This is a genomic window from Laspinema palackyanum D2c (genome assembly GCF_025370875.1).
Taxonomy (GTDB): Bacteria; Cyanobacteriota; Cyanobacteriia; order Cyanobacteriales; family Laspinemataceae; genus Laspinema; species Laspinema palackyanum.
The window spans coordinates 1-115,343 of sequence record NZ_JAMXFD010000018.1 but is presented as its reverse complement, the minus strand read 5'-3'; the positions used below and the strand labels follow the sequence as shown (position 1 = coordinate 115,343).

The 115,343-nt window shown below is 47.7% G+C and carries 77 protein-coding genes and 1 pseudogene (1 of these 78 running past the window's edge); 33 read left to right on the top strand and 45 right to left on the bottom strand.

Annotated elements, in window-relative coordinates; all coding sequences use genetic code 11:
• From NG795_RS19500 to NG795_RS19490, 3 genes are all read right to left on the bottom strand, one after another.
• Nucleotides 1–28, bottom strand: the start of a protein-coding gene (locus NG795_RS19500) for a hybrid sensor histidine kinase/response regulator (RefSeq protein ID WP_367290313.1). It extends 1,094 nt beyond the left edge of the window; the window shows 28 of its 1,122 coding nt (coding positions 1–28); the start codon lies at nucleotides 26–28; its stop codon lies off the left edge, out of view.
• Between the two features lie 144 nt (nucleotides 29–172).
• Entirely contained in the window at nucleotides 173–2,368 is a 2,196-nt protein-coding gene (locus tag NG795_RS19495) for a PAS domain-containing sensor histidine kinase (RefSeq protein ID WP_367290312.1), read from the bottom strand.
• 345 nt (nucleotides 2,369–2,713) lie between these two features.
• Nucleotides 2,714–3,601 carry an alpha/beta fold hydrolase gene (locus tag NG795_RS19490; protein ID WP_367290311.1) on the bottom strand — a complete coding sequence of 296 codons (888 nt, stop codon included), beginning with the start codon at nucleotides 3,599–3,601 and terminating at the stop codon, nucleotides 2,714–2,716.
• Between the two features lie 88 nt (nucleotides 3,602–3,689).
• Between NG795_RS19490 and NG795_RS19485 the strand changes: the two genes are divergently transcribed.
• Entirely contained in the window at nucleotides 3,690–5,189 is a 1,500-nt protein-coding gene (locus NG795_RS19485; RefSeq protein ID WP_367290310.1) for a polysaccharide deacetylase family protein, read from the top strand.
• Between the two features lie 39 nt (nucleotides 5,190–5,228).
• Nucleotides 5,229–5,384: a hypothetical protein gene (locus NG795_RS19480; RefSeq protein ID WP_367290309.1), complete on the top strand. Its 156-nt coding sequence runs from the start codon at nucleotides 5,229–5,231 to the stop codon at nucleotides 5,382–5,384.
• A 111-nt stretch (nucleotides 5,385–5,495) separates the two neighbouring features.
• Here the strand turns inward: NG795_RS19480 and NG795_RS19475 are convergent, their stop codons facing one another.
• The 3 genes from NG795_RS19475 to NG795_RS19465 all read right to left on the bottom strand — a co-directional run bounded on the left by NG795_RS19475 (nucleotide 5,496) and on the right by NG795_RS19465 (nucleotide 8,149).
• Nucleotides 5,496–7,565 carry a prolyl oligopeptidase family serine peptidase gene (locus NG795_RS19475; protein ID WP_367290308.1) on the bottom strand — a complete coding sequence of 690 codons (2,070 nt, stop codon included), beginning with the start codon at nucleotides 7,563–7,565 and terminating at the stop codon, nucleotides 5,496–5,498.
• A 43-nt stretch (nucleotides 7,566–7,608) separates the two neighbouring features.
• Nucleotides 7,609–7,755 carry a hypothetical protein gene (locus tag NG795_RS19470; protein ID WP_367290307.1) on the bottom strand — a complete coding sequence of 49 codons (147 nt, stop codon included), beginning with the start codon at nucleotides 7,753–7,755 and terminating at the stop codon, nucleotides 7,609–7,611.
• Between the two features lie 259 nt (nucleotides 7,756–8,014).
• On the bottom strand, nucleotides 8,015–8,149 hold the full coding sequence (locus NG795_RS19465) for a hypothetical protein (protein WP_367290306.1): 135 nt from the start codon (nucleotides 8,147–8,149) through the stop codon (nucleotides 8,015–8,017).
• 564 nt (nucleotides 8,150–8,713) lie between these two features.
• Here NG795_RS19465 and NG795_RS19460 point away from each other — a divergent pair.
• Together NG795_RS19460 and NG795_RS19455 are read left to right on the top strand one after the other, a co-directional pair.
• On the top strand, nucleotides 8,714–11,197 hold the full coding sequence (locus NG795_RS19460) for a PAS domain S-box protein (protein ID WP_367290305.1): 2,484 nt from the start codon (nucleotides 8,714–8,716) through the stop codon (nucleotides 11,195–11,197).
• A 125-nt stretch (nucleotides 11,198–11,322) separates the two neighbouring features.
• Complete coding sequence (locus tag NG795_RS19455) at nucleotides 11,323–12,447, top strand: THUMP domain-containing class I SAM-dependent RNA methyltransferase (RefSeq protein WP_367290320.1); 1,125 nt, start codon at nucleotides 11,323–11,325, stop codon at nucleotides 12,445–12,447.
• Between the two features lie 58 nt (nucleotides 12,448–12,505).
• Here the strand turns inward: NG795_RS19455 and NG795_RS19450 are convergent, their stop codons facing one another.
• Nucleotides 12,506–12,928 (bottom strand): peptidylprolyl isomerase, encoded by a 423-nt coding sequence (locus NG795_RS19450; protein WP_367290304.1) that lies wholly within the window; start codon nucleotides 12,926–12,928, stop codon nucleotides 12,506–12,508.
• Nucleotides 12,929–13,221: 293 nt separating this feature from the next.
• Between NG795_RS19450 and NG795_RS19445 the strand changes: the two genes are divergently transcribed.
• The gene (locus NG795_RS19445; RefSeq protein WP_367290303.1) at nucleotides 13,222–13,938 is read left to right on the top strand and encodes a DNA-binding response regulator; all 717 of its coding nucleotides are present in this window, start codon (nucleotides 13,222–13,224) and stop codon (nucleotides 13,936–13,938) included.
• Nucleotides 13,939–14,004: 66 nt separating this feature from the next.
• On the opposite strand, the gene NG795_RS19440 is transcribed toward NG795_RS19445, so the two are convergent.
• Nucleotides 14,005–14,628, bottom strand: a complete 624-nt coding sequence (locus tag NG795_RS19440; protein WP_367290302.1) for a TenA family protein — start codon at nucleotides 14,626–14,628, stop codon at nucleotides 14,005–14,007.
• A 94-nt stretch (nucleotides 14,629–14,722) separates the two neighbouring features.
• Nucleotides 14,723–16,678: an ABC-F family ATP-binding cassette domain-containing protein gene (locus tag NG795_RS19435; protein WP_367290301.1), complete on the bottom strand. Its 1,956-nt coding sequence runs from the start codon at nucleotides 16,676–16,678 to the stop codon at nucleotides 14,723–14,725.
• Between the two features lie 683 nt (nucleotides 16,679–17,361).
• Between NG795_RS19435 and NG795_RS19430 the strand changes: the two genes are divergently transcribed.
• Nucleotides 17,362–18,414 carry a glycoside hydrolase family protein gene (locus tag NG795_RS19430; RefSeq protein ID WP_367290300.1) on the top strand — a complete coding sequence of 351 codons (1,053 nt, stop codon included), beginning with the start codon at nucleotides 17,362–17,364 and terminating at the stop codon, nucleotides 18,412–18,414.
• 560 nt (nucleotides 18,415–18,974) lie between these two features.
• Nucleotides 18,975–19,406 carry a hypothetical protein gene (locus tag NG795_RS19425; protein ID WP_367290299.1) on the top strand — a complete coding sequence of 144 codons (432 nt, stop codon included), beginning with the start codon at nucleotides 18,975–18,977 and terminating at the stop codon, nucleotides 19,404–19,406.
• On the opposite strand, the gene NG795_RS19420 is transcribed toward NG795_RS19425, so the two are convergent.
• Nucleotides 19,380–19,529 carry a hypothetical protein gene (locus NG795_RS19420; protein WP_367290298.1) on the bottom strand — a complete coding sequence of 50 codons (150 nt, stop codon included), beginning with the start codon at nucleotides 19,527–19,529 and terminating at the stop codon, nucleotides 19,380–19,382. The genes NG795_RS19425 and NG795_RS19420 overlap by 27 nt on opposite strands.
• 59 nt (nucleotides 19,530–19,588) lie before the next feature.
• Here NG795_RS19420 and NG795_RS19415 point away from each other — a divergent pair, with 59 nt between their 5' ends.
• The 4 genes from NG795_RS19415 (at nucleotide 19,589) to NG795_RS19400 (ending at nucleotide 28,946) form a co-directional block, all read left to right on the top strand.
• On the top strand, nucleotides 19,589–19,957 hold the full coding sequence (locus NG795_RS19415) for a hypothetical protein (protein ID WP_367290297.1): 369 nt from the start codon (nucleotides 19,589–19,591) through the stop codon (nucleotides 19,955–19,957).
• Between the two features lie 868 nt (nucleotides 19,958–20,825).
• The gene (locus NG795_RS19410; protein ID WP_367290296.1) at nucleotides 20,826–25,565 is read left to right on the top strand and encodes a CBS domain-containing protein; all 4,740 of its coding nucleotides are present in this window, start codon (nucleotides 20,826–20,828) and stop codon (nucleotides 25,563–25,565) included.
• On the top strand, nucleotides 25,562–27,454 hold the full coding sequence (locus NG795_RS19405) for a response regulator (RefSeq protein ID WP_367290295.1): 1,893 nt from the start codon (nucleotides 25,562–25,564) through the stop codon (nucleotides 27,452–27,454). Before NG795_RS19410 ends, NG795_RS19405 begins: the two co-directional genes overlap by 4 nt.
• Nucleotides 27,455–28,091: 637 nt before the next feature.
• Complete coding sequence (locus NG795_RS19400) at nucleotides 28,092–28,946, top strand: Npun_R2479 family HD domain-containing metalloprotein (protein ID WP_367290294.1); 855 nt, start codon at nucleotides 28,092–28,094, stop codon at nucleotides 28,944–28,946.
• A 422-nt stretch (nucleotides 28,947–29,368) separates the two neighbouring features.
• Here NG795_RS19400 and NG795_RS19395 read toward each other — a convergent pair whose 3' ends face one another.
• From NG795_RS19395 to NG795_RS19375, 5 genes are all read right to left on the bottom strand, one after another.
• Entirely contained in the window at nucleotides 29,369–34,090 is a 4,722-nt protein-coding gene (locus NG795_RS19395) for a hybrid sensor histidine kinase/response regulator (protein WP_367290293.1), read from the bottom strand.
• 588 nt (nucleotides 34,091–34,678) lie between these two features.
• On the bottom strand, nucleotides 34,679–37,894 hold the full coding sequence (locus NG795_RS19390; protein WP_367290292.1) for a methyl-accepting chemotaxis protein: 3,216 nt from the start codon (nucleotides 37,892–37,894) through the stop codon (nucleotides 34,679–34,681).
• A 588-nt stretch (nucleotides 37,895–38,482) separates the two neighbouring features.
• Nucleotides 38,483–39,031: a chemotaxis protein CheW gene (locus NG795_RS19385; protein WP_367290291.1), complete on the bottom strand. Its 549-nt coding sequence runs from the start codon at nucleotides 39,029–39,031 to the stop codon at nucleotides 38,483–38,485.
• Nucleotides 39,032–39,044: 13 nt separating this feature from the next.
• Entirely contained in the window at nucleotides 39,045–39,410 is a 366-nt protein-coding gene (locus NG795_RS19380; protein ID WP_254566766.1) for a response regulator transcription factor, read from the bottom strand.
• Nucleotides 39,411–40,116: 706 nt separating this feature from the next.
• Nucleotides 40,117–41,394 (bottom strand): response regulator, encoded by a 1,278-nt coding sequence (locus tag NG795_RS19375; protein ID WP_367290290.1) that lies wholly within the window; start codon nucleotides 41,392–41,394, stop codon nucleotides 40,117–40,119.
• Between the two features lie 1,021 nt (nucleotides 41,395–42,415).
• Between NG795_RS19375 and NG795_RS19370 the strand changes: the two genes are divergently transcribed.
• Complete coding sequence (locus NG795_RS19370; protein ID WP_367290289.1) at nucleotides 42,416–42,577, top strand: hypothetical protein; 162 nt, start codon at nucleotides 42,416–42,418, stop codon at nucleotides 42,575–42,577.
• A 1,156-nt stretch (nucleotides 42,578–43,733) separates the two neighbouring features.
• Nucleotides 43,734–45,482, top strand: coding sequence for a pilus motility taxis protein HmpF (gene hmpF, locus NG795_RS19365; protein WP_367290288.1), 1,749 nt, complete (start codon nucleotides 43,734–43,736; stop codon nucleotides 45,480–45,482).
• 35 nt (nucleotides 45,483–45,517) lie between these two features.
• Here hmpF and tilS read toward each other — a convergent pair whose 3' ends face one another.
• From tilS to cofH, 9 genes are all read right to left on the bottom strand, one after another.
• Nucleotides 45,518–46,534: a tRNA lysidine(34) synthetase TilS gene (gene tilS, locus NG795_RS19360; protein ID WP_367290287.1), complete on the bottom strand. Its 1,017-nt coding sequence runs from the start codon at nucleotides 46,532–46,534 to the stop codon at nucleotides 45,518–45,520.
• 26 nt (nucleotides 46,535–46,560) lie between these two features.
• Entirely contained in the window at nucleotides 46,561–46,785 is a 225-nt protein-coding gene (locus NG795_RS19355) for a KGK domain-containing protein (protein WP_367290286.1), read from the bottom strand.
• A 242-nt stretch (nucleotides 46,786–47,027) separates the two neighbouring features.
• On the bottom strand, nucleotides 47,028–48,008 hold the full coding sequence (locus tag NG795_RS19350; RefSeq protein WP_367290285.1) for a hypothetical protein: 981 nt from the start codon (nucleotides 48,006–48,008) through the stop codon (nucleotides 47,028–47,030).
• Nucleotides 48,009–48,034: 26 nt separating this feature from the next.
• On the bottom strand, nucleotides 48,035–48,286 hold the full coding sequence (locus NG795_RS19345) for a hypothetical protein (RefSeq protein ID WP_367290284.1): 252 nt from the start codon (nucleotides 48,284–48,286) through the stop codon (nucleotides 48,035–48,037).
• Nucleotides 48,287–48,489: 203 nt separating this feature from the next.
• On the bottom strand, nucleotides 48,490–48,786 hold the full coding sequence (locus NG795_RS19340) for a KGK domain-containing protein (protein ID WP_367290283.1): 297 nt from the start codon (nucleotides 48,784–48,786) through the stop codon (nucleotides 48,490–48,492).
• Nucleotides 48,787–49,005: 219 nt separating this feature from the next.
• The gene (locus NG795_RS19335; protein WP_367290282.1) at nucleotides 49,006–49,296 is read right to left on the bottom strand and encodes a KGK domain-containing protein; all 291 of its coding nucleotides are present in this window, start codon (nucleotides 49,294–49,296) and stop codon (nucleotides 49,006–49,008) included.
• 137 nt (nucleotides 49,297–49,433) lie between these two features.
• Nucleotides 49,434–50,507 (bottom strand): c-type cytochrome biogenesis protein CcsB, encoded by a 1,074-nt coding sequence (gene ccsB, locus NG795_RS19330; RefSeq protein WP_367290281.1) that lies wholly within the window; start codon nucleotides 50,505–50,507, stop codon nucleotides 49,434–49,436.
• A gap of 231 nt (nucleotides 50,508–50,738) precedes the next feature.
• Nucleotides 50,739–52,574 carry a DUF3352 domain-containing protein gene (locus tag NG795_RS19325; protein ID WP_367290280.1) on the bottom strand — a complete coding sequence of 612 codons (1,836 nt, stop codon included), beginning with the start codon at nucleotides 52,572–52,574 and terminating at the stop codon, nucleotides 50,739–50,741.
• A 442-nt stretch (nucleotides 52,575–53,016) separates the two neighbouring features.
• Entirely contained in the window at nucleotides 53,017–54,168 is a 1,152-nt protein-coding gene (gene cofH / locus NG795_RS19320) for a 7,8-didemethyl-8-hydroxy-5-deazariboflavin synthase subunit CofH (RefSeq protein ID WP_367290279.1), read from the bottom strand.
• A gap of 673 nt (nucleotides 54,169–54,841) precedes the next feature.
• Here cofH and NG795_RS19315 point away from each other — a divergent pair.
• Nucleotides 54,842–55,846 (top strand): glycosyltransferase, encoded by a 1,005-nt coding sequence (locus tag NG795_RS19315; RefSeq protein WP_367290278.1) that lies wholly within the window; start codon nucleotides 54,842–54,844, stop codon nucleotides 55,844–55,846.
• A 172-nt stretch (nucleotides 55,847–56,018) separates the two neighbouring features.
• Here the strand turns inward: NG795_RS19315 and NG795_RS19310 are convergent, their stop codons facing one another.
• Nucleotides 56,019–56,627, bottom strand: coding sequence for a DUF3318 domain-containing protein (locus NG795_RS19310; RefSeq protein WP_367290277.1), 609 nt, complete (start codon nucleotides 56,625–56,627; stop codon nucleotides 56,019–56,021).
• A gap of 191 nt (nucleotides 56,628–56,818) precedes the next feature.
• Between NG795_RS19310 and NG795_RS19305 the strand changes: the two genes are divergently transcribed.
• Nucleotides 56,819–57,112 carry a hypothetical protein gene (locus tag NG795_RS19305; RefSeq protein ID WP_367290319.1) on the top strand — a complete coding sequence of 98 codons (294 nt, stop codon included), beginning with the start codon at nucleotides 56,819–56,821 and terminating at the stop codon, nucleotides 57,110–57,112.
• A 57-nt stretch (nucleotides 57,113–57,169) separates the two neighbouring features.
• Here NG795_RS19305 and NG795_RS19300 read toward each other — a convergent pair whose 3' ends face one another.
• A complete protein-coding gene (locus NG795_RS19300) occupies nucleotides 57,170–60,916 on the bottom strand; it encodes an EAL domain-containing protein (RefSeq protein ID WP_367290276.1) in 3,747 nt (1,248 codons plus the stop codon).
• Between the two features lie 997 nt (nucleotides 60,917–61,913).
• Here NG795_RS19300 and NG795_RS19295 point away from each other — a divergent pair.
• Complete coding sequence (locus NG795_RS19295; RefSeq protein WP_367290275.1) at nucleotides 61,914–63,500, top strand: type I restriction-modification system subunit M; 1,587 nt, start codon at nucleotides 61,914–61,916, stop codon at nucleotides 63,498–63,500.
• Between the two features lie 99 nt (nucleotides 63,501–63,599).
• Entirely contained in the window at nucleotides 63,600–64,865 is a 1,266-nt protein-coding gene (locus tag NG795_RS19290; RefSeq protein WP_367290274.1) for a restriction endonuclease subunit S, read from the top strand.
• Between the two features lie 252 nt (nucleotides 64,866–65,117).
• Here NG795_RS19290 and NG795_RS19285 read toward each other — a convergent pair whose 3' ends face one another.
• Nucleotides 65,118–66,314, bottom strand: coding sequence for an ATP-binding protein (locus tag NG795_RS19285; RefSeq protein ID WP_367290273.1), 1,197 nt, complete (start codon nucleotides 66,312–66,314; stop codon nucleotides 65,118–65,120).
• 773 nt (nucleotides 66,315–67,087) lie between these two features.
• On the opposite strand from NG795_RS19285, the pseudogene NG795_RS19280 reads away from it, so the two are divergent.
• Nucleotides 67,088–67,814, top strand: a pseudogene (locus tag NG795_RS19280) (Uma2 family endonuclease).
• A gap of 442 nt (nucleotides 67,815–68,256) precedes the next feature.
• Nucleotides 68,257–68,934, top strand: a complete 678-nt coding sequence (locus NG795_RS19275; protein WP_367290272.1) for a SanA/YdcF family protein — start codon at nucleotides 68,257–68,259, stop codon at nucleotides 68,932–68,934.
• A 438-nt stretch (nucleotides 68,935–69,372) separates the two neighbouring features.
• Here NG795_RS19275 and NG795_RS19270 read toward each other — a convergent pair whose 3' ends face one another.
• From NG795_RS19270 to NG795_RS19245, 6 genes are all read right to left on the bottom strand, one after another.
• Nucleotides 69,373–69,558 (bottom strand): hypothetical protein, encoded by a 186-nt coding sequence (locus NG795_RS19270; protein WP_367290271.1) that lies wholly within the window; start codon nucleotides 69,556–69,558, stop codon nucleotides 69,373–69,375.
• 201 nt (nucleotides 69,559–69,759) lie between these two features.
• Entirely contained in the window at nucleotides 69,760–72,768 is a 3,009-nt protein-coding gene (locus tag NG795_RS19265; protein WP_367290270.1) for an ATP-binding protein, read from the bottom strand.
• Between the two features lie 253 nt (nucleotides 72,769–73,021).
• Nucleotides 73,022–73,498 carry a transposase family protein gene (locus tag NG795_RS19260; protein ID WP_367290269.1) on the bottom strand — a complete coding sequence of 159 codons (477 nt, stop codon included), beginning with the start codon at nucleotides 73,496–73,498 and terminating at the stop codon, nucleotides 73,022–73,024.
• A 42-nt stretch (nucleotides 73,499–73,540) separates the two neighbouring features.
• A complete protein-coding gene (locus NG795_RS19255) occupies nucleotides 73,541–73,879 on the bottom strand; it encodes a hypothetical protein (RefSeq protein WP_367290268.1) in 339 nt (112 codons plus the stop codon).
• Between the two features lie 9 nt (nucleotides 73,880–73,888).
• Entirely contained in the window at nucleotides 73,889–74,041 is a 153-nt protein-coding gene (locus NG795_RS19250; protein ID WP_367290267.1) for a hypothetical protein, read from the bottom strand.
• A 2-nt stretch (nucleotides 74,042–74,043) separates the two neighbouring features.
• Nucleotides 74,044–74,511 carry a hypothetical protein gene (locus NG795_RS19245; protein WP_367290266.1) on the bottom strand — a complete coding sequence of 156 codons (468 nt, stop codon included), beginning with the start codon at nucleotides 74,509–74,511 and terminating at the stop codon, nucleotides 74,044–74,046.
• Nucleotides 74,512–75,314: 803 nt separating this feature from the next.
• On the opposite strand from NG795_RS19245, the gene NG795_RS19240 reads away from it, so the two are divergent.
• Nucleotides 75,315–75,692 (top strand): Mo-dependent nitrogenase C-terminal domain-containing protein, encoded by a 378-nt coding sequence (locus NG795_RS19240; RefSeq protein WP_367290265.1) that lies wholly within the window; start codon nucleotides 75,315–75,317, stop codon nucleotides 75,690–75,692.
• Between the two features lie 45 nt (nucleotides 75,693–75,737).
• On the opposite strand, the gene NG795_RS19235 is transcribed toward NG795_RS19240, so the two are convergent.
• From NG795_RS19235 to hetZ, 3 genes are all read right to left on the bottom strand, one after another.
• Entirely contained in the window at nucleotides 75,738–78,026 is a 2,289-nt protein-coding gene (locus NG795_RS19235; protein WP_367290264.1) for a transglutaminase TgpA family protein, read from the bottom strand.
• 89 nt (nucleotides 78,027–78,115) lie between these two features.
• Nucleotides 78,116–79,261: a hypothetical protein gene (locus NG795_RS19230; RefSeq protein WP_367290263.1), complete on the bottom strand. Its 1,146-nt coding sequence runs from the start codon at nucleotides 79,259–79,261 to the stop codon at nucleotides 78,116–78,118.
• Nucleotides 79,262–79,272: 11 nt separating this feature from the next.
• Nucleotides 79,273–80,442 (bottom strand): heterocyst differentiation protein HetZ, encoded by a 1,170-nt coding sequence (gene hetZ / locus NG795_RS19225; protein ID WP_436836067.1) that lies wholly within the window; start codon nucleotides 80,440–80,442, stop codon nucleotides 79,273–79,275.
• Between the two features lie 91 nt (nucleotides 80,443–80,533).
• On the opposite strand from hetZ, the gene NG795_RS19220 reads away from it, so the two are divergent.
• Nucleotides 80,534–81,028 (top strand): hypothetical protein, encoded by a 495-nt coding sequence (locus NG795_RS19220; RefSeq protein WP_367290262.1) that lies wholly within the window; start codon nucleotides 80,534–80,536, stop codon nucleotides 81,026–81,028.
• Nucleotides 81,029–81,341: 313 nt separating this feature from the next.
• Nucleotides 81,342–81,479 (top strand): hypothetical protein, encoded by a 138-nt coding sequence (locus NG795_RS19215; protein WP_367290261.1) that lies wholly within the window; start codon nucleotides 81,342–81,344, stop codon nucleotides 81,477–81,479.
• A gap of 115 nt (nucleotides 81,480–81,594) precedes the next feature.
• Here the strand turns inward: NG795_RS19215 and sds are convergent, their stop codons facing one another.
• The 3 genes from sds to NG795_RS19200 form a co-directional block, all read right to left on the bottom strand.
• Nucleotides 81,595–82,566: a solanesyl diphosphate synthase gene (gene sds, locus NG795_RS19210; protein ID WP_367290260.1), complete on the bottom strand. Its 972-nt coding sequence runs from the start codon at nucleotides 82,564–82,566 to the stop codon at nucleotides 81,595–81,597.
• Nucleotides 82,567–83,835: 1,269 nt separating this feature from the next.
• Nucleotides 83,836–84,699 carry a glutamate racemase gene (gene murI, locus NG795_RS19205; RefSeq protein WP_367290317.1) on the bottom strand — a complete coding sequence of 288 codons (864 nt, stop codon included), beginning with the start codon at nucleotides 84,697–84,699 and terminating at the stop codon, nucleotides 83,836–83,838.
• Nucleotides 84,700–84,900: 201 nt separating this feature from the next.
• Entirely contained in the window at nucleotides 84,901–86,676 is a 1,776-nt protein-coding gene (locus NG795_RS19200; protein WP_367290259.1) for an N-acetylmuramoyl-L-alanine amidase, read from the bottom strand.
• A 1,054-nt stretch (nucleotides 86,677–87,730) separates the two neighbouring features.
• Here NG795_RS19200 and NG795_RS19195 point away from each other — a divergent pair.
• Entirely contained in the window at nucleotides 87,731–88,117 is a 387-nt protein-coding gene (locus NG795_RS19195) for a hypothetical protein (RefSeq protein WP_367290258.1), read from the top strand.
• Between the two features lie 31 nt (nucleotides 88,118–88,148).
• Here NG795_RS19195 and NG795_RS19190 read toward each other — a convergent pair whose 3' ends face one another.
• On the bottom strand, nucleotides 88,149–89,321 hold the full coding sequence (locus tag NG795_RS19190) for a pyridoxal phosphate-dependent aminotransferase (protein WP_367290257.1): 1,173 nt from the start codon (nucleotides 89,319–89,321) through the stop codon (nucleotides 88,149–88,151).
• A 225-nt stretch (nucleotides 89,322–89,546) separates the two neighbouring features.
• Entirely contained in the window at nucleotides 89,547–89,768 is a 222-nt protein-coding gene (locus NG795_RS19185) for a hypothetical protein (RefSeq protein ID WP_367290256.1), read from the bottom strand.
• Between the two features lie 322 nt (nucleotides 89,769–90,090).
• On the opposite strand from NG795_RS19185, the gene NG795_RS19180 reads away from it, so the two are divergent.
• From NG795_RS19180 to NG795_RS19165, 4 genes are all read left to right on the top strand, one after another.
• Nucleotides 90,091–90,426, top strand: a complete 336-nt coding sequence (locus tag NG795_RS19180) for an STAS domain-containing protein (RefSeq protein WP_367290255.1) — start codon at nucleotides 90,091–90,093, stop codon at nucleotides 90,424–90,426.
• Between the two features lie 329 nt (nucleotides 90,427–90,755).
• Complete coding sequence (locus tag NG795_RS19175; RefSeq protein ID WP_367290254.1) at nucleotides 90,756–93,392, top strand: TIGR03960 family B12-binding radical SAM protein; 2,637 nt, start codon at nucleotides 90,756–90,758, stop codon at nucleotides 93,390–93,392.
• 1,005 nt (nucleotides 93,393–94,397) lie between these two features.
• Nucleotides 94,398–96,488, top strand: coding sequence for a ribonuclease E (rne, locus tag NG795_RS19170; protein WP_367290253.1), 2,091 nt, complete (start codon nucleotides 94,398–94,400; stop codon nucleotides 96,486–96,488).
• A gap of 217 nt (nucleotides 96,489–96,705) precedes the next feature.
• Nucleotides 96,706–97,362 (top strand): ribonuclease HII, encoded by a 657-nt coding sequence (locus NG795_RS19165; RefSeq protein ID WP_436836066.1) that lies wholly within the window; start codon nucleotides 96,706–96,708, stop codon nucleotides 97,360–97,362.
• A gap of 11 nt (nucleotides 97,363–97,373) precedes the next feature.
• On the opposite strand, the gene NG795_RS19160 is transcribed toward NG795_RS19165, so the two are convergent.
• Both NG795_RS19160 and purM read right to left on the bottom strand, forming a co-directional pair.
• Complete coding sequence (locus tag NG795_RS19160; RefSeq protein ID WP_367290252.1) at nucleotides 97,374–99,644, bottom strand: NACHT C-terminal helical domain 2-containing protein; 2,271 nt, start codon at nucleotides 99,642–99,644, stop codon at nucleotides 97,374–97,376.
• 448 nt (nucleotides 99,645–100,092) lie between these two features.
• Nucleotides 100,093–101,121 (bottom strand): phosphoribosylformylglycinamidine cyclo-ligase, encoded by a 1,029-nt coding sequence (purM, locus tag NG795_RS19155; protein WP_367290251.1) that lies wholly within the window; start codon nucleotides 101,119–101,121, stop codon nucleotides 100,093–100,095.
• Between the two features lie 79 nt (nucleotides 101,122–101,200).
• Between purM and NG795_RS19150 the strand changes: the two genes are divergently transcribed.
• The 4 genes from NG795_RS19150 to NG795_RS19135 all read left to right on the top strand — a co-directional run bounded on the left by NG795_RS19150 (nucleotide 101,201) and on the right by NG795_RS19135 (nucleotide 105,994).
• A complete protein-coding gene (locus tag NG795_RS19150) occupies nucleotides 101,201–101,365 on the top strand; it encodes a hypothetical protein (RefSeq protein ID WP_367290250.1) in 165 nt (54 codons plus the stop codon).
• Nucleotides 101,366–101,738: 373 nt separating this feature from the next.
• Nucleotides 101,739–102,779 carry a septal ring lytic transglycosylase RlpA family protein gene (locus NG795_RS19145; protein WP_367290249.1) on the top strand — a complete coding sequence of 347 codons (1,041 nt, stop codon included), beginning with the start codon at nucleotides 101,739–101,741 and terminating at the stop codon, nucleotides 102,777–102,779.
• Nucleotides 102,780–102,988: 209 nt separating this feature from the next.
• Complete coding sequence (locus NG795_RS19140) at nucleotides 102,989–104,605, top strand: bifunctional pantoate--beta-alanine ligase/(d)CMP kinase (protein ID WP_367290248.1); 1,617 nt, start codon at nucleotides 102,989–102,991, stop codon at nucleotides 104,603–104,605.
• A gap of 438 nt (nucleotides 104,606–105,043) precedes the next feature.
• Nucleotides 105,044–105,994, top strand: a complete 951-nt coding sequence (locus NG795_RS19135; RefSeq protein WP_367290247.1) for a polysaccharide deacetylase family protein — start codon at nucleotides 105,044–105,046, stop codon at nucleotides 105,992–105,994.
• Between the two features lie 44 nt (nucleotides 105,995–106,038).
• Here NG795_RS19135 and NG795_RS19130 read toward each other — a convergent pair whose 3' ends face one another.
• A complete protein-coding gene (locus tag NG795_RS19130; protein WP_367290246.1) occupies nucleotides 106,039–109,545 on the bottom strand; it encodes an AAA-like domain-containing protein in 3,507 nt (1,168 codons plus the stop codon).
• 119 nt (nucleotides 109,546–109,664) lie between these two features.
• Complete coding sequence (locus tag NG795_RS19125; RefSeq protein ID WP_367290245.1) at nucleotides 109,665–111,005, bottom strand: AAA-like domain-containing protein; 1,341 nt, start codon at nucleotides 111,003–111,005, stop codon at nucleotides 109,665–109,667.
• Nucleotides 111,006–111,459: 454 nt separating this feature from the next.
• On the opposite strand from NG795_RS19125, the gene NG795_RS19120 reads away from it, so the two are divergent.
• Together NG795_RS19120 and NG795_RS19115 are read left to right on the top strand one after the other, a co-directional pair.
• On the top strand, nucleotides 111,460–114,600 hold the full coding sequence (locus NG795_RS19120) for a GAF domain-containing hybrid sensor histidine kinase/response regulator (RefSeq protein ID WP_367290244.1): 3,141 nt from the start codon (nucleotides 111,460–111,462) through the stop codon (nucleotides 114,598–114,600).
• 5 nt (nucleotides 114,601–114,605) lie between these two features.
• A complete protein-coding gene (locus tag NG795_RS19115; RefSeq protein WP_367290243.1) occupies nucleotides 114,606–115,025 on the top strand; it encodes a response regulator in 420 nt (139 codons plus the stop codon).
• The last annotated feature ends 318 nt before the right edge of the window (nucleotides 115,026–115,343 follow it).

Here is a 115,343-nt window from a genome sequence, read left to right as displayed (position 1 = left end):
CTTCTACAACCAGAATTTTAGGTGACATGACAGGTTTCCCCCAACTTTAATCGGTATGATGAGACAGAATTCCTGTCCCTCAAGTTTTGTGTCAATTATAAAACTGAAATCGTCTCGGGTAAAGCAAAAAGGGGTGAGATCTTGAACCCATTTGCCGGTCCCCAGAACCGGGTTAAAGACCTTGAGGAGAGGGAAAGGTAATTTGAAAGCAAGCTCCGTGACTATTTTTAATATCCAGGGTTCCCCGTAATTGTCGGGTCAAAGCACGGACTAAGCGCAGTCCTAAAGAATTTGTTTTTTTGAAGTCTAGTCCGTCGGGTAACCCTCCACCCGTATCCCGCACCATCAGATTTAATTGCTGATTAGCTATTTCTGTAAATTCAATAAAGATGGTTCCTGAGTCCTGCTCAGAAAAGGCGTGTTTGAGGGAGTTGGACACCAGTTCATTCAGTAACAATCCACAGGGGATTGCGGTGTCTAAGTTGAGGCAAACATTTTCAATCCGCAGTTTTAAGCGAACTTTTTGGGGGCTAATATTATAGCAAGAGAATAAGTTGCTCGTTAGACTTTCAATGTAATCATCAAAATCAATTTTGGCGAGGGTGTCCGAGTGGTAAAGTTTTTCATGAATTAAGGCCATTGAAGCAATCCGGTTTTGACTATCGCGTAAAATCGATAAAATTCGCGGTTCTTCAATATAAGAACTTTGCAGGGAGAAGATACTGGAAATCACCTGTAAATTATTTTTAACCCGATGATGCACTTCCTTGAGGAGGAGTTCTTTTTCTTCGAGGGAGGCTTTAATTTGGCATTGAGCTGTTTTGCGATCGCTCAGTTCAACTTGCAGACGTTCGTAGAGTTCCGACTGCTGAATGGCGATCGCCAGTTGCGTGGCTAAAGAGGCTAACAGGTCAATTTCCCCGGTTTGCCACTGCCTGGGTCCAGAACATTGATGGGCGATTAATAATCCCCACAGGGTGTCTTTTTCGACAATCGGAACGACCAGTTTGGCTCGGACTTCAATGCTTTTCATAAACTCCACCAAACAGGGTAAAGTCTGTCCGGAATCCCGGTCCCTTAAAGCACAAATTCGTCCTTCGATATACCGTTGATAATTCTCTGGGGGAAATACTTCTTCGGGGAAAACTCGATTTAATACTTTCAACCAACCGGGTTTGAGCGCTTCAGCGATCGCACTGCCGGTCCCATCCGCCCAAACGCGATACACGAGCACGCGATCGCACCCGAGCACTTGTTGGACTTCCTCAACGGTGGTACTCAAAATTGTGGTTAAATCCAAGGATTGGCGAATCCGTTGGGCGATCGCCCCGAGTAACCGTTCCCGTTCCACCTGTTGCCGCATCGCCTCTTCTGCCTGTTTGCGATCGCTGATATTCAACATCACCCCATCGGCAATCACATCCCCATTCTCCATCCAAGTATAATGAGTATTATCCTGCACCCACTTCAGTTTTCCCGAGGCACTAATGATCCGAAATTCCTGATGTTCCCGGGGTTTTTGCGTTTTGCCGAGGGAGGCGATCCGCTCACGAAACCCCTCGCGATCGTCCGGATGGACCCGGCCAAATAATCCCCACAAATCCGCCATCGCATCCATTGGGTCAATTCCTGTGAGTTCCTCAATACCATCGCTGATGAAAGGCACCGTAATTCGTCCATCGGTGCGAACAATCGCCCGATACATCACCCCGGGCAAATTGGCGGCGATCGCTGAAAATTGGCGATCGCGTTGTTCCCGTCGGGCAATTTCGATTTCCAACCGTTCCACCGTCCGGGCTAATTCCGCCGTGCGCTGTTGCACCAAGGCTTCTAGGGTTTGATTTTCGCGATCAATGTTGGAAATCAATTGATCCCGTTCCTGCTCCGCCTGTTTTTGCTCAGTTATATCTTGTATGAGAGATAAAATCGAAATCGGATGTCCCGCCTCATCTAACAGAGCCGAATTATGCCACTCACACCAAATAACTTTTCCAGTTTTTGTATAATTACGGTAACAAACAACATTGTGAGATTCTTTTCCTTCAATGAGGCGAGCGACGGCTTCGGCAACGAAGGGTTCGTCCTCGGGATAGTTACAAGGCCAATTTTGCCGAGGAATACCCATCACCTCTGCCGCCTTCCAACCCAGAATTTTTTCCGCTTGGGAAGACCATCGCTTCACCCCGAAGACACAATCCCACTCGATCGCCCCTAGGGGAAAGTTTTCCACATGAAAGGTTAATCTCTCGTAAGCCTGCCGCAGTTCTTCATCCTCAGATAGCAGACTCTCTGGGCCCTCCAAGGGGGGACGGGTGGGGGCGGCCCAGTTAGTCAAACGGTTCTCCGGCTGTTGGCTAAAATTTTGCATTCCTTCCTTCCAGAACTCAATCCCCTGAATGTTTTCACGACACCTATCCCGATGAGCAGTTGCTTTCCTCGGGACCTCCAACCCAGGACCCCCAAAATATCGGGGGTCGAGTTTTGGTCCCTGCCGGATACCGGATTGGGCCTTCACCATCCGGGTTTCTGGACTCCAGATCCAGGGGAGTCTGCTAATCCCTGGCTTTCAGGACAAAGGGCCAAGAGATTTGACGTCAGGGGTAGCACTGCCTGCATTCCCTAATTTTAGGGTTTGCTATCTCTTTACATTCTGTCTCGAAAAAGACTCAGTTGCCAAAAAAGTTTGGCAACTGGGGAACAGCAGGGGATGAGTTCAGAACTTGGACCATTCCAGAATGTGATCCGCACTCAACTGGGGTTGCTCTAAATGGGGAACGTGACCACAGTTGGGAATCCAGATTAGCTTACTTGAGGCGATCGCTTCGGCGAACTTGTCAGCATCCCCTGTTCCCAAAATTTGGTCATTTTCTCCCCATAAAATCAGCGTCGGTTTCTCTACCTGCTCAATTTTGTCCGCTAAAAAGTTGTAGCCCCCACTTTTGGTAAAGGCGATCGTGCCCCGATCCCACCCCGGCATCTGCAAATGGAGACTGGCACAAGCGGAGGCATCTGCCGAAGCTAACGCGCGATCGCAGTACGCTTTCAAACTGATTTGTTGGCGAATTCGCGGATTTCTTAAAAATTGGGTCGCCAAATACCCCAGGGGGGGAAACATCATCTTCCCCATTGCCGGACCCTTGGCAAAACCCGCACTATCAATTAACACTAATTTTTGCACCGCATTCGGGTAAGATAGGGTAAAATCAAGCGCCGCTGCACCCCCCATTGATACCCCAACTAAAATCATCGGCTGTTGAATTAACTGGGTCCAAAACTCATATAAATGGGTTTTAATCGCCGGGGGTGTAATTGGAATTTCCGGCAGGCGATGGGTAAATCCAAAACCTAATAAATCCATCGCCCAAGTTTCGTGATGCGCTGCCAGCAAAGGCAGCAACCGGCGAAACTCAAACACGGAACTATCAAAACCATGTAGCAACAAAATCGGCGGTCCCCCCCGACCTTCGCGAACAAAACTCGTGGTAATCGGGCGATCGCAAAGGGAAGTCAGGACATCCTGACATTCGATTCTCTGTGCCAGGGCGATCGAAGTGGATTCAGTCAAAAACTCAACATCAGACGGCAGAAAACTCGGAAACATAATTTTGATAGAATTCAAAAAGTGTCGGTTGAAAGACACTCAATCAACGGTAAACTAAAAATAGCACGTCAAAGCAGCAATTAAAATTATGGTTTCCATCGCTCCCACACTCACAGATCTTCCAAAATTAGAGGAATTTGCCCAAGGATTACCCAATATTTGCGGGTGGGAAAACGCAGTTCGTTCCGTGGTTCAACGCAACGAACCTGTATTCTTGCCTATTACAAACATCCGATTAGAAGATATTAGTGCTGCATTTGCGATCGCCTTGCATATGCACCAACCCACCATCCCCGCCGGACCCAATGGTGAATATATTGGCCATTTGCAATATATGTTTGAACATACCGGCGAAGGCGATAATCACAATGCCGGACCCTTCTCCTGGTGCTACAGTCGCATGGGGGAATTCATTCCCGAACTTATTGCCAACGGTTGTAATCCCCGAGTCATGTTAGATTACTCCGGCAATTTATTGTGGGGATTGCGACAAATGGGACGCCATGATGTCATCGATAGTCTCAAACGCATCACCTGCGACCCCCAATATTATCTCAATGTTGAATGGTTAGGAACCATGTGGAGTCATGCCGTAGTTCCCTCCACTCCCCTGCCGGATCTCAAACTCCATATTCAAGCATGGCAACATTATTTTGCCTCAATTTTTGGCTGGGAAGCCCTCGCCCGAGTCAAAGGATTTTCTCCCCCAGAAATGCACCTGCCAAACCATCCGGATACCCTTTTTGAGTTTATCAAAGCCCTCAAAGAAAGCGGTTATCGCTGGATTATGGTTCAGGAACATTCCGTGGAAACCTTAGAAGGTCATAGTCTGGGGTACAAACATCTTCCTCACCGCCTAACTGCCCGAAATTCCCACGGGGAAACCACCAGTATCACCGCCTTAATTAAAACCCAAGGGTCTGATACTAAATTAGTGGCTCAAATGCAGCCCTATTATGAAGCCAAAACCCTGTCTAAACAGCAAATTGGTTCTGTAACCGTTCCCCCCATCGTTACCCAAATTGGCGACGGGGAAAATGGTGGGGTGATGATGAATGAATTCCCCGATGGATTCAAACGCACCACCTATGAAATCGCTCAAAATAATGGCGGTAAATCGGGAACTGTTGCGCTTAATGGGACGGAATATTTAGAACTAATTGAAGCCGCTGGCTGTTCTCCGGAAGATTATTCCCCTTGTCAAGCGGTGCAACAACATAAAATCTGGGAACGGCTGGATCCGGAGAATGTCACTCCCGAAAAAATGGCTGAGGCGATCGCGCAGTTAAAGCAAGAAGACCATCAATTTCATGTGGATGGTTCTTCCTGGACAAATAACCTCAATTGGGTGCAAGGCTATGAAAATGTAGTCGGACCGATGAATTCCCTAAGCGCCTTATTTCATCAAAAAATTGACCCGCTCATGGGTGATGAAAATTTTACCCAAGAACCGCGCTATCGTCAAGCCTTACTCAACAATTTGTTAACCCAAACCAGTTGTTTCCGCTACTGGGGACAAGGAATGTGGACCGACTTTGCAAGGTCCATCTATGAACGGGCGATCGATCAGTTAAACAACGACTTTTAACCGTCCAAGTTCAACGTCCCGACTTCAGTCGTTCTTATCATGTTCGTAGTAACGACTTCAGTCGTTCTCCATGTTCAACGTCCCGACTTCAGTCGTTCTCCCTCCAGCAACAAACAACCCTGCCGGTTGTTGGTTGCTAATTTCTGTGGTTTAACGACGATGGTGAGTGGGTTTTATGGAGAAGATAACGACTGAAGTCGTTACTACGAACTAAGAAAGATAACGACTGAAGTCGTTACTACGAACTTAAGAAAAGAAACGACTGAAGTCGTTACTACGAACTTAAGATAACGACTTCAGTTGTTATTACTTAACGGGGATATCCATGTCTAGGGTTCGGACTAGAAACGCCCACTTATCGGCGGCTTCCTCGATGATTTTAGCCGTGGGTTTTCCGGCACCGTGACCCGCTTTGGTTTCAATGCGAATCAGGACCGGTGCCTTCGAGGTATGTGCTGCTTGTAAGGCAGCGGCGAATTTGAAACTATGTGCGGGAACAACGCGATCGTCATGATCTGCCGTGGTAATCATAGTCGCTGGATAGGCAGTACCGGGTTTGAGGTTATGTAAGGGAGAGTAAGCATACAAGGCTTTAAATTCATCGGGATTATCTGGGGAACCGTAATCGGAACACCAGGCCCAGCCGATGGTAAACTTGTGGAAGCGTAACATATCCATGACGCCGACGGCAGGGAGGGCGGCAGCGAACAGGTCCGGACGTTGTGTCATACAGGCACCGACTAATAATCCGCCATTGCTGCCTCCGGCGATCGCAAGTTTCTGGGGTCGCGTGTACTGATGTTCAATTAACCACTCCGCAGCAGCGATAAAGTCATCAAACACATTCTGTTTATTTAACTTCGTCCCCGCTTGATGCCAATCTTCTCCGTATTCTCCCCCACCGCGCAGATTGGGAATGGCAATGATGCCGCCTAGTTCCATCCAGACGACTTGGGAGACGGAAAAACTCGGGGTGAGGGAAATGTTAAATCCCCCATATCCATACAAATAGGTGGGATTATTCCCATCCCGTTGGATTCCCTGTTTATGGATGATGAACATCGGCACCTGGGTACCATCTTTACTGGTGTAAAAAATTTGTTCTGTTGTATAGTTATCCGGTTTGAAATCGACCTGGGGTTTGCGATAAAGGGTACTCTGACCCGTCACCATATCGTAGCGATAAATGGTGGGTGGGGTGGTAAAGCTGGTGAAACTATAAAAGGTTTCGGTGTCGTGGCGTTTGCCATTAAATCCACCGGCAGAACCGATTCCCGGTAATTCGACTTCCCGGATGAAGGAACCATCGAGGTTAAATAGTTTAATTTGACTGCGAGCATCTTTGAGATAATCGGCGACAAACTGATTATTTAAAAGGCCGATACTTTCTAAGGTTTCGGGTGCTTCGGGAATCAGTTCGTTGCGATCGCCGGTGCGGATATTCAGAGAAATCAACCGACCCCGGGGTGCATTCAAGTCCGTTTGAAACCAAAATAAATCCCCTTCTTTATCGATAAATCCATACTGAGCTTCAAATTCGCTAATTAATTGGATAACTTCAGATTCAGGATGGGTTAAGTCTTTGTAAAAAACCAAATTTTTCGGGTCGGTACCGCGCCAGACGGAGATAATCAGAACTGTGCCATCTTCACTGACACCGCCGCTAAATCCCCACTCTTTTTGATCCGGACGATGATAAATTAAAATATCCTCGGATTGGGGAGTGCCGAGGCGATGGTAGAAGAGTTTTTGATAATAGTTAACATCTTCATATTGGCCTTTGGTGTTCGGTTCATCGTAGCGACTGTAGAAAAACCCTTGATGGTCGTGAGTCCAAGAAGCACCGGAGAATTTAATCCATTGAAGATGGTCGGATAAATCCTCGCCGGTTTCAATATCGCGAACTTTCCACTCTTGCCAATCGGAACCGGAGGAAGAGAGACCATAAGCCATGAATTGAGCATTTTCACTAATTGCAATACCCGCTAGGGCGATGGTACCATCTTCAGAGAGCTTGTTGGGGTCGAGCAAGACCCGAGGTTGATCATCGAGGTGATTGAGGACGTAGAGAACGCTTTGGTTTTGGAGTCCATCGTTTTTAAAATAAAAATACCGACTGCCTTTTTTAAAGGGGATGCCGTATTTTTCATAATCCCAAAGTTCCGTCAAGCGATGTTTGAGGCGATCGCGTTGGGGAATTTCGTTAAGATAAGCAAAGGTGACCGTATTTTGCGCTTCTACCCAAGCTTTGGTTTCCTCAGCGTCTGGGTCTTCCAACCAACGGTAGGGATCGGAAATCGGGATACCGTGGTAGTCATCCACGATATCGCTTTTATGAGTATTGGGATAGCTGAGGGTTCCGTCGAGATAGGACATACACTTAGGGAATTAAGGAGTGTATTCTAGTGTAGCGTTTTGCCTAGAGGATTGAAGCATTGCCGGGGACTGTGACAGTTTTTGTACCTACGGACCATCCCCGGGCGATCGCCACAGATGGGGACCACGGATCCCAGCAACAACCGGCGGGGGTTAAAAATAACAGAATCAAATCGGTTGAAACTGACATCTTGCACCAGTGGCAACAACCGGCGGGGGTTAAAACGATTGGCGGCCTAACAGAATCAAGTCGGTTGAAACCGACTGAAAACCCCACTGTATCAGACTTGCAGTCGGTTTTTAACCGAATGCAAGCTATGAGGCCGCCAATCGATTTATCCCCCGCCGGTTGTCGCAACTGCTGCAAGATGTCAGTTTCAACCGACTGAAAACACCACGGGATAAGACCCGCAGTCGTCTTTAGACGACTTGAGCTATTAGGCGGGGGTTTAAACCCCCGCCGGTTGTCCCCGCCGGTTGTCGCAACTGCGATGAGGCCGCCAATCGTTTGAACCCCCGCCGGTGTTGAGAATGGTGGAAGATGGCGGATTCCCCGAACCGAGGCGATCGGTTATGATATCCAAATTTTCTACCCTATCGAGTCAGAATCGAGAGAATTCAATTGCAATTGCAATTGAGTTCTATTGGTCACCGAACTGTTCCCCACTCCATGTAACCTAACAAGATAGAAGGGGAAAACATCGGGTGTAGAAGTAGTTTAATGCTAGGGTGGGGTCTAAATCCTCCGGGGTGACGTCCCATACTGGGGTAGCCACTCTCTGAGGCTCTAACTGATCCTGATTCAGAGCGGCTAGAGTTAAGGGTTTCCCGAAACCGATGACCTTTCCTAGGGAGTCTAGGGAGTGGTCATCGGGGAAAAACGCCCTCTTATTTACTCCGGTCTGGAGGGGATCCTAAAGAAAGTGGGTATCGCCCCTCGGTCGCCTGTATCAATAAATCCAGGAATTGTCCGTGGCGAGGGCTACATAAATTAGATTGAGTGAAATGCTTTCACCTGCGACTTATTTAGAATACAAGCTAAAGCAATTGGGTAGCCAAGAATGGGAAGTATAAAAAAGCCTTTTTGAATCAAACCCGTATTCGAGTAAAGTTGACCCTTTCTTTTTTACAGTGCTACATTTTTTACTATGGCTAAAATCCTAATTGTTGACGATGACGTAACCGTGCAGCTCGTCCTCCAGGACTTACTTGAAAGCGACGGACATCGCATCACCGTGGCCTCTGATGGGACCGAGGGTCTGCGGCTGGCCAGAGAACTGGAACCTGACTTGATTGTTTGCGATTGGATGATGCCCGGATTGGATGGATTAGAAGTTTGTCAGAAAATCAAGTCTGACCCCGAACTTGCACCGATGTTTTTCATCCTGCTCACTGCGCGAGAAGAAGTGGGCGATCGCATCAAGGGACTCAACACCGGAGCCGATGATTTTCTCTCCAAACCCATCGAAACCGAAGAATTTTTAGCGCGAATAAGGGCTGCCTTACGATTGCATGGCTTAACCCAAGAACTCAGCCAAGCCAATCAGCAGTTAGAAGCCTTAGTGGAGGTGCAGCGCCGACTCCTCGCCTTTAAGGGAGACACCACCACGGATAATAGTCTCAGCTACCCCTACACAGAAATTCTCAAACCCTTGGGACAAGCGGCTCATGCCAGTCGAGTCTACCTCTGCCAAAATCCGCCCCTGTCTGTATCTCTGGGGAATTCCTCGCCAACCGCTCACTCCCCGCTGTTGGTGGCCCAGTGGAGTTGCGAAGAGTTAAAAATTAAACCCGGATCCGACACCACTCCCCAACCGGCGCAATGTTTCTCCTTAAAGGCACCGGTGCTGATTGAGCGGTGGGTATCTCTGTTAGCGCGAGGAGAAGTCATTGCCGATGTTGTGAGTAACTTTCCCGACTCTGAACGGGAAATTTTAGAAAAATCCGGAATTCAATCCCTGCTGATTTTGCCCCTGATTGTGCATGGAGAATTCTTTGGATTTATTCGCTTTGACAACTGCACCGAAGCTCGGGTGTGGTCCGAGTCAGAAGTCTCTATCCTCCAGGCTGCTGCCGCCGCCGTCTCTCTTCATAAAGAGCGGGCCTTAGCGGAAGTGGCCCTGCGGTCTTCGGAAGCGCGCTATCGTGCCATTGTTGAAGATCAAACCGAACTGATTTGTCGGTTTGCACCCGATGGCACCCTGACCTTTGTCAATGATGCCTACTGTCGCTATTTCGGTGTGAGTCGCAAAGAACTCATGGATGGATCGGTGGTCTCTTTGATCCCCGATATCGATCGCAACCCCGTCGCCATGCCGGTTGTCACCCGGGAACGGCGGATCGTCCTGAGCAATGGAGATGTGCGCTGGCAACAGTGGACCGATCGCGCTATTTTTGACGCCCAAGGGGTGTTGAGTGAGTTCCAAGCCGTGGGACGAGATATCACGGAACGTAAATTAGCAGAAGCAGCGGTCCAAGCCAGCGAGGAACGGTTCCGCCAGTTAGCCGAAAATATCGAAGAGGTCTTTTGGATCAGCGATCCAGACTATAGCCAAATCCTGTACGTTTCCCCCGCCTATGAGGAAATTTGGGGACTAGAACGCCAGGAATTGTATGAGAAACCCACCGCCCGGTTAGAGGCGATTCATCCCGACGATCGCCAAGCCGTCCTTACAGGATTGATGCCTTTAGATCGCCTCGATCGCGAATATCGAATCATTCGACCCGATGGTTCCATTCGCTGGATTCGCGATCGGGGCTTTCCCATCCGTGACGAAGAAGGAAAAATCTACCGCATTGCCGGAATTTCTGAAGATATCACCGAAATCAAACGCGCTGAAGAGCAACTGCGTCATGCCTTGGCGAAAGAACGAGAAATCATGGAGTTTAGAACCCGCTTTGTTTCAATGGTTTCTCACGAATTCCGCACCCCCATGACCACCATTCTTTCTTCCGCTGATTTACTCGAATATTATTTAGAGGAATGGCCCCATGACAAACTGGATAAAAAGTTTCAAGCCCTCCATCGCATTCAATCGGCTACAGTGAACATGACCCAATTACTTGAAGATGTCCTGTTCATCGGACGGGCCGAAATGAGTCAACTTCCGTTTAATCCCCACCCCGTTGATTTGGTTCCATTTTGTGAAGAAATTGTCGAAGAATTCAAATTTTCTTCCACCAAAAAATACACGATTAATTTTGTTAAAAACTACTCCCGAGATTTTCTGAACAACAAAGGCTTTAAGCCTTGTTTTGACGAAAAATTATTACGCTATATTCTTAATAATTTGCTTTCTAATGCGATTAAATACTCCCCCGAGGGAGGAGAGGTTTATTTTGAATTAACCTGCACCGAAACTGATGTAATTTTCATGATAAAAGACTCAGGAATTGGCATTCCCTCCGAAGAAATCCCCCGCCTCTTCCAAACCTTCCACCGTTGCGGAAATGTCGGGAATATCCCCGGTACAGGGTTGGGATTGGCAATGGTGAAACGCAGTACCGACTTACATGGCGGGGAAATTTCCGTCAAAAGTGAGGTAGGATTCGGGACGGCATTTACCGTTAGGCTTCCTTTGTATAGCCGACAGCGAGAAGAGGATTCAAGTTCACAACAAGTTGGCTCATGATCATAACCGGGTTGTTCGGATCCGTCCTCCCTAAATGCTGCATCTTCCTGAACTTTGGGGAAGTGGAAATGACTTCCTGACGGGTCTGTACGGGTGCTTGCTTTTCTGATAAACTATGATTTATGATGACTGAATACTTTGCGACTGTTGCTCGGGGTTTAGAACCCATTGCTGCCCAAGAATTAGAACGGTTAGGTGCTCGGGATGTTCGTCCGGACTTTACAGGCGTCCATTTTTCTGGCGATCGCGCTTTACTTTACCGGGTTAATTTGTGGGGAAGAACGCTGTTTCGCGTTCTCGTTCCGATCCGAGAATTTTTCTGTCCAAATGCTGAAATGCTGTATCGAGAAATCCAGTCTATTGATTGGGAGGAGTATCTCGATCCGGGTAATACCTTGGCGGTCAACTGTACGGGCAGCAATCAGAAACTCAATCACACTCATTTTACAGCGTTACAGGTCAAAAATGCGATCGTAGACCAACAACGCGATCGCACGGGAGAACGGTCTACGGTGGACCCGAAGGACCCGGATTTGTTACTGAATCTGCATATTCATGGCGATCGCGCCATTCTCAGTTTAGATAGTTCCGGAAACAGCTTACATCGGCGCGGATATCGTCCGGCAATGGGAACTGCACCCCTCAAAGAAACCTTAGCGGCGGCTATTTTAGAACTGGCTGAATATTCCCCAGAACAAACCTTTTTAGACCCCTTATGTGGGTCCGGGACTTTACCCTTAGAGGCGGGTTTAAAGGCATTAAATATTGCACCCGGATTGTTTAGAGAACGGTTTGGATTTATGAGTTGGCGTGATTTTGACCTCGAACTTTGGCAAGAAATCCGCCAAGAAGCCCTAGAAGGTCAAAAAACCGAATTAACGGCCCCCATCTACGGCAGCGATCGCGATCGGGCTGTGATCCAACAAGCGTATCTCAATGCGGAAAACTGCGGATTAGATGCTCATGTTCACTTTTCCATCCAAGAATTTTATCACCTCGAACCCCCGGCAGAAAGCGGGATTTTGATTTGCAATCCTCCTTATGGAGAACGTCTCGGTGAAGTTCACGAACTGGGTGATTTTTATAAATCTATGGGAGATATTTTAAAACAACGTTTTACCGGATGGACAGCTTATATTTTATCCGGCAATAAAGAACTCACCAAAAAAATCGGGCTGAAATCCTCAAAACGCATTCCCGTTTACAATGGTTCCTTACCTTGTACGTTACTCAAATATGAAGTTTATTAACTTTGAAGCCAGATTGCTTGGCAGGGGAAATCCGTTGGAAACCCCCTACCACTTTTACTTAGTCTTTCTCGATTTTAACCGAGAGGATTTTATCTTTAGCCCGAATAGAGTTGACGACATCCATATCTTCGGTTTTACCAAAAACCGTATGTTGTCCATCTAAATGGGGTTGGGGAGAGTGGCAAATAAAGAATTGACTTCCCCCAGTATTGCGTCCTGCATGGGCCATTGATAATGTACCTGCTAGATGTTTGTTGGGGTTAATTTCACAATTGATTTTATAACCAGGACCCCCCGTTCCGGTTCCATTGGGACATCCCCCTTGGATCATGAAATTGGGAATCACCCGATGGAAGATTAATCCATCATAAAACCCACTTTCAGATAATTTGATAAAATTATCTACCGTATTCGGGGCATCTTTATCGAACAGATCCAGATGAATCGTTCCTTTGTCGGTTTCCATAATGGCACGAGGCATAGGTTTCTCCTTGAATTGATTCAGATTTAAGGGCGTTCTCAGTGGTTCGATCGCCCAGGACAGACCTATATTACCTTAGAGCGTCGGTTGTTGGGGAGGGGGGGAGGATTCGGGAGATGGGTCATTTGTCATTTGTCTTATGTCATTTGTCCTTGGTTGATGGGGAGGATGGGGGAGATCGGGAGGATGGGGAGGATGGGGAGATGAATTTTTTGAGTTCATCTTTACCAAGGATGATGTTGATTGCTGCTGGTTTGCTGTACTCTAAATAATGAAAAAATCAGAGGAAAATTATGGATAGCGAACAAACCCAAGAAATTCTCAGATTGCGGGAGAAAAAATTAAAACCGAAGGAAATCGCCCGCAAAATGGGGTTAAAAGTCTCGGAAGTTAGCGCATTTCTGAAAGAACAAGCCGAACAAAAGGCGATCGCCCGTGAGGAATCCGGAGAATTACCGCCGGTGTTTGAGTGTTTAATCAATGCCAATTGTCTCTCCCGACTGTTTCCTGAAAAAGGGGCGATCGCGACCCAATCTGAGGATGATTTAGACACCACAACCGACCCGGGTATGGCGATTGTAACGGTGACGCGATCGCCTGGATTTAACCGCTTTATTGTCTGTACTTACCTCGTGGATTATTGGTGTTTGGGGGTCAAAGATGCCTCGGGACCGCGCAAATACAATCGCAGTGAATATGAAAGAATTGCCTCTTTGTATTATGACTCGTTCATCGGGGGTGCTGAAAAAATTTCATTAACTCAGGCTCAAGCCATTGTCTGGGGTGCGGTTGAATATGCTGAAAAATTAGGCTTAAAACCCCATCATGATTTTGGAAAAGCTAAAGAACTGTTAGGGGAGTGGGATGGAGAACTTAAAATCGAATTTGGACAAGACGGAAAGCCATTCTATACTAGCGGACCCTACGATAATTCTGCCTCAATTATTAATAGCTTGAATAAATCGGTGGGTGAGGGAAATTATGAGTATCTGATTGGGATGGAATCTTAACTATAATTCCCTTGAATTTCTAGGGTTGTCAAGGAGGTATGAACTCCCCCTTGACAACCCCGAAATTTAGGTAGCATTAAATGCCATTTGCCAAAATGCTTTTTCAAATTGAGCCACGGTAATCACGGTTTGTTCCGCTTCTTTCTGAACCTCTGGTGAGGCATTACTGAGCATTTCATCGGCTTGGTGTTCTAACAATTTGACGTAATCCGTAAAGCCCGGATTTCCCCAGCGATCGGCAAATTCGGTATAGGGTTCTGGCATAGGTCCGGGCAATTGCCACCCTTGATTATAAGCTAACTCCACTGCCCACAATCCCGTTGTTTGCACAGCATAAGGAGTCCGGGCCAAACTTTCTAAAAACTGGCTGTATTCTTCACAGGTGCGCTGTTTAACAACGTCCAAGGATAAAGTCCGTTCGGCCGCTTTAACTTGAAACCAATTCAATTCATCTTTCAGGGCGGTTAATCCCCCTAACAGCACATCAAAATGATGATTAGGGGCAACGGATAAAATCCGGGCTAACATCCGGGTAAATTCCACCACAAATTGATAATCCTGCACCAGCCAAGTATTAAATTGCTCTGGGGTAATGGTGCCTTGTTTACACCCATCCAGAAAAGGATGCACCGTGGCTTCTTGCCAAAGATGTTTATGGTTTTTGAGAATTTCCTGACAAGTAATGGTCATAAGTTCAAGAGAAAAAACAACAGATTTAGGCTACATCATGCTCAGGGCAAAATTGCCCTACTGCCTCATCAAGATTATCAGCCAAAGCGGTGGTTTAGTTACTAGAATAAGCACTTTCTATTTCAGCCAATTCCATCCATCGTTCCGTGGCTACTTCTATTTCATGACCCAAATTTTGGACCTTTTGATGAAGTTTTTGCACTTCGGTGACGGCCCCGGGTTCGGCGCGATAGAGGGCTTTTTCCGTGGCGGCTTTTTCTGCTTCCATTTCGGCAATTTTGGCTTCGAGTTGCTGATACTCTCGCTTTTCCTTGGAGGACAGTTTGCGCTGGCGATTTTTATCCCAACTGACCCTTTCAGACTTGTCAACGGTGGCAGTTTGGGAGTCCTGTTTTTTCTCGGGTTGGCTGGCTGCTGCCAGACGTGAGGCTTCTGCGGCTTCGGCTTTTTGGTAGTCGAGATAAACCGTATAGTTGCCGGGGTACTGCCGGAGGTTTCCGCCTTCTTCTAAGGCAAAAATGGTATTGACGGTGCGATCGAGAAAATAGCGGTCGTGGGAGACAACGATCGCACATCCGTTAAAGTCTTCCAGGTAATCTTCTAAAACCGATAACGTCTGCACGTCTAAGTCATTGGTGGGTTCGTCCAAAATGAGAATATTTGGAGCACTCATCAAGACACGCAGTAAAAACAGTCGGCGTTTTTCTCCCCCCGAGAGTTTATGAATGGGTAAATATTGTTGATTCGGGGGGAACAGAAACCGTTCTAACATTTGGGAGGCGGTAATTTGCAGTCCGTCGGCAGTTTTGACTAATTCCGCTTCTTCTTTGACGTAATCGATCGCCCGTTGATTTTGATCCGCAGCGTCGAGTAAATCATCACAATGTTGGTCAAAATAACCAATATGGATGGTACTACCAATCTCTACAGTTCCTGAATCGGGGGCAAGGCGTCCGGTAATGATATCCAATAAGGTGGATTTGCCGATGCCATTTTTGCCGATAATCCCGATGCGATCGTCAGGACTAAATTTATAGGAAAAGTCTTGGATTAGGGTGCGATCGCCATAAGCTTTACGGACATTTTCTAGCTCGATCGCCTTCTTGCCAATCCGCCGACTAGCCGTGGAAATTTCCACCTTCCCTAAACTCTGTTTAAACTCCTTATCCTGGAGATCCATCGCCCGACCAATCCGAGCTTTTTGCTTGGTACTGCGGGCTTTAGGGCCGCGACTGAGCCATTCTAATTCCCGGCGCAATAGCCCATAATGTTTGCGTTCCTGACTGGCTGCCGCTTCTTCGGCAAGGGCTTTTTTTTCTAAATAATAAGAATAATTTCCGTCGTAAGTGTAAAGTTCGCCGCGATCGAGTTCGATAATCCGATTGGTGACGCGATCGAGAAAATAGCGATCGTGGGTAATCAGTAAAATTGCCCCGCGAAAGCTATTTAAGTAACTCTGTAACCACTCCACGGAAATCGCATCCAGATGGTTTGTCGGTTCATCCATCAGCAGCACATCGGGATCGCTGAGTAAAGCGGCAGCCAGGGCGATCCGCTTGCGGTATCCCCCGGAAAGGGTCCCGATTTGGGCATCAAAATCTTCGATTCCTAACTGACTGAGGATAATTTTGGCTTGGGTTTCCAGTTCCCATGCGCCACTGGTTTCCATATTGTGCATGACTTCGGATAACCGCGCCATCAACGGTCCATCTTCAGGGTGGCGGGCAATTTTGTGGCTGAGGTCCTCATATTCGCGGACTAGGTTCATGCGATCGCCACAGTCGGCAAAAACCTGTTCTAATACCGTCCGGTTTTCATCGAGATCCGGTTGCTGCGGGAGATACACGATTCTCACCCCAGAATTGACTAAAATTTGCCCGCCATCCACAGGTTCTAAGCGGGCAATCATTTTCAATAGGGTAGATTTGCCGGATCCATTTGTGCCGATCAAGCCAACTTTATCGGTGGGATTGAGGCTAAATGTGGCATCCCGGAGGATTTCTTTAATGCCAAAATCTTTTTTGACGGATTGTAGGGTAAAGATGCTCATCAAATTCCTTTATACGGCACAGACTCCTCCTTTGTATTATCCCTCAGTCTTTGCCTCGTGGGTAGTGCTTTAGGCTGAATCTGCCTTGAATCCACTGCTGCCCCGGACCAGAAACCCAGTTTCTCCACAAAATCTCGGGCAATCAGCTATCAATCGGTTGCAGAAACCCGGTTTCTAAATTTAGCTGAAATCTCTGGGGTGATGGGTCCTCTGCCTGCCCTGCTACGGGTTAGGGATCGGCGCATTACGAGACTAAATTAGGGAAAACAGTATGAATAGCCAATCTATTATCGTACCATTCGTCGGTTTTTATTTGGCAATAGTTTTATTGATAAATATTGATAATTTCTAAAACTGCCAAGCAATAGAATTAAACTAGCTTGGACTCAAGGGGTTTGAGATCTCCCGATTGGGTGAGATTGTTAATCCGGCCTTGAGGCATCCCTTAATTTAGGTCTACCTCGGGAGTGTTTTTTTGCCTCCAGGTAAATGAGAGGCTGATGTATAGGAAGCTGACCCGCAAGGGAGGCGATCGCCTTTCCTCATCTACTCCGGCCTGAAATCTCCCCTCTTCTGTAGGGGCGGAAAACCCAAAACCCTTCTAGGACAAAGAGTTGCCCCTCATTGGACATGGGTACAAGACGGGACCATTCCCCCTCGAAAAACCGAAACACAGGTGCGCTATGAACCACGACACTCTAAAAGCTCAAATCACCCCCGATCGCGAGGCGATTCAACTCTGGCTGCAACAACAGCCTCCCCACCAACGCCGCGATCGCCGCTTATGGGTCAAAGAGTTTTTAGCGTTTGTCGGGAAACCTCTGGCGGTGGTTACCTTAGCCGATGTCCGGGCCTTTGCTCAAACCCTGGCCGCCCGTCGCATCCCACCCCAACAAGCTCAAGCGCGATTGTCCGTGATCAAGTCTCTGTTTGCCTATTGGTATCGTCAGGGGCAGTTGCCCGTGAATATTCCCCTCCAACATTGGCCCAAAGTCCGGGTTAAGGGACCCTCGTCTTCAGGTTCGGTAATTCTCCTCGGGATACTGTCTCATTTAGGATCTACCCTCAGACAGAGATTTGGGCGACAGTCCCGGAAACCCGCCACCCGTCAGAAGCAGGCAGCGTTCTGGGGTGGAGTCTGTTTGGCGGGGGTGGCGTTGGTGATTCCCGCTCATCTCAACTCTCAAGCGGAAACCACGGAAGAAGTCACAATTCCCCAGCCCTCGCCCCAAGTTCGACGCCAAAGGGTGGCAAACCTCAAGGCGGCTCAGGTCCAGGCTTTTCTGGATACGATCGCCTGGGCGGAAGGTACTGCCGGTCCCAACGCCTATCGGATGCAGTTTACCGGGACTAAGTTTGCGAGTTTTCAGGATCATCCCCGGGAAATCAAATGTGGGTCTAGCTACGGGTCCCGACTTTGTTCCGATGCCGCAGGCAAGTATCAGTTTCTGAGTACCACTTGGGACCGCATGGCTAAAAAAATAGGCGCGTCTGATTTCTCCCCTACCAATCAAGACCGCGCCGCGATCGCCCTGTTGGATGAATATGGGGTGTTAGAAGATATTGAGGCGGGTTCCTTCGCCTATGCCGTGATCCAGTTGATTCCCGTCTGGCCTTCCCTTCAGGATGTGGGCAATGGCGATCGCTCCCGGGCGATCGCCCGCTTAGAACAGGTGTATCAGAAAAAATTACGGAAGCATTCTTTTCAGCCAGCAGCGTTCCGGAAAAATAATTAGCAAGCCCTATTTGTCCGGCTAGTTAATATTTATTAATATTCTCCTAAATCAACAGGCTGTAAGGTTTTGAGCATCGGTAAGTAAAAAATTTCCACCCTTTAATCTTTTAAATTTTTCCGGTGTGGTTAAACCCAATGATAGAGGGGTTCTCTCCTATCTATGCCTGTTAATCTCTGCCCTGGGGGGGAGCATTAACTTTAGTTATTTTGACAGAATAGAAGGTAAGGTAACTCGAAACCAGGAGTAATCGCATCAATCAATAATAGGCTTTAGTTCCCTCGGACTAAGAGTGCGAATTGCTGATGAAGATGGGATAAAAATAACCCAGTCTCGGGCCCAAGCCCTTGAACCCTGAATCAAAGGGACAATCAATTACCTCGGTCAACGACCTGCACTATTTAAAGATTCTTAACAATTTTTTCTAGGACTTAACTTAAAATTGCGGGTCTTCAGGGTGTTAATTGCCATCGCACAGGTAGAGTCCAAAGCCGAAGAGAAATTTCAGCGTTTTAGGCCCTGCGATCGGCGAACTGAAGAGACAAAAATTAAGGAGAATATCCATGAAAGGCATTTATAATATAGTCACTGTTTTAGCCATTAGTTTAGGAATAGGGATAGCCCCACCTGCGCTCGCCGAAAATTTATCTGAGCCTTCTGCCCGGGAATCCCAGACTGTGATTGAAGTCGATTCTTATGACTTTGTAGTGCTCGCAGAAGAGGCCCTGGAGGTGGGAGATTATCAAAATGCCATTTTCCATGCTAACCGGGCGATCGATCTCGAACCCGGTTTAGGAAATGCCTATCTGATTCGAGGACAGGCCCGGGCCTATCAAGGGGAAATCCAAGTAGCGATCGCCGACTTAGAACAAGCCGCCCAGGTTTACCGTCAGAACAACAATCAAATCGGTTATCTCCTTGCACAACAATATCTGCGGGACTTGAATGCGCCGAGTTCTCCTCAAGCCTTAACCCTTCCGGACCTCACCCCTTAATCGGGACCAGAGTCCGGCGATCGCCTCCTGAGTCCGGGCGATCGCTCCCCCTGCCCATGCCAGTCTGGCGATCGCCCTCCCGGGATGACCCTGTATAACTCCCCCTCTCGGAGCAAATATCACCTGTTCACTGGATTCACGCCAATTTTCAAAATGTTCCTTGTCTGCAAAGGATAATCTTTATGACTCTCAAGGCGACCCCAGCCCAATTACATACCCTGCAACCCCTAGTAAATCCAATAAACCAGGCCGCCGAACAAATCCACACCCTCCAGCGTCGCGCCCTAGGTGCGATCGTGATTACCCTCCTCTTGCTCATCCTCACCTATACTCTGGATGTACTATCCGCTTGGGCCTCTATCGCCACATCAACGGCCCTCTCAACCTTGTGTTTATTAAACATTGTCACCACCACCCTGACCCTACTCACTGGCGTAGCAGGCATCGGGGCCGCCATGACCTTTGTCTCCTATCGTGCTAAGGTGCTGCGGTGCATTTCCCCAAGAGGAACGACGAGGGGACCCCTGGCTCCCTCCTCATTCAATTCCTAGTCAACCCACCCTCTCAAAGCCTTTTTAAAATTAGGCCCAAATCCGGTGGTAAAAAGTCGTTTTTATCTCTTAGCCCGCGCTTCTCGGGCTTCGTCCGCAAATGCCCCACCCTTGAGGGTGTGGGTTTTTTCGGGGAATTTTTTCTTTTTTAGGCCAATCTCCGGGGGATTTATTACCCAGAATTTCGCCGATCGAGCAATCGCTAGGGCCTTTTCTTCCCTCTGCGGGTTAATCAATCGGATGAGGTTTCCCAATCGCGATCGGGTTGCTCAATCCCTCCGATTCACCCCAGGCAGTTTCTGCCCTTCCCCCATCAAAATTTCCACCGATAAAGATGAGGGAAAAAGGTTGTCAAAAGGGGCTTTATCCTGTAAAATTACTGTTTTAAATCGGTCCAAGCCGATTGAGTGGGTTACTCTAATTGGCAGGGTCGCTCCGGTGCAGGATGTTAGAAGAAGGGATGGAGAGCCGCTAATAGAGGGAATCAAGGGAATCAAAATAACCCAAGTCCGTCCCTGTGCCCGTTGCGGACCCTAACTCCCTTAATTCGCGATGGGCCGTCCCTTAAGAATTGTAAAGATATGTAAAATCTCCTTTCAGGAGCTAGTAAATTAAAATAAATTGAACACTTTTTAGCTTGGCTTTACTTCCATCTCAAGCCTATCACTGGGGTCTACACATTATTAAACTAAGCTCTATCCGGATAAAAATAGTCAACCCATCCCCGGGGAACATCTGAAAATTTTACCGATTTAGCGTTGCTCAATAAAACCCGTTAGTTTCTTGGAAATAAATCCAACGGATTCAAGCCGGTTGAGTTCCAAGGGAAAGGACAGTATAAACTGAAGTAAATAAGCATAGATAGAACATGAATTTAGCCCGGATTCATATTATTGAAAAAAACTCGTTAATGATCGCGCCAGATACCGGGGCGAGTGAGGCGATCGCCCTCATGAATCAACAGCGTTCCAGTTGTGCATTAGTCGTGGAGAATCATCAGATAGTCGGAATTTTGACCGAACGCGATATAGTCAGAATGACCGCAGAGGCGATCGACCTTAACATCGTCAAGGTTGCAGCAATTATGACCCGCGATCCAGTCCGGATCGTGGTTTCCGCTGACTTAGATATTTTTTCCGTATTATCAACCCTGCGCCAGCACAAAATTCGCCACTTACCCGCTATTGATGAGTCCGGAAATATCCTGGGGGTGATTACCCAAAATAGTATCCGCCAAGCCCTTCAACCCACAGATTTATTAAAATGCCAGCAAGTCGCTCAGGTGATGAGCGATCGCGTGATTCACTTACCCCAGACCGTTTCTCTGAGGGAAATCACTCAAAAAATGACCCTAGAGCAGGTCAGTTGTATTGTCATTGTTGACCCCAACCATCACTCAGGAACGGTACCGATTGGGATGATTAACGAACGGGATATCGTTAAATTTCAGGCTCTAAATTTAAACTTAGCAGAAATTGTCGTCTCCGAGGTCATGAATACCCCGTTTCTTCCAATTAAAACCGGGAATTCCTTGTGGGATGCTCATCAATTAATGGAAGAACATGAAATTCGCCCCTTAGTGGTGGTGAATGAATCGGGAAATTTAGCAGGCATACTCACTCAAACCAGCCTGTTAGAAGCCCTCGACCCGCTTGAAATTTACAGAACCCTAGAGGTGTTAAAAGAGCAAGTGAATCGCGGAGGGATTGAGCTAAATCAGTTAAACGAACGCCTCCTGGAGGAAATTGCCCTGCGAGAACAGGAATTGCAGGAACGGTCCCGACTTGAGGGGGAACTGAAAGCCGCGCGCGCCGAAGCAGAAGCCGCTACAAATCGGGTAACGGATATCCTAGAAAGTATTACGGATGCCTTCTTTTTTCTGGATTCCCATTGGCGATTTACTTATATTAATCCCCAAGCTGAACTGCTCTTTCAAAAAAAAACCAAAGAACTCCTGGGTCAAAGTCTTTGGGTGGAATTTCCCGAAGCGAGGCAAGGGAGATTTTATGAAGAATACCAACGGGTTGTTGCGGAAAACATCAGCCGGGAATTTTTGGAATTTTATCCCCCCATGAATCGCTGGTTTAAGATTCATGCTTATCCCGCCCATGAGGGGATTTTGGTGTATTTTGAAGATGTTACAGAGCAGATTCAAGCCGAAGCCTCTCTAAAAGAAAGCGAACAGTTTTTACGCAGCATCTATGAAGGGGTAGAAATGGCTATTTTTATTGTGGATGTCTTGGCAGATGGCACGTTTCGCTACTTTGATAGTAATCCCACCCATGAACGGATTTGGCAGATTTCTGCGGAAGAAATGACCGGAACCACCCCCGAACAGCTGTTGCCTCCATCCGTCGCTGAGGAGGTGATGCAAAGGTATCGCCACTGCATCGAAACTAGAGAACGGATAACCTATGAAGAAAAGCTACCCTTAGAAGGCCAAGAAAGTTGGTGGTTGGCCCACTTAAGCCCAATTTTTGACAGTAGCGATCGCATTTACCGGCTGATTGGGACGAGTTTTAACATCACCGATCGCAAGCAAGCGGAAATTGCACTGGAACAGCAACTCAAGCGGGAGCAATTACTCAATGCGATTCAAGACCGGATTCGTTCCTCCTTGAATTTAGAAGAAGTTTTAACAACTGCTGCCCACGAAGTTCGCCAATTTTTATCGAACGATCGCCTGTTAATTTATCGAGTTGATCCCGATGGCACCGGCATCGTGGTTACCCACTCGTTCGATCCCCTGGCCCCTGAGATTAACGGGAATACTTTTCCCCAGGAATGCTTTAGCCAACTGGAACTGGACCGTTACGCTCAGGGGGAAATTGTAGCCATTGAAAATACCGAGTTAGTTACAGATTTCCCTTGTCTTGCGGTGTTAATAAAAACCCTCAAGATTAAGGCTCAACTGGTCATTCCGATTTTAAAAGAACAAAATTTGTGGGGTTTACTGATTGCCCATCATTGCCGAAGTACCCGCGAATGGCATCCCTCGGAGATAGAATCCCTGCGCTCTATTGCCGGACAACTGGCGATCGCTGTTCAACAATCCATCTTATTTGAGCAAGCCAAGGCTGAACTAATTGAGCGTCAAAAAGCCGAAGAAGCTTTGCAAGCCAGCCAACGCTTCGTGCAGAACATCGCGGATACTTCTCCCAACCTCTTATATATTTACGACATTTTAGAGCAGAGGAACATTTATGTCAACCGAGAACTTGCCAAAATGTTGGGCTATTCTGATGAAGAAGTTTCCAAATTGGGGCCTAATTTGTTAACATCCCTGATTCACCCCGAAGACTTGGACAAAATTCCCGAACATTTTAAAACCCTCTCGCAAGCGCAAGAGGGAGAGATTTTTGAACTGGAATATCGGATCAGAAATATTCAGGGAGAATGGCGCACTGTTTTAGCTCGGGAAACGATTTTCTCCAGAACAGAAGAGGGCATCGTCAAGCAACTTTTAGGCACAGCAACGGATATTACCCACCTCAGAGAAAGTGAAGCCGCCTTGCGGGAAAGTGCCGAACGGGAAAAGGCAGTCGCTTCCGCAGTCCAGCGGATTCGTCAATCCCTAGATTTAGGGACAATTTTTGCGGCAACTACGGAAGAATTGCAAGGATGTTTAAGCTGTGATATTGTTGCGATTTACCGTTTTAATCCGGACTACAGTGGCGAGTTTGTTTCGGAAGCCGTCAGATCACCACGAGTTTCAGTCTTGCAAAGAAACCACCAATCCCTGTACCTATCCGCTCAACCGGATCCGGAGCAACTTTGCCAGATGCAAGTTCTGATTAATTCTTGTGTAGAGTGGCAAGATACCCATTTGATTCAGACTGGAGGGGGTGATTTTAACCGAGACGAGAATTGCTTGGTGGTGGAAGACATTTATCAACGCAACTTTAGCCGTTGTTACTTAGGACGCTTAGAAGAATTTCACGTTAGAGCTTACATGATTGTCCCGATTTTTTGCGGCTCAAAACTGTGGGGATTATTAGCCGCTTACGAAAGCGATCGCCCGCGAGAGTGGCAACCAAGCGATCGCAAGATTGTCATCCAAATTGGCAATCAATTGGGGGTTGCCTTGCAGCAAGCGGAATTGCTCGAACAAACCAAGAAGCAATCAGAAGCCCTCCAAAAAGCGGCGATCGCGGCGGATGCGGCTAACCAAGCTAAAAGTGAATTTCTCGCGAACATGAGTCACGAATTGCGAACCCCACTGAATGCGATTCTAGGATTTACCCAACTGATGAATCGCCATTCATCCGATCGCCCCCAACACCAGGAACACTTGAGAATTATCAATCAAGCGGGAGAACATTTACTCTCGTTAATTAATGATATTCTGGAAATGTCTAAAATTGAAGCGGGGAGAACCATTTTTAACCCAACTTCCTTTCATTTAATTTCTTTAATCAGAAACCTAGAAGCAATGTTGAAGGTTCAAGCCCAAATCAAAGGCTTAACCCTAAATTTTGAATTGGATAAAAACTTGCCGGAAATAATAGTCTCTGATGAAAGCAAATTGCGGCAGGTTTTATTTAATATGTTAGGAAATGCTATTAAATTCACAAACTCGGGTGGGGTGACCTTGCGGGCGAAACTAGAATCCTATTTAAACAATAACTCCCTAAATAATTCCCCGATTTTCTCCGAAACACCATCAATTCTTTGCATTGAAATTGCCGATACCGGAGCTGGCATTGCGCCGGAAGAAATGACTCAGCTATTTGAACCCTTTTCCCAAACGGAAACGGGCCGCAAATCCCAGCAAGGCACAGGATTAGGATTGCCGATTAGTCGCAAATTTGTTCAATTAATGGGAGGAGATATTCACGTCAGCAGCACCCAGGGAGTCGGAACGGTGTTTAGCTTTAAGATTCAAATTGTAGAAATCAACGCACTCCCAGAACCTCCGGTTCAAACCCCTGGACAAGTGATTGGGTTAGACTGTGATCAGGAACGCTATCGGATTTTAGTCGTCGATGATGCGGTTAATAATCGGCGGTTTTTAGTGACCCTGCTTTCCGAGATCGGGTTTGAGGTCCGCGAAGCCGAAAATGGTCAAGAGGCGATCGCCCTCTGGTCCAGTTGGGACCCTCATTTGATTTGTATGGATATGCGGATGCCCGTCCTAGACGGTTATCAAGCAACCCAACAGATTAAAGCGAGTCTGAAAGGACAAGAAACCGTGATTATCGCTCTGACTGCCAGCGCTTTTGAAGAAGAAAGACAAGGGATTTTAGCTTGCGGTTGTGATGATTTTCTCCACAAACCGTTTCGAGAAGAAGTCCTCCTAGAAAAAATATCCACTCATCTAGGGGTTACCTATCGTTATGCACAAAAAAATCCTCCCTGTACCCAAGAATCATCCTCTAAATCTAACCTCTTAAATCGAGATGAACTTAAAAAATATTTATTTGAAATGCCCTCCGAATTTGTCACCAATCTTTATCAATTTGCTTCTCAAGGTTACGATGAAGGAATTTTTGAATTACTGGAATTCATACCATCTGAGAAGAGCCATCTCGCTCATACCTTGAGAGAATTAACCAAAAACTTTGATTTTGAAATGATTATTGAATTAACGGAACAGGAGGAGGCATGAATTACGCTCTAGGCGAATTAAATAAGCCCCGGGAACCCCAAAACAATCGCCCGAATATTTTGGTAGTGGACGATACTCCAGATAACCTGCGCCTATTGTCCTCTGTATTGACTGATAATGGCTACCGGGTTTGTAAAGCCTTGAAGGGAGACATGGCTTTAACCGTCTGTAAAAATGCCTTGCCCGATTTAATCCTGCTGGATGTCATGATGCCGGGGATGGATGGTTATGAAGTTTGCAAATGCTTGAAGCAGCAGGAAACCACTCGCCAAATTCCCGTGATTTTTTTAAGTGCCTTGAATGACGTGGAGGATAAAGTCAAAGCCTTTGAAGCCGGAGGGGTTGATTATATTTCTAAACCCTTCCAAGAAGCCGAGGTTTTATCCCGAGTTCAAACTCATCTAAAGTTACGCCAACTTCAGATTAATCTTGAAGAAAAAAATCTCTGTTTACAACAGGAAATTACTGAGCGCCAACAGGCTCAACGCTCTTTGGAGGTCAGTGAAGCGAAAAATCTGGCATTGGTCAATGCGATTCCTGATGTGATGTTTCGCATTGGCGAGGATGGATTTTTCTTAGATTATCGGAGCCCCTCTTTAAGGGAGCCTGATGAGCGCGAAGAGAGTTCAGAGAATCCCACGGATTATTCCAAGAGTCAGGATTTGACGCCCCATATTTTTCCGATTTCCGAATCGTTAGCTGCTGATTCGAGTTTTGTAGGAAAGCATATTAATCAGGTTTTATCCGAGGATTTAGCCATTTGGATTATGCATTATGTCCAGCAAACTCTCCTGACTTCAGAACTCCAGCTTGCGGAGTATATCCAACGGGATAAAAATCAAGATCGGTGGGTGTCTTATGAAGTTCGCTATGTCAAAAGTGGCCCATCCGAGGTGCTGGCGATCGCCCGGGATATTTCCTCCCGCAAACAGGCTGATGCCGCCAAACTCCAGGCAGAAGCCATCATGCGCCATCAAAAGCAAAAAATCCAACAAGCCTTAACGGATCTGCAAGAGGCTCAAGTCAAATTGGTTCAAAATGAAAAAATGGTGGGCTTGGGTCAATTAGTCGCCGGAATTGCCCATGAAATCAATAATCCGGTTAATTTTATCTATGGAAATATCTCTCATGTTCAGAGTGCTATTTCTAATTTAGTCAATCTTCTGGAAATTTATCAACAAGAACACCCTCCCAATGAGAAGGTGGGCAAAGTAATGGAAGAGTTAGATTTTGATTATTTAACTGATGATTTAAGAAAAATGATGACTTCAATTGCCGCTGGAGCAGAACGGATTAATCAAATTGTTTTGTCCTTGCGGAAGTTTTCTCTCATGGATGAAGCCGGAGTTAAAAAAGTTGATATTCATGAGAATTTAGAAACCACTCTGGTTTTATTGAAGCACCGATTTAAAATAGCGGATGGACAAGAGATTGAATTGATTAAAGAGTATGGGGAAATCCCGCCAATTCTCTGTTATCCAGGCGAACTCAACCAAGTGTTTTTTAATCTCTTAAATAATGCGATCGATGTTTTAAGCGATATTTTACCCGATCGCCTCAAAGCTCAGAAAGCCAATCCCAACGCCCCTGATTTCGTGCCTTCGATTCGGATTTCTACGGCGTTAACCGATCGCCAAACCCTGTTGATTCGGATTAAAGATAATGGTCCCGGAATCAGCGAATCTGGGCGATCGCGCTTATTTGACCCCTTCTTTACCACCAAACCCGTTGGCAAAGGCAGAGGATTGGGACTCTCCATTAGTTACCAGATCATCGTCCAAAAACATGGAGGACAACTCTCCTGCAATTCCACCCCAGATCAAGGCGCAGAGTTCGTGATCGAACTTCCCCTGGTGCAATCCACCACAGACCCCGGGGGAGTTCCCTAACCGGCGATCGCTCACCCACTCAACCTTCGCTCCGTCGCCGAATCGAAGAGGTATCAGGAATCAATATTGGATACTCCCTGAAGGGGAACTTTTTACCGGAGACCGTTTCAGATATTCCATCCCCCTAAAGGTTAGGGCCTCCTTCCCGGGGGTCCATCGATACCCTAGGGGAGAATCTCTAATCCGACGGGGATCAATTTAAAGTCATGAATTTTTAATTTTTGAGTCAAAAAATCGTTTGAGCCATCATGATCCCCCTAGAATTCAGCCGATTCTAGCCTTTAGGCCCTCCACAGACAACTCCATTGTCACATAGGTCAAATGACTCGCATCACATCATCTGGATCGGGTTTAATTCATAATAGAAGCATTTAGGGAAACCTCAAAACAATAGGTGGACTGGGTGTCCTCCTAAACCGAATGGAACCCAGCCATTTCAATCTCGAAATCCGCCTGGGCAATGAGTGGGTTTCACCCCTGATGTTCCCCAGGCGGGATGTCGCTCCAACCTCAAAGCCCAATCCAGAGGGAAAGGCGATACACCCCCAATTCTGGGGGGGTCCGATCTTAAAAGCCCTCTGAGTGGTCAAGAACCATGCCCCAACTTTAAGACTTAGTTTGATTGAGAAGACGGAAGATGTTTAATTCAACAGCACTACTCATTGAAGCTTTCGTGGAACGCCTGCAAGAAGGCTACCATCGGACCTACGGAGGATATAAACCGGATTACGCAGAAATCCTGGCTTGGGCCGGTGGTATGGCATTAGAAAATATTGCCAACAGTGATGCCCTGTATCACAACGTAGAACATACCATTTTGGTCACATTAGTCGGGCAAGAAATCCTGCGCGGTAAACATATTCGAGAAGGCGGCGTATCCTGCGAAGATTGGCTGCATTTCATTATTTCCTTGTTGTGTCATGATATTGGCTATGTCAAGGGAGTCTGTCGCCAAGATGAAGATAGCAAACGACTCTATGCCACCGGCAGAGATGGCCTGAAAGTACCCATTCCCTTTGGCGCGACCGATGCCAGTTTAACCCCCTATCACGTCGATCGCGGCAAACTTTTCATCTCCGAACGTTTCGGAGGTCACCGACTCATTGATGCAGAAATCATTAAACGGAATATCGAACTCACGCGCTTTCCCGTTCCGGTAGATGAAGATCATAAAGATACTTTTAATTATGCGGGAATGGTTAGAGCGGCAGATTTGATCGGTCAATTAAGTGATCCCCGCTACTTGCAAAAAATTGCGGCATTATTTTATGAGTTTGATGAAACCGGAGCCAACAAAAAGCTCAACTACCGCCATCCCGGAGACCTTCGTCGGAACTATCCCAAATTCTACTGGCATGGCGTTTTTCCCTTTATTACCCAGGCTCTGGCTTACCTAAATTTGACCCAACAAGGTAAACAAATTGTGGCTAACCTCTATGCCAATGTCTTCAAAATAGAACATGAAGACCAGCAGCTTTCTGAGGTGGCCTAAACCTACCCTGCCCCCCTCCCATCCAACCTCATCCCAAATCATCCCTCAACAGGGCAAGGACAAACAATAAAAGGGAAATTGCTAATGCTCAACCTCACGACTTCAGTCGTTATCTTTTCTTAAGTTCAATGTCCCGACTTCAGTCGTTCTCTTCAGTTCGTAGTAACGACTTCAGTCGTTATCTTTCCCCAGTTCGTAGTATAGCAATTCCCAGACTCATGAGGTACAATTCAAAGCCCCTCTCCCTTCTTGGGAGAGGGGTTTGGGGCCGCCATCGCTGTACCTTATAGAGATGAGAACCGCTATAACGACTTCAGTCGTTCTCTTCTGTTCGGTCTCAGCAACTTCAAGAGAACTTCCCCGAAATAAAAAGCGCGATCGCTCCACAGAGATCGCGCTTTTTATTACCCTAGAAACTCAGGCTAAACCCCCGCCTCCGCTTTCAGGGAGACCAGCTTTTCACCTTTAAGCATTCGTCCGGCAGCTTCCAGTAACGATTCCTCCAAATAGGGCTTCGTGAAATAGCCACTGGCTCCCATTTGAATCGCCATTTGCCGGTGTTTGTCCGCACCGCGAGAGGTGAGCATCGCGATCGGCAGGGTCGTGAGTTGCGGGTCCTTCTGCATTCGCGAGAGCAGTTCCAACCCATCCATCCGGGGCATTTCAATATCGCAGAAGACCAAATCGTAGGGAAGACCCGATCGCATTTTTTCCCAAGCTTCTTGACCATCCCGCGCCTGTTCCACCCGGTATCCGGCCTTATTAAAGGTCATGGACAACAGTTCACGCACCGTAATCGAATCATCCACAATCAGGACCGTCGGGTCGATCACCTGTGGCTCGATCTCCATCGGTGGCTGAATCGTTTTGTCCTTAGGATCCCACACCGTGTGGCCTTCTCGCCGGACACGTCCAGCCGCCAAATCGAGCAATTCTAAAACATCCGCGATCGCCACAATGCGGCCATCCCCCATCACCGTTGCCCCAGCAACGCCCACAGGCTTCGGAACAGGTCCTTCAAGCTGTTTAATCACGATTTCCTGTTCTCCTAACACCTGATCCACCTGAAGCGCCAGGAAGTTATCAGAGGAACGCAGGACCACCACAGAAATGATATCCTCTTCCGTATTCCCCACATAGATAGTACCCCCCCGTGGGATATGACGATTGTAAACCAACAGTTCGCGCAGGTGACGGAACGGCAACATCGTATCCCGCCAGGGAATAAACGTCTGACCATTTTCCTTGGTTTGAATCCGATCGCGGGGGACATCAATCATATCTTCCACCCCATCCATCGGGAACGCAATCCGGGCGCGATCGCTAATACAGCACAGGGCCTTAGAAATACTCAAAGTCAGGGGCAACCGAATCGTAAAAGTCGTCCCCTTACCCATCGTCGAATCAATCGTCACCACCCCACGAATGGCGCTCAAGCAGGTCCGAACCACATCCATCCCCACCCCGCGACCGGACAAATCATCGGCTTGATCCTTGGTACTAAATCCGGGCATAAACAGTAAATCATAGACATCCAAGCGAGTCATGCTATTCGACACTTCCGGCGAAATTAGCCCCCGTTGTAATGCCTTGGCTTTTACCTTTTCCGAATCAATCCCCGCGCCATCATCAGAGACCGAAATCACCGTTTGGTTCCCTTGGTGGAAAGCCCGGACTACAATCCGACCCACCGGAGGTTTACCCTTTTTCCGGCGCTCCTCGGGAGTTTCCACCCCGTGAGCCAGAGCATTGTTGACCAAATGGGTCATGGGATCTGTGAGTTGCTCCAGAATCATCTTATCGATCAGGGTTTCGCGACCCTCAACCTGAAGCTCGACCTGTTTGCCAAACTTAATCGCATTATCCCGGACCCCACGGGGTAGGCGATCGGCAGTTTGAGCAAAAGGCACCATGCGCGATCGCGTCAGTCCCTCTTGTAACTGAGTCGTCACCTGGCGCAGTTGCCGGGTCACCTGTTCAGTTTCATCCACCAAAAATTCAATATCCGAAGCCGATTCCCGGACTCGAACAATCAATTCCAAAATATCTTGGGACAGACTATGGAACGGCGTGAACCGATCCATTTCCAAGGCACTCCAATCGGAACCGTTATTGCCGTGGTCCTTATGGCTATTACTATTCCCTACCATAAAGTGGTAGTTTTGTCGCGAAGCCAGCAGGGAAATCTCCAGGAGCGAGCGCTCGTACAAATCCTGCATCCGCTGCCCGACATCCGTCAGTTGAGAAACCTGATGCAGCAAATTATCCAAAAACTGCCGCATCCGTTCCTGATTCTGCTCGATGCTATTGCGATTAACAACCAGTTCCCCCACCAGATTACTCAGGTTGTCTAATTGTCGCACCGGGACCCGCATCGTCTGCTCAAAGCTCCCTCGCCTGGGGGCGATTCGGCCCGCCGGTTGCGATCCCGTATCACTCACCACCAGGTCCTCCAGCTCGCCCCACCCCGCATCCGCCGGAGCGGGAGCCTTTCCGGGTAAACCCGAGGATGAGTTTTCGGTATTTCTAGTTGCAGCCAAGGGAGGCGGAGTAGTAGAAGGGCTAGTAGTTTTCCCAGTCTGCGGACTACTCACCGGATTTAATAGGAGTTCTAACTCCTCAAAACTGGCTTTCAGCGGCCCCATTGCTAACAAGTAGTCTAATTCGGTAAAAATATCGGCCCCCTGGGTCAGTTGGGGTTCCGGAGGCAAATCAAGACGCTCTCGGATCGGTTCAGAGATGTGAACGGGCTTGGCTTCAACAGAGACAGAGGAGACGGACTGAGGCTGACCAAACAACTCGTCAAAGTCTAAATTCGCCTCTGGAGACGAAGAAAATCCAGACCCAGGAAGGGTTGCCTTAGATGGCCCTTGGGGGGGTGGGGCCGTTTGGTTGACATCGAGGTTTGGCGATCGCCCCGTCGGTTCATCGAACAGGGACTCCAAGTTTTGATAAAAATCGCTGGTGTCTTCGTTCTCTTCCGAACTCTCCGGATCCAGGTCCCAATTCCAATCTTCACCATCCAGGTTGCTCTGACTCTCCTCGAAGAGGTTGTTATCATCACCTTGGGCGAGTTCCTCCCCAAACAGTTCAGAATCTAAAGACGACTCTTCTATGAGGTCAAGATCTGCGCTCTTCGGGGACGGTTCATCATCAAACAGGCCATCCAGCGCTTCTAATACATCAGACTGAGGCTCTGAATCGGTGTCCTCAAAGTCCAACCAAAACTCGTCGGACTGACCCGAAGTCTGGGCCGGTTTTCCTGGCGTTACCGGCGCTCTCGGGGCTTGAATTGACGGAGCAGGGGCGGTGTCGAGTTCAAATAAATCCGTCAAGTCGTCTTCTGTGGCTACAGTTTCTGAGGGCTCGGAGTCGAACCAATCCAATGATTCCTCAGACGCCGTAACCCTTGAGGAGGAATCCCCCTCCTCAGTTGTCTCTCCAAACAAGTCGTCAAAATCTTCCTCATCAATGGGGATTTCAGTTGCCAGTTCCGGTTCCACCGGGGTTCCCCCAGCTTCCGTGCCACTTTCAAATCCATTGATTTCCAGCAAATCCCTAAATTCTGAATCGTCAGCTATCTCTAGGGAGAACTCCGCATCCGTTGCGGGTGGAGCAATTTCACTGACCGCATCTAGGGGTTCATCATCCCACATTTGCTCCCAATCATCGGGTTCTTTCAGTTCTTCTGTGGCGACTTCCTCAAACAACTCTCCCAAGTCATCTAGTTTTTGATTGGAGGACTTGATGGGTTCTACTGGGGAGGGATTCCGGGGATTTTCGCTGATGCTGCTATCCTCCATCTCCACAAATCCCTCAAGTCCGAACAAGTTGCCTAAATCCTCTTCGTCATTGTCCGGACTACTCATTTCCGTTCGATTGCCCGCAGGATCTTCAAATAATAAATCGTCAAAATCATCGGTAGCACCGAGCAGTTCTCCCGGGTCCGGGGGTTGAGTTTCCCGGGTTCCTTCCCCGGTATTCCCTTCTTCTACAACTTCTTCTCCTTCCCAGTTTTCATCAAAATAGGAACTCTCTCCTTCAAATAAGTCGGCTAGGGTGTTGAGTTCGGCTGCTCCTACTTCCGGGCCACTATTATAAGTGGGTTTGGCAGCCCGTTTATCTTCACCCCAGGTTGGGTTGTTTTCTGAATCATGATTTTTGGTTCTGGTAGAGTTGCGCCCTTCGGACCGTCGTTGATTGTGATCGGAGTTGGACAAGTTATTAGACATAGGATTAAATTTTGAGTCTGTATGAGTAGTTTGCGGTATGATTTTGCTAGGTGATGAAGTCTTGGGTTGTTGGGGTTGAGGCAGTAGCAATCCTTCGAGTTCTGGACTGACTGTAATCGCTTCTGCATGGCCACCGAGAACTTGTTCTCTAGCTTTTTGGATTTCTTTGATGAGAATAGGGGCAATCACCCGATAGCTATTTTCGGGATTAGCGATCGCCTTGGCTGCCTTATCAATTAAATGACACCACAATTTTAAATCGAATTGCTCTCCGGCTCGTATCCATTGGCGGCAAATTTGTTGCATCCGTTCTTGGCGATCGGGATTTTCCCCCTGCTTCAACAGATGCACCATTTCTTGCAACAGCCGAGACACGTCACTTTTAAAAATGAGTTGTTTGGCACTGTCTTCTTCTGCGCCTCTGTGCTTGGGCGGAGTCTGGAGGCGGGTGAGTTCGCCCCCCATCTGGATTCTTTTCTGGGTGCGGGTTACGAAGGCCGAGGGACTCTCTTGACCCTCCTGGACCAATTGGGCTAAATGCTGGTGAAGTTGAGCGATCGCCGGTTGGACTTCGGCACAAATCGCAGCTCCTTTGGCTTCGTCAATCGGACCGGGTACGCGGATTAATGCCACGGTGTCCTCAAGCCCCCGAAACACTCTCACAAATAGAGACGAGAGCTGGGGATCAACTTCGACTTGCACATCCTGAAGCACTTTAAATTCGTCTTCGAGTTTGTGAGCAATCTGTTGAATAGCACCCAGTTCCAGCATTCCTGCCCCCCCTTTAATCGAGTGGGCCGCCCGAAAGAGTTCCGCGAGTACAGACGGATCTTGTACCGCGATCGACAGATTTTGCAACCCTTGTTCTATTGTATTGAGGTGTTCGGTGGCCTCCTCAATAAAATAGCCCATTATTCGCTCTCGTTGTTCCGGCTGCATAGCGGGTGTCCCATTCCTATTCCTATTTGTTAAACAAGGGTCTGCTCGGCTTATTTAACGGAGTTTTATCCCCTTGAAGGGTCCGGATATTGCTGATTGGAAGCGCCTCCAACCGGGCGGAGGGGTTGTCATCCGCCGGTGACAATCTCTCCTCTGAGAGTTAAGGTCCCGGTGAAGGTCCCTCCGAAAGCATCGGTCCTTGATGGGTTTGACGGCTTGTTACCTGGAATCAATGTACCCATTCCTACTGCTTCACTGATCAAAAGGCATCGCTGTCGCCCTGAAAGACCCTCAGACCGTTGTTTTTAAACAACTGTAGAGACGCTTTAGAGCATCTCTACAATGAACAACTCAGCCCCACACCTCGGTAGAGATTCAACCCCTCGCCGGTGCTTATACCAAATCCGGTTGGTAAAAGTCGGTTTTCGCTTTGAGCCCGCGCTTCTCGGGCTTCGTCCGCTTTTTTCCCCACCCTTTCCTGACGGAACGCTCATAGAACAGTGTGTGGGTTTTTATAGACCTAGAGCAACCGAATTCCGTATTACAGGCAGATTGTAGACCCTAGCGACGCTCTCCGGTTTCCACTCGGAACCGTTCCACCGAGGTCAACAAGTCTCGCGCCACCCCCACGAGGTTTTGCAGAGAACCGGAGACCCGCTGGGCTTCTTGGGAGGTTTCCTGGGCGGTGAGTTCCACCGCTTGCATCACCTGGGCGACCGATCGCGAGGTTTGGGATTGTTCCACCGTATCTGCGGTAATGGATCGCACCAACACATCGATGCGATTGGTCACCTGAATGATATTTTCCAAGGCCCGTTTGGCTTGTTCGGCCCGCTTTGTCCCTTCAATCACCTGTTGGGTGCCTTCCTCCATTGCCACCATCACCCCGCCAGTCTCGCTCTGAATCTGCATCACGATTTGCTCGATTTCTTTGAGCGCTTTAGCGGAGCGATCGGCCAACTGACGCACTTCATCCGCAACAATCGCAAACCCTCGACCCGCTTCCCCGGCACGAGCCGCCTCAATACTGGCATTGAGCGCCAAGAGGTTGGTCCGTCCGGCGATCGTCGCAATCAAGGCCACAATTTTGGAAATTTCTTGCGTCGATTCCGCTAATCGCTTGACTTTGCGCGTGGTTTCTGCTACGGTTTCGCGGACTTCCAGAATCCCGGCCACCGTCTGTTCCACCGCCTCTCCACCTTTTTTAGCCGTTGCCGAGGCAGATTTTGCCACTTCTTCAGCCTCCCGAGCGTTATCAGCCACCCGTTGAATCAAATCCGTCATCACCTGAACAGAATTGAGGGTAGCCGCCAGTTCTTCAGCTTGTCGCAGGGCATCTGTGGATAAACTCCGGGCAAACGATTCACTATCCGTTGCTCCTTTGGTCACTTGTCGCGCCGCGAGTTTCACTTGCAGAACGATTTCCCGCAGGTTTTGAATCGTTAGATTAAAGGAGTCAGCCACTGCCCCGAGGACATCAGCGGTCACTTCTGCCTGCACCGTGAGGTCCCCTCTAGCCGCCCCTTCCACATCATCCAGCAGGCGAATCACTTGTCGTTGTAAGTCTTCCTTGGACTGTTCCTGTTCTTCGGCTTTGCGCTGGGCTTCCGAGGTGGTGGTGTAGATGATTCGCCCCATTTGGTTGAATTTAGCGGCAATCTGGCCAAATTCGTCTTCGGTATAAACCGTGGCGCGGGCGGACAGATTGCCCTGAGACATGGTATCGAATTGCGCTTGTAAATCGTCTAGGGAACGGCGAATCAACTTGGCACTAGCACTGCCCACCCCAAAACAAGTGAGAATGCTGGCCCCTCCAGCCGCTAAGGCCATCATCGGGTCCTTCAGTTGTTGGGGCCAATTGCGTTGAGTGGAAAACGTAAAAGAAACCGAAGCGGCGGCGATCGCTGAGACCCCCCCAGAAATTAATGCAATCCACAGGAATTTTTTCACCAGGGACGCATTTTCCAAAAAGCTCAAAATCCCCGGTTCTGTATTGGCAACAGCTTCTATAGGAGGATTTTCCGGTTGAGTAAACACCGGAACTTGTTCAGCACTTCCGGCGATCCGAAAAATTTCATCATCCCGAATGATCGACCCATCCGTATCTTCGCCAATATCGTAGCTATCGTCGATGTCTCGGAAGGTGGCTTTTCTGCCCATGCTGCCCATTCCGAATCCACCTGTACTCGAACCTGTCGTATCCTCCGACAGATCGAAATCGGGAATATTATCGGGAATATTGCCGAAATCATCAAAATCATCGAACTCCCCCAAAAAGTCAACCCCGTCTTCTTCAATGGGTGACGAGGTGGCAAGCCCCTGCTGAAAATCCTCGCCGTTGTCCTCCCCATCAAAGGCATTCCCCCCACTAAAGGCGTCGTCAAAATCCTCTAAATCGTAACTATCCACCCGGTTGAATCCATTCAGGGGTTCAGAAACGAAGGTCTTACTATCGTAGTCTTCATCGTCTTCTATTGCCGGTTGCGCCAGTCCTTTGGGCTGAGAGAACGGCGGCCCCGAGGCTTTGGGAATCGAGTTCAACACTTGAGTCTGTTCGAGCTGTTTGCGTCCCATTAACAGGGTTTCCTCCTCCTCAGAAGGAGAGTTAAAGTCGAAGTCTTCGTCAAGATCATAGGGAATACCTGGATCCCCCGTACCCTTTCCATTCTGATGGTGGGATTCGTCTGGGTCATCCTCGCTGAAATCATTCCCTAAATCATCAGCGGCATCGAATAGGTCAAAATCTGAATCGATCGCCGAACCATTGTTGTTGTAATAACTGGTTGCTTCGTCCTCTTCTAGGGGGTCTGAATTGGACTCGAAGTCCATATCATCTTCCGAAGCAAACGCATCTTCAAACTCCTGAAACGGCGTTGCCAAATCCATCAGGTCCAAATCGTCATGGCCCCGATCAAAGGGGGAGTGATTAGAGACCCCGATCGCCGTCTCCTCCCCGACTAAATCGGGCATTTCATCCTCTCTCGGCAAAAAGTCGGGTAACTCCGATGCCAGGGGATCTCTCCATTGGTTGTTTTGAACCTCGGAGAGCATTTCTTCGTCATCAATGGCAAAGGGGTCTTCATCCTCAATCCCTTCATACTCCTCTTCGCTGGTAAAGGGATTGAGCAGTCCGTCCTCTTCCCTGGCCGAATCGGTGCCTAAATCTCCGGACTCCAACGGCTCAAATTCCTCAAATTCCATTGATGCGAGTTCAAGATTGGGGTCCACCGGATCCAGCAGTTCCATACTCAAGTCCGATGAATCTGACCCAATCTGGTTGATGGCTAAGGCTTCATTGTAAGCCCGGTCATGCAAACCCAGGGCGGAGTCTTCTTCTTCCCAGAATTCTTCTTCATCACTCTGGACTGGGGCTTCGATCTCAAACAAGGCGGTCTCTTGTTCTGATTGAATCTGATCAAAATCCGGCTCGAAATCCTCCGTTGCGGATTGAAATTCGTTATCCGCATCATACCCATAATCCGAAGGCTGCATCCCTTCTGTAGCGTACTGATTGGCGTATTCCATGCCCTGGGACGCTCCCTCAACGAAAGCCGGGTCATCCGTCAGATTCAGCACCCCTTCATACTGACCGAGTGCCACATCATACATTTGCAAGCCATAACAATAGATGTGACCGGCTAAGAGTCGAGCACTGGGATCCTCGGGAAAGTTCGCCACTAATTGATTGACGATTCCCGCTGCTTCTTCATAATTTTTCTCGGTATAGGCCGTTAAAGCTTGTTCGTACTCCTGCTGATAGTCCGGACTTGATACCATTTGCCCCCTCCTGGCGGTGCCTACCTGGTGCGCTCTTACAATTTTTCTAGTGAAATCTTATCAAGGTTAACTAAAACTCTAGTTAGATCCATTGGATTTCTGGACTGCCTTGATGGGATTCTAGGAGACTGATATTACAAAAAAAAATGGATTTAAAGCCCCGTCCTGATTCAGACGGCTTTTAATAGGTGTGCTATAACTGAGTGTAGTGTATGGACGTAACGATAGCCTTGGACCATTTGATCTAATCGTCCATCAATGCTCAAACCTTGACTCGGGTTGTCGGGGCTGGGACTGTTGCGATCGCCAGACTCCAGTAAACAGTCCGTACCCCGAGGCCTCTGGGAACGCTTCCTACTGCTCAAGAAGACAGCGACCCTCTCGAAAAGAAGGTGATATTCCTCCTTGTGATCCGAGTCCCAGAAAGCGGAAAACGCAGGAGTGATGCTGGGAATCCGTGCCGGTGAAAGAACTCTTGCGGTTAACTTTTAGTCAGGTTGCCCCACTCCCGTGGGGTTTTCATCCACTTGATCTGGCTTTAACTCCTCTGGATGGTGAGTCCTAGGCGACCCCCCGGGTCGGGGCTATTTATGCGGCCCATCGTGCCGATCGCACGATCGCCACCTGATCCAGCAATCGCAAAATTTTCTCCTCTTCTTCTTTGACTTCTTGTTTAGATGGGATAACCCATTCCCCGCGTAAAAAAGGAGCCATACTGTCTGGAACATTCGTGGGCAGTCGGACCTGCTCTACATCAAGCCAGTCCATGCCGACGATTTGATCAACCGCTAACCCTAGTATAGTGTCTTGGTCTTCGACTGCGATCACGGGAATCTCTGGGCGATCGGTATTTAAGGTTGTAGGTTCGCCGAGAAATTGACCCAGATCCGCAACCCAAATTACCCGCCCTCGAATATTGAGGGTTCCCAACAGTAAAGATGAGACGTTGGGAATCAGGGTAATGCGATCGGGGGATTGGGAAATCACCTCGCGAATCCCCGTTGCACTCAACGCAAATTCATTGCCCGAAGGCACGAAAAAACGGAGATGTAACTCCCCTTCCGGGCTTTCTAATTCTTGAAATTCCGGTGCTTGTTCTAAGCCAATCCCCGTTAAAAAGTCAGGATTACCCACCATGATTGCCAGTCCCCTATCTTCTGAGTAGCTGTTTGACCGTTCCCACCAGTTCAGTGGGTTGGAACGGTTTGGCAATGTAAGCATCCGCGCCTTGCTTCATGCCCCAATACCGATCAAATTCTTCACCTTTTGACGAACACATGACCACTGGAACGTTTTGGGTTTTAGGATCAGCCTTGAGACGACGACAAACTTCGTAGCCATTCATCCGAGGCATCACAATATCGAGTACCACGAGATCCGGGCAAGTCTCCTGAATGCGTTCCAGGGCTTCTAAGCCATCACTTGCTACGGTAACATTCAATCCACTCTCTTTCAGTAGGGTTGAGATCATCTCCCGTTGCGTGACGCTATCTTCTACGACCAGAACTGTACTCATAACTTCCCTTCGGTGAAAAGCTCTCTAAATAGATTAACCGGACCGCCCCTATGGCGGCGTGCTTGTCTTAGCCCCACTGCCTCCAGCTTATGCAACTGGAGACATTTGAGGGATGGGTTTAACAGTGCAAGCGTCTTCAACACAGTGGGTGACAGGTAGTTTTCCTTTGAAAATTTAGAAATAAATCCTATTATATTGGCCCCAAAGCACTCAGGAAAATTAAGGCTTTCACCCCCCCACCCTCTGGTGCGGTCAATTTGGGTAACCCACTGTTGGGGGTATTCAAAGAGCCGAGGAGCTAACGGTGCGATGATCGCTCGTTCGCCCATCGGGCAGGGGTTCTGGTCCAATTAACCGAGGGGGACAAACGAGCAGCCTCCGGTTCGGGACCCTTTCTTTGAAAAGAGCGTTCGTTGGCCTGGTTTGGTGATAATGATAGTTTACCTCTTCACGCTCCCGGATCTAAACCGACTGGGATTCTGGTTTCCAAAAGTTTTTGATTTTCTAGTCCTGGGGTACAACAGTGTTAGAGTCCTGGGACAATACCCCAGATTTTTGGTCCATGTTGAGTGTTCTATGCCCAAGATTTTGTCAAAACACCGGGTTGCTACCCTAGGCGGTCCTCCCGGACTCAAGTTGATCCGGCTTTGAGCCGCGATCGCCCTGGGTGTGACTGGCCCTTGACGATGCTCATCCCTCGTTGAGACTAGAGTTCGGCTTCGATCACCTGAGCTAATACCCGGTCCGGTTCAGGAATATCGGGGTCACCAGGGCCAATATATTTTTCCACAATGGTTAAGAGTTCACTGGAACCGAAGGGTTTGGTGAGATAGTCTGTGGCTCCGACCATCCGAGCTTTGACGCGATCGATAAAGCCATCTTTGCCCGTGAGCATCACAATAGGGGTCTGGCGAAAGGCGCTGCTATGACGAAGCATCGCACAGATTTCATACCCATCCAGTTCGGGCATGGTAATATCGCACAGGATCAAGTCAGGTTTGAGGTGGAAGACTAAACTCAGGGCTTTGAGGGGATTCATCAAGGCGGTTACTTCATACCCATATTGGGCGAGGATTGCTTCCACGGTTTTACCCACGGTGATGTCATCTTCGATACAAACCACCCGGGGAATTTTAAATCCCTGATCGACATCGCATCCTTCCAACCCGTTGCCATTCAAGGATGAGTTGGGATAAAAGAGTTGGACCAATCCCAACTGAACGAAGGGATAGATGGCACGGGCGACGGTTAAGATATCGCGATTCAGGTACCGGGACATTTGGCGGAGGTTGGTGGTCCCATCTGCCCAGCGATTGAGGTTATTAAAGGTATTTTCCGGAAGGGCTTCCCGCATCTGGGCGGCATCGGAGATCACCGGGCATTGATTTGGGGATTGGATATGGGGATGAAACTGTTTCCACTCCTGGACCTGTTTGATAATTTTGGTCACGAGGGGCGCAATCTCCAGGGTGGTCAGTTGCGGCGCGAGTGCGGGACCCATTTCAAAAATAAAGGAGCCTTGGTGGAGGCTGAGTAGATCGAAGAGGGTTTCGCGAACCATGCCCTGAATGATGCTACGTCCTTGCGCTGGGGTGAGGATGTGGTTTTCGAGTAAGGCCCATAAATAGCCATATTCTAGGGCATTGGTTGCAGATATGGAGAGGTTGGTGATGCTATCTAAGGCGGATTCTGCGTTATAGCGCCGCAGGAAGTCCCGCAATCGGGATAAGCTGCTATCCGTATTGGCGGCATAAATGATTTGTCCATTGTTTAAGAACACAAACCAGGATTGGTCACAGGAGCGCGATCGCTTATCTCGGTAAGGATAGCGATATACCAAGGAGTCACGCACGTTATCGCGTCCGCCACAGGTATTGCCGGAGTTAATCCCATAAGCTTCTACAAACAGTTCTCCGGTTCGCTGTCCCAGTTCAATGAGTTGTAGAATGCTCCGAATATCGATTTCATTCAAATTTCCCTGCATGCCACTAAAATTTTCTCCTTAAAACCGTTTGAACCCGACCGTGCTGTAAGGCCCGCAGGGGTAGGGAATACACTCCTGTTCACCTGAAAGTATGGGATGCCTGAAATCCCTGTTGACTGAAAGCCTGGAACTTGGGCTGCGCTATTTCATTTATTCTGAGTTAAGCAGGCCGTTACTATCGCCAGAGCCGCCAGAATAAGGGTCTGCTTGGGGAACCCCTGAAATCAGGTGAGACTCCTGCGTTAACCCAGAAGGCTATATTGCTGTAGCCCGGTTGAACCCACACTTTTTAGAAGGGTTGAGCGCGCTTAACACAGCATCAGTGACAGATAATGACAAGCAGATTTCCCTATCATAAGGTAAGCCCAATTGCAAGATATCTGATCCAGGTAGTTGTTTTGCTCCGGTTGTGACACCTTGACAATGCCTTGACCTGGGATCTTCAAAGAAGATCAGCCTCTATTTGAGGTGCAGGGTAAGAGCAGCCCGATTAGAATTGCCACAGCTATCCTTTTACTTTACCCTCTTATTCCCCGGTATTGGAACGGTGAACACCGATTGTTATGATGCGCGAATAAGCGGGATGAGATCCTCCCCGGGCCTATTCCCACCCGAGAACTCGTCGGTTGCGACCACTCCCGGGGTTGGGGGTTGTGCAACCACTGGCTTTAAACGGTCCTGGGCCTGATACAATAGAACCAAATTTTCTTTCTCTGCCGGTACTTGGCCGATGGGAGATTCCGGGGTCTACCATTCAACCGAGTTTGACCTTATGCGATCGCTTCCCTGATAGGGTATGATACGCCTTTATAGGTTCTGACTCGTCGTTGCCATCTGTGTGTTCCAAGTTTTTAGACTTTTTCTGTTGCCAGCGGTGGGTGAAGGGTCAGCCAGAAGGTCCAGTCGGGCTTCTGGGACCACCACTCTCCCAGGCGCTGTTTGAACCCTAAAAGCGCAGACAACAGCAGATAGATCGGCTACTGACCTAGTTGGGGATCTCCACCGGAGCGATCTACATACAGTGTTCGTTCTGATTATAGGTCAACCTCTCCCCACTTGTTTGGGGCGATCGCCGAGCTTGATTGAGGCGATCGCTGATCTAAGTTCTCCCCGGTCTGGTTTACTGTTAGGGATCGGCGCAACGATCGCCCCTCGGGGATCGCCTGGGTTCGAGTCATCCTAACCCACCCAGATCATTCTAACCATTCACCGGAGGTCAAAAAACTCAGCTGTCCGTCAAACTCCACTCATCGTTGGGGTTGATCAACAGGTGAGCTTATGCTAACAAATGCTAAGATACGCTACCATTTAAGTAGGCCATAATACGACTGCACTAAACGCAGTTAACGTTTGGGGAATCTCCCCCAATAGACTGATCAGAGGTCAGCAACCCTCCCAATGGGAAGGAACGGGTGATACCCCTACCGGCTACAATGCTGAAAAAAGTCAATCATGCTGTTACCGGGTAAACACCGAATGAATACCCCCTAGTTCAGATGATCGCCTTGTTCAGCCGTTGCCAGACTCGTCTCCAAATCAGACATCTAGGTAACCCGGTTTGAAGGAGCATATCCAGGTTTCGGAGAGTTCCAACGGAATTAAATCCCCGAAAAAATCTATCCCCTTCTCACCATAACCCCCGGGGTTTCAGACAGGTTTTTAACCGATGAAAGCCACATCAAACGCACCAAAAATGCCCAAAAGCCCAGAACTTATTCCCTTGAATCCTTTTCGCAAGATTCAATTAAGCCGGTCATTGTCTGCTAACTTTGATTGTGTTCTCTACCCCCAAAAAATAAGTGGGTCAGACCCCGGGAATTTAGGCCCAACCGATATCCCTAATCTGACATTAGTTCAATTATTATTAGTCCAGATATCGGCGGATATAGCCCTAAACCGAATTATTTTAAATGCCCTCTTCCAAAGGGTTAAATCATTTCCCCCTCACATTAAAAAATTTACAGTTAAAACGACTGCGGATCTAGCACTAAAGTCGAGCCAAACAGGGTCAACAAGGAGGCACAGATTTATCAAAATGAATAGAGCAGTTGAATGGATAAAGTCGCAACCGGATTGGTTTGCAAGTTGGCTCTTAAACCCACCCAAATATATCCTGATTGTTTAGCACGATTTACCCTAAACAACAGGTAGTCTAAAAGTAGTTTTCTAACGGTTAATTCTTGCTGTTTTTGCAAGAAAAACCCGATTGTTTCTGGAATTGATACGGTGAGTTGAGGCCAGTCTTCAACTGATTAAGCGGTTAACTCAGGTTACCAAAAACGTATCAAAGTATTGGTTTAAATCAGAATTCGGCATAGAAACGGAAGAGGAAGATCGGCGTGCTTTATCTAGCAGAAGTACAAAAACAGAAAAGCGGCTTTGGCCTGGGTAGCGGTAAAGCGGAACTCAAACTACTCGCCTGTCAGCGAGGTGAACAAAGTTGGGCAGCAGTACCCGGATCGGAGACGATCCCAGCGGACGATGCCAATAATTTGAATGCGGGGACTCTGGTACTCGTCGATCTGAGTCCTAATAAACAAATTAAAGGCAATATTGAAGAGGCGGCGAATCGTCTGGTCAGTATTTTGCAGGGATTCTCCCGAGGCCAAGAAAAAATTAAAACCAAGGAAGAAGAAATTGAGCAGTGGATGCAGTCGCTGACTTACCAAAGTCAGGAACTCCAGCGCCGGGAAATGGAACTTCAAGTTCGAGAAGAAGAAATCGCTCAATTGGAGTCCCAACGCGAAGAAATTCAAGGCTCCTCGGAAGAAGCACAACGCATTCGCGATGGACTTCAAGCCAAGCAGCAGGAACTGGATGCGGCCCTGGAAAAACTCCAGTCTGAAAAACAGAGTATGGAGGCGCAACTGGCTCAATCCCAACAGTCTGTTCAGTTGGACGAGGGACTCGCCACTCACATTCAGGAATTGCTCGATTATTTGACCCAAACGATCCCGCCGACGGCCTCCTTGGGGGAACAGATTGCAGTTGTCCTAGAACAGATTTCCTCACAGCAGGCGGTTCTGGATGAACATTGGCAACGTCTGGAACAACATCGTTCCCAAGCGCAGGTAGAAGAACAAGAAGCGGAGGCTAAACAACAAGAATTAGGGCGCTTACGTCACGAGTGGGAACAAAATCAGCTCGATTTAGCGGAGGCTCACTCCCAGTTGAAACTCCTGGAAAAGACGCTTTCGATTCAGCAAAACCAGGCGAATACTCTGGATGCTCAGGTGCAAAACCAAGTGGTTTTAAGGGAACAATTGGTTCAACTTTCGGAGATGTTTGAACAGGTGGCTGTTGTTCCCAAGGTGGATATAGAAGCCCTGGAACGGATGCCCCTTGAAGAACTGCAAGGGTTGGCACAAAATCTCCAGCACGATTTGGATAAAATTTTTCAATTTGTGAATGGTCAAGAAGAGGAGTTGAAGTTACAGCGGGAGACGATTCAAGAGCTAGAGCGACAGTTGGCGAGTGCGAATGACTCCGATCGCTGGAATATTCAGCGCAATTTAACCGATGAGCAGGAAGCTTATCAAATGTTAGACCAAACCTTGGTGGGTCAGCGCCGAAACCTCCGGGAACGTCAAGAAACCTTGACTCACCACCAAGCGGTTTTGGCTCGTCGTCAAGGTCATGGGGATGCGACGCCGATTAAACAAGCTCAACCTCTGGATCCGGTGTTGGCACAAATTGACCAACAGAAACAAAGCTGGGATGAGCAACTGGCTCAGATTAAACAGGAGATTGAGCAAACTGGACAGTCTCTCGAAGCGGTTCAGGGTCAGGTGAGCGATCGCGCCAATCAAATGGATGGGAAACGGCAGGCGATCGAGCAATTCGAGGCACAGTTGGCTCAACTGCGTTCTAGCGCGGCTCAATTGCGGGGTCGAGTCACTAATTATGAGGAGATGTTGCAGCCACTGCAAGATAAGCTCAATGAACTCAAGGCTAAATTGGAAGAAGTTAGCAGCTTGTTAACTCAGGTCCAGGAGACTGAGGGTCATCAACAGCAGGCAGTCACCCAGTTGCGGGACCTCCTCACGGGGTTAATTACTTCCCAGTCGCCTGAGTTGGCCGCATCATAGCATCCGCAAGGGAGGGGGTGCTCTGAGCAGTCCCTTCATCTCCCCTGGGTTGTCAGGATGATCCAATCTCCCTCTACCCGGGCGATCGCCCCTCCGGGAAAGGGATCGGTTTGAGTTTTGTTCGGGGCCTCAATTAAAGCCGTCATTTTCTCTACTTGCTCGTAATTCGGCGCTTTCGGTAACTGTTGCTGCAACAGTTGCCGCAGGGCACGGCGCTGGAGGGCCAGGGGTGCAGTCCCCAAAATGCGTCGATTGATTTTCTGGGTAATTCCGGCCAATTCCCCCTTGACAACTGGCTCACTTTGTGATAAAGATTGCTCTAACAATTCCCTAGCTTGGGTTTCTAAATACTCCACCTCAGCGCGTAAGAGTTCCGCAGTTTGTGCGAGATGTTGCTCTACACCGGGGTTAAACTGTTGAGTGAGGTAAGGGAGCAACTCTTGACGAATGCGGTTACGGGAATAAGTGATATCAAGATTAGTGGAGTCCTCCCATATCGTAATCTCTCGATGGTGACAAAACCGGCCAGTTTCTTCGCGGCTCACTTCCAGGAGGGGACGCACCAGGCGGAGGGTGGGAGTGAGGTGCCGGTCCCAGGAAAGGGCTTGTAATCCATCGGCACCGGTGCCCCGCATTAAGTTAAACAGGAGAGTTTCTGCCCGATCGCTCTGGGTGTGACCCGTGACGAGGGTGGGATAGCCTTCGGATTCGGCGATCGCGCTTAAGGCATGATAGCGCCATTCTCGCGCACCGGCTTCCGTGTGGGGGACTTCGGTGCCCGCAGTTTGGAGGAAAAAGGGTAACTGCCACTGCTTTGTGAGAGTTTCCACATATTTGGCATTGGGAGTGGAATCACTACGCCACTGATGATCACAATGGGCGATCGCCAGATGCCAATTCCATTTAGGTTGTAAATCTAACAGCAATTGAGCTAAACAGAGGGAGTCTTGTCCACCGGAAACGGCGATTAAGATGCGATCGGCTGGTGACAATAACCCGCGCTGTCGCAAAGTTCGATGGAGTTTGACATGGAGAGGCGTCCATTGAGTCATAGGTGATTGAGCATCGGTTGTTTATCCTAACTGTCCATTCTCCGAATTTCATCCAGGGGAGAATCTGGTTCTGTGGGGCGATCGGGATAAAATTCTATATGGATTTTCATTTTTCCAGTTTGCCATCCTTTTCCAGGTTGGAGAACTTTACATTCCCACCCATTGAGAAAAAAGTTTTTTAGGGGCTCGCCCGTTTGACGCTGCCAGTATTCAAGCAGCTTTGCCAGGGTAAAAAAATCTGGCAAACTCATTTTTCTTGGATTTGATTCTTGAGAAATTACATCACTTTCTAAATCCAAATTTACCCATTTATTCTCGATGTTTTATTTTTCAGTTGATGAAATTTGTTGATTATCTTTTCGATTTCGCGTCTGAAGCACTTATATGTTGTAGTAGTATGAACTGGAAATTGACCGACACAAAGCGTTTCCAGGAAATTGCTCATGAATACTACAAAACTGCGAGCTGATCTCCTAAGTTTTGACTTACACAATTACTTGAGAGGCTCGCGCTTGGCTTTTGCGAGCTTCTTTTTGTGGGCTTTTTCCTTTTGGCATTCATTAAAGATGTAGAGGGCCAGCACTGAAATCTCCACGGCGATCACCGCCAGCCCGATCTCATCAAGCGTTGGCTGATATGTCGGAATTTCGGTCATTCCGTCAGTGATGCTTTCCAGGTAAGCCTGATACCCCATCTCTCCCAATCCTGCGATAAAGCCGACTAGATTCGTGATAATGAAAGCGTCTATCCCATGCCTTAAGTTCGATATTCGGGGATTGAGGAGACCGAAGGGATTTTGTGACCCTTGGCGCTTCCACTCAAAGTACCGATTAGTATAAGTAACTATGAAGATAAGGGTAATGGCGGGTAGGAATGGTGAAGGCCATGAAAAAAAAAGGACCAAGCAGAGGATCAGCACGAGATTCAGTAGCAGGGTTCTGGCGATCGCGACTCCTAAAATTTTCACCATATTGCCTGGTTTACGAGATTGCTTATTTGTTGCAGCTTTTTGCTTGTGGCGCTCATTAAAGATGTAGAGCGCTACCATCAAAATTTCCATGATGATCACTGCTACCAACCCCACTTGGGTATCTGAAGGCTGATACATTTCTGGTTCGACCAGGCTATTGGTGCCGCTTTTCGTGTATCCCTGGTAAAAGCCCTCCCCCAACGCCGCAAAAGAACCAGCCAAACTTAGAATGACGAAACCCTCCACTCCGTGCCTTAGATTGGCCTTTTGAAGATTGACAAGATCTAGCAATCTTCGAGAACCCTGGCGCTTCCAGTCAATACATTGATTGATATAAGCGACCGCGAAAATGAAGATGAGGGAGTTAATGAGGGAGCCTAGGAACGGGTGGGCGGCTAAAGGTTCTAGCAAGTAGATAAATGCAGCCAGATTAAGTAGCAGAGTTCTCGCGATTGCTATTCCCAATATTTTCATTTGTCTGCCCCCAAAAATAACTAACAACATTATCACAGGCTGGGGGTACCGAATCACTACTCTTTGCTCACCGCCCAATCGAACCATAAAACCTGATATTCCTCTGGCAAATGGTCGATTCGGCAGAAGGGGTGGGAGTCGAGGTGATCGCGCACCCCTTCCCAATCCTCTGATCCGCCGGTCTCCAAATCAACCGGGGTTGATCGCTCTAATTCCTCGGGAGTCCAGGGGAGTGCGTGGAGGGTTGGATTCCAGATTTTGCCTGCTTTGATTCCGAGGGCTTCGGAAGGAGTGGAGCATTCTGGCATCAGCGAGGCAATCACCCCCTCCAATAGAGCCGCACTAGGGGGAATTACTCCCGATTTTCCTAACTTTCCTGGCTCCCACTCAATCACCAATTTGCCATTGGGGAAAATGTTTGTAATGGTCCCCTAGGCTCCTTTTACTTGGGGCCAGTTGGCAATGATGAGATCGCCGACTTTGAAGAGTCGATCCGTACTCCTGCTTGATTCTAACGGTCCATTTTCCGAATGTCATCAAGGGGAGAATCTGGTTCCGTGGGGTCATCCGGGCAAAATTCTACATTGATTCTAATTTTGCCAGTCTGCCATTCTTTCCCCGGTTGGAGGACTTTACACTCAAACCCATCAATAAAAACTTGCTCGTCCTCACTCAGTTGCTCTCGGACGTGATCAAGGATTTCAATACCCGTAAAATTGAACGGCCAATCCTCAATTTGATTTTCGGAATTGAATTTTTGAGAAATTACATCCTCTTCTGAATTCAAAATTATCCAGGTTTCATCCACTGTTTTATTCCTCCTTGTCTGACTGAACACAAAATAGTGAGGTGAGGTTGAGATAATTTTCCATGAAATAGGGTGCGTTCAGGTTGTGTAACGCACCCCATCAGTTATCTTGCTGAGTTGAGATTGGATAAGAAAATCGAGCGAATACCTGCGATATAAATAATCTTAGCCAATCCTGTATTTTTTTCCCAGCTAAGGTAAGGGAAAAAGAATTTCTAACTATTCCTGCTTCAGAGCGGAAGGTTCGGCAAAACCGCTGAGATGATTTTGAACAGGGTTACTGTCTTCTGGGCAAAATTCTAGACGCAGTTGAACTTTTCCTCGTCGCCAGTATTTGCCCGGACTTAACACTTCACATTCTAAGCCCTCGGTAAATAAACTTTCTTCTTCTAATTTCGTTTGCAGCAAGTCCATGAGTTCACTGACTTTGAACGTGCATTGAAACATTAGATTGCTGCCACTGGTAGACAGGACGTCTTCGTTTCCGAGCGCCTCAAATTGCTGATCCATTTCTATCTCCCTTGTTCTATTAATTTGACAGTTTCCCGGCTGCGGTTATGGGGTTGATATTCAGTATGTGCGTAAAGGGCGATCGCCCCGTGGGAGCGACTCCTGATGGGACCCCATAACCGCTTTGTGCTGACGGTTTAGAAAAACCAACCGTAGGAATGCAGCCCTTTACCCAAAAGATTGACCCCAAGATAACAGATCCAGACTACGACAAACCCAGCGGCGGCTAAAATTGCTGGTTTTCGTCCTTGCCAACCTCGGGTAATGCGCGCATGAAGATAGGCAGCAAAGACTAACCAGGTAATTAATGCCCAGGTTTCTTTCGGGTCCCAACTCCAGTAGGAACCCCAGGCTTCGTTTGCCCAAACTCCACCGGCAATGATTCCAATGGTGAGGAGGGGAAAGCCTAATCCAATAATCCGGTAACTGATGTTATCCAGGGTGTCGGCGAGACTGAGGCGTTGGGGAGAGAGAGATGCCTGAAGGGTTGCGGTAGCGCTTTGTGCTGAGGTGTCAACTTGTACGACATCAAGAACCGCAACGTTGCCCACGAGACCCTTGCTGTTGTTGTTGCCGGAGAATTCGGTAGCAAATTCCGGGGTGGGGGTTGGTCCTTCGACTGCCGGAATGGGGGTTCCTGCACGTTGGAGGCGGTAGCGATCGCTGCGATAGGACCCATTCCCAATGGAACTGCCGCGCAGTTCGATATTTTGACCCCGAGTCACGACTAAGAAGGCGATCGCCAGCAGGGAACCCACCATCAGGGTGGCATAACTGAGCATCATGACGCTGACGTGCATCATTAACCAGTTAGATTTCAATGCCGGGACCAGGGGTGCGGATTGCTGCATTTCCCCAGGTAAAGTGAGGGCAGCAAATGCCGTAATCGCCATTGCCACTGGGGCAGTCGCCACCCCAACTAACCGACTGCGGCTCATATTTTCCGCAATGAGATGAATCGTGGTAATTCCCCAGACGAGGAAAAATAGGGATTCATAAAGGTTGCTTAAGGGAAAATATCCCGCTTCGATCCATCTGGCACCAAGAAGGGTGGCGATGCAGAGATTGGCGATCGCCATGCCACTGGTCCCCAAGGGCCACAAAGCGGGAATTCCCGGAAATGCTGCACCTATCCAATACAACAACATGGTGATGAATAGGACGCAGAAGGATGTATTGTCTAGCCAATTCTGAAGGCTACTGAGGTCCACAAGCATTCTCCCATCGGTTTAGATTGAGACATTCTAGTTATCTCCATCCTAACCATTCTTGGGGCGGCTCAAACCTGTGAATTTGGCACCGGAGTTTTCAGAGGCGATCGCATTGGGGGATTTTTGGGCTGGAAAAAACCCACACCCTCAAGGGTGGGGGTTTTTATAGACTTTGACAACCGGATTCCGAGGAAATCCCCCCGTAACCGCGATCGCCCCTGCCAGTCTCTATTACTCGGGGTTACTCGGAGTCTCTACCTCTGGAGTGGGTTGTGCTTCAGGGGTAGGAGATGGGGTTGCCGGTTGTGCGCCGGGAAGGGTGGCAGGGGGGAGAGGTTCGGGTCTACTCCCCGTTTTTTTCATCGCTACAAACACTTGATAACGAGTGGTGCGTTGGTTTTCAATTGCCGCAGTCACCCCGATCGCCCGCATCGCATTAATGGCAATTTGTTGTTGGGGAGGCAGTTGCAACCATGCCGGAGTATTGGTATTGAGTGTGCGTTCCATATCCATGAAAAAATGGCCGTTGTTAGGAGTAAGTTCTAACGGGACCACACTTTGGAATTGCTGACTCATCGCCAGGGGAGTTTGCGGTTTGGGGATAATCCTCTCAGCAACGGGGGCCAAAATGCTGATAAAGGCTACATTGCCATCTAACCAGCCGTGGTTCACGCTTACGGAACCATTTTGTGCCGTCCATTTGACTATAGGCTGTTCGCCAATCTGGACAGGTTCAACTTTAAAGTTATATTGTTCACTCATGACCTGATCGAGCTTAGAGAGAGTCGCCTCCCCCGCACGGCGATCGCTGGCTTGGACCATTAATACCACCCCCACGGGAAAAAACGAGGTATTGTTTTCTGGCGGTGGCAGCATCGCCAGGGAAAATTCCCCCTGCATCCAGGGGAGTAAGTCTTTTTCTAAATCTAGGGTCGTGGTATTTCGGATCGCCGTTTGCAACCATTGGGGATCAATCGGTGACAGGGGATTGGTTGCCACTCCTTGGCTATAATCTTGCCAGACGCGCTGTAAATTGCCTCCCGACATCATCATTAAGGTGTCCGCAGGGAGGCGCGTTGTCATGGTTTTGCCATTATTTTCGACAGCATATTTGCGTTCGCTATCGGGTTTGAGCCATGCGACGGTATCAAAGGCAATGCCTTCGGGTTGGAGGGTGATACTGGTGGCGAATCCTTGGTTTTGTTGCTGCTGGGCAATTTCTTCGGGAACGGCGCGATCGGAGTTTAACGAGGCAACGGCAGCAGCGACGGGGACGTTCACATAAAAACGGCCAAAGGGTCGGGAGGTTTCGATTTTTTGCCATGCGGCGATCGCACCGGGTGCATCAACGATGGAGGGTTCGCCGAGGAAGGTGTCGATCGCGCGGTTGATGGTTTCGCTATCCTTGGCGATCGCTAAATAGCGCCCATCGATAACGGTGACTGAAAAGCGATTCTCATCCGCCACCCCTTGAGTTTCCTTAATTTCTATATTTTTGTAAGTCCGAGGGACCCATCTGCCGCCTTGTGGAGGTTGGGCGGATTCTAGTATTTGCTTAGCGCGATTGGGATTGGCGATCGGTAACACCATCAGGAGAGACTGGCGACCCGAAAATGCTGCGGGAGAGGGCACGATTTCGTTATCTTCTCCAGAGGCATTCACCGGGAAGGGGGGTAAAAACCCCAGGGTAACTTCGGACCCTACCCAAGGTTGAATGTCTTGTTCATACTGGAATCCATTGGCGGTGAGGTAGCGATCGCGCAACTGCACCAGGTAGTTATCCAGCAACTGTTGGCTTTCCGGGGTCCCCAATTCGCGCATTCTTTGCCACTGTCCCGCATCGGTAGTCAGGGAAAGGGTCATCAACGCATCTTCAGGGATCAGTTCGGCACCCACTGGAATCTCAGGTAAAGGCCGTTTTTGGGCGATCGCCCAAAATGCCGTAATTGCTCCACCGAGTAACAGGACCGCCGCAACAGCGGCGATCCCGATGGAAACTTTTTGTTTCTCCAGTTTGAATTTTGGGGTCTCTTTAGTGTCTTGGATCTCAGAGTTAGTCTCAGACATGATGTTACCGAGCGTCAGGAGTGCAATTGACAATTTAACGTAAACTGTTACTTTCTTTCGGGTATCCTCCCCCAATTCTCAAAAATCAGGGATCCGCCCACAGGCACACCCCCGTTGGTGGGGAGTCCCGGAACCAACTGTAGGAAGAATCAAAGGGAGGGAATACCCAGGTTTTTTGAGTAGCAATTTCAGGGACTATTTTACATCCCTGGGGTGAATCCGTAGGACAGGGGTACAGTATTCGATAAAAGGGACAAAAAACTCGGTTTCACCCCCCACAGAAAGCGGCAAATTGCTCCGGATTTTATCAAAAAACTTGGTATTTTTCCCAATGCTGTACTGGCCCAGTAGACGGAAGTAGAGTGAAAATCAGTTCCGCTTAGTTTCATCGAATTTAGCCTAAACCGGATGATTTTCTGTTGATTCGGGCAATCAGATTTTTTTAAGGGCAAATGGGGGCAGTTATGGGGTAATAAAGGGTATGTCTTTGTTGGTATGGGCGGTTAATTGAGGTAATCGCCGATCGCAGGGTTTCGGGTTCCATACAGCTGCCCCCTTTCGCACCTGCCATTGTCGTAATATGTTCTTCCATTAAGGTGCCGCCAATATCATTGCATCCCCAGTTGAGGGCTTTTGTTGCTCCCTCTAATCCCAGTTTTACCCAACTCGGTTGATGATTGGAAATCCAGTTGCCGAGGAAGATTCGGGAAACCGCAGTTAGGAGCAAGGTATTAGCTAGAATGGGTTGATCTCGACCGACGCGACGGCGTAAGGGTGCCGGGGCTTGTTCTCCCACAAAGGGGAGTAAAATAAATTCGGTAATTTGGGCGGGATAGTGGCGATCGCAGGCAGTTTGTTGAAGTGCTCTCAATTTTTCCAAATGGTCGATTTGTTGCTGCGGTGTTTCAATATGTCCACACAACATCGTGCTAGTCGTAGGTAATCCTAAGCGATGGGCGGTACTGACAATTTCTAGCCAAGTTTCGGTATTAATTTTTTCCGGGCAAATAATATTTCGGATGCGATCGTCCAAGACTTCCGCAGCAGTTCCCGGCATGGAACCCACTCCCGCCTCTTGCAACCTGGCGATCGTTTCCTCATAACTTATTTGGTCTTCCCGGGCAATAAACTGGACTTCTTGGGGAGAAAAAGCGTGCAAATGTAAATCCGGAAATTCATCTTTAATTGTCCTCACTAGCTTCAAATAATAAGGCAAAGATTTTCCATCAATTTTAGCCTCCAAATGCAAACCGCCCTGCATACAAATTTCCGTTGCTCCCCGTTGCACCGCATCGGTGGTTTTTTCCAGAATTTTTCCCCAATCCAGCCAAAAGGCTCCCTCTTCATCCGCATCCCGGCGAAAAGCACAGAAACTACAATGTTGCTCGCAAATGTTGGTAAAGTTAATATTTCTGTTAATCACATAAGTGACCGAATTACCCGATTGTTTTTGCCGGAGTTCATCCGCAACCTGGGCAATCGTCGCCACCTGTTCCGGGTCGGTTTCCTGGAGTAAGATTGCCGCTTCTGCTGGAGAAATATCGGTTCCCGCTAAAGCACGGGATAGAATAGCATCAACAGTTTTTAAAGTCATGGAATTAAGGTGGATTAACAAACATGGATATTAGAAGTTCAGGCTTTAAAAGTATTGCCTAATTACTTAAAAATGCAGTCCCCAGAAGGGGGAGTTTTTCAATTCAATTAATACTTTGTAATAACCGTCACTAGGTAGGGGATTAATTGGCATTCAAGGTAGAATTGCCCTGTCAAAATTTTACGCAAGATTTCCTAAAGTATCCAGCCAGTTTTATCATAGAGCGAACCTTAATCCTTCTGGCAATGGATCCCAGACTGATAATCGGGTAGTGGGAGCCAGAAAGCTTGCTTTCTCTAGGTCAAATTCATTTAGACTGGCTCTATTCCCAGGACAAAACATTGAGGGTTTGCCTAGATTGACTGCTTTGAGGGCAGTGGGTTGTGAAAAAATAGTTTTTAACCTTTACTGGAGCGTCGTCCTCGGGAAGAGTAGCCAGACTCCAGTGGAGGGTAAAATTTTGATCCGGGTAAACTGGGAGGAGAGGTTCCCAAAACATGACATGATGAAATCAGAATAAAATTACCGATCCTTTCAAAAACCCCAGCAAGGCGTCATAATAGATACTTGCTCCTTGGGGTTCGATATTCCTGTAATCCAGATTGATTCCACTTGCTCATCGATTTTACCCCGAAGGGAAAATCCAACTATTGAGTTTGATTATTACAGATAAATGGAAATTTCACCCGCTTTGCACCCTTCCCGCATCGAACCGGCGCTTTCCCCCCTAGATGTATCCGTCGTTGTCCCGATTCACAACGAGGTGGAGAGTCTGCCGCACCTGATCAGTGCGATCGCCCAGGCCCTGAGTGATGCCCAACTTAATTATGAACTGATCTGCGTGGATGATGGCTCCACCGATGGCTCCACCGCAGTCCTCAAGCAAGAAGCGCAAAAGCGAAATGACCTAGTAGCGGTGATTTTGCGCCGCAATTATGGGCAATCGGCGGCAATGGCGGCGGGATTTAAGTCGGCGCGATCGCCGATTATCGTCACCTTGGATGGGGATTTGCAAAATGACCCCGCCGATATTCCCGAACTGCTAATGAAGTTAAATGAGGGATATGATCTCGTCAGCGGGTGGCGTAAAAATCGTCAAGATGCTGCCCTCACTCGCTTGCTTCCTTCTAAAATTGCCAATGCCATCATCGGCAGGGTAACCGGGGTCAAATTGCACGATTACGGCTGTTCTTTAAAAGCATACCGCACGGAAATTGTGGCGGATATGAATCTGTACGGTGAATTGCATCGGTTTTTACCCGCCTTGGCATTTATTGAAGGGGCGAGAATTATCGAAATTCCAGTCCGTCACCATGCGCGGCGCTATGGTAAAAGCAAGTACGGATTAGGCCGAACGATTCGGGTCTTGATGGATTTATTGACCGTTTTCTTTATGAAAAAATTTCTCACCCGTCCTATGCACGTTTTTGGCGGGTTTGGGATTATGTCTATGGTCTTGGGTTTTGGATTGGGATTGTATTTAACGATTCTCAAACTCGGATTTGGGGCAAGTATTGGCGATCGCCCCTTACTGATTTTGGCCGTGGTCCTGCTTTTGGCAGGGGTGCAATTGTTTAGTTTTGGCCTCTTGGCTGAGTTATTGATGCGAACCTATCATGAATCGCAGCAACGACCGATTTATCGAATTCGTGAAGTCATCGAACCCGGGCCCCGATAACAGATTGCTCAACAAAGTAAACGCTTACAGGGACAAAGAAACCGGGTTTCTGGCCTAATTTTGTGGCCCATTGCTACAGAGATGGTGAAGAAACCCGGTTTCTAACTTTTGCCCGGACAAGAAACCGGGTTCCTCGCCCGCTACCTTGATGGTTTATCCTTCGTTCTTTCCCCTATTCTCGAATCCCCTCTTCAGGAATGCCGACGGTGGAAAGTCCGGCGATCGCCCGTAAGTTTTGGATGCGAATCAGTTCCATAAAATCTAACCCGGGTCTTCCTTCGAGGGTGGCAACAGTTTCGATCGCACTCAACAAATGTCTAGCCGCTTCCGGTTCGTTATAGCCTCTTCTCAGGGCAATTTGAATCGCCGCTTGATCCGCCTCTATTTCGCGATCGCTGCGGTGGGTGCTTCGCCAAATTTGAGCGCCTGCCAGGGCCGTTAACCCTCCAGCAGTAACCACTCCTACGGCATCTCCTTCCACGAGTTCAACCAGAGTGCCTAACAATCCAGCAATCACCACCCCTTGATATAAGTCCGGTTTAAACCATTTCACCCCCAATAACCAGCTCACGGTTCTCAGAAGTAACAAATCTCTTTGGGGTCTGGATAATTTACGCCAGAGGTCAAAGTTAATATAAATCGGTCGTTCCCTGGCCCAAGGCAGGGGAAAGGAACTCTCGATCGCCGTGGATTGTTGCGGTTTATTGACAATTTTGCACAGCATCCGACCCGATGCAGGCATCAAGTCCAATAATCGGAAAATTTCGGGTGATGGATCCATGATAGACAGATTCGGGTTGAGAGTAGGGATAGTTAGAGTTTGGGAGAACTCGCAAAGAAACGCCCAGAGCGTCCTACAATAGAATACGATAGTGCGATTCGTTCCTCCTTTGGAGTGGGTTGGGACAAAACCAGCCCTTCGAGGGAATATTAGGGCAGCTATCGGCCATTTTAATGAGTGAAGTTGAAGACATGGAAGCTTTTGAGCCAATTCCACCGGAATGGACAACGAAGGCAGTTCACGCTCACGAGTTCGACTGCCCTTCTTGCCATGCGACCTCGATGCAGGCGCAACGGGTTTGGATTAACCGGCGATCGCCGGTTTATACCGAAAACCACCGTCGCAAGTGGCAGGAGTTTTATGAGTGTGGGAACTGCGGTTGTGTTTGGTGGGCCTGGAGTAGCGATCGCCCCCCTTCTGAGTTGGGCGATCGCCAGGTCCCTCCCCGAGACGATTTCCCCTCGTCTCTTGATGATTTATTTTAATCCTTGACAAATGTCAGGTTTTGTGATATGAAACCCCGGGAAAAATGGGGAAGAGAGTTACCACCGAGGGGATTTTTCTAGCAATTTTTGGGCTGCCACCGAGTCCAACCCTCGGGAGAAAAAATACCCCTGTCCATAATCGCAGTGCAAGGACCAAAGCTGTACTAAATGTTGCTCTTTTTCCACCCCTTCGGCGGTGACGTACATCCCGAGATTATGGGCGAGGGTGGCGATCGCCCGGACAATTTCCGAACTTTCATTATCCCCCTCCATTCCCATCACAAATGATTTATCAATTTTCAAGGTATTAATGGGAAATTGCGCCAAATGAGACAAGGAAGAATATCCGGTGCCAAAATCATCAATGCACAAATGAATATTGCGCGCCCTCAATTTTTCCAGTAACTTCGCGGCTAATGCTGCATTTTCCATTAACACACTTTCAGTAATTTCTAACTTTAAACTACTCGGGTCCAGATGGGTTTCTTCTAAAATGCGATCGATGCGATCTAATAAATCCGGTTGTCCCAACTGCTGCCCCGATAAATTAACACTAATACTCAACGGTTCTGGCGTCTTAAACTGCTCATGCCACTGTTGCATTTGCAAACAAGCTTCCCGCAACACCCATTCCCCTAAGGGTAAAATCAACCCCGTTTCTTCCGCCACCGGGATAAATTCCCCGGGATACACTAACCCGCGTTCCGGATGTTGCCAGCGCACTAAGGCTTCAAATCCTGAGAGGAGCCCCGTATCTAATGCCACAATCGGTTGATAATGGAGCAGGAATTCCGCTGGTTCTAAACAGGGCTGACTATCTGTTTTTTCTTCTAAACTCGAAGCATAGGGAATGACTGAACTAGAGGCAGGTTTGGTGATATCTTTCCCGAGAAATTCTGAGGTGGGTGTCGGAGTGGGGAGAGGCAGTTCACCATTTTTGAGAATAGAGCGCCGCAAATCATTTTCTAAGTTTAATTGAGCTACGGCATTTTCCAACATTGTGCTGTCAAACACTTCATATCGCGCTTTGCCTCGGGCTTTGGCACGATACATCGCAATATCCGCATCCCGGAGTAAATCTTCGGGACGCTCATATCCCGGTTTGCTGGGGGCGATGCCCATACTTGCCGAGGTAAAGACTTCATAACCCTTCAGATTAAAGGGAGAAATCAGCGCAGTTTGGATCTTTTCAGCCAAGGTGCTTGCCGCTGTAATATTTGGGATATGTTCGACTAAAATGGTAAATTCATCTCCCCCAAACCGAGCTAGAATGTCACCGGAACCCACGCAGTTTTGCAGGCGTTTTGCCAAAGCAACGAGCAGGCAATCCCCAATAAAATGCCCTAAACTGTCATTGACCACTTTAAATCGATCTAAATCTAAAAAAATCACCGCAAACTGATAATCGGGTTGAATTTTTGCCCGAGTTAGGGCAGAAGTGAGGCGATTTAGGAAAAAAGCCCGGTTTGGCAACCCCGTGAGACTATCATGGAGGGCTTCATGACGTAAGGTATCTTGGGCATTCTGGCGATCGGTGATGTCCATAACGTGAATATGCACAATATTCAGGGAAGGAATCGGATGATACAACCAATAAAATAGCCGATCCTGGACGAAACGTTCCACCTGCCACCCGGATTTTCCCTGCTTGAGGGAGGTGATGACCAGTTCCCGATGATTCCTGGGTAAAAAGCCGGTTGCCAGTCCCAGGCGTAATTCTTCTAATACTCGTTCGGTGGCAGGATTGACGTAGAGAATTTCTCCTTGAAAATCGCAGGCGAGGACGGGATTGGGGTTATATTTGGGAAAGGCAGCCAGACGGATATTGGCTTCTTCTGTGGCTTTGCGATCGCTGATGTCGGTTTGAGAACCCGCCATGCGATAGGGGTTTCCCTCGCGATCACGCACTGCCAGACCCCGAGACAGCATCCAGCGATACTGTCCCTCGACATCTAAAATCCGATGTTCACTTTTGAAGTGAGGGGTAACTCCAGCCAGATGATCGGCGATCGCCTGTTTCAGCGCATCGATATCATCCGCATGAACTCGGCTAAACCACTCTTCTGGATGGTAAACCAAGTCATGCTCAGAAATCTTCTCCCCCTGAGCAATCTGATACCCCAACAGCGATTTCCAACGGGGGGAAAAATACACCCGGTTGGTGATCAAATTCCAATCCCACAGTCCATCATTCGCCCCCGCTACGGCTAAAGCATACCGTTCTTCACTCTCACACAAAGCCCGTTCTCGGTTCTGGCGATCGATCGCCGCCGCTAAAACATTGGCGATCGCCTGTAGAAAGTGCAAATCCTCTAAATCAAACTGATGGCGTTCCGTACTATAAGCCGCCAAAACCCCATAAGGTCCCGTTTGTCCATGTACCAGCACTGTAATCCCACTCACAATACCGCGTTCTAACAAAAAGGGCGAGGGAGTGAAACGGGTTTCCTCTTGGAAATTCAGGCATAAAATCGGTTGATTTACCAATAAGGTATAACCCTCTTGGGATTCTGTATTTACCGTTAGGGTTACCGACCCGATCGCATCTTGACAACATCCCCCACCGGCTTTTAATGCAAATTCCTGGCGATCGCTTAACAATTCCCACAAGCAACAACAATCGCTATCGAGGGTATGCAGAACTTCTTCCGCTGCTTCTTCAATCAGGCTCATCACCTCCATCCCCGCCAGTGCCCACTGTCCTAATCCGGCAATCACCGCACTTTCCCGAGCATGGGCGGCTAATAGTCGTTCCGTGCGCTTCCGTTCTTGCAGTTCCCGTTCCAAAGATGTCATATTCGCTTGCAACTGCTGTTCTAATTGATCAGCATGAATGAGAATCGGACGAGTGAGGGGGTATAACAAAAGGGCGATTACTCCCGTGCCTAAGAGTAATAAGACCACCGTAACCGCCACTAACCACTGCATCTGCTGAATACCTGCCTCTACATGAGTGGAGGAAAGTTGTACCAACACCACCCAGTTGCTACTGGGAATCGGAGCAACTGCCACCGCTTCGGAACCGGGAAAACGGGTGTTCAGGAATCGGACAGTCCGTTGGTGAGTCATGTTCTCGTTCTGCAATCCCAAAAGCCGCATATTCGGTCCCAGGGGCATCAAACCGGCTTCATCGGTATAAGCGAGGAACGGCAGCAGGCGATCGCTCCGCCCATTATTGACTCGTGCTAAGGCAATTTCTAGGGATTGACCTGTAGGGATAAACTCCTGTAAAACTCTTTCGATTTCCGAGACGGTGAATAAGAATAAATCAGTCCCCTGGGGTTCTGGGGATGGCGGGTTAACTCGGGCTACAGTGACGAGCAAATAAGAGGAGTTGCCGACTTGCACCGGCTGGAAGGAGATTTTTTCAGGGGTATCCGCCGCCGATTCCGACCCCAAGGCCCGGGGAATCTCCATCCCTAACTGTACCATCACCTCACCCTGGCGATCGCGCCGAGTCATCCCCACTATTTTTGGGGCTTGTTGGAGGACATCCACCAACAGGGGGGAACTCAACTGTAACCCCTGGGTTAAATCACCCCCAAGGGATTGATTCGATGTTTCAAGGGTGTTGTCCCGGGAAATCTGTTGCGCGATCGCCGCCACCTGCCAGAAATACTGCTCTAGGGCTTGACTTTTCGTTTGGGCTGCTAAAAGGACCTGTTGGTGCCGGTCCTGGTTGAGATGATGAGAAAGGAACCCGATACTGACGATCGAAATAATTGCACCGATGCAGAGCATCCCCAATGCCGTATAAACCACCAGCGATCGTCGTAACCGTCCCGATAGGTTGCCATTTGCCACTGTTAATGCCCACCGTTGGAAAAGCAAGTGAATCTAAAGCCTCTTTCTCACCATAACCCTATCTATCCCCTTTAGTAAACCCTGGTTGCCCGGGTTTGTCTGCATCGTTTGGGATTTTCCACAACAGAATTTAGGATTGTCCGACCCAATGGACGAGAGTCCAGGAGCCAAGAGTTCTCAACTTCTTCAGGGGAAACGGCCAATGGCAGTCTCACCCCTAGCTTCGTCATAGAAAATCCTCAAAGATTGCGCCGCCAAAAGCAAGTCTACCTTACCCGCTGGTTACCCGGATTAGGAGTAATTATGGCTACCATTTGCCCACTTAATCGAGGCGATCGGCCTTTTTCCTCATTTTTTGACCCCTGTCTTGCATCCGCCCCGGTTATACCCCATCCAGTTGGTCAGGCCCGTTTACTCTTAGCCTTCACCGGCAAAGCTTTTTCCCTGTAGCTGAATTCTTTTCTCACTTCGAGTAAAGTCTGAAAGAAAATCTCGCCTAAATTTGGGGAACCAAGAGGGAGTGCGGATTAAGTACCTAGGGGCGATTTATGAATCTCTCCTCCATCCGGGGGCTGTGACTATTCAAACTCAAACTAAAGTAGTATCATTTGTCGCAACAGATGCCCACTACTAGCTCTAACTACCTTGAGCGGTTAGAGGGGGGATTTGAAGGGTCCCCTGGAGTTGGCCCCTGTGAATCCGCTGGCCCACTTTACTCATCCAGGATCAAGACACAGAAGGGACTGATAATGCGCTAATTCTATGAACAGTCAAACCTAATCCTATACTGACTCCAGCCTTCGGGAAATGAGCCCGCCCAGGAGAGGCTTTGTCGGGATAGCCCCATTCTCAAGGGGACCCGGGTTCTTTGTTGAAAAAATTATTAGTCTCGGGGCCACAATTACCATACAATAAAAGTTATGTCAATACCCTAGGGAGGTAAGTCTCCAAGGTCTCTGCTCTCAAATACCGTTCACAGATAGGGGAAAACTCACCGATGCCAGACTACTATCAACTTGAAAAACGCCTATGGGACGCGGCGGATCAATTGCGTGCCAATTCCAAACTCAAACCGTCGGAATATTCCCTGCCGGTACTGGGATTAATTTTCCTGCGCTATGCTGACTATAAGTTTACCCAAGCCCTACAGCGCTATCACACAAGCGATCGCCCGGTAGCGGAACGGGAACGGGAACGGGTGTTATCCATTCCCCTCCAGGCGCGGTTTGAGTCTCTGCTGAATCGACCCCCCGAAGCCAACCTCGGGGAAGAACTCAATAGTGCGATGCGGGCGATCGAAGCGGAAAACCCCGCATTGAAAAACATCCTCCCCAAAACTTACCACCGTCTCAGTAACGAGATCCTCCGGCAACTGCTGACAGACTTTCATACCATCGCTTTGGATATCGAAGGTGATGCCTTTGGGCGAATTTATGAATACTTCCTCAGCAATTTTGCCATGAGTGAAGGACAAAAAGGGGGTGAATTTTTTACCCCGACCTCTTTAGTCAAACTGATTGTTGAAATTATCGAACCCTATCACGGACGAATTTTTGACCCGGCTTGCGGCAGTGGGGGGATGTTTGTTCAAAGTGCCTCCTTCGTAGAAAAACGGCAGAAAAATCCTAGCACTGACATCGGAATTTATGGACAAGAGAAAATTGCAGATAATGTGCGACTTTGCTTGATGAACCTGGCAATCCACGGACTCACCGGAGATATTCGCCAAAGCAATACCTATTATGAAGATATCCATGATTGTGTGGGTAAATTCGATTTTGTTATGGCCAATCCGCCCTTTAATGTAGACAAAGTAGACAAAGAAAAAATCAAAAACGACCCCCGATTTCCGTTGGGATTACCTCGGGTTGATAATGCCAACTATTTGTGGATTCAATTATTTTATAGCGCCTTAAATGCCAAGGGGCGGGCGGGTTTTGTGATGGCAAATTCCCCCAGTGATGCTCGCGGACTGGAGTTGGAAATTCGCAAAAAACTGATTCATGAGGGGGTTTTAGAGGCGATCGTCGCTGTGGGTTCTCACTTTTTCTATACGGTAGGCTTACCCTGTACACTCTGGTTCTTCGATCGCGCCAAAGTAAATAACCCCCGCAAAGATAAAGTGCTATTTATCGATGCTCGTCAATTCTATCAACACGTTTACCGTTCCCACCGCCAATTTAGCGATGAACAAATTCAATTTTTAGGGAATATTGTCCGAATGTATCGCGGACAATCCGTTGAATCGGTGGCAACTTTACCGGAACATACTCGGTACAATCCTGCGGTCCCTGCTTACGGGACTTTACCCAATTGGGAGGAAACCTTTCCTAACAATATCTATCGCGATGTTCCCGGTTTGTGCCGAATCGCCCTGATTTCAGAAATTGCTGAACAGTCTTATAGCTTGAATCCGGGACGGTATGTGGGTATCGCCCCCCAACCTGAAGACGATGTTAATTTTCAGGATAAATTACAAGAACTCCATGACGAATTTGAGATGCTCACCGTCGAGGCGAGAGAACTAGAAGGGCGAATTTCTAAAACGATTGAGCGCTTTTTAAAGGTGAAGGGAAATGAATGAAGGATTAAACCACTTTAGGACTTCCTCATTCCTCCCCTTTTTCCAGGATGGCGGACTGCTTACTTCTAAAGTCTGGTACTATACTGGCCAGTTAAAACCGTGACACAAGGAAACAATTGGACGCAAAAACAGATTGGCGAAGTTTGCCTGATTGGAGATGGTACCCATGCCAAAATTAAAAGGCAAGAAGAGGGTATTATGTATTTAACCGCCAAAAATATTAAACCGGGCCAGTTAAAACTTTCCAAGGTGGACCGGATATCCGAAACAGATTTTGACCGCTATTTTTGTAAAAATACCCAATCAATTCGCAAGCCCGAAGCCGGGGATATCTTATTTGGGATCATTGGTAGCATTGGAGAACCCTATTTAGTTAAATCCGATGACTTATTTGGGATTTCTAGTAGTCTAGCTATTTTAAGACCTAATCCTAGCATTCTCTGGCCTCCTTATCTTTATTACTGGGTAAAAGGTCCGATTTTTCAAAATGCGTTACAGGCCAGAAAGGCGGGGGTTGTTCAATGTTATATCAGTTTAAACACCCTAAAAAGAATGCCGATCGCCTATCCAGATTTGGGTAGGCAACAGAAAATAGCAGCCATTATGAGGGATTATGATGACTTGATTTCTAACAACCAACGGCGGATTAAGATACTCGAACAGATGGCGCAAAGTATCTATCAGGAGTGGTTTACGAAATGGCGAATTCCTAATGTGGAATGGCGGGAGGCAACGCCGGAAGAACAACAAGTGACCGGCCAGGAATTGTTTCCGGTGGGATGGGCGATCGCACCGATTGGGGAGGCGATCGAAACCCTCAGCGGCGATACCCCAGCAAAGAAAAAACCCGAATATTGGGCCAATGGAACATTAGTCTGGTACAGAACCACGGATTTAACCACAGCGGGAACGATGTTTATTTCCGGTTCTACTCACAAAATTACCGAGGTGGGGCAACAGGGCAGTAAAATTCGCACATTCCCCCCGTATTCGGTGATGATGACATCTCGGGCCACCATTGGGGTTGTCGCAATTAATACCACCACGGCTTGTACCAACCAAGGATTTATTACTTGTATCCCCAATGAGCGGTTATCGGCTTACTATTTATATTTTTGGATTAAGGAAAACCGCGATCGCATTTTTAACCTGGCATCAGGATTAATGTACCGCGAAATCAATCTCGGCTGGTTTCGACAATTACCGATCGCCATTCCTGACTCCGCAACCCACCATCAGTTTATCGAAACCCTCGACCCCCTCTGTGAGCAAATCCAAACCTTACAAGCCAAAACAACTAACCTCAAGTTAACTCGGGAGTTACTCTTGAGTAAATTACTCTCCGGCGAAATTGATGTTGAGTAGACAACAGGTCAAGGGAGACCCTGGGTTTTCAGGGTGAAACAGAGGGTGAGTAAACTCCGGGAAAATTCAAGAGGTTCCGGGAGCAATTTAGAGCAGAAAAAAAGGATAACATCTATTTTTTTGGAATAGATATTGTCCTTCTTTTCTTTCCTATCCATAAATTAGCCTATTTTATAGGCTTTCCAAAACTATTCATCCCCAAAAACCCTCCTTCATATTAGCGAATATTTATAATAAATTACTGACTGTATTTTATGGCTGATCGGGCTTGATTTCACGGGGGAAAATAATGATAAATTCCGACCCTTCACCGAGTTTAGAAACAACTTGAATTTCTCCTTGGAGAAGTTCAACAAGCTGGGAGACAATAGTCAATCCTAAGCCGGTACTGCCCTCAGCTTGTTGAGAAACCCGGTGGGCCACGCGGGAAAAGGGCTGAAAAATTCGCTTTATATTTTCTGGAGCAATTCCGATTCCAGTATCCCTAATACCCAGCAACCATTTGTCATCAGGAAGGCTTTCACAGATAACCGTAATCGAACCCGTTTCAGTGTAGCGGACTGCATTACTCAGCAGATTGATTAAAATCTGCTGCAAGCGAGACAGATCCGTAATCACCTGCTCGGGAGCGAGATCGTTGCTTATGATAATTGATAATTCTTTAGCTTCAGCCAGGGGTTCAATGGTTTCTAGGGTAGCCGCAATTACAGAAATGAGGTCGATTTTAATCAATTTTAATTGAGTCTTTCCCGCATCAACCTGAGATATTTCTAGGGAATTATTTACGAGTTGTAGCAATTGTCGGGAAGCCCGCAGGACTCGCTCAATTCTCTCAATCGTGATGGAATCTTCTTCGGTTCTCGATTGTTGCTGACGCAGGATCATTTGGGAATAAGCCATGATTGAATTTAAAGGGGTTTTGAGTTCATGGGCCAGTTGGGAAAAACTTTCTTGGCTCAGACTAAGCAACCGGGTTAATTCTTCATTATTCTGGGTAATTTGCTGCTGAAGATTTTCTAGCTTTCGGGTCCGCTCTTCTACAAATTGATGAAAGCAATAAGCACTTGCTTGGTCTATGACCGCATCGATAATCCGAAAGGCTCGATAAGATTCCATCTTGGGTAATTCCAGCAGTTCATCTTTTAAAATAGAAAAAACTACCTGGCGCAGAAGTCGATATTCCCGGGCAATTTCGGCGGCATCATAGCCATGCTCAAACCGATTGATTCCATGTTCTAAACTCGCTTGGGCCACTATTTCAAAATCATCTTCCTCTGATTCATTTAAAGCCGTTGTCATCGCTTCCAAAACTTCCGGAATTAAATTGGTCAGAGCGGGTTCAGACAATTTTTTGGAATTTTCAATTTTAGTATCTAAACGGACTTTTATTTTCCATTGCTTAAGGATTTCGTCTATTTTACTGGCAAAAGATTGGCGGATCGTTTCCATAAAAGCTCAGTTAATGGGTATCATCATAGAGAGGACAGTTTAGGGATGATAAACGGGAGGATTGGAGTCAGAATAGTTGAGGTAAGCCAGACAAATTTAGCAAGGGGGTTGGGGGGCGATCGCCAGGATAGCGATTGCTGGGATAATCATTGTACTGTTTAGCGTGTTATTGAAGTGCCATAGACGGAATATCGCTGATTAGTTTACAGGATATTGACCACTATGGCATAGTTTACAGCCCGATCACGTCAAACGGGTTCCCTAGGGCTGCTCAACCGGCAAAGCCCCACCCCTGAGAAATCGGCAGGTTAGGAATCACCCTCAAAGTCCTCATGATCAATATCCGGCAATCATCAACCGCTACTGAGGGTCCTAACCACTCCCCCTACAGCAGGCATCACCCCACGGTTTGTCCAAATTGCTCCCGTTGCATTTTGAAGGAATAAACCTCTCAATCTTACTCCCCGATTCACCTCGCTTTCAGGGTGATGAAATGGAGCAAACCATAAGTTTTAAGTGAATTGTCTTCTTTAACCTTCAATGATTTGTCCCCCCTAAGTCAGCCAGCTACTCAGACTATTTTAAGAGTTTTGACTAAACTCTATCCGAGAAAGGAAGCGCTGACTGGATTGAATTCAAACCCAAGAATGGCCACATTTTACAGGGGTTAGAGTCTTAAGGATTGGAAGCGATCGCCGTCTTCCTCTTCCCCGGTTAGTTTATCCAAAAATCTGCTAAACTAGAGCAAAACAACCATGAACGGGGAAACCAATATGGTACAGAGTCAAACCTCAGAGATTCCTATCTTTCCCCCAGGCGATTTATGGAGTAAGGAGCCGCCACTGGAAAGTTATCGACACCTTAAACAATTGCTGCTGCTTCTCGCCTGTTTAGAGCGGTTTTGGAAAAATCGTCATGATTTTTTTGTGGCGGCAAACATGAGCGTCTATTACAGTACCCGCCAGCGCAAATCGGAAGAGATGCGCGGACCCGATTTTTTCGTAGTTTTAAACACGGAACGCCGCGAGCGAAAAAGTTTGGTGATTTGGGAAGAAGACGGAAAATATCCGAACTTTATTATGGAGGTTCTCTCCGATAGTATGGCTCACACGGATCGCGCCTTAAAAAAAACAGGTTTACCAAGATGTCTGGCGCACTCCCGATTATTTTTGGTTTGACCCCTATACGTTAGAGTTCCAGGGATTTCACCTGATGAACTGGGAATATCAAGCCCTTCAACCCAATGAGCAAGGATGGCTTTGGAGTGAACAATTGCAGCTTTATTTAGGAATTTTAGAGGAAAATCTGCGGTTTTTTACCTCGGAAGGGGAACTGGTTCTGACACCAGAGGAAGCGGAAGCCGAAGCTTTATTGGCGGTGGATACCGAACGGGCTCGTGCTCAGGAGGCGATCGCCCAAATTGATACCGAACGTCAGCGCAGCACTCTCGTGCGGCAAAAACTGCAAGAACTGGGCATCAATCCCGATGAGATTGCTTAATATTTGTTTAGGTTAAAGGTTCCGAAATCCTCTGTCTTCCGGAATCTTTAACCCACTTTAATCAGCTAATATGAATTGCCGATTCTGCTAAAAAATTTATCAACCAGTAATTATGATAAAACAATGGAAACTAATAAGGGTATTCCAACAAATAAATCATCCGAACGTTCGTAGTGACTCCTTCACCGAGTCCTCTTTAAAGAAACCCCTGAAGGGGGGACGTTGAACGTTTTGCGGGTTTTATTTGTTGGAGTTCCCTAAATATATTTTTTGGGCTTTCTCCAAATTTATCAAATATTTTTGAATCAAAATTTACGCAGTTTTGGAAAGTTCCCCATAAAATGTAGAGGTGATCCGCGAATTACCTCGGGGTTTTAAAACAATTATTCTTAAAAGTCGTGTATCATGTATCGGTGAATATATTTCTGGTTCAAGAAGTAAAATGGAATCTGTAAAGGTGATTATGGATTTTATGAACTGGCCTGTTTTACTGTTGGTTTTGGGTCTGACGATGGTCGTCATTCCCTTGGGATTGAATGTCTATGTTTATGCCGTGACTTATGCCGATCGCTATCGAGAAATAGAACAAGTTCCCCCGCAACCGATCGCCATTGTTTTTGGGGCGGGAGTTTGGGATGATGGGAGTCCCACCCCGATGTTAGCCGATCGCGTTCAAGCGGCGATCGACTTGTATAAACTGGGTCGCGTTCAGAAAATTTTGATGACGGGGGACAACTTCCGTCCTGATTATAATGAAGTTAAAGCGATGTCATCTTATGCAGAACAACAGGGAGTTCCCGTCAGCGATATTCTCCTCGATCGCGCCGGATTGAGCACCTATGATAGTTGTTACCGGGCTCACTCCCTCTTTGGCATTCACCAGGCCGTTTTAATTACCCAACGTTATCATCTCCCTCGCGCCGTTTACACGGGTCGCAAAATGGGAATTCAGTCAGTCGGTTTGGGAACTCCGGATTGGGGAATTTTCCGCAACGATTCCATGACTTACTATACCTTCCGGGAATTTATAGCCGTCATCAAAGCATTATGGCAGGTCCAGGTTACTCGACCTCAACCAACAGTGATCGGTCCTTTTGATGGAGGCAAATCACAGGAATAATACTAAATCAGGGTATGAAAAGTCATTTTTATAGAGTAACCCGCGCAGTTTTATACGGAATTCCGTTGTGATAGGTCTTTAAAAATGAGTAGGCCCTTCGACTCTTCGACCCTTCGACCCTTCGGCAGGCTCTGAGCTGGGCGAAGCCTGTCCTGAGCCAGTCGAAGCCTGTCCAGAGCTCCGTCGAAGCCTGTCCTGAGCTCCGTCGAAGGGGGGGAGTCGAAGGGCCTACTTTTAACTACAAGAGTAAAATAGGTTTTTTACAACCGGATTTGGTATTAACCAAAAAAACCGCGATTAACCCATTGCGTTAATCGCGTCTTTACCAAATCTAATTTCTGGATGAATTAAGTCTTTTAATAATACCGAACTGGAATTCCGAGGTTTCTTAAAAACTCCAGCATCGAAACCCTGAATTTTTCTGGAGTAAATAAAAAATTACGGATTTTTCTCATCCAGTAGCCCTACCTGAGACCACAGCAGCTTGACCATCAGCGCTTTAGCAATGGCATTCAATTCTTCCCCTGATTCGGACTCATCTCGGCCTAAGTTTGATTCTGGATCCCTGGGGGAGGAGGATTCATCGTTGTGGTTGTCAACTTTGGGTAAATCTTCTGGGTTCATGCTGCCTTTACCTGCGAGGAACAAGTGGGATATCTATTCTTACTATAAATCCATTTGTTTATCTTCTGTCAACTCCCGGGTAAATCGGCTCCCTCCTGGCCGAAAACGACCCTAAATCGTTAATTTGCTCTAAATTCACAGAACAGGGGTCAGCGGGTCCTTGATGTTCGCCTCCTTCCATGTTTGAGAGGGGCTTAGGCCTCACTCATTTTGTTCACTTTGTTCAAGTTGGTCATTCAGTCCAAGTTCTTGGAGGGCTACTTTCGTTTCATCCTGCTTTTGCTCAGAAACTTCCCCCTCGATCGCCACTTCTATTTTTACCGTGAGTTTAACCGCTTTGTCACTGGCAAATTTACTCAGAACTCGCGTATAGAAATTCATCCATTTCTGAGGTGCAATTTCACCCGTCCACTTCAACCCTTTAGGTTGTAAGGGTGGGATTTCTGTGTCATCGGCGACTTGATAAGATATCCCCTTCTCTTTCGCACTAACAGTCTGAGATACTTTGACAGAAAATTCCCCGATCGCCTGGATTGTTCCTGCCGTTGCCGTCACCGTGAAGTTGCCCTCATCTGCCCCTGCTGTGAGAACCCCATCCGGTGCGATCGCCCCGCCTGTCGCCGTCCATTGGATGTCATCGATCGCAATGTCTTGGTTATACTGATCTCGTCCCCGGACTGTAAACGTTTGCTTCTTACCCGGTTCCAGTTGCACTCTAGGAGGTGAAATGACCAACTTGTTCAATTTCGGGGGGTCCGTAATCCGTTGCAGGTAGGCGGACGCCTCTTCTGCTTTCAGGATAAACATATCTTCAGAAATCTCAATTTGGCTGCCCGCTAAATCCGTTTTGAACTCAAACGGTTGATAGTGATCCCCCGAAGTTTTGCCCAGATAAGCCAGAGTACCATCTTTCACCCCCCGTGCGATCGCCTCCTTAACCGCATCTGCCTTCAGCAATCGGGGGAAGAGGGGAGAAGCAAAAAACGCATCCCGAACCGATTGGGTACTCCACTCGGAGAAGGCACCGGACCAATTACGCACCAGGAATCGCGGACTCACCGTCTCTGAAACCTCCCCATCTAGGCGCAAACGGTTGAGAATCAACTCCACCGGAGATTGGGCTGCACTCGAAGTCACCAAGCCCAAATTCACCACCCGCACCCTATTATCTTTACCCAACAGCGCCAGATATTTATAAGCGCGCCATACCGATTCCCCCAAATCGCGCTGGGCTTTTTTGAGGTTTTCCGAGAGGTGCTTTTTCTGCGCGTCGTCTAACTCCTGTTCCTGATCCCGGATATCTTCCCAAGCTAACACCTTGCGGGCTTCTTCTCGCAACTGTACCTCCGAGTCGGCGATCGCAAACAGTAGCGCACTCTTGAAGGTCCTAGATGAAGCCCCGGATTCTCGAATCATCCCCTCGATTAAAGTGAGGGTATTGTCCTCCGAATGCGGGTGTCCCGGTGCCATCACCGCTAAAGTTAGCACCGCTTGGTTGGGGATATGGTTCGGTTGTTCGGGAAAATGAATCACCTGAATCCCTTGGCTGGGGGTAAACATGGTCTCAATTTCCTTGTGCACTCGCTCATCAATGCGGCTGCCCTGGACATTCGCCCGACGGTCTGCTAAAATTTTGTTGAGGTTGGGATACAAAGTGAACCGATATTTCGTTTGGGCAACGGTCAGGTAATAGCACTCGCTGCTTAACGATTCCAAAACCGTTTCTATATTACCGATATCCACATTGGGTTCCCCCACAGCCAGTCGAATTTCTGGAACTGTTGCCTCGGTGCGAGTACAGCCGCCATTGGACTCGAAAAAAATCGCCGTGGTTACCTTGCGATGCAGCCGATATTTTTTAATCTCTTCACTCGCTTCTGCATCCAGGCGAAGGGCATGGGCGTCTTTTTTGCCGCAAATATCCGTAGTCACCGCCCCTTCTAGGCGATTTTCCCCCAGTTGCTCAAATACCGCTGGGCGAAATAAGGGATTGTCCAAAGGTGCGGTTCCCAAGCCAATCAGGGCGTCCCGATGGTTACCTTGATACCCTTCCTGATAGGCGATCGACACCCACAAGGCTAACAGCCGCAAAACCCCCCGGGTGCGTTGAAATCGCGGTAAAGCCTGCCATTTGCGCTCGAATACCGAGAGTAGGGCCGGATGGAAGGGGTAAGTCGCTTTAAAGGCTTCGCGAGCACTATCAATGGGAAACCAACTGGGTAACTGCTGGCGGTATTCTGCCACCCAATCGGCGTAATGATTGCAGGTTGTATCGGCATCTTTGGGTAGCATGATTTTACCGTCAGGGGTGACGGCGTTGGTAGTCCATTCAAATAAGCGGCGACGGATAATTTCCGAGGTTTCGGATTCCGCCGACATCATAATCGCTTTCCCGACGCGATCGAGCATTTTCTTAAAGCGCTGTTCGTCCGCTTCGTCCGCTGCGGTGTATTCCATTTCCGACGCCGGGATAGAGACGACCAAAACGACATTTTTCTCACCTCGTGCGGTTTCGGACAAGGCTTGAATGAAGTTATAAAGGCGATCGCCATAGCCTCTGTTGCGATAAGTGCTGGCATAGTTGATAATTTCATCCAGCAAAATTAGGCAAGCTTTATCTTTCGGCAGAAACTTGCGGATCACATCTCCTTTCGGTTCGATAAACTGCTGTTCATGCTCTGCTACAATCTGAAAAGCCGCTTCCCCGCCTAACTGATAGGCGAGTTCACCCCAAGGAGTTTTCCTCCGGGGAGTACCGTCATCGCCACCGCGCCCGGTGATGGAGTCAAATTCGGTACCCACAAATACCGCCACTGCCGCCTCCGGAACCGAACTCACTCCCCCTTGGCTTAATATTTTATGAACTCCTGACCAGCGATTGGCCGCAGCGCCATGTTTCGCCAAGTGATAGAGCAAAGTCAAGGCGTGAGTTTTGCCCCCTCCGAATTGCGTGCAGAGGTTGAAAATCGCTGAGGTTTGGGTGGTTTCGCCCGAGAGTCTGCGGACGACTTGGGCGGCGAGTTCGGTTAAGTATTTGGTGAGATAGGTGCGCTCAAAAAACCGTTCCGGTTCCTGATAGTCTGCCGGGGCGCGGTTGTCTCGCACTTGGTCAAGATGCACCGCGAATCCAGCCGCATCTAAAGGCTTGCCCTCGCGCAAGTCTTCCCGGGGAATCAGTCCTTCTATTTTGTACCCGGGTTTGAGTGCCATACCTATCTCTTGTTAAACAATAGACATCTCCAAAATTCCCAAAATATTACCTGGCAATGATTCTAGGATGAGCGGTTACTTTTCATCTGCATTTAATATTTAGGAGAATGTAGGGGGTTGAGGAGATTTAAGTTGAAAATAACCAAATGATCCTCGCTCATTAGTCGGTATATGCAGTTGACAACCTTTAAAGTTTAGTTGGGTAAAATTAAGGCTCATCTTCGCCATCTTACCAAACCACATAACGGGGAAATTACCAACTTATAATTTGAGCGTATAAGCCTAAATCTTTCGGCAGCAATCTGAATTTTTTTAGGTTTCCAATTAAATGTTCTACAAAAATTTGGTTAGCTGAACAGATTTTATTTTCCTCTTTCTGTTCGAGACTTAGTTCTTGATTTTTAGGTTTCTTATGAAGAGTAGACATTTGGAATCCTCCGACATAAGCCTTGTGCCCTTTAATTTTTTGATTGGGGTCAAACTTATTTTGCTGTTCTCTAAATATTTTAATATCACTAATCGGGCCTTTTTCTCCAATTTTTACATCCACAATATCTTCTCCTTTAGCAATAACAATTAATTGATTTTTTAGTGTGTGTTTTTTCTTTTTTCGTGAGAAATATTCTTTTTGCTCTTGGTTGTCAGTAGGCCGTTCTATGGGCTGTTCCGTGCTATCTACTGTTAACTCATGAAGAGTGAGTATTTCTTTCACTACTTCTTGGTCTCCCACTTTTTTTGACCTGTTGTAAAATACTGGGGGGTAATAATTCATTTAAAATTGGCAGGCAATACTGAAAGATGGTGTTAGCTGTAGATTCCCAAACTCCAAATTGAACTCCCAGATACAGGAAGGATATTGGTAAAGATACACAAAAGATAGAAGAATTTGTTCTTGAATCAATAACGTGATTTTCCGGCCTGCCCTTTTGACATTCTTGGTAGTTTTTAACCGCTCAGTCTCTGCTTTTTTTTGGAGGTGTACAATGTCCGCTTCCCTCCATAAATCTTGTAACTGCTCATAAGTTATTCCTATAAGCATCAGGGTTAAATCGGGGTGTTCTTCAATATATTTTAGAATGCCGCTCATGGCATGACAAAAAATAAAAGTCACTTTTACTTATTATAGTATGGGTTGTAATTTTTGGAGATTTCTAATATAGAGGACCTGTCTTCTGAGTCCGATATGAAAATTATCCCCGGGAGATGGCGATCGCGATCGCCATCTCCCGGGGATAGACGAGACTCCGGCAAATTTACCGGAAATATTACCCACTATTATCTAAACAGAGTTAATTCCACCTGCCAGTTTTTCTGCTCAAACTGCTTGTGAGAATAGGAGAATTCTTCCCCACCTTCTAGCTTAATAATATAGTCATGAAGTTCGGGGATATTTTCTACAACCAGCGGAAATTTACAGGTCATTTTAGAAAACCCAGCTTGTAAAGGTTGCGGAGTCCCTACCCCTAAAGTCCCCGTGGCGATCGGCTGGCGATCGCTATTTTGAATCAGAACTTCCGTCCCAGGATGGAGATATCTTTCTTGACTCTGAATACAAGGGTCTCCAGGTTCCGTAAACAGTATTTCTACATAACCCGTTAATTTCCCAGGTTGTGACTGGATTGATTCTCCTGGGTTCATCACATTTTTGGGACCCGGTGTAGAAAGAGGTATGAACCCGACTAAAAGTCCCCCTACCGCAAAAACTCCCACCGTTCGTAAAATAGACAAGTTAACCGTCTTCATAAAGTTGGCATTGATAGCTTTTTGTTTTGATGTTAATAAACAGATGCCTTTTTGGGAAATTTTTTCCTAAATCTAATCCAGCCTCTGAAGGCATTACAGGGCTGTGGGCTTGGTCATCAATTCAGTCAGGCCTCTATTTTTTATCTTCCGTGATTTCCTTAATTTTTTCATCTTTCTCAGGGGGGATTTTATAAAAAATATCGGCCATTTCTTGAGAGTCTAGCGGCTCTAAATCCTTCTGAACTTAAAGAGTCCTCTGGAATAAATCTTTTAACCCCCTCTTCTGAAGGGAGGTTAGGGGGAGCAAATCGGTACTTTGGAAGAGGTCTAGTGGTTATAAATGTTTGGCTTTTAAAATTAACCACAATATTTCTTCATAAATTTCCTAAGCTAAACCCCATTGATTGAGATTAAATTTAGGTTAAATTAACCTAAATTTGTCTCCTAAAAATAGGTTTTTTTGGGGGTTATAGAAATTGGGTTTTTAGCGCTTTTTTTCGATTTAGACGAGTTCCGGGAGTTAGTCTAGGGCAAAAAAGCCGAAATCAAAGCGATCGCGATCACTACTCAACCGTGATAGGGATTATTCATCCTGGTGATAGGAGTCCGTTCCATTTTCAAAAAAACTGGAGAAGATCTAAAGAGTAGAACCTCAAAGCCGAATCCGACCGCCCCCTTGGGAAACCTAAACCCCTTGTGGAGCAGTCAATAGATTGAGAGCCATCCGGGTTGGCCCGATAAGAGGCTGTAATGTCCATGCAAGTGCTGACTTAGCACCCGCTCGTAACAACAGAGGAAACCAGATGAATGTATTAGATTATACCATACAGCATCTAATTCGCATGACTTGGATAGAGCTTTCTGAAAAAGCGACCCCACAAAGCGATCTCTCTAAGGTTCAAAATCGTTCACACCGGCAATTTTTCCAGCCCTTAGGTCCACTCAAGCAGTGGCTTGATCGCCTAGAAATTCGCGATCGCCAAATGGCTCATAACTTGTGTAAACTCATTCCCTCTCAATGTCCCTTTGAACGGGATATCAAAATCTGTGGTCGCGTCTTATTTCACATTCCGCCCTTATGTAAACTCAACCCATTTTATGAGCAGTTTGTAGGGCTACGCTTCCGCGCATTATGTTATTTAGCCGATGAATGTGGTGAGGACGTCACCGTCTACTGTTAAACAACATCCGTTTTTTCGCCCTCACTTATCTCAACCCAACCCGTCCTACTTTCGGCGGAGTTGCGATCGCTTTTTCAACCCTTTTAACCGTTCCTGGAGAACAGCAAGATTCGGTTCACTGCCCCCATAACGCCAACTCACATAAGCGTGAGAAATCTCATCGACTGCGGATGAGTCAGTCTCGGGTTGATGTTGGTGCAACTCTCGCGCATACTCGAACGGGGTTTGTGCCGGATGTTTGCGATATCCTTGGCGTCCTAACGTATCCAGCATTTGCTGATACAGTCGTTCCACTGGGGGCATTTTTGCCAAGAACCGACGATAGCGCCACTGTCGGAAACCGTCCCAAGCTAACCAAACGAGAAATGCCAAACCCGTCAGTAAGATGGAACCGGCCAAGAGTCCCACCCAGCCTCGGCTAAACAGCCGCAATAGCCAGACAATACTCCCCACCAGCCAACCGCCGAGGATAGAAAACACCGCTTGCAGAAATCCCGTCACCGGAGAAGGTAGCCACCCTGCAACCCATCGCCACAACATCCGCAACACGCTAAAGGGCTGATATTCTTGAATGGATGGGGGAATGATTTCATGACCGGGAATCGGGTCAAAGGCAAACCACCCATATTCGGGAAAATAGACCTCCGTCATGGCATAGGCGTCAGTATTACGAACCACATAGAGTCCGGTAAAGGGATTAAACTCTCCCGGTGCAAACCCCACGACTAACCGGGAGGGAATCCCAATAGAACGCAACATCACGGTATAGACGGTGGAGAAGTGGTCCGGATAGCCCCCCTGTTGCTGGAACAGAAAGGTCTCAACCAAATCATCCTCGGGTCCTAAAAAAGGCAGACCAAAGGGGTCGTTGGGAATGCTGTAGTTTTGTTTGAGATATTGAGCCAGGTAGAGGGCTTGTTCATAAGGAGAGGTTACCGGATTGGGTGCCCCTGCTAAAATTTCCTCCGTCTGTTGGCGCACGCGATCGCTGATTTCTGGAGGGACTTGCAGGTAAGAATTGCGAATCGCCTGGGAATAGGTTGTGGGGGCTTGAGAAAGGGCGCTGCGATCGCGATAGGGGACTTCTGAAATCACCGTGTAAGTCAGTCCTTCCACCAAACCCAAGGGCGATCGCAGACTGCCTTCGGTATCGAAGGTTACCTGGTCCGTTGGAAAATAAAGCGATTTCGGCTCATATAGGGCCGGAATAATATTCGGTAAATCCGAAACTGCCGTATAGCTTTGAACGATTTCCTGAGTTCTCCCCAGTCGGGTCCGGTCAATGGGAACATTAAATTGATAGGACCAACTGGGACGGCGTAGGGTGGTCGCCTCTTCATTGCGACCGATTTCCCAACCTTGGCCGGTATAGCGGTCAAACGCCAAGACGCGCCAAAATCCCTCCGCTTGCGATCGCACCCGCATCACGACTTTGGGTGTCATTTCGCCCCGGAGATTTTGGTTCATCCGGTTATTGAACCCATAATAAAAGGTTTCATCAATCTCTCCAGGTCCATCAGTGCCATCCCCCCCGGTGCCATCTCCTTCGCCGTTGTCATAGCCCGGATTGACAATTTGACGGCCATCTAAATCTCCGGGAATTTCAATGGGAGAACTCACGGGAAAGGTTTGTAATTGATAGCCGGGAAAGCGCGGCATCACAGCAAAAATCACCAGTCCGATCGCCAGAACCAGACTAAACAGGAAACCGTAAAAACCTAGTTGAGAATAGTTGATTTTCTTTTTTTTCCGGGGTCCGGTGGGACGTTTCTCCGGTTTCAGTCCCAAGCGCGATCGATAATCGAAGACCAACGTCGGCAAGGCGATCGCCAAAAAGATTAATAATAACGGCGCAAAAGCTAAGGTTTGGCTGACAGTTCCCGCTACCCCCAACAGGATCAATCCGATCACCATCGAATAGCCCAAATCCGAGCGCCGAGGGAGGTCAAAACTATGGAGAACCTGAACTTGAATCAGCAGTTCAGCCAGAACCACACGGGTATCGTTGAGTGCCTCAATTAAGCGCCCAAAAAAAGCACCGAGGGCGACGAGCATCCCAATCGCCAGCAAAAATTTAACGGCAATATTGCGATCGCGGCGGCGATACCAACTCCAGGTGGCTCCCAGAATGCTCAAGGGGACTGCCCAAAGGCTCATCGTCGTCCCTGCCGCCACATCCGTTGCAATAATCCCGACGATTACAAGGGCCTGCACCAGCACCCGCAGGATCGCCGAGTCCTCCGGAGTCGGAGGTTTGCTCGCCTCGATTTGCTGTCGGATCCTCCGCCAGATGGGAATAAGGGACAGATGCCGAATCCCTGACGAGTTAAACATAGTGATGAAGGATAAAAGAGCAAAAGAGTGTCTTTCTTCCTTCCTAATTTACTCTATAGAGCGAATGAATGCTGCCGTTGCCGGTTCTACTAGGAGAGACGGACAACAAAGGTCAGGGCGTTATGGTATTCGTTATGGAAGCGGACTTCTAATACATAGGAGCAGTCTGGTTGTGGCTCAAACAGTTCAACGTGCAAACATCCGGCATTGGGACGAGAGGTGGTAGATTGAGCCTCACCGCCGCGCAGTTGCAAGGTCCCACCGGAAGGGAATTCGCCCCGAACTCTCAGACAGCCTAGAGATTGAGTTGGTTTAGAGGGGTCGTGATTTGGTTTCCCAACACATTCCACTCGAATGCTCAACATTCCGGCACTGGTGAGCCATTGTCGTTCCACTGGCCCTCCCGAGGCACTGACACTTAAGGTCAGGGTCCCCATAATTTCTCGGGCCGCCAGTAAGCAAAGCACCATTTGCTGATCCGCACTGGCCCCTTCGTAGGTGCGGGGAAAATCAACGGTTCCACTTGCCAGGGGATTAATCGCCTCTGCACTCGACCCTCGGGTTGGAGACATCGCCAGGGCCCATCCGGCTAACTGATGGAGTTGAGGACGGCGATCGGGAAATAATCCTTCTACAGCACGGACTAATTTAGCGCCATCTTGCAAAGAAGATTGGATCAAAACCCGGCATTCTTCTAAAAGTTGGGTGAGTACAGTCGCCGGGAGAGTAACAGGCAAACTCAACAAGGGCAACTGGGTCAACCAATCGAAAGCAGGAACTTTTTTCTCTTCCGGAAAATCTAAATAGTCAGGTTCATAATCCAACAGCTCATTTTCCCAGGGAAACAGGGGGGGATGATGTTGAATTTCAGTTTCCAGTCGGCGTTTCACAAGTGTGTAAAAACGGTCTTGCACGGCAGGTATCTCTCCTGGTTTAAGTGGTCGCTCTCCGTTGAGACTCACTCCCTCGTCCAGTTCGGTAAACCCTGCTTCCGATTCACCCTCGATTGAGGGCGATCGCTCGATTGATTCAAATGATTCAGAATCGAGAGGGTCTAAGTTATTCTGAGCTAAAGGGTTGTCTAAGTCTGCTTCCGGAGGTGTTTCCGGACTGGTTAGCTTTTCCATTTGCGGCATCGAGTCTGGCTGAGAGAGTTGGAACAGCCACCCGAGAATTCGCTCTTGAATAGCCTCTGAGTTGGCAAGGTTGTTAAAAACTTGCTCGTCCCTATCCATGTCTTACCCCCCTATTCATCTGTAGATGCATTATTTCCGGAATCGCGCTCGTTGCGAAGATGCCATGCGGCTTCTAGTAGTCTAAACCACCGTTTCTGCACTTGGTTCACTGTACATTCTAAGTCTTTGGCAATGTCTGAATCCTTCGCGCCTTGTTGCTTTAATTGGAGTAATTTCCGTTGTGGAGCTTCTAGGCTGTCTTGAAATTGTTGCCACCGTTCCGGGGTTAACCCTAAGTTTCGCTCTAAATCGGCTTCTAACCATTCATGGACCAGTTCCCAGCGGTGAGAGAGAGCAAATCGAATCAAATGATATTTAAAGCGCTGCTGTAAGTAATCCCGCTGCCTGGGAGTCACGCCTAAAATTTCTTCGATTTCATTGGTGGGTAAATCTTGCAATCGCAAAATAAAATAGTCCGCACAGTCGTTTTGTCCTCTCTCTTGCAAGTAAGCCAGCACTTCTTTGATGACGGTTTCGCGCAAGGAATCATCAGCAGGTTCTAGATCGCGATCGACCATCGCATTTCGCACTTGCTGCACCGAGGAGTCATTCCAGGTTTGGTCTGAGTCTAGGGATGACCCTTCAGCAGCCTGTTCCATATCGACGGTTGTTTCTGGCGGTTGCTGTTGGGAAAAGGTTTGTGCTCGCAAGATCAGCAGTTGTTGCGATCGCCCTCCCGATAGCGGAATCCGCCGTTTAGCATACCGTTCGGTAAATGCCATATATTCCGACAGTTCTAACAAGGTGGTTGGGGAAAAGGTTCCCTCCAGTTGCGCTTCTCGTCGAAAGGCATTTAAGGATTCCACATAAAATCCCTGCAGAAAATCTTCGATCAAGTTCAACCGAGCTTGATAACTCGACTGGATTTGAGGCGGCGTGATATAGCGATAAACCATCGCACTGAGGGTACTGTGTAATTCCACTCTCCCCCCTCGCGCCCCAAAATTATAATAAAAGAGACATTGCTGTAAGCGATGCCGAGATAAGGTCACTCTCCATTTTTCTTCTTCTCCTGATGCTTTAATTCTTTGACTTTCTTGGCAAATCCGGTTAACTTCTGCCGCAATGCGATCGGCGACTTCCCGGCATTTTTGGTCAGAAGAACGGGTATTTTGCTGGAGTTCTGTAAATAGAAGTTGAAAAATATCTTCTTCCACGCTCCCCTCGATTTTTCCCATCATGGTGGTTTTGTTAAGTATCAACCCCCTAGTCCAGCTAGGGATGACTACAGCTAAACTTAAATGGATGATAGAAAGCTCGACCTATTTAACAATGAATTTAGATCGACAAGTTCAGCTTCTGATTGACAATGCACCCCAAGATGGTCAAACTCCTGGTATCGTGGCTGCGATCGCGCCAGCGTTGAAGCAACTGGCTTTGCAATTGCGCCATTCCCAGTATTATATCCTGCAAACTCTTAATCAACGTTGGATGGTGACGGCGTTACGCAATCGCGCTCAACCGGATCTTGAGAAACAGGTAATTTATGCTTTTCCTTCAGTTAAGGACGCCAGCAACGGTGCTTATGCTCCCAAAGATTCACAAGCAGTCGCTGTGCCGGTCCCGGTCATTCATATTTTATTTCAGATGGTGGCAATTGATACCCTCGATAGTGTGGTTTTTTTTGAAAAATCAGGAGATGTTTCCGCCGGGACGGAGGTCCGCCGTCAGGACCTTCAAACCCTGATTCAAGCTCAGTTACAACAACATTTGCAACCCCAGACCAATCCCCTTAAATTTCGCCCGGTCCCGCCGGATATTGCCTAATTCCGATCCGGGGAGAGTCCCGGTTTAGTTAGGTTAGCCCTTTTGGAGGAACTCTCCCCTGAACAGTCTGGAGAAATAGCTAGATGGCAAAGGGTTAGTCCGGCTCACCGGGATGGTAAGGGCGATCGGATTTGCCCTTGTCGGTCGGGTTTTCTGTCTTTTTCGCACTCTGTTAACCCGGCAACCGCTTTGTTAAATCGGTTGTCGGGTGAATATTTCCACCCCATTGATGGATCTATTCCACAAAAACGCTCCCGGTTCATTCGCTCAAGGGCCTAAGCACTAGACCCTTGTTGGCAAATTCCCTCCTTTATTGCTGGGTTTCGGTGCCACTGCCGCAGCAGAGGTCCCGAAATGGCAGAGGAAAATTGGGCAACTTGATGAGCAACTTGAATGGCGATCGCAATTTCCGGAGCAAGGGTTAAGCGCGATCGCGTCCGTGGAAGACTAGAGCCATCAACTGCGATCGTCTCAGAACCCTTAACACCCTCAACGGACCGTTAACGGTTCATCCTCGGTACGATTTCGCTACATAAGGATCCAACTGACCGGCTGAACGCTCATTGCTAATACAAGCGACTCAGGACATAATCCGCTAACTTTACCAAGGCTTGATGACATTCGCCTGGGGGCAGCCCATCTAAGTGCTTGACCGCATCCCGAGCATGGAAAGCGGCCAATTCCCTGGCGCGAGGGATGCCATTGGAGTCTTTAATCAAGGCGATCGCCTCGGCTAAATCCTCCTCTTCGGCAAACTCCCGCTCTATTAAAACCTCTAAATAGGGTTTTTCTTCCAACGCATATAATGTCGGTGCCGTCAGATTGCCACTGCTGAGGTCCGAACCCGCATTTTTTCCTAAAACATCTGTTGAACCCGTGAAGTCTAAGATATCATCCACAATTTGAAACGCTAGACCAATCTGGCGTCCATATTGATAGAAGTTTTCGGCCAATTCGGCATCTACCTCACTTAATATACCCGCCGCTTTAGAACTGTTGGCAATTAAGGAGGCGGTTTTATAGTAGCTTTTTTCTAGGTAAGCTTCAATTCCTAAACTGCTGTCAAATCGATTCAGCCCTTGCTGAATCTCTCCCTCGGCTAGATTCATAATCACTTCCGAGAGCAATTTGACCACTTCTAAGTTATCTAAATTGGCTAAATACCAGCTCGATTGAGCAAACAGGAAATCCCCAGCTAACACCGCAACACGATTGCCAAATCGACTATGAACCGTCGGCACTCCTCGGCGGAGTTCCGATTCGTCCACGACATCATCGTGGACTAAGCTGGCAGTGTGGATCATTTCCGTGATTTCTGCTAATCGTCGATGACGAGGGGTGATCTCTCCATCGGGTGACAAGGCCCGCGAGAGCAACAGCACGATTGCTGGCCTCATCCGTTTTCCCTTGGCCCCAAAAAGGTACTCCGCCGCAGCGAACAAAATGGGGTGACGGGCACCAACTAGCTGTTTCAGGTTCTCGGTTAACAACCGCAGGTCTGCTTCAACCGGGGAAAATAGGGAGGTGGTTGAGGTCATGGATAGGCCGACTCAGACGTAAAGTTACGAAATTTTACATATATTCTAAGCGAAGCCTCTCCCGATCCGACACTTTTCTTGTAAAAATATCCTGAAAAGCTCATCGGACCGAGATCTTGGCTTCTTTTTAAAGAATTGTTAAATAAAGTTGAGGAAACCCTGGAAAACTTGACCCGCTTGTGTTAGGGTAGAAAGTAAGAATTTAAAGATTCACTCCGTAGGCGTAGCGACGCTACCCAGTTTGGTTTGGCTCCCTGCACCCATCAAGTCATAGATTGTTAGCTAGGTGACTGATTTTAAGAATCAGAACTTCTCCTAGGTGACTTGGGGCTTGGGATATGGATTGGGTAAATGGATGAGAAAAAAACCCAGAGTGGGTTACGTTCAGTAAACCCCAGGCGGGTGGCTTTCAGTCTGGATTTTCTTTGATGCTCGCTTCTTGTTTTTCGTTCGCTCCCAAGCCGTTGATTGCGTTGGGAAAGCAAGGAGTAGCCAGAACCCCGAAAAACCTAGAGTGGGTTTTTCTCGGTCACCGCAAGACCGATGGCATGGGGTTTGGCATTCACCACTCCCATTCACACTGTTTCATTGGCTCGGGATCCGTGGGATCCTTAGAAAACCCAGAACGATAGAGATCTTTTGGAAGGGATGTATTTCCAGCTTTGAAGGTTACAGCGGTAACTAGAGGGGTTTGGGAAATCCTCTATAGGTCCTCAAGATTAAGAAAAGGGTTTTCACCGAGCGGCTATATGGGTCTGACCAGGCCCGTGCCAGTATTTTGAAGCAAATTCTGCTTGAAAGTGCTGACAGAATTCCTATGACTATTTTCGTTGACGACTCTTACGCTTTCATTTCTGGCCGTACTATGACTTACACTGATATGCCTTTGATTATTCCGGTTCTGGCAACAGGTTATTTGTTAACCATTTATTTGCTCTTGAGTTTGGCAGGGCGACACGCGAAAGGGTCAAGTTCAAGACCCTGAAGCAGTGTTCCTGCTCCGATTCAGATGCAGGAGAACTATTTCGGTAGCAGAGCGATCGCCTTCAAACGAAGTGGCGATCGCTTTCGACTCCAGTGATTCGTCACAAATTCCCTCGCCCCCCTTAAAATAACCGGACCTGGGGCGATCGCCTCACCGAGAGGTCGTTACACACCAGAACCTAGAAGCCAGAACCCCAAAATTTATCAACCAAGGCGACCCCAACCCAATCTCCATCGGGCAACAGGTCGCCTTGATGCTCAGCGCAATTTGGAACAGCCTGTTGCTCAAGGTTCGACCGGCAAAGGCTGACCTTCTAAGACAGGTAAACACACCTTGGACACCACGGGAGTACATCCGAGCAAGTGCACCGCCCGTTGAGCAAACTCTTGAGCACAACCACTCACCGTAAATCGAGTCGGGAGTGCCGGACGAGTCTCGCGTAACCCTAACATCTCCAACTCCCGGGCCGCCGCTGCCACCACATGAACAGCCGGATCCACCAACTGAACCGAACTCGGCAAAATACTCTTGAAAACAGGAGCTAACAGGGGATAGTGAGTACAGCCATAAACCAACGTATCGATTTGCTGCTCTTGTAGAGGAGCCAAATATTCCCGGGCCACCTCCATCGTGTAAGGGTCATTAATCAGGTTGCCTTCAATTAAAGGGACGAACTCGGGACAACCCACTTGCCAAACCCTCGACTCTGGATTCATTTCTTGAATCGCACGGCGATAGGCATTACTTGCCGCCGTTGCCGGGGTCGCAATCACCCCAATCCGGCGACCTTGACTGACCGCTGCCCGAGCACCGGGTAAAATTACGCCCAACATCGGCACTGGAAACTCCGCTTGCACCATTTCCAGAGCGAGAGCGGAACTGGTATTGCAGGCCATAATGACCATTTTGACATTTTCCGTCATCATCCAGTGGAGAATCTCGCGCACAAATTGGACAATTTCGGCTTGAGAGCGAGTGCCATAAGGAAGACGAGCGGTATCCCCAAAATAAAGAATGGATTCCTGGGGAAGTTGGCGGTAGAGTTCTCGCAAGACAGTCAGGCCCCCCAGACCACTGTCAAAAACCCCTATTCTCGGTCGTTGGTTGTTGCCATCAGATCCAGGGGTATAGGGTGGGGAACCCGCAATGGAACTGGAGAGATAGTCAGAGCCAGTATTGCGGACAAACCCATCGCTTTGTCCTGGACAATCGTCATGCAAGGGACGCAGGTCAGACTCAAAAAAGTTAGACACGGGTGGTTGATTTGCTTCAAGTGTATGGGTTAGAAATCAGCAGTCAGGAGCCAAAATTCGGGAATCTTTCAGAAAGATTTCCCATTTTGAGGCGGACTAGGGATTTTGCAGGTATTGTAGAATACCCTGGACGATCGCCTGAGCTAATTGAGTCCGGTAAGCGGCATTGGCCAGCCGAGGGGCATCTTCTGCACCTGTGACAAACCCGACTTCCAGTAAAACTGCAGGCATGGAGGTATGGCGCAAGACATAGAATCGCGATTGCCGCACCCGGCGATCGCGAGCGCCAGTCCCTTGCAACAGGCTATTATGAATCGTTTGAGCTAGACGCTGACCACTGGAATAATAATAAGTCTCAATGCCATTCACATCCGGGCGACTCATATCAATCGCATTGGCGTGAATGCTAACAAAAATATCTGCATTGACCCGGTTGGCCAGTTGAACCCGAGGCGCTAAATCGATTTCCCGGTCATCCTGACGAGTCATCACAATTTGGACGCCATTTTGTTCTAAAAGTCTTGCCACCTGGTTGGAAATGTCCATGACGATTTCCTTTTCTTGGATTCCCCCAATGCCAACGGCACCGGGGTCTCCGCCGCCATGTCCCGCATCGATGACCACCACTCGTCTGCCATCTCGCGATCGCATCGGCGAGGGGGCGGGATAACTCATCGGTGCCGGGGCGGTGGGAATCGAGGTGCTGGAGTTCGGGACCGCTGCCATGTTACCCGACCGTTGTAGGGTAACCGAGAGCAATTGTGGACTGGGTTGGGTCAGGGGTCCAATCCTTACCCCGGCTGCGGGTTGGACCAGAATTGCCACAGTTTGGGGGTCTTCTTGCTGCAACTTCACCCATAAAAAAGCACCCCGATTCGTAGACTGAGGAGGTTGGACCCCATTGCCTAACTGGGCTGAGGGAATGACGATGCGATAAGCCCCTGAAGCCCGGTCCCATTCGCTGGTGTAGGTGAACGGTTGATTGGATTTGATTAAAATTTGGGACCCATCTTGTTGTAGTTCGATGCCTTCAATGGTGACTCGGCGATCGCTCGTGGGATTCTGCGCCATTGCGACAGACCCAGGCCCGACCCCAGAACCTTGAGGACCGGGCAGAACCACCACCCCACCTAGGTTGCTGGCGGTGACCTGCCAATTGGAGTTAGTATCCGATAAGACGAATGTCACGCGCACTCCCGGAGTTGACCCGTCTAGGGGTCGGACACTCATGCGAGCCACCCCGTGGCGATCGAGCATTTGGTCTCGTGACCCCATGTTGGGCGAGATGGTGGCCCCGGGGATATCTACATATAAGGAGCGATCGCTACTCCGCTCCATTTTGACTTGCGGCTGTCCCCCTCGGGTCCGGATAAAAAATCCATCCGGGGTCACCTGAACATTTTCGATTTGAACTCCGCTGCCGGATTGAGCCGGTGGTGCAGTTGCCCCCACTCCAGTTGATGCGGCACCAATTCGTTCAGGGGTGGGTAAGTCCACGGTCCATTCCGTGGGAGTGATTCCCCGGAACTGGACCTGTTGCGGATCTAGGGTATAACCCGGGCTTAATTCAATGACTAATCGGGTGATGTTTGCCTCAAATTGTCCCACCCGAATGGACTGAAATCCTGGACTGCCAAGGGGCTGAGTGACCGTGGAGCGATCCAGGGTAGTCCCGGGCAAATCAATCACCAGGCGTGTGGGATTGGCGATTAATTGCGCTGTGGGTTGAACCCCCCCGGCAGTGGTAAAATGCAGTCGGTTTTGATCTGTATCAAAACGCCAATATTCCAGCCTAGCCGCTTGCGCGGGAGCGGATAATAGTAACACGGCAGTTGCCGTTGGGAGTAGCCAAGAAAATATTTGCGGTTTCACCCAATTTCTCATAATGTTGTGTTGCAGATAGTACAGCCATAGCGGTTCACAGGGGCTTGGATGGCCCAGTCGCCATCGGCACCCTCCCAAGGGTTATAAGCCTTAGTTTATTAACATAATCTTAAGACTGGCTTGAACCATATCATGTTCTCATCGGGAAAGGTGGAAGTTTTGTCCCCATCAAGCGTAACCTACCCTTTTCTCTGATTTTTTTAAAAGACTCGCTGAAGGACCCGTGCAGGCTCAACCTGGGCAATTGTTGAGGGAGCCTACACCCCCATATTTTTCTTCCTGAGTCAACCCGATTGGGACAGGGCTAGAATCTCAACTACATCTCCTGAGTCAGTTATTATATCTAGCTGAGCGGGAGATGCAAACCATTCTCATGGGTTTTAAGAATTCCTCCGCCGGAGTAGGTCTGGATTGATGGAAGGGGTTAACTCATGGCACTTTTGGAACGCCTCCACCAAAAAGTTCAAGGGTCAAGGACTTTTAGGCGGTAACGCTTTGCACCCTGACCCGTTTTGGAACCCTCAGAAATAGCCCACTTTTTGAGGGGGGATGTCCTACTGGGAATTGAACACCCATTCGCGATCGCGCCCTTCCCAGGTTTCCAACATTTTTCAGGGAACTAACCTACTTCTCCGGATGCACCATTGCCTGAGTGCAAATTGCGTCCCTCCCTCGGAGCTACTCCGATAGGGACCCAGAGCGAAGATATCCCGAAAACTCGCCACTTTTGCTTAAAATAGTGATAGCTGTTCTTTGATGAATCCACTCTATTTTTTTCAAGTGTGGGAATGCTGTGGCTTTAGCTAAACGAATAGTTGAGAAGTTTAGCGGTTCAAAATAAGATCTCAGGTTTTAATTCCCCCTGTTCCATCTTTTAGATGCCCTAACCCTGGATTAGGTTCACAAAGGGGAACGTTTCCGAATGATGCAAGAGGTCTATACCCATAAAAGCAATGTTTTGGGTCTCGATCCGCTCGGGGATCTCAACTTCAGCCAAACCCCGTTTGTCTGTGCCGTTTTTAGGGTGCTGTAAAACTAATTCATGCATTTCTCTTGCTCTTTTCAACCTTGCCAGATTGTCTGTCTTGAACATCACCAAACTTGCCTCTATGCAGAAGTGATTCAAATTTTGGCAACTCGTTCGATGTTATGGTTGCGACCCCTGATGTTGGCCGGGGGTCCCGTCCTGACCCGTCCACCCTTTCCCGATGAATGCCGGGAACTGTATGATCTACGCGAAGGGGCGGATTTGGTTTGGCCTCAAAGTTTATTCCGCTTGGCTTTAGATACGGAAGTGATTCCTTTATTGATGGAACTCCAAAGTTTTCCTCCTCCAGAACCCGGGTTTTCGCAGATCGCCCACGATCGCCTCAGAGCATTTGTTCAACAAGTTTGGCAAGCTCACCCTGAAGCATTTGAGGGCTGTTAGCAGTCGTCTTCCACTCCTGCACCCGCTTTTATTATTGATACCGAATTCCCGCATCTTTCATGCGGTGAATCCCCTCTATTATTCTCTCTTCCGTTACAGTTAACGCAATTCTAAAAAACCCTTCCCCTGCCGCACCATATCCGTTCCCCGGTGGGACGATAATTCCGCATTTTTCTAAGAGCAAGGTGACAAACTCAGCCGAAGAATATCCCGGCGGAACCGGAGTCCAGACATATAAGGTCGCTTTCGGGGGTGAAATCGGCCACCCTAGAGATTGTAACCCTTGGATTAAGATATCTCGGCGATTTTGATACACAGCAATCACCGATTGCAGTTCTTCTTCTGTGGTGGAAAACCCGGCGATCGCAGCCCTTTGAATCGCCTTAAACACTCCCGAATCTACATTCGATTTCACCTGCCGTAATCCTTGAATTCCTTTGGCATTCCCCACAGCAAAGCCAATGCGCCATCCGGTCATATTATAGGCTTTCGACAAACTGTGGAATTCTAGGGTGACATCCTTGGCACCGGGTACTTCTAAGACGCTGGGGGGTTTATAGCCGTCGTAAGCCATTTCTGCATAAGCATGATCGTGGCATAACAAGATGTCATGTTTGCGACAAAAAGCCACTAATTTTTCAAAAAATTCTAAAGAGGCGATCGCCCCAGTGGGATTGCTAGGATAATTAATCCACAATAATTTTGTCTGCCGCGCCACCTCTTCTGGAATCGCCTCTAAATCCGGTAAAAATCCCCGTTCTGGTGTCAGCGGCATGGTATAGGGTTCGCCACCGGCAAACAGGGTCGAGGAACGATAAACCGGGTAACCCGGGTCCGGAATTAAGGTATAGTCTCCCGGTTCCACAAAGGCTAAAAAGGTATTATGAATCGCTTCTTTTGAGCCAATTGAAGAGACAATTTCTTGGTCTGGGTCTAATCCTTTCACCCCAAACCGTTTCTCCATCCACTGCACCGCTGCTTCCCGGAACTCCTGCGTTCCCTGATACGGGGGATAGTTATGGGTTGCGGGATCCTCGATCGCCTCATGCATAGCCTGAAGAATATGTGCAGGCGTCGGTTTGTCCGGATCGCCGACTCCCATATTAATGATGTCAATCCCTTGGGCGATGAGTTCGTTGCGCTTGCGGTCAATCTCCGCAAATAGATAGGGAGGAATTTTCTCTAAACGTTTGGCAAACTGCATGACGACGTGACAACCCGATCCAGGTCAGCATAAAAAACCTGAAGACAGTTTACCGCACTTTTTGATCCCTTAAAGTTTCTTTTTTACCGGGGGAAACCCATCCCGTCAGACAGGGACCTGAGCAATCGGTTGGCGGGTCTAATGCACCCCGATTCAGGGGTTGCAACCGATTGAAGGCTGTTTTTGAGTTGGGGGTTGGTTTTGGAGGCGATCGCGTTGGATGTTTTAGCGACTTGCGACTAATTGAATGCGACCTGCATCCATTTCTGCCATTAATAATTCCAGGGCTTCATAATCTACATCATCGATATAACCAAGGCGGCTTAACTCAGAGTTGATACCATTTTCGATATCTGGAGTTAGCTGCTTGATATAGAGCGCTTTCTCTACCAGTTGACGAATCACGGCGGTACCTCGCAGGGGGGCGATCGGGAGAATTCGATACATCTGTCATTGTCCGCTTAATCTTGACCGGATCGAGTGATAAGATGCGGCCTTTGTTGGTGATTTCGATCGCATCAAAAGTGGATAGTCTGTGATATTCATATCCAGGACCCAATTTTCCTGGACTTGTGGAAATTACTGAGGCGATTGAGTATAATTTAATACCTTTTAGACATTCTTAATGAAAACTTTATAAAACCTCGATTAAATAAAAAGATTCTACGAAACCACTCCCCTTCTATAGGAGATTTTTAGGAACCTAGACTAGAGTATAAAAACAAGATGTTAAATTTACCAAAAATAGACTTCAGTCGAGGTTAAACAAATGCTTACTAATGTTGCCAGTCCCGAAATTAGCTTCGTTCGGTTACAGGGTGAATTCAATGCCTCGAATGCTGCTGCACTTCAAACTCAACTGACCTCAGTCGTGCAGTCTTCGATCCCTTCTACGGTTCTGGTGGATATGGAAAATGTGAATTTTCTGGATAGTGCGGGTCTGATGGCGTTAGTTTCAGCGATGAGTCTGGCTCACCGGCTCAACCGCCGTTTTAGTTTATGTGGCGTCTCTCCCTCGATTCGGATTATTTTTGAAATTACTCAACTTGATCGGGTATTTGAGCTATTTGAAACTCGGGCGGAATTTGAAGCCGTTTTGAATTAAAATCCTTTTTGAACTGTTAAACGTATATTTAGCTTTGATTCGATTAACTTAAGGATGTCTAAAAGCGCTATTTCAATAGGGGCAAATTCCCGGAATGCATGAAAACCTGGGGGTTTGTCCTTTGTCCTTTGGATTGTTGAATACTCATCGCTCAACCCCCAACAACCAATGACCAATGACCAATAACCAATGACCAATAACCAATAACCCATTCATCCTTCCCGACAACCGTATAAAATAAAGAGGCTCGAATGGCGCATCCGTATGGACTGGATGTGACTGGGCCCTGATGAAGGGCATCGAGAACCCTTAGAAAGTAGAGAGTTGCCGTGTCAGTTGCAGTAGAGAAACTCCTCACCCCAGACATATTACAACCCGCTCGTTATCTGGGTAATGAGTTGGGGGCGGTGCATAAACCTTGGGACAGTGCCGCTGTGCGTTGGGTGCTCACTTATCCAGAAGTCTATGAGGTAGGAGCCTCCAATTTAGGGCATCTGATTCTATACAATATTTTGAATGCCCAACCGCGACAGCTTTGCGATCGCTCCTATTTACCCGGTGCGGACCTGGTTTTGAAGCTGCGAAATACTCAGACTCCGTTATTTTCCGTGGAGTCCAAGCGATCGCTGCCGGAATTTGACATCCTCGGATTCAGTCTCAGTTATGAACTGGGGGCCACCAATATCTTAGAAATGTTGGACCTAGGGGGCATTCCCCTCACCGCCCAAGAGCGTTCTAGTCCAGGTCCCTGGAACGTGGAAACCGGAAGCTGGCCCCTAGTTTTTGCTGGGGGCCAAACTGCCACCTCTAATCCAGAACCCTACGCGGAGTTTTTTGACTTTATCGCCCTCGGTGATGGGGAAGAACTCCTGCCGGAAATTGGGTTAGTGCTTGAAGAAGGCAAAGCTGCGGGATTGACTCGGGAAGAATTACTGTTTGATTTAGCCCAAGTTCCGGGGGTGTACGTTCCCCAGTTCTACGATATGGCGGAGGATGGATCCGTGCATCCCAACCGTCCCGGGGTACCGAAACGGGTCTTGCGCCGAGTTGCCACCCCGATTCCCGCCTATTCCATCGGGTTAGTGCCTTATGTGGAAACGGTGCACGATCGCCTGACAATGGAAATTCGCCGAGGATGCACTCGCGGTTGTCGGTTCTGTCAACCGGGAATGCTCACCCGTCCTGCCCGCGATGTGGATCCAGACCAGGTAATCGAGGCGATCGAAGCCGGAATGAGGGCCACCGGCTATAACGAATTTTCCCTGTTGTCCCTGAGTTGTTCCGACTATCTCGCCTTGCCTGCGGTGGGAATGGAAATTAAAAACCGACTCAAGGACCAAAATATTTCCCTGTCCCTGCCGTCGCAACGGGTCGATCGCTTTGATGAAAATATTGCCAATATCCTCGGGGGCACCCGCACCAGTGGGTTGACTTTTGCCCCCGAAGCAGGAACGCAGCGGATGCGGGATATCATTAATAAAGGACTGACCAACGAAGAATTGTGGCGGGGCATTAAAACCGCTTACGAACAGGGCTGGAATAAAGTCAAACTTTATTTTATGATCGGCTTACCTGGAGAAACCGACGCGGATGTTCTCGGAATTGCCGAAACCGTCCATTGGCTCCAGCAAGAATGTCGTACCCTAGGAGGGAAGCGGTTAGAGGTCACGTTGACCATTTCTAACTTTACGCCGAAACCCCATACTCCGTTCCAATGGCATTCTGTCTCCACGGCTGAATTTTTGCGGAAGCAAGACTTGCTTCGCCAGGAATTTCGCCGGATGCGAGGGGTAAAGGCCAATTTTACGGATGTGCGGATTTCGGCGATGGAAGATTTTGTGGGCCGTGGCGATCGCCGGTTAGCGCCAGTGGTGCGTCGGGCTTGGGAACTGGGTGCTGGGATGGATTCTTGGTGGGAGAGTTTGGACCGGGCTTTTGGAGCCTGGACCCAGGCGATCGCTGAATCTGATTTAAGCTGGAAATACCGGCAAGTCGAAAGTGGCGAATGGAACGTCATGGACGGCACTGGCACCGACTTAGACGCTCGTCTCGATGCTCCTCTGCCCTGGGATGTCCTAGATACCGGAATTGATAAAAACTGGTTGAAAGAAGATCTCAAGCTGGCACTGGCAGCGGCAACGGTTCCCGACTGTTCTTTTGAGGGTTGCTCCCATTGTGGGGTCTGTGGTGTTGACTTTGGTCACAATATCGTTGTTGCACCCCTGCCGATTCCTGCATTTGCCGGTCACTTTTCGCCTAACATCGATCGCGTCCAACGATTGCGTCTGTGGATGGGTAAAATGGGTGACATGGCACTGGTCAGCCATCTGGATTTACTCCGATTATTCGATCGCGCCGTCCGTCGAGCGGATTTACCGATCTCCTTCACTGGAGGATATCATCCGGGACCTCGAATTTCACCGGCGAACGCCCTCACCCTGGGTTACACCTCGGAAAGCGAAATCGTAGATTTTGAACTGACTGAACTCATGGATCCCGAGGAATTCCGGGAAAGGTTGAGTGCTCAACTTCCGGCAGACCTGCCGATTCATCGGATTGAGTCGGTGGCGGTGAAAGCGCCTTCGGCGAGTCAACTCCTGGACCAAGCGGAGTATATCCTGCGATTGGGGTTAACCCCCTCGTCAGATCCGGAGGTCGCTTTGCAAGGGTCAGACTGGCAGCAGTGGATCTCGGAAATCCTGGCTGCTGAGGAAATTGAATGGGAACATACGACCAAAAGAGGGAAAATCAAATGGGTGAATCTGCGCGATCGCCTCTTTGAATTGGAACAAGTTGAAGTGTCAGCCGATGCCTTGACTTGCACCCTCCGCGTTCTTGGCAGTTGCCGTCACGACGGGACCCTATTACGTCCTACCCATATCCTCTATATGTTTGAAAGGATGGCAAAACGGGAGTTTGAGTTGTTGCACGCTCACCGAAAACAGTTAATTTTGGCTGAAATCTGAAATTTATTTACCGCTATCCTAGATTCTGCTAAGATATAACCCGATGGCCCAACCCATCGCTACCTGAAGCTACATAAACTCAGTCTTTGAGAAAGTTTAGGGTTTCCTGCCTTAAACTCGTCCAAATTGAGTCAGCAGAGGGTAGAAAGTCGAGGGGCCTTTTAAAAGAGCCATCGTCATAGAGAGCATTCGATCAAGACAAACAGCCAAGGGACCTTTAAAACGGGTCAAGTTTTGAGAAAGCAACAGAGACAGAGCCGGTCGCTGTTCTCCTGTCGGACCCTTATGTTGTGATACCCCTTTCTGGCTAAGTGCGAAGCCGTTCAGGGTAAATTTGTCAAGATTAATTTCCAACTTTCTGTTCTCTATACAGTCACTACAGTGTCAAAGGGGCAATCATCACCTCGGTAGTTGTGGCTGGACAAACCGTAGAGAGGCGAAATTTAGCAGTTCTACGACCTTCTTCCACACCAGATGCCAAGCACGAGATGCTGGCAATCATTCCCTGCCGCCAAAACTTTCAGAATTTAGATGTATTCTTTGCCAGTTCCATAAGAGGGATTGGATACCCAATCTTTTGCCAGAGGGAATCCAAAGTATTCTACGAATGTAGTCGGGATACCCTTTTCATCGTAGCTATTGATTCGATCGCTTCGGTCACGGGCTTTTCAGCAATAGCTCTAGCTTGGACCCAACGAGGGATATCAAAGATTAATTTTCCGCCCTAGTGGGTCGGTTCAGTATTAGATAAACAGGACAAAAAACTGGGTTTGATGCCCAAAGCAATTCGCTTTCGCCAGCATAAATTTTGTCAAGAACCCTTGTTGTCTTCCCTCTACTGTCCCGACACCCTAGAAAATCAAGTTTCGTTTTTTCTATAGCTACATAGGAAGCGGTCATCGGTCGTACTGGGCTTTTGATGCCACGAGCGAACCCAGTAAACGTAGAGACTCCATTAAAGGTCTCTGTTGGTGATAGCTCATAGCCAAGTTTTGAGGAAATTGAATGTCGAAGCAAATTATTATCGCAGAGCAGTATAGAATTGCTGCTGTTTTTTCTGAAGATCAGATTCAGGAACTCGTCGTCGCCACCGGAACGCATCAAGTCAGTGATATCTATCTCGGAGTAGTGGAAAACGTCCTACCGGGGATAGATGCAGCCTTTGTTAACATCGGCGATCCGGACCGCAATGGATTTATTCACGTTACTGACCTTGGACCGTTACGCTTAAAACGCTCGTCTGGAGCCATTACGGAACTGTTGTCACCCCAACAAAAAGTTCTGGTCCAAGTCATGAAGGAACCGACGGGAAATAAGGGCCCCCGTCTGACTGGGAATATTACTCTTCCTGGTCGCTATCTGGTCCTAATGCCGTTCGGTCGTGGGGTGAATCTCTCTCGCCGGATCCGCACAGAAGCGGAACGGAATCGACTCCGAGCCTTAGCTATTTTAATTAAGCCAGCAGGGATGGGACTGTTAGTCCGCACGGAAGCTGAAGGGGTCGGGGAAGAGGCGATTTTAGAAGATTTAGAGTTTCTCCAAAAACAGTGGGAGGATGTGCAACGGGAAGCGGCGACAATTCGTCCTCCGGCACTGTTGAATCGAGATGATGATTTTATTCAGCGCGTGCTTCGGGATATGTACAGCGCTGATGTGAATCGGATTGTGGTTGATGCCAGCACTGGGGTGAAGCGCGTCAAGCAACAGTTGATGAGTTGGAATGAGGGTAAGACGCCGCCAGGGGTGTTAATTGATGAACACCGCGAGCGCACTCCGATTTTGGAATATTTCCGGGTAAATGCGGCGATTCGCGAAGCGCTGAAACCGAGGGTGGATTTACCGTCTGGGGGTTACATTATTATTGAGCCGACAGAAGCGCTGACGGTGATTGATGTTAACTCGGGTTCGTTTACGCGATCGGCGACTTCCCGGGAAACGGTGTTATGGACCAACTGTGAAGCGGCAACGGAAATCGCCCGTCAATTGCGGTTACGGAATATCGCTGGGGTGATTATTGTCGATTTTATTGATATGGACTCCCGTCGCGACCAATTGCAGGTTCTGGAGCATTTCAATAAGGCCCTGAAAGCGGATAAAAATCGACCGCAAATTGCTCAACTCTCGGAGTTGGGGTTGGTTGAACTGACCCGCAAGCGCCAAGGTCAGAATGTGTATGAATTGTTTAGTCGCTCTTGTCCGACTTGTGGAGGGTCAGGACATCATGTGCATCTGCCGGGAGAAGGAGACAGTCCGATTGAACCGAGTCAGCCGATTCTCCCCGATGTGAGCGATCGCCTGGTGGTCCCCTCGCCAGTTAAGGAAACTCGCGTCCCGGAACCCACTGTCCGCGATATCCCCGATTATGAGGCAACGACAGAAGTCTCGGAGTTGGATCTGCTCAATCATCCCAGCTATCAAGAATTGGGTCCAGGAGGCCCTCGCCGTCGCCGTCGTCGTCGCTTAGATGGGGGTGAAGGGGAAGCAACCGAGGAAACAGCGGTAAAAACTCCTGCTGCGGTTCGCAGTATCTCGCCGATCCTACCGGGGAGTCGAGAACCGAAACCGGAATGGACGGAACCGGAACCTTACGTGGCTGCTCCTGCGTATGCGCTGACGAATGACCGAGATTTGCGATCGTCGAAGGAGGATCGTCCCGATCGCTCGGAACGGGGTCGCCGGATCCGCGATTATGACAAGGTGAACGAACCGGCAGAGGTGATTCACGTCGAAATGACGCCGGAAGAGCAAGATGTCTATGCGCTGATGGGGATTTCTCCGTTGATCCTCCGGGAAGATGAGGTGAAACCTCCCAAATCAGCCGTGATCTCCGTGACGGAACCGGGAGAGTCGGTTTCTTCTTTCTCGGAACCGAGTTTTGACGATGAAGAACCGATCGCAGAGGCGGATGTAGAGGAGGAGTCTCCCGAGGAGGAGTCTCCCGAGGAGAATTTTGCTCCAGTTCATCAGGCAGAGGCTGAACCAGATGCTGATGATGATGAAGACATTTCCGCATCCTATGAGGAAGACAATGAGGATAATTCGGCTGGAGTCGCCATTCGTCGTCGCCGTCGTCGTTCTTCTGCCTCCGACAGTTAGTTCGGTTTGATTCAATATTGTCCTTGGAGAGTCTTTCCACTTCTCCAAGGACAATCTTTTTGTTTATACCTACGCTTTAGCCCGCAGGCTAAAGCCTGGGGCTATACGGACAAAGCCCGCCTGCGCGGGCTAGTCTATAAAAATGACTTTTGATACCGGGATTTGGTATTAATAAATATTGTTTGAATCTGAATAATTGTTTACCCCCAAAAAAATCGTGCCGTTAAATGTGCCGCAACAACTTAGTCTCTGGGATGTCTCAGATAACAGCAAAAATCCCAATAAAACACCCCCAAATGACAGAATTGCCGGGGTGGATGAAGTGGGACGGGGTTGTTTATTTGGTCCGGTGGTTGCAGGCGCGGTGATTTTATCTGATGAGGCGGCTACACTGTTGAAGGCAGCCGGGGTAACGGATAGTAAGAAATTGTCTCATAACCAACGCTGTCGGTTAGCAAAACTAATCCGGGAGGAGGCAGTCGCCTATGCAATTGGCATGGCATCGGTCCAAGAAATCGATCGCCTGAATATTTTACAAGCCTCTCTATTAGCGATGAAACGGTCCGTTAATAAACTGCAAGTTAAACCGGAGTTTTGTTTAATTGACGGCAATCAACGCATTCCTAATTTAGGAATTCCCCAACAAACGATGATTAAAGGAGATAGCAATTCGTTAGTGATTGCCGCTGCCAGTATTTTGGCAAAAGTCTGGCGGGATGATTTAATTGTGCGCTTGGCGAAGAAATATCCGGAGTATGATTTGACCAGTAATAAAGGTTATGGTACGGCGAAACATACTCAGGCATTGCAACAGTATGGGGTTTCGCGGCAACATAGGCGATCGTTTGCACCTTGTCGGATAGGGGGAATTTGAAGGGTTCGGTTTTATGGGGATTGGCGTTTTTCTGTTTTGCGTTTTTCTATTTCTGCGATCGGTAACAGTAAAGTCTCCTCAATCTCCTCCCGCACCTCCCTGGAAACATAGCAATCACTGTTGAGGCAGTCTAAAATCAACTCATTGGCATTACAATACCACTCCAATAATTGTGCTTCTTCAAAAGAAGTGATATTATATTCATTGACATTTGTAATTTCAATGATTTCCATCATACTGTTGATTTCCATTTTTTTTGACCAAGATTCCCATACACCTAAAATATACTCTCTCTCTATAAAACCCAGCAAAATCTTGGTTCTTATAGGTATTTCTGATGCCGAAGAAGCTAAGTGTTGACAAAAACTGGAACCTATATTTTGGGTTGGGGTTGGTGAAAATTTTAATAAAAAAAGCCTATTTGCAGATACATTTATAATTAAAAATTTATTATTTGAGTAATTAAATAAATTAAATAGCTTTGATATAGGATCTTTACCACAAGAATAAAAGGATTTAATTAAGTGCAACCTATCGTAACAATCCCAGGGATAGCATAATAAACCCGGGTGATTATTTACCCTATCTAGAATCTGTTTTAATCGGTCGTAACGGTCAATCAGATGATTGGCCTCATGTTTCATTAAAAGCAACAGTGTATCTGCAAGAGACGACATACCTGCTGCTAAGAGAAAGACTTCACGCCACTGTTTATCAGTAAGGTGGCTGACTAACTTTTGCAATGCTTCCTCTGAGGATTGTTGATTAATAATAATTTCTCGGGCCGTGAAATATTCATGAAAGGTGAGATGAGAAAATGAATAAATCCCTTTAGCCCGTTCGATGAGCAACCCGTGTTGCGCTTCAATTGAGCGCAATACTACCTCACTGTCCAGTTGTAGGGCTTCTTCATCTGTATTGGCACCAGGTAAATTGCGAATGTATTCTGTGATGTAGCGTTCGGCTTCTTTTTTCTTAAAGAAATAGTCTCCAGCTTCAAAGGTGGTTAAAGCAATTTTGCTGAGTAAATCTTCCTTGCGCTGGGGTGATAGCTTTTTATAAACCTGGTCTCGATAAATTCCCCGTTTAGCATCCCATTTTTTCAAGAGCACATCCAGACCTTCTTTATAAAGTTCGGAGCGATTCGCGGGAAAGTCTCCGGTTTCTTCAAAGGTCAAACAGAGCAGGGTCAGCAGGAGGGGACTGGTGGCAAGCTCGTGGATTCTTGGGGATTTTTCCAGATTGTTTATAAAGGTTTCAGGTTTTACAGCTTTATTCTTAAACCACTTGTTCGCAAAATTAGAAATTTGGGTATTGTCAAAATCGGCGATTTCAACTTCTGTAAAGGGTTCAAACGTATATTCACGGGCTGCAATCCGGCAGGTTATTACAAAATGGTTATCCCGAAACTGAGTAGAAAAATGGCGAATTTCGTTTACAACCCGGTGACTATCTTCTTCCCGAACTTCGTCCAATCCATCCAGTAAGACTAAAGCCTGACCCTGGTGGATAATTTCGGACAAAGATACGCCATAATTAGGAGATTGAATGATGTAGTTGAGCAAGCTGGGTTGGTTTACTGCTTCAGAAAAATCTTTAAGGGTGATAAAAATTGGGATGCGATTTCCCAGAAATTTGCGATTCAGGCATTGAATTGCTAAATATTTCAAAAATGTGGTTTTTCCAGCTCCTGGTTTACCCAAGATTATAAGTTTAGAATATTTGGCGATCGCCTCTAATCCAGGCACTCGTTCTTCTATAATTTTCCCCCGTGCAAAACGTTCAAAATCCTCAGAATTACAGTGTTGCAATAAATCGGGAATTCCTTTACGTCTGCGCCCGGTAATGGTTTCCAAAATATTGACGTGGGTGTAGATATCATCTAACCCGATCGGGTGGGTCATATCCAGGACTCGCATGGTGCCGCATTCGTTTTGAATATAGGCGCGGACCATTTCCCGTGCCTGTTGCACCAGGAACTCGATATCGATCGCAGGGTTAGAAGGATCGGGAATTGTAGAAGCCGGAGAGTTCTGATAGTTTTTAATCAGGATATCGTGTAATTGTCGGGCTTTCCCTGGCCCCTTACCGCTAATGCTGAACGCGCGATAGACTCCTGTCATTCGAGTTCGGAAAGCATTAGGAGTGATATGGAGAGTCTCTGCAATTTCCTGTTCATTCTTATTGCTACTATAGCGTTCGACAAACGCCTCTTGCTGTTCCTCCGTCAAGTTATAATACTGTGCCCGTTGAGTCAGAAAGTCACGAGGTAGAGGTTGCATGGGCAAATTTCTCCATCACTTTAAACCCAGTCTAGCAAAGACTTTCTGCCAAAGTCTACCTTGATGTCAGGCAATGTCAGGGAATGTCAGTCTAAGTTTGAGAGATAACTCTCAAGTTGAGTTGCGACAGTGGAGATATCCAACTGATAAGGAAATGGCAATGCATATCAACTTAGTTAACTTGGCCCTATCTCTCGTTGTCCAGAAGTCGGGCGAGATAGTCTTGGAATTACTGCTTAAGAAGTTTTGGGAGTGGGTGCTTAGAGATGAGAATCTAAAGCGTCTATCCACTGCTATCAAACTCAAAATTCTGGTGCTTTATCTCGACTGGCTTCTGCACAAGTCGAAACCTGAAGAATGGGAGGAGTAAATTTGGCTACTCCATAGAAAAAACCCGCGTTGAGATTTCGATGAACTCAGATGCGCGGGTTTTTTCTAGCCTTTAAGTTTATGCTTCTGGAATTCCTAGCAATTCGCCAGTTCCTTCAATGACTTCACCAATTTGATAGGCAGAAATTGCCTGGGATTCAAACCATTGAATAGTTTTTTCGGCTTGATTGGCTGGCACAACTACTACATAACCGATGCCCATATTAAAGGTATTAAACATTTCCGGTAAGGTGACATTTCCTACCTCTGCTAACCAGTTAAAAATGGGCAGAATCGGCCAACTGTTGGGGTCAATTTGGATGGATAATCCTTCCGGTAAACAACGGGGGAGGTTTTCTGGTAATCCACCTCCGGTAATATGCGCCATGCCGTGAATTTCTATTCCGGCTTTTCGGGCGGCTAATACAGGTTTAACGTAAAGTTGGGTGGGGGTGAGCAAGACTTCGCCGACGGATGCGTTGAGTTGTTCCGGTTTGTCTTGCCAATCGATGTTGCGATCGCTCACAATCTTTCTAACTAAACTAAATCCATTACTATGCACTCCGGAACTCGCCAGCCCGATCGCCACATCTCCCACTTGGATTTGCTGACCCGTGAGCAGTTCGCTTTTTTCCACGACTCCCACACAAAATCCCGCTAAATCATATTCCCCCGGTTGATAAAATCCGGGCATTTCTGCGGTTTCTCCCCCTAACAATGCACAACCAGATTGTTTACATCCATCGGTAATTCCTTGGACTACGTTCGCCAGTTGTTCTTGATTGAGTTTTCCCGTAGCTAAATAATCTAAAAAGAATAGGGGTTCGGCACCAGAAGTTAAAACATCATTCACACACATCGCTACTAAGTCAATGCCAACCGTATCGTGGCGATCGAGCAACATGGCGAGTTTGAGTTTCGTTCCCACTCCATCGGTCCCGGAGACGAGGATGGGTTGTTGATATCCCGTGGGTAACTCGAAATAACCGCTAAATCCACCAATCCCCCCAAGGACTTCCGGTCGATGGGTCCCTGTAACCATATTCCGAATTTTCTGGACAAAGGCTCGACCCGCCTCAACATCCACGCCTGCTTCTCGATAATCCATGTATCAACCCATCTGAACGGCTATTTCCACCTTGGCTATTTTACAGGGGAGGTAGGACCAATGGATCGCGGGAGACAGGATGTTTTTACCCAATCCCGTTGTCAAAGTCTATCAAAACCCACAGGCTGAAGCCTGGGGCTACACTTACAAAGCCCGCCTGCGCGGGCTAAGAGCGAAAACCGACTTTTACCAACCGGATTTGGTATTACTCTTCAGCCTGCGGAGGCAGGCTTCGTCCGTATAGCCCCAGGCTTCAGCCTGTGGGTTTTTACGTGGCAATTGAACAAAGCGCAAATTTTGTTTTTTGAATGTAAAGTTTTGATAAAGTATTCTTTCCCGCAGATAAATCCGAAATCCTGATTTTATCTAGGTTTTAGTAGGATAGCCCCAGTTTGGCAATTGTAAAGTTTTAATAAGGTTACACTGTTTTAATCGCCCATACCGATCCCGAATCCCAAACCTTCGTGATACTCTGTTGCAGTTCAACACACCAAACCGAAAACGTATCGACTATGAGATAGGGTTGCTCAAGCTCCAAAATAGGGGCTGCATTGGGTCTATCCAAGGGCCTAACCCCACTCATGATTGTTCTTTATCAGTTCCTCACAGCAAAATATATGAAGCAAAGATTTTGGTGGACAACGGTTGTGCTGCTTACGACCGCCTGCGGGACAACCTCAACCAGTCATGCTGAACCGAATAGACCCGTCAATTTGAACTCGGATCCAGACCAAATCCAGGTCAGTCCTTGGTCCGAAGTCATCACCAAGATTCAACCCCATGAAATCACGGGGAAACCCGCAGCTACCCTCTATGTCAGAAATATTCCCGTCTTGACCTTTATCGAGTCTGGAGACATGAGTGGGGATTCCAATTCGGAGACTGAGATGGGGTCCGCAGGATCGGGACTGAAGGCTAAGGGTTTGAAGGGGTTAAGCAGTCTGGGATCCAAAGCCATCGCCCAGAGTCCGATTCAGGCCCAGAATCCCAGGGATCCCGTATCGAGAGCAGAGGCGATCGCCGCCAGCTTGAATCAGTTACGAGAAAGTAACGCCACACCGGAAATTACCCTGGAATGGAATGGGGAATTGGACGAGGAAGGATACCCCATCCGTGACGAATATCTAATCAAAGTCAATGGCATGGACCTGGTGGCGATCGACGAGCAAACCCGCCTACCAGACACCACCAACGACTTAGCACAAGACGCCATTCAGGCCACAAACCGACTCCGCCGCCTGATTGCCAGCGCACCGGCGATCGCCGAAATTGCCAATCGCCCCCAACCCAGACCGGAACCGGAACCGCCAACGCTACAAGCTGTCACCCCGGAATATCTTCAATACCAAATCAATGGGATGGCCTCCTGGTATGGCCCAGGATTTCATGGTCGAACGAGTGCCAGTGGGGAAATCTTTGACGAAAATGCGTTAACTGCGGCCCATCTGTATTTGCCCTTTGGGACCCAAGTCCGGGTAACCAATCTGGATAACGGGAGCTCTGTGGTCGTCAGAATCAACGATCGCGGACCTTATACCGGAGGACGCATTATCGACGTTTCAGCCGCAGCAGCGCGGAATCTGGGCATGATCAACAGTGGCGTTGCACAGGTGCGTCTGGAGATTTTAGGGTCCTCTACCAGCTCATCTGCGGAGTGATAGGGGGCTAGAAACCGGGTTTCTGCCTAGATTTTGGTTCAGTGCCATAGATTTGGTCGAGAAACCCGGTTTCTGACTCTAGGTAGGGGGCTAGAAACCGGGTTTCTGCCTAAATTTTGGTTCAGTGTCATAGATTTTTGAAAGAAACCCGGTTTCTGAGACTGGGTGACTTCCGCCTGTATCCTTTCCTGGGATAAACTACTCTGCAAATGAGTATGTTTGGTAAGGATTTGGGGGTTGTGGTGCGCCTGTTTACAACGGTTGTGGCGTTGCGCTGTTACTTAGAACTACAGTCTGAGGGTCAGACTGTGGGTTTGGTGCCGACGATGGGAGCCTTGCACGCGGGGCATCTGAGTTTAATTGAACGGGCTAGAGCGACCAATGATATTGTTGTCGTTAGTATTTTTGTCAATCCGCTGCAATTTGGTCCGAATGAGGATTTGCAGCGATATCCTCGGAGGTTAGAGGGCGATCGCCTCCTGTGTGAACAAGCAGGAGTGGATGTCATCTTTGCGCCAACTCCGGAGGAGATGGGAATTGGGGAAGGGACAGAGCATTCTGTAACTCAAGTGGTCCCTCCAGAGTCGATGATGTCCGGGTTATGTGGCCGATCGCGTCCCGGACACTTTCAGGGAGTCGCGACCATTGTTACCAAACTCTTCAATGTGGTACAACCGGACCGGGCTTATTTTGGGCGAAAAGATGCCCAGCAACTGGCGATTTTACAGCGGATGGTTGGGGATTTGAACCTGCCGGTAGAAATTGTCCCCTGTGAGATTGTTCGAGAGCCTTCGGGATTGGCAATGAGTTCTCGAAATCAGTACCTCAGCGAGGAAGAAAAAACTCGTGCATCGGTGCTGTATCGTAGCTTACAAAAAGCTCAGAAAGTTTTTCTCCGGGGGGAAGTGACTCGTCAGGTTATAATTGCTGCGGTTCAAGCCGAAGTACGCTTAGAACCGGACCTTAACCTAGAGTATTGTGAATTGGTAGAACCGACAAGTCTTAAACCGATTGAACAGATAGAATCTGCGGGATTAGTGGCGATCGCTGCGAAGATTGGCAACACCCGCTTAATTGATAACATTATCCTGAAAGACCGCAAACCGATTGTAGCCATAGACGGTCCTGCGGGTGCAGGGAAATCGACCGTCGCCCGTCGCGTGGCGAAACAACTGGGATTGATGTATTTAGATACAGGGGCGATGTATCGGGCGATCACTTGGTTGGTTCAGGAAAAAGGGATTGCTTTTGACGATGAACCGGCGATCGCCGAAGTCGTCAGTCGGGCCACAATCGAACTGATTGAGACCAGTGAGGACCCGGCGATTCCCACCCAAGTTTATGTGGATGGATTTAACGTGACTGAGGCGATTAGAACTCAAGCGGTTACGGCCAATGTTTCCCAAGTTTCTAGCTTGAAAAGCGTGCGACTTCATTTAGTCAAGCAGCAGCAGCAGTTTGGAGAACGGGGTGGGGTCGTGGCAGAAGGGCGAGATATTGGCACTCATGTTTTCCCGGATGCGGAGTTAAAAATCTTTTTAACCGCTTCCGTGGGGGAACGGGCGCGGCGACGTCAACAAGACCTGACAAATGTAGGGGAAGAAGGGATTACCCTAGAACAGCTTGAAGGCCAAATTGCCCTGCGCGATCGCCTCGATAGCACTCGCCAAATTTCCCCCTTGACAAAAGCCGCGAATGCGATTGAAATTGATACAGACCATCGGACTATCGATGAAGTCATCGGTGAAATTGTCAAACATTATGCAACAATCGTCAGCGCTAAATTTGAAGAATCAGCAGAAGGAATTGGCAGAATAATAGACTAAAGTCTAAGAAATTGGAGAAGCTCACTCCTGAGCATTTTTATAGGTTTAGGGTGGGTGAAGAACCCTGATTTTTTGGAGGAAAGGGTTGAGGCGGAAATATTTTTCTGGCTCAACCCACCGACTGCTGATTGACCCTGAATTAATGTTTTGGGCTAGGTCAATCCCAGACACCGGATTCAATCGGTTTTGTTGATTTAGCCATGTCTAAATAATTGTGACGGGACCATTAATCCTATTGTCAGACTGCTGCCAGAGGTGGTATAGCACTCTAAAGTCAGGAGTGAAAGACCCGGCATATTATCCGCAATTTATTAGGGAAGCAAAAATTTTTAGCTGAGTTTCTTTCTCAATCAGGGTGAAGGAAAACGTTAAAAATTTGAGGGTAAATCTACTAAAGCATCACGAGATAATTCGCCAAATAGGGCGGGAGAAATAAGCGTGGACGAACTGAATCCGTTTTTTTCAAAATCGATGGTGTTAATGGCGGCGAGCACGGCGATTATTACGATTATTATCGGCACATTTCTGCCGACCCTGATATTATCTGGAGGAATCGTCGAAGCCAGCAGCAATTCCCCAGAGATCGTATTAGCATCTCTCGGTGTTCAGGAAGCGATGAGAGTTCGACTGGAGGGGTTCACCAAAGCGATCGCCCAAAAGCAAACCGACAAGGAAAAACGGTTTACCTTCGCCGTTACCCCTGAGTTTGAAGGGAAAACATTCTATGAAGTGGCCTTAGATGACAGTGAAAAGGCGATCGCCCTCACCTTTGATGATGGTCCTTGGCCCATTTATACTGAACAAGTCCTAGATATTCTTAAAGAAGAGGACATTAAAGCCACCTTTTTTTTGATTGGTCAACACTTAAAAAACCATCCGGCAATTGCCCAAAAAGTAGTCGAAGCCGGTCATGCTTTGGGCAACCATACTTGGAGTCATCACTATCATAATGTCCCGCGAGAAGTGGCCGCCAGAGAAATCGAAGATACTGCTGCACTGATTCATGAAGTAACCGGATTTAAAACCAAGTGGTTTCGGCCTCCGGGAGGCGTCCTCACTAATGGATTGAACGACTATGCCCATAGTCAAAATTATGCCGTGGCGATGTGGTCCTCTGACGCCCGAGAGTCTTTCTTTTCTATTTCCGGAGCATTAGTAAACAACGTTCTGAGTAGCGCTAAACCTGGAGGAATTGTCCTATTACATGATGGCGGTGGCGATCGCTCGGCTACGGTGCAAGCTTTACCCATTATTATCACTAAACTCAAAGAACGGGGATATAAGTTTGTTACTTTACCAGAACTGTTAGAACTTTACGAACAGCACAAGCAAACAAGTATTGCTGAAAACTCTCCCAATCCGACACCTGTCGCGGACGGGATTGAGTAGACTCTCATCAAATAGGTGAGAATTTTTGTTGAAGCAAAACTCACCTATTTTGACTGGGTTTTACCGAATTGGCGAGCACAGAGTTCCACTTCATCTGCTGGAACTGATGGATTAGTTTTTAAATAATCTTGGACCCAGTTACAAGCATAAGTCAACGGGTCAATATTGAGGAGGCGATCGAGATGCCAAATCGTCATCACTTGCTCATCGGCGACCGAGATTAAAATGGGCCGAGTCGGATGAAAAGCCACTGCCCGAATTCCCGCCTGATGACCTGTCAAAGTTGTGAGTAAAACCCCCTCTCGGGTCCAAATTTTAATGGTTTCATCAATACTACTGGTGGCAATTAAAGATCCATCTGGACTAAAATCAATTCCCCAAACTGCTGCTGTATGTCCGGTCAAGGTTTTGATTAAGGTTCCATCTTTTTGCCAGAGTTTAGCGGTCATATCGCCACTCCCCGAAGCAATCATTTCCCCATCGGGACTAAAGGTAACTTTCCAAACTGCCGCATCATGACCGTTTAGGGTTTTTAAAAGTTGACCGGATGGGTTCCAGAGTCGAATCGTGGAATCGTTACTCGCCGAGGCCAAAAGTTGACCATCGGGGCTAAATTCAACACTCCAAGTGGGGGCGGTATGTCCCGTTAACGGTTTTATAAAACCCTGTTTGCGACTCCATAACCAAATGACTCCATTGGCATCTCCGGCAGCAATTCTTTCACCGTCAAAGTCCCAATCAACCGATAATAAAGCCGCATTTGCATTATCAAAACTCTGTAAAAGTGTTCCATCTAATTTCCAAATTTTGAGGGTTTTATCTTCGCTAACTGATGCGATTATTTCCTGGGTTGGATGAAAATCAATGTTGACAACAGCAGCCGTGTGGCCTTCTACCGTTCGTAACTTTGTCCCATCGAGTTGCCAAAGATGGAAGGCTTTATCACTACCGGATGTACCAATGACCTTGCCATCGGCACTTAATGATAATCCCCTAACTAACCCATTTAATGCATATAACTGTTGTTGAAAAATGCTTTTAGTTTTCCAAAGAATTGCCACATTATCTGCACCCGCCGAGGCAATTTCCTCGCCATCGGGACTAAAGGCTAACCCCCAAATTGCGGCATCATGACCTTGCAGGGTGGAAATTAATGAGCCATCCCGTTTCCAAAGTTTCAGGGTTTTATCCCAGCTTACCGAAGCTAAAATGCTGCTATCTGGACTAAATCTCAGTTCTTTAACCGTGGCCTCATGGGCTTTTACCGTATGGAGGAGGGTTCCTTCTCGGGTCCAAATATTAATCATTCCATCCACAGTACCGGATGCCAAAAGGGTATTATCTGGACTAAAGGCGATCGCATAAATTGGGCCTGGATGTCCAATTAATTCCCGGAGTTTAGTCCCATCAGCATTCCATAACTGAATAGTATTATCAATTTTACCGGCTGCAACGATTTGACCATCAGGACTAAATGCCATAGCCCGAATTCCTGTAGTGTCGCCTTCAAATCGTCTCACTAATTCACCCTGAGAATTCCAGGCTTCTACCGTACTATCAGACCCCCCAGAAATAACCTGCTCACCATCGGGACTAAAGTCAAGACTCCAAATTCCTGAAGTATTCGCCTGAACTGAACTTAATAACGTCCCATTTCGCTTCCAAATTTTAACCGTTTTATCATCTCCAGATGAGGCTATAAATTTTCCATTGGGACTAAATTTTACCACTCGAACTACAGCTTGATGTCCTGTTAAGGTCTTAATCAAGGTGCCATCTCTCTTCCAAAGTTTGAGAGTTCCATCCACCCCAGCCGTCACAATTTCCTGACCATCAGGACTATAATCCACTGCTAAAACCGCTGCGGTATGACCCGTGAGCCGATTAGATTCCTGAATGCTTAAAATTACTTGCCAAAGGGCGGCATCAATGTTTTTTTCCAGTGCTGAATCGAGATTTTTAAACTGTTTTGAGCGTTCTTTTCCTTTGATAGCTTGGAGGAGGGAATTAAAACTTTTATTCGAGGCAAACAAGGCTTCTGACGATAACGTAATGGCTCGGAGTTCGCTAATGGCTGTTTGTTGATATTGCTGATAGGCGAAAACGCCCAAACTGCTGGCGATTATCATTGCCACACTGACAATTCCTAAGAGAAGATTTTGTCGCTTTAAGTGGCGCTGTTCTAATTCTAGGCGCGCTTCTACTTCTTGGAGTCGTTCTGCTTCTAAAGTTCTTTGAGTTTCTTGGCGGTCTAATTCTTGCGAAGCCGCGAGAAATTGATAATCCAAATTACTTAGACTTTTTCCCTGGGACCAATCGAGAATATCCCGTAAGGCTTTTCCCCGCAATAGCCAGGATTTATCCTGATATCCTGAGACAATCCAAGCATCGATCGCCTGGGAATAGGGTCGAAGATTTGCCAGTTGGTTGGCGACCCAATCAAAATTAAAAATTTTCTGATAAATGGGATTTTTAATCTGGAGAATGCCCTCTCGTTTTTCGATTAATCCGGTTAAAATTAATTCCGTTTGTTCTGGACTGTCATCTGCTGCAATTTGTGCAAATCCCAAAGAGGTTTTATCTTCTTCGGAGTGAAGAAGAATTTTTTGATAGAGTCCCAGCAACCGCCCAACTCGCTGTTCACTATAAAGCAGGCGATCGCAAATAGTTTTAAAATGTTCTGGCTCATCATTGCCTTTCCAGTTTTCAATCAGATTCGTCTCGACTAAACTATTAATAAAACCCGGAGTTAATTCTAGGTAATTGTCCCGGGATTGGCTGGCAATCATTTGACAGAGTTTTTGAGTTAAAAAGGGTTGACCCCCGGTCCAATACAGAATCTGCTTTAAAGCCAGTTGAGGATTAGCAAATTGCAGTGATAATCCAGCCAGTAAGGGTGAAGTTTCTTGGAATTCAAATCCCGATAATTCAATCCCTTTTCCAATATTAAAAGGAGTACGACTCCCATCAGAAATCAAATCAGCCGGGGTCGCTAGTCCAAATAAAGCAAAGGCTAACCGGCGATAATCTTCATTATCGGCGCGGCGGTTATAACAGGTCCGAATTAGGGCAAAAAAATCATCGGTTGAAAAATTTAAACTGAGAACACTATCAATTTCATCAATAAAAATTACAATGGGGTCAGAAACTTGAGCCAGCAGTACGGTTTCTAAAAAATCACTTAAGCGATTGACATAAGAGGAATGAGAGCGCTCTCGCCACCAACTTAACACATTAACCTGTAGTCGAAATGCCTTGGTCAACAACCCCACCATCGACCCATACCACTGTTCTGGGGTAACTTCTTGAGTGCCGATGGCAGTGACATCAATTACCCCACAGCGAATCCCAATCGATTGTAAGTGATGAGTCGTTTGCACCCGCAAACTTGATTTGCCCATTTGTCGCGCATTAAACACATAGCAAAATTCCCCTTTTACCAATTCATGAAATAATGTTTCATCCGCTTGTCGGCGCACATAAGTGGGAGCATTAAAGGGCAAACTTCCCCCAACTTGATAAGCAAATTCCGAATTTTGGACAACTGGCATGGGCGTATTAATTAAGGGAAAAAATAGCTCGGAGTTTTATTGGTTTAAGGTAAAATTTTCAATTCAATTCAATTAAAAGAAAAAAGAAAATCTTTAAACCTTTCTTTTCTCTCTCAAAATTAGTCATTCAAAAATCTGTAAAAATAACTGTGATAAAGCAGACAACTGGGGACGGATAGTTGATTTTCAAATTTAATTAATCCCAATCCCTGCAATTTAAAAGCTGGGGTCGGGTGCAATTCTACGCCAGTTTGGGTCAAAATCACCGATTTCCAGGCATCCTTGAGGTCGGGATGCTGCTCTAAATAGGCCAATTGTTGTCGTAAATGACTCTCAAAGATACTGTCGGGAGTCGTGATAGTTTCGCTCAAGCCTTCTAGGGTGACGGTTTCCTGGCTTAAGTGAAAAAAGGCTAATTGGGTTAAGTAGGGATGGCCTCCGAGAAGGGCGATCGCGCGTTCGGCATAGCGTTCCGGGGGGGTTAATCCATAACGCACCGCTAACTCCGTAACCTGTTCTAAAGTAAAGGCGGATAAACTAATTAACAACCCAACATTAAAGGGCGATTGATGCAGGGTTAAAGGCAAAAAAACATCGGTGGAATAGATGATGACTAACCGGAGTTTTTGCCAGAGTTCACTCCCCTGGGTACTATGACGCGATCGCTCATACCAAGCACGGAGCAGTCCAAAAAAATCTGTGGCAATCTTAGGATAGCTAAATACTAAATTCACTTCATCCAAAACGAGCAATAGCGGACTTTCAGCAGCAGGCAGCAAATAGCTTTCAAAATAATCATTGCAACTATAGCTGCTGCCAAACATGGGATTCCAAAACTCTTCCAAGCGGTTCGGTAACCCCAAACTGCGGCTGACCATCACACACAACCATTGCAAGAAAACTGTTAAACTTTCAAAAACACCACTATCGGCCAGTTGCAAACTGACGATCGCCATGCGAAACCCACTTTCTTCTGCTGGAGTGAATCCCCGCACCACTAAAGAGGTTTTGCCAAATTGTCGAGGCGCTCGAATCCGAATTAAGGCCCCTGGTTGCAAACTCTCTGCCTTGAGAAGCTGTTCCGCCGGGGATCGATAGATGTAGAATGGGGAATCTACCGCTAACTGCCCCTTGAGGGGGGTCCTGAGTAAACCCCTTAAAGCGGCCATTGATGCCTCGGGGTCTGGCTCCTGGCTAATATAGTCCTCTTTTTGGAGAAAAAGGCCAAATGCGGTGAAGTAGTCGGCTAAAGTGACAGAATCCACCGGCTTTTGGCGATGCCTGACTTTTGTCAGAGTTTTGGTACTCAGTCCCGTGAGATCGCTTAACTCTTCCAAGGTGTAGGGGTGTCCACCATGATCCCGTGCGGCTGACAAATGCTCTGCCGCTTGTAAGCGTTGAGCACCCTGAGAGCTGAGAATAACCCCTCTTCTACGTTTTTGACCTGTTGTTTGTTCCAATGGGCTGTCAGGAGAAACCACACTTAATACTTTTTAACCCAATTCAAAGTGGTTGATCTAAATCAAATGGATTAGTTAACCATTTTACAGGGGTTATCAACCCTTTCCCATTAAGATTCCTGCTTAAATGCCTAAGTTACTGCCTTAACGTTCCATCGGGGGTGGCGATCGCCCTTGTCCAATGGCAGGATCGATTCAGGAGAGAGAGCTGAGTCCCGAAAGCAGTCAGAGTGCAGAGGTTCCCCAACTGCGGGGAAACCCAACAGTGAGGGGATAGGTTCCAACGGACCGCTCCATCTTGGCATAGAGTCTGAACCGGGTTAAAAATTCTCTTGAAATTGAATCAAAGGAGATTCAAATTAGAGTGAATCTCTCTCACCCTAGACTCCAATTCCTGTTTTTATAAATGTTGACTTGATATGGCTCAAAGAAGAGTTGCAAGGAGAAGAGAACAGTGCTGGAATTCTTGAACAATTTTCTTATCCCACGTTCCTATATTCCACACGGCCATTGTTACCTTTGGCAAACTCCCCTCGTTGCACTGCATCTGGTTAGCGATGCGCTAATTGCGATCGCCTACTTCTCCATTCCCACGATGCTGATTTACTTCATCTACAAACGCAGAGACATTGCATTTTCCAGCATCTTTGCGATGTTTGGCGCGTTTATTATTCTTTGCGGCGTGGGTCATTTATTAGATATTTGGACCCTCTGGCATCCGGATTATTGGCTTTCGGGAATCGAGCGAGCACTCACGGCGATCGTTTCTTGTTATACCGCATTGCGACTGGTGGAACTCCTGCCCCAATTTCTTTCTCTGCGAACTCCAGAACAGCTTGAAGCAGTCAATCATGAATTGCACAAAGAAGTGCTGCAACGGCAACGAACGGAAGAAATTTTGCAAGCGCTTGTGGCTGGAACTTCCTCAGTAACCGGACAAGATTTTTTTCCAGCCCTGGTTAAAAACTTAGCCAAAGCTTTAAATGTCAAGTATGTGATTGTTTCTGAAAAAAGTCACAATCAAGACCAAAATTTGGAGAGTCTGGGCTTCTGGGCCGGGGATAATTTGGGGAATAATTTTAATTATGACTTTACGGGAAGACCTTGCGATTTTATTACTTACAATCAGGAGTTTGCCTGCTACCCGGAGAAATTGCGGGAGCATTTTCCGAATGACCCCTTGCTGGAAGGAATCGGGGCCGAAAGCTATCTGGGCGTTTCGTTATTAGACGGCAATAAACAGGCGATCGGAAACCTGTGCATCCTGGATGTCAAGCCCTTAGAGGAGCAGGATCAAGCCCGAGCGATTATGAGTGTTTTTGCTGCCCGAGCCGCGACAGAACTGCAACGAAAATGGGCTGAAGAAGAGAAACGCCTTGCTTATGAAGAGTTAGAATTTAGGGTGGAAAAGCGCACTGCTGAATTGGTAGCCGTGAACTCTACTTTAGAAACCGAAATCCAAGAACGGATTGATATAGAAGCGGAACTGCGGGTGATGGCGGAACGGGAAAAAACGATTTCCATCATCATCCAACGAATGCGGGAAAGTTTAAATTTAGAGACAATTTTTCATGCTACCACTAACGAACTGCGGCAAGCCGTTGACTGCGATCGGGTTGTAATTTATCGCTTTCATCCTGATTGGAGTGGTGCATTAGTTTCCGAGTCCGTTACCCCGGGTTGGGATGTGTTATTGCCGGAACAAGCCGACCATCCGATTCTGACTCAAGTCACCACGGATGAACCGGGTTGTGTCCTCACTCAAATGAATTCATCGAATTTCTTGATTAAAGATACTTACCTGCAAGAACAGCAAGGGGGAATTTATCGTCAAAAACAGACATTTTGTTCAGTTTTTGATATTTACCAAGCCGGTTTTAGCTCCTGCTATTTGAAGTTTTTAAAGCAATTAAACGCCCGGGCTTATGTGATTGCTCCAATTTTTTCAGGCAATACACTTTGGGGCTTGGTGGGAGTTTATCAAAATAGTGGTCCCCGAGAGTGGAAAGAAGCCGAAGTCAAAATTGTCACCCAAATTAGTAATCAACTGGGCGTGGCAGTCCAACAGGCCGAACTATTTTCCCAAACCCAAAAACAAGCCGAAGAATTGCATCGCACCGCTGAGGCAGCCAATGCGGCTAACCGCGCTAAGAGTGAATTTTTAGCGAATATGAGCCACGAACTCAGAACGCCTCTCAACGCAATTTTAGGGTTTACTCAACTGATGCAACGAGATAGTTCTCTAGCGGCTCTACATCAAGGATATATTGACATTATCAACAAAAGTGGCTCTCATTTACTCGCCCTGATTAACGATGTTTTAGAGATGTCGAAAATTGAGGCAGGGCGAGTCACCCTGAATGAGGTTGAATTCGACCTACCCAAACTGGTGTACAGTTTGGAATCCATGCTGCAACTCAAAGCCAAATCTAAGGGTTTGAGCTTGAAATTTGAACTGCAACCGACCCTACCGCAATTTATTCGCGGGGATGAAAATAAATTGCGCCAGGTGCTGATTAATCTGTTAGGAAATGCCATCAAGTTTACCAATACCGGGCTAGTAACCCTGCGGATATCTAGTTCAGAATTTAATCCAGATATCGAAAGCCCGCACCAAGCGATCGTGCAATTTGAAGTTGAAGATACGGGTCCCGGACTCAGCTTTGAAGAGATTAAAGACCTATTTCAGGCCTTTCAGCAAACTCGGGTGGGGCGGCAATCTCAAGAAGGAACAGGGTTAGGACTGCGAATTTCTCAGAAATTTGTGCAATTAATGGGAGGAGTCATTACGGTTACGAGTACCGTAGGAGAAGGTAGTCGCTTTAAATTCGAGATTCCTGTGGGTTTGGTTCAGGGAGCCACAATAGAAAATACTTGTAACCTTAACGGTGCTATTGGGTTAGCACCGGGACAACCGAGCTATCGCATTTTGGTAGTGGAAGATAACCCAATTAACCGATTATTATTAGTCACCTTGTTGAAGGATCTCGGCGTAGAAGTTCAGGAAGCAGAAAATGGACAAGTGGCGATCGCCGCTTGGCAACAGTGGCATCCTCACCTAATTTTCATGGATATGCATATGCCCCAAATGGATGGATATGAGGCAACCCAACAGATTAAACAATGGAAAACCCGCCCAAACCCATCCAGTGAGTTACCCCCCGTTCCTCCGATTATCGCCATTACTGCCAGTGCCTTTTCAGAAAATCGAGCAGAGTGTTTACAAGTTGGCTGCGATAATTTCGTTAGCAAACCCTTCCGTCGAGAAGAAATCCTAGAGACGCTCTCCCAATATCTGGGGGCAAAATACTCTTACCAAGAGAATAAAAATACCACCCATCGTCCCAGTTTACAGGATAAACAACCCGATTGCGAACTTGAGGCTAATGCCCTCCATTTTATGCCAGCCGATTGGGTGAATGAATTTTACAATGCCGTTGCCCAAGGCAGCGATACCCTAGCTTTAGAACTCTTGAGTTTCATTCCATCGGAACACTTGGATTTAATCGAGACATTAACTCACCTTTTAGAAAACTACCAATTCGATCGCCTGATGGAATTGGCTCAACCTCACGCCCCAACTCTATCCACTTAAATCTCATGCTTCATCCATCCGAAATTCCCCAACCCCATTCAAAAAATCCCATCGATATTTTAATTGTAGATGATGTTGCAGACAACATCCGCCTACTGTCCCGAATTTTAGTAAAACGGGGATATCAGACCCGAAAAGCCCTCAATGGACCTATGGCACTCACAGCAATTCAAGCCTCTAAACCCCATCTAATTCTGTTAGATGTTCAAATGCCAGACATGAGTGGCTATGAACTCTGCCATCTTATTAAATCTGACCCCGATACCCTTCATATTCCTATCATATTTTTGAGCGCTAATGATGATAGTTCAGAAAGGAAAAAAGCTATTCGCCTAGGAGGGTCTGACTATCTAACTAAGCCTTTTAACATAGAAAAACTCGTGGGTTCAATCAGGAAACATATAGAATTGGCTTCCATTTCTTAAATTGATCGAAGTCATTTTTATAATGTAGAATGGACTTTTCAAGTTGATACATTGCATCCCAGCATACAATAGGTTTCAGTAATTTTAAATCACCTAGTGTAGTTATCAATGAGTCAGAGGAGGATTCTCTTGTGCAAACGGAGTAATTCTCTGGGTTTTACATTGATAAAAAATGGGATATTCCGAGAATTTTCCTTGAGTGTCACTAAAATGAGCGCAATGAAACTTATAAAATAAAAGCCCTGAGAGGGTGACAATGGAGGGCAAACCCAGACGGGGCAATTGTTTGAGATAATGGAGAAGTCGTCAAAAAGCGGG

Excerpts from the sequence above, each read along its gene's own strand:
- NG795_RS19180 (WP_367290255.1), top strand. The coding sequence starts at position 90,091 with ATGCTTACTAATGTTGCCAGTCCCGAAATTAGCTTCGTTCGGTTACAG.
- NG795_RS19295 (WP_367290275.1), top strand. The coding sequence starts at position 61,914 with ATGCCAGACTACTATCAACTTGAAAAACGCCTATGGGACGCGGCGGAT.
- cofH (WP_367290279.1), bottom strand. The coding sequence starts at position 54,168 with ATGACTTTAAAAACTGTTGATGCTATTCTATCCCGTGCTTTAGCGGGA.
- NG795_RS19470 (WP_367290307.1), bottom strand. The coding sequence starts at position 7,755 with ATGTCAGTTTCAACCGATTTGATTCTGTTATTTTTAACCCCCGCCGGT.
- NG795_RS19345 (WP_367290284.1), bottom strand. The coding sequence starts at position 48,286 with ATGCCAGAATGCTCCACTCCTTCCGAAGCCCTCGGAATCAAAGCAGGC.
- NG795_RS19425 (WP_367290299.1), top strand. The coding sequence starts at position 18,975 with ATGAAAGGCATTTATAATATAGTCACTGTTTTAGCCATTAGTTTAGGA.
- NG795_RS19480 (WP_367290309.1), top strand. The coding sequence starts at position 5,229 with ATGTTCGTAGTAACGACTTCAGTCGTTCTCCATGTTCAACGTCCCGAC.
- NG795_RS19410 (WP_367290296.1), top strand. The coding sequence starts at position 20,826 with ATGAATTTAGCCCGGATTCATATTATTGAAAAAAACTCGTTAATGATC.
- NG795_RS19355 (WP_367290286.1), bottom strand. The coding sequence starts at position 46,785 with ATGAGTTTGCCAGATTTTTTTACCCTGGCAAAGCTGCTTGAATACTGG.
- NG795_RS19315 (WP_367290278.1), top strand. The coding sequence starts at position 54,842 with ATGGAAATTTCACCCGCTTTGCACCCTTCCCGCATCGAACCGGCGCTT.
- NG795_RS19390 (WP_367290292.1), bottom strand. The coding sequence starts at position 37,894 with ATGGTATCAAGTCCGGACTATCAGCAGGAGTACGAACAAGCTTTAACG.
- NG795_RS19220 (WP_367290262.1), top strand. The coding sequence starts at position 80,534 with ATGAATTTAGATCGACAAGTTCAGCTTCTGATTGACAATGCACCCCAA.
- NG795_RS19380 (WP_254566766.1), bottom strand. The coding sequence starts at position 39,410 with ATGAGTACAGTTCTGGTCGTAGAAGATAGCGTCACGCAACGGGAGATG.
- NG795_RS19270 (WP_367290271.1), bottom strand. The coding sequence starts at position 69,558 with ATGAACCCAGAAGATTTACCCAAAGTTGACAACCACAACGATGAATCC.
- NG795_RS19310 (WP_367290277.1), bottom strand. The coding sequence starts at position 56,627 with ATGGATCCATCACCCGAAATTTTCCGATTATTGGACTTGATGCCTGCA.
- NG795_RS19440 (WP_367290302.1), bottom strand. The coding sequence starts at position 14,628 with ATGACCATTACTTGTCAGGAAATTCTCAAAAACCATAAACATCTTTGG.
- NG795_RS19415 (WP_367290297.1), top strand. The coding sequence starts at position 19,589 with ATGACTCTCAAGGCGACCCCAGCCCAATTACATACCCTGCAACCCCTA.
- NG795_RS19245 (WP_367290266.1), bottom strand. The coding sequence starts at position 74,511 with ATGAAGACGGTTAACTTGTCTATTTTACGAACGGTGGGAGTTTTTGCG.
- NG795_RS19285 (WP_367290273.1), bottom strand. The coding sequence starts at position 66,314 with ATGGAAACGATCCGCCAATCTTTTGCCAGTAAAATAGACGAAATCCTT.
- NG795_RS19230 (WP_367290263.1), bottom strand. The coding sequence starts at position 79,261 with ATGGATAGGGACGAGCAAGTTTTTAACAACCTTGCCAACTCAGAGGCT.
- NG795_RS19265 (WP_367290270.1), bottom strand. The coding sequence starts at position 72,768 with ATGGCACTCAAACCCGGGTACAAAATAGAAGGACTGATTCCCCGGGAA.
- NG795_RS19305 (WP_367290319.1), top strand. The coding sequence starts at position 56,819 with ATGGAAGCTTTTGAGCCAATTCCACCGGAATGGACAACGAAGGCAGTT.
- rne (WP_367290253.1), top strand. The coding sequence starts at position 94,398 with ATGTCGAAGCAAATTATTATCGCAGAGCAGTATAGAATTGCTGCTGTT.
- NG795_RS19275 (WP_367290272.1), top strand. The coding sequence starts at position 68,257 with ATGGAATCTGTAAAGGTGATTATGGATTTTATGAACTGGCCTGTTTTA.
- NG795_RS19450 (WP_367290304.1), bottom strand. The coding sequence starts at position 12,928 with ATGCCTCGTGCCATTATGGAAACCGACAAAGGAACGATTCATCTGGAT.
- NG795_RS19405 (WP_367290295.1), top strand. The coding sequence starts at position 25,562 with ATGAATTACGCTCTAGGCGAATTAAATAAGCCCCGGGAACCCCAAAAC.
- NG795_RS19140 (WP_367290248.1), top strand. The coding sequence starts at position 102,989 with ATGAGTATGTTTGGTAAGGATTTGGGGGTTGTGGTGCGCCTGTTTACA.
- NG795_RS19190 (WP_367290257.1), bottom strand. The coding sequence starts at position 89,321 with ATGCAGTTTGCCAAACGTTTAGAGAAAATTCCTCCCTATCTATTTGCG.
- NG795_RS19145 (WP_367290249.1), top strand. The coding sequence starts at position 101,739 with ATGAAGCAAAGATTTTGGTGGACAACGGTTGTGCTGCTTACGACCGCC.
- NG795_RS19235 (WP_367290264.1), bottom strand. The coding sequence starts at position 78,026 with ATGTTTAACTCGTCAGGGATTCGGCATCTGTCCCTTATTCCCATCTGG.
- sds (WP_367290260.1), bottom strand. The coding sequence starts at position 82,566 with ATGACCTCAACCACCTCCCTATTTTCCCCGGTTGAAGCAGACCTGCGG.
- NG795_RS19195 (WP_367290258.1), top strand. The coding sequence starts at position 87,731 with ATGCATTTCTCTTGCTCTTTTCAACCTTGCCAGATTGTCTGTCTTGAA.
- NG795_RS19495 (WP_367290312.1), bottom strand. The coding sequence starts at position 2,368 with ATGCAAAATTTTAGCCAACAGCCGGAGAACCGTTTGACTAACTGGGCC.
- NG795_RS19130 (WP_367290246.1), bottom strand. The coding sequence starts at position 109,545 with ATGCCAGTTGTCCAAAATTCGGAATTTGCTTATCAAGTTGGGGGAAGT.
- tilS (WP_367290287.1), bottom strand. The coding sequence starts at position 46,534 with ATGACTCAATGGACGCCTCTCCATGTCAAACTCCATCGAACTTTGCGA.
- NG795_RS19430 (WP_367290300.1), top strand. The coding sequence starts at position 17,362 with ATGAACCACGACACTCTAAAAGCTCAAATCACCCCCGATCGCGAGGCG.
- NG795_RS19115 (WP_367290243.1), top strand. The coding sequence starts at position 114,606 with ATGCTTCATCCATCCGAAATTCCCCAACCCCATTCAAAAAATCCCATC.
- NG795_RS19350 (WP_367290285.1), bottom strand. The coding sequence starts at position 48,008 with ATGTTGTTAGTTATTTTTGGGGGCAGACAAATGAAAATATTGGGAATA.
- NG795_RS19185 (WP_367290256.1), bottom strand. The coding sequence starts at position 89,768 with ATGTATCGAATTCTCCCGATCGCCCCCCTGCGAGGTACCGCCGTGATT.
- NG795_RS19455 (WP_367290320.1), top strand. The coding sequence starts at position 11,323 with ATGACTGAATACTTTGCGACTGTTGCTCGGGGTTTAGAACCCATTGCT.
- NG795_RS19160 (WP_367290252.1), bottom strand. The coding sequence starts at position 99,644 with ATGCAACCTCTACCTCGTGACTTTCTGACTCAACGGGCACAGTATTAT.
- NG795_RS19375 (WP_367290290.1), bottom strand. The coding sequence starts at position 41,394 with ATGCAGGGAAATTTGAATGAAATCGATATTCGGAGCATTCTACAACTC.
- NG795_RS19335 (WP_367290282.1), bottom strand. The coding sequence starts at position 49,296 with ATGGATCAGCAATTTGAGGCGCTCGGAAACGAAGACGTCCTGTCTACC.
- NG795_RS19485 (WP_367290310.1), top strand. The coding sequence starts at position 3,690 with ATGGTTTCCATCGCTCCCACACTCACAGATCTTCCAAAATTAGAGGAA.
- NG795_RS19240 (WP_367290265.1), top strand. The coding sequence starts at position 75,315 with ATGAATGTATTAGATTATACCATACAGCATCTAATTCGCATGACTTGG.
- NG795_RS19385 (WP_367290291.1), bottom strand. The coding sequence starts at position 39,031 with ATGGTGGGTAATCCTGACTTTTTAACGGGGATTGGCTTAGAACAAGCA.
- NG795_RS19395 (WP_367290293.1), bottom strand. The coding sequence starts at position 34,090 with ATGGGCTATTTTATTGAGGAGGCCACCGAACACCTCAATACAATAGAA.
- NG795_RS19490 (WP_367290311.1), bottom strand. The coding sequence starts at position 3,601 with ATGTTTCCGAGTTTTCTGCCGTCTGATGTTGAGTTTTTGACTGAATCC.
- NG795_RS19150 (WP_367290250.1), top strand. The coding sequence starts at position 101,201 with ATGTTTTTACCCAATCCCGTTGTCAAAGTCTATCAAAACCCACAGGCT.
- NG795_RS19400 (WP_367290294.1), top strand. The coding sequence starts at position 28,092 with ATGTTTAATTCAACAGCACTACTCATTGAAGCTTTCGTGGAACGCCTG.
- NG795_RS19445 (WP_367290303.1), top strand. The coding sequence starts at position 13,222 with ATGGATAGCGAACAAACCCAAGAAATTCTCAGATTGCGGGAGAAAAAA.
- hetZ (WP_436836067.1), bottom strand. The coding sequence starts at position 80,442 with ATGATGGGAAAAATCGAGGGGAGCGTGGAAGAAGATATTTTTCAACTT.
- purM (WP_367290251.1), bottom strand. The coding sequence starts at position 101,121 with ATGGATTATCGAGAAGCAGGCGTGGATGTTGAGGCGGGTCGAGCCTTT.
- NG795_RS19325 (WP_367290280.1), bottom strand. The coding sequence starts at position 52,574 with ATGTCTGAGACTAACTCTGAGATCCAAGACACTAAAGAGACCCCAAAA.
- NG795_RS19460 (WP_367290305.1), top strand. The coding sequence starts at position 8,714 with ATGGCTAAAATCCTAATTGTTGACGATGACGTAACCGTGCAGCTCGTC.
- NG795_RS19435 (WP_367290301.1), bottom strand. The coding sequence starts at position 16,678 with ATGAGCATCTTTACCCTACAATCCGTCAAAAAAGATTTTGGCATTAAA.
- NG795_RS19475 (WP_367290308.1), bottom strand. The coding sequence starts at position 7,565 with ATGTCCTATCTCGACGGAACCCTCAGCTATCCCAATACTCATAAAAGC.